The following is a 115,343-nucleotide window of genomic DNA, read 5'->3' as shown; positions in this document are numbered from 1 at the left end:
CCACGCGGCAATTGCCGCGCACCATGATCCACATGGGCGAAGGGCGCACCTTTGCCCAGATGACCGCCAGCCTGGCGGACGATGGCATGTTCGGGGCCAAGCTGATCAGCGTGTTCGCCGATCCCGCCCGGCCGGGCCAGCGCCGCCATCGCGGGGTGATCACCCTGTTCGAGCCGACGGAAGGCCGCCCCGTGGCCGTGGTCGATGCCGAGGCGGTGACCCATATCCGCACTGCCGCCGCCACGGCCGTGGCCACCCGCGCCCTGGCTCGCGCCGATGCGCGCGTGTTGCTGATCATGGGCACCGGCGGGCAGGCCCACACCCACCTGGCCGCGCTGCCGCTGGTCCACCACTTCGAGCGCATCCTGATCTGGGGCCGCGATCCCGCCCGCGCGTCGGCGGTGGTGCAGGAATGGCAGGACCGCCTGCCCGTGGCCGTGGCACCCGACGCGCCAGATGCGGTGGCGCAGGCCGACGTGATCTGCACCGTGAGCGGCGCAGCCCAGCCGATCCTGCTGGGGCAATGGGTGCAGCCCGGCACCCACGTCAACCTGGTGGGATCGAGCGCGCCGGGCCCGGTGGAAGCCGACACCGCACTTGTCGCTGCCGCGCGCTATATCGCCGATAGCAAGGCCAACGCCCGCGAGGCCGCCGCCGAATTCCTGGTCGCCCGCGCCGCCGGCGCGGTGGACGATGCGCATATCGTGGCCGAGATCGGCGAAGTGCTGCTGGGCCACGTGCCCGGCCGCCGGAACGCGCAGGATATCACGCTTTACAAGTCGCTCGGCCACGCGGTGCAGGACCTGGCCGCCGCGCAGTTGCTGCTGGAGCGCGTGCGCGCGGGGTAGGCTTTTTCCAGCTCCATGGGAAAATTTCTTCCCCCGCCCCTCCTGCAGGCGGGCGGGCGTGCAGGCTTGGCTGGCCAAACCCTTATATATCCATTAATCCGGATATATGGATAATGATTCGGCCATAGCGGCGCTGGGTGCGCTGGCGCAGGGAACGCGGCTTGACGGGTTTCGGTTGCTGGTGCGGCACGAGCCCGAGGGGTTGCCGGCCGGCGAGATCGCACGGCTGCTGGATGTTCCGCAGAACACCATGTCGGCGCACCTGGGCATTCTGGCGCGAGCCGGGCTGGTGCGGGCCGATCGGCAGGGGCGCACGATCGTCTATCGGGCAGACCTGGATGGGCTGCGCGCGCTGACGCTGTTTCTGGTCACCGATTGCTGCGCGGGCAATGCCGCGCTCTGCGCGCCGCTGATTGCGGCGCTTTCTCCGTGTTGCTGAAAGGAACCGCCCAATGCACGCAGACACGAGCGTGGATATCGTCATCTATCACAATCCCGAATGCGGCACTTCGCGCAATGCGCTGGCGATGATCCGCAATGCGGCGATCGAACCGCACGTGATCGAATATCTCAAAACCCCGCCATCGCGCGCGCTGCTGACGCAGTTGATCGTGCGCGCCGGGATTTCTCCGCGCGCGTTGCTGCGCGAGAAAGGCACGCCCTATGCCGAACTGGGGCTGGGTGATCCCGCGCTGACGGACCATGCGCTGATCGATGCGATGATCGCCCATCCGATCCTGATCAACCGGCCGCTGGTGGTTTCCCCGCTGGGCGTGAAACTGTGCCGTCCGTCCGAAGCGGTGCTGGATCTGTTGCCTGCCGAGCAGCAGGGCGCGTTTGCCAAGGAAGACGGGCAGGCCGTGGTCGATGCCGCCGGGCAGCGGGTGATCTGAGCCATGGGCACGTTCGAACGCTATCTTTCGCTGTGGGTCGCGCTGTGCATCGTGGCCGGCATTGCCCTGGGGCAGATCGTGCCGGGGCTGTTCGCCGCCATCGCCGCGGCGCAACTGGCACAGGTCAACCTGGTGGTGGCCGTCCTGATCTGGCTGATGATCGTGCCGATGCTGCTCAAGATCGATTTTGCCGCACTGGGTACGGTGCGGCAGCATTGGAAAGGGGTGGGCGTCACCCTGTTCATCAACTGGGCGGTCAAGCCGTTTTCCATGGCCGCGCTGGGCACGCTGTTCATTGGCTGGCTGTTCGCGCCGTGGCTGCCGGCGGGGCAGGGGCCATCCTATATCGCGGGCCTGATCCTGCTGGCGGCGGCGCCCTGCACCGCGATGGTCTTCGTCTGGTCCAACTTGTGCGATGGCGAGCCGACTTTCACGCTTTCGCAGGTGGCGCTCAACGATGTGATCATGATGTTCCTGTTCGCGCCGCTGGTCGGCCTGCTACTGGGCGTGGCAGCGGTGCAGGTGCCGTGGGCGACGCTGCTCTTGTCGGTCATGCTCTATATCGTGGTGCCGGTGATCGTCGCGCAAGTGTTGCGCCGGGCGGTGCTGGCGCGTGGTGGGCTTAAGGGGGGCGGAGAGGCCGCTTTGGCGCGGCTGCTGGCGGCGCTTGGCCCGGTTTCGCTGGTGTCGCTGCTCACCATGCTGGTCTTGCTGTTCGGGTTCCAGGGGCAGGCCATCCTGGCGCAGCCGCTGGTGATCGCGCTGCTGGCGGTGCCGATCCTGATCCAGGTCTATGGCAATGCCGCGCTGGCCTATTGGCTGTCGCGGCGCATGGGGGTGGCCTGGTGCGTGGCGGCGCCTGCTGCGCTGATCGGGGCATCCAACTTCTTCGAGCTGGCCGTGGCGGCGGCGATCGGCCTGTTCGGCCTCAAATCGGGGGCGGCGCTGGCAACAGTCGTGGGCGTGCTGGTGGAAGTGCCGGTCATGCTGTCGATCGTGGGCGCCGTAAAAGCCACGCGTGGCTGGTATGAAGCGCGGGCGGCGGCCTGAAACGGCAAATCCGCTGCCTCCGTGGAATGGAGGCAGCGGACCGTTGCGACCCGAATGTTTCGGGGGATTGGCCGGTCAGAAGGAACCGGCGAACTGCACGCCGACCGTGCGGGGCGGGATGTAGCGGCCATAGGGCGCCGTGGTGCCGTTGCGGTTGATCGCATAGAGCACGGCGCGTTCGTCGGTCAGGTTGCGGGCAAACACGTTGACGCTCCACCCCGCATCCAGCGCCACGCCGGCGCGCACGTCGAGCTGGCCATAGCTGGGCAGCATCTGGCGCTCGCGGCCCGCGGCGGCCAGGCTGTTGAGGAAATCGCCCGGCCGCTTGCCCGTCCAAGCATAGTTCACGCCCAGCGAGCCGCTGATGCCATCGCCCAGCGGCACCTTCTGGTCGAGCCCGATATTGGCGGTAAAGCGCGCCGAATTGGGCAGGCGAGCGCCCTTGGCACCCACCAGCGCGGAACCGCCATCGGTGGCCGCCGGCAGGGCCTGGGTCAGCACGGCATCGGTGAACGTGGCATTGCCGCTGATGGCGCCGCCCTTCCACGGCCGCACCGTTCCGGCCAGTTCCACGCCGCGGCTGCGCGCCTTGGCGCCGTTGGTGGTGAACGTCAGTTCGTTGGCAGAGGTGTTCTGCAACTGGATGCGGGTCCAGTCGATCTGGAACACCGAGAGGTCGAAATCGAGCTTGCCTTCCAGCACCGAACCCTTGGCGCCCGCTTCATAGTTGACCACGCGGTCAGACCGATAGGTGCCGGGCACGCCATCGGCCAGGGTGTTGGTGCCGCCAGGGCGATAGCCGTTGGCCACGCGCGCATAGACCATCACGTCGGGCGTGATGTGCCAGCTGGGCGAAACCAGCCAGGTGAACGGGCTTTCCGACGTGCGGTGTTCTTCGCTGCTGGAAAAGCCGAAGATATATTGCGCGACGCCGGTGGTGACGACGGTGGAGAGATTGTCCTGCTTGTTGTGGGCATAGCGGCCGCCCACTTGCAGATCGAAGCCGGGCGCGAGGTGCCCGGTCACCGTGCCGAAGGCGGCCAGTTCGCGATAAGTGGAAGGCCCGGCGCCGACATAAGGCGTGTCGATCAGGCCGCCACTGGCGTTCATCAGCAGCATGGTCTGCGAGATGTTGGCGTGTTCGACCGAATAGAACCCGCCGAGCATCCAGTCGAGCGTGGTGCTGCTGCCCGAGAGGCGCAGTTCCTGCGAAAAGCGCGCGGCGCGATGCGAATTGGTCAGGAAGACCGAGGACAGCCCGTCGTAATAGCGGCCGAGCAATCCGCCGAAGATGCTGGTGAGATCCTGGTAGGGCACGGATTCGTTGACATTCCAGCCGGTGACCGAGGTGACCTGGACTTTGCCCAGATCGAGCACGGCGCGCGCGGAATAGACATCGAACTGGCTGCGGCTGGGCTGGCCCAGCACGCGGGTGACCGAATAGGGATCGGCGTTGACGCTGTTGAAATCGGTGTCGGACTTGAAATCGACCAACCCGCTGTTCTCGGTGCGCAGGCGCTGGCGAATGGCGCTGAGCGTGATCGTCAGGTTATCGACCGGGCGCAGCAGCAGCGCGGCGCGGCCGCCCCATTGGCGCTGGTGGTTGGCGTTGGCCAGGAATTGCCCGGTGTTGCTGTCGGTGTTGTCCACCCAGGCCGGATCGCGGCGATAGAAGCCGCTGACCGCCAGCGCAACGCGGTCCTTGATCAGCGGCACGTTGAACGAGCCGCGCAGCGAATTGCCCTGGCCGCCGTGGGCCACGGTTGAAACGCCCGCTTCCACCCGCCCGGTGAATTGCGTGGTGCTGGGGTCTTGGGTCACGTACTTGATGATGCCGCCCAGGCTGGCCGCGCCATAGAGCGTGCCCTGCGGGCCGCGCAGCACTTCGATGCGCGAAAGGATCGCCGGGTCGAAATCGGGAATGTCGGTATCGCCGTTGGCCGTGGCCGAACCGAAGGGCACATCGTCAACCAGCACGGCCAGCGTGGGATTGGTGGCCCCGCCGGTGGTAATGCCGCGCAGCGACAGGCTGTGCACGGCCTGGCCGGAATATTGCAGGCCGGGGATGCGGTTGAAGTAATCGCGGATGTTGGTGAGGTTCTGCTGGGTGAGCGTGCTGGCCGACAGCGCGGTGACCGGGGCAGGCACGTCGATCAGGCGCTGGCTGGTCTTGAGCGCGGTGACGATGATCGTCTCGCCTGAATCATCGGCGTTGGCCTGCGGCGCATCCGGCGCGGCGGTTTGCGCGTGGGCGCCAAGGGCCAGGCCGCTGGAAAGGATCGGCGCCAGGGCCAGGGCCAGGGCGGATCGACGGCGGAAGGCGCCGGTGGTGTTGGTCTGCATGGATGCCCTCATTGTTCTGGTTGGTTCGTTATCGGCAAGAACACCACAGCGAAGCGGGAATTTTTATTTGGATATGGCGCAGGCCTGCCCGCTACCGGTCATTTTTATGCGTGAAAGCGGCCCGGCGGGGTGTGAGGCGTGCCGTGGCGCCCGGCGCGATTCGCCTGTATCGCTGGCGCTTGCCGCATAATCTATGCCGGCCACGGCCATGGCGGCCGCGCGAAAGACACGGACTGCCCGGGCTGGCTGCGCTAGGCTGCGCGGCATCACCATAGCGAGCGCCGCGATGCCCCAGTTTCAATCCGTGCTTTCCGTCCGTGCCTTTCTGCCCTTGGCCGCCGCCCTGGCGATGGGTGCTGCGCCGCGCCAGGCGGACCAGCTTGCCGTCACGTTGCGCCCCGACATGGCCGATGGCGCGGTGGCGGGGGTGGCCGTGGCGATGGACCTGCCCGCGCCCGCCGACGGCACGCTCTTGCTGGCAGCGCCGGTGGTCTATCCCGGCGCGCCGGGGGTGGCCGACCGGCTGAGCGGCCTGGCCGTGAGCGATGCGCAGGGGCCGGTGCCGCTGGCCATGAGCGAGGATGCGCCGGTCAAGGGCGGGTTCCCATGGTATCGGCACTGGCGTGCCACCCGCGCGGTGCAGGGGCAAGTGGCGATCCACTATCGCGCGGCGGTGATGCCGGCGGGTGGGCCCGGCGGGCCTGCCTTTGGCCTCCGTGCGGTGGGCGGAGGGCTGGCGGCGTCGGGCGGCGGGTTCCTGCTGCTGCCGGAAAACCGCGACGCGCTGCCCGCGCGGTTGCACTGGGATCTTTCGGCCATGGCCAAGGGCGCGAGCGCGGCGATCTCTTATGGCGCGGGCGACGTGGTGGTGCCCGGTGGCGCCCAGGCGCTGGCCGATAGCTGGTTCATGGCGGGGCCGCTGGGCCACTGGCCGGCCACCGGCACGCGCGACGGCTTTGCCGGGACCTGGCTGGGCCAGCCGGTGTTCGATGTGCCCACCGCGCTGGCGCGGGCCGGGGCGGCGCACCGCTATCTGCAGGGCCATTTTCCCCACATGAAGGGCCAGCGCGCCTATCGCATCTTCGTGCAGTTCCGCGATGCGGCGCCCTATGGCGGCGGCACGGCGCTGGACCAGTCCTTCATGCTTTCGCGCGGGCCGCTGGCGCCGGGCGAAAAGGGCGAAATGCCCAGCTCGCTGTTCTTTCACGAGATGATCCACCAATGGACCGGCCAGATCGAAGCGCCCAGCGGCATTTCCAGCTGGTTCTCCGAAGGGCTGACGACGTATTACGAAGACGATCTGCAATGGCGCGGCGGATTTGAAAGTGCCGATGCCTATCTCGACGCGGTCAACCGGCTGGCGCGCCGCTATTTCACCAGCAAGGCGCGCAACATGGCGGCGGCCGATGTGGTGAAGATCGGCTTTGGCGATGAAGAGGTGCGCCACATCGTCTATTACCGCGCGGCGATGTATTTCCACGATCTGGATGCCCGCATCCGCGCCCATAGCCATGGCCAGCGCAATCTGGAAAGCGTGCTGTTCCCGCTGTTCCTCTCGCGCGAACAGGGCGTGCGCTTTGATACCGACGCGTGGCTGGCTGCGGTCTCGCGCGAATTGGGCGACGCGGGGGAACGCGACCGGTTCAAGCGCCTGATCCTGGACGGAACGGATACGCTCGATCCCCTGCCCGATAGCTTTGGCCCCTGCTTTGCCCGCGTGGCGGCGCAGTGGGACACGCCCCATGGGCATGTGGATGGCTGGCAGTGGCAACGGGCCGCACCGCCTGCCGGGGCGTGCCGGTGAACCGCGCGGCCCTGGCGCTGGCGCCGCTGCTGCTGGCGGCCGCGCCACCGCCCGCTTTACCCGCGCAAGATGGCCCGATTGCCCCGGCGACCGGCCACCATGCCCTGGCCACGCCCGCTGGGCGGCTGGACTATGACGCGGTGTTCGAACAGCAGGTGCTGCGCGGCCCGGATGGGCAGCCGGCGGCGACGATTTCCACGATTGCCTATCTGCGCAGCGGCACGGCCGATGCCGCGCGGCCGGTGATCTTTGCCTTCAACGGCGGGCCAGGTGCTTCGTCCTCTCCCTTGCACGTCGAGGCCATGGGGCCGCGTCGGCGCGAAGGCACCGGCCTGGTGGACAATGCCGAGACGCCGCTCGATCGTGCCGACCTGGTGTTCGTCGATCCGGTGGGTACCGGGTTCAGCCGCCCGCTTACGCCTGGTGGCGGTGCCCCGTTCTGGAGCGTGGCGGGCGATGCGCGGGCCATGGCCCAGGCGATCACCGGCTGGCTGGCCGCGCATGGCCGCGCCCATGCGCCGGTGATCGTGGTGGGGGAAAGCTATGGCGGAACCCGCGCGGCGGCGATGCTGCCCTTGCTCAAGGACGTGAACCTGGCCGGCCTAGTCCTGCTCTCTCCCGCCCTGGCGATCGGGCCGCAGGGAGACAGCGAACTGGTCGAGGTACTGCCGGCCATGGCTGTGGCCGCTGCGGCCCACGGCAAGGGCGCGCTTGCCGGCCTGCCCCCGGCGGAAGTGGAAGCGCGCGCAGCCGCCTTTGCCGCCGGCCCTTATGCCCGCGCCTTGCTGGCCGGCAGCGCGCTGGCCCCGGCACAGCAGGCCCGCGTGGCGGCGCAGATGGCGCGGTTGATCGGCCTGCCAATGGCCACGATCCGCGCCGCGCGCTTGCGGGTGGACGTGGAAACGTTTCGCGCCACGCTGCTGGCCGACAAGGGCCAGGTGGTCGGCCGGCTTGACAGCCGCGTGGCGGCGCCGCGCCCGGCGCCGGTGGCCGGGCGGCCATCGGCGGCCAGCGATCCCGCGTTGGGGCTGGGCGCGAGCAATGTGATCGTTTCCGCCGCGCTGGGCGATTACTTGCGCCGCGAACTGGGCGTGCAGACCGCGCGCGACTATGTTGCGCTGACGCTGGACGTCAATTTCCAGTGGCGCTGGCCGCGTGTGGAGGGTTCGGGCGATGGTGGGGACGAGGCCGATCGCCTGCCCGATCTGCTGGGCAACCTGGCCCAGGCCATGGCCGACCATCCCGCCCTGCAAGTGACGCTGGTGGGTGGCTATTACGACATGGCCGTGCCGCTGATGGCCACGCGCGATGCGCTGCACCATGCCTGGCTGCCGGAATTCCGCGCGCGGTTGGTGGCCTTGCCGGCGGGGCATGCGGTCTTTGCCGAGGCGCCCGGCCGCCAGGCGATGCGCGCGATGATCGATCAGCTCTTGCGCGCGAACACGAACCACCAGGCCAGCCCCAAGACCAGCCAGCCACCCACCAGAAGATAGGGGCGCGGATCGGCCTCCACGCCAAAGGCGGCAATGGCCAGCGCCGCCACCACGCCGGCCAGGCCGACCAGCGTGACGGTGGCAGGCGCCATGCCCAGTGCCGCGCGGGCGTGGATTTGGGGGTGGTGGCGGGCAACGACCGTGGCCGACCAGGAACAGGCGGCATATTTCAGCATGGTCGGCAGATTGACCGCCAGCAGCAGGAACACCAGGCTTCGCGGCAGGAGCATGCCGGCCATGGCGCAGGCCCAGGCCAGCAGCACGGCCACATGCGGCGTGGCAAAGCGCGGATGCACCCGGCCCAATGCGGTGGGCAGCGCGCCGCTGCGGCCCATGGCAAAGAGGCTGCGCGAAAAAGTCAGCGCCAGCGCGTTCATCGACTTGACGATGGAGAGGGTGGCCGCGCCCACGATCAGGATCGTCGCCGCCGGGCTGCCCATGGCCACGCGCGCGGCATCGAGCAGCGGCGCCTTGCTGGCGGCGAGCCCCGCCGGGCCGACCAGGCCCAGCGCCGTGGCCGCCACCGCGCCATAGACCAGGGCAGTGAGCGCAATGGCCAGGGCAATGCCCAAGGGCATGGTGCGCGCGGGGTTGCGCACTTCCTCGCCGATTTCCACCGCGCTTTCGATGCCCAGGAACAGGCTGATCATCAGCGGCACGGCGGCGAGCACCTGGGGCAGCGGCACCGAGAGCGGGCCGCCCATCGTGGCCAGGCGCACATGCGGCAGGCCAAGCGCCACGAGCAGCGCCAGCACCACCAGCAGCAGCGCCATGAGCGCCGTCTGCGCCTTGGCCGCAAGCGCGACGCCGCGATAGTTGAGCGCAAAGACCAGCGTGATCAGCGCCGCCATGGCGGGCAACGGCGGCAGGGGCACGACCATGCCGAGATAGCCGACCAGCACCTGGGACAGGATCGCCATGGCGCCCACGTTGGCCACGATGCGCATCCAGGCGATGAGAAAGCCGACCGCCGGATGGATGAAGCGGCGCGGCCATTCGTAGGATGCGCCCGAAACCGGCAGGGCCGAACCGAGATAGGCATAGGCCAGGGCAAAGATCAGCATCGGCAGCGCGGCAAGGCCGATCGCGGGCAACAGGCCCGCCCCGGCAACTTGCGCCGTCGGCCCCAGGATCGTGAAGATCGAAACCCCGATCGCGGTGCCCGCGCCGAACGTGACGACACCAACCAGGCCCACCGATTTGCCGAGCTGGACCGGCGTTTCGGGTGCGCTCATCGCAGAGTGCCGGTGATGAAAGCGCGCAAGTCTGCGGCCAGCGCCTGCCGTGCATCGCGGCCCAGATAGGCCATGTGCCCGGCGGGGTAGGTGCGGAAGGCAACGCGGTCTGCCGGCGCACCGGAATGGGCCATGGTATCGTGCGCCGTGCCCAGCGGCGTGACCAGGTCATAGAACCCGGTGCCCACCAGCACGCGCAGCGCCGGGTTGCGGTTCATCGCTGTGGCGAGATCGGTGGCATAGTTGCTGGGGGACGAACCATAGTCCCACGGCCCGTTCACATCGCGAAAGGCAATCGCCTTGTAGGGTTGGGGCAGGTTGATCTTGAGCGTGTCGCGGGCATAGGCGTCCCACGCGGCGACGAAGCCGGGCACATATTGCGCCATGGCCGGATCGTCGGCCACCGGGTCTGGCCCGGCGGCGGCCAGCGGCAGGGTGAAGCGCGCATCGTAAAGCCCGGTGCGCCGCCCTTCGCCAGCGAGCAGCAGGCGGGCAAAGGCCGCGCCCGACAGGCGCAGGTCATTGGCCAGGATCGCTTCGGCAGGAACGCCGATGAGGCGCGCCATGGCCTGCGCGACGGCGGCACGGCGCGCGGGATCGAGGCGCGACCCGGCATGGAGCGCGCCGAGATAAGTGTCGTCGACAAAGGCCTGCGCGGCATCGACCTGGCCCTGCGGGGTGCAGCCTGGCGCCACCTTGTGGAAATGGCAGGCCGTGGCCGCCAGGCTGGGCAGGATGCCGAGGTAGGCACGATCGTCGCCCGCTTCGCCATGGGCCATGTCCATCGCCTGGCCCAGCAGGATCACGCCGTTCAGGCTGATGCCGTCCATCTGCCCGGTCTGGGTTGGGCCGCCGGCCAGCAGCCGCGCCACTACCGCCGCGCGCACCGTGCCATAGCTTTCCGAGAGGATGTATTTGGGCGCGTTCATCCGGCCGTGGCGGGCCAGCCACTGTTCCATCACCTGCACCGTGGCCACCGCGTCCTGCTCCACGCCATAGAACATCGCCGGGGTGCCATCGGCCAGGATGCGGCTGTAGCCGGTGCCGGGCGGATCGATCAGCACCAGGTCTGCCACGTCGAGCGGGCTGTCGGCATTGGCCACGGTGTGGAACGGGGCGGTGGTCTGCGGATGATCGGGATCGTCGAAATCGATGCGCTGCGGGCCAAGCAGGCCCATGTGCAACCAGAGCGAGGCCGAACCTGGGCCGCCGTTGAACACGAACACCACGGGCCTGGTGGAATCGGGGTTCGCCGTCTTCCCGCCGGCTTTCAGATAGCTGGTGGCAAATACGCTCGCGGCCGCCTTGCCATCGGGGCTGCGCAGGATGAATTCTTCTTCCGCTGCCTCATAGGCCATGCGCGTGGTGCCGAACGTGCCCTGGCCCTTGGTGACGAAGGCGCGCGGCGCGGCGTCCTGCGCCTGCGCGGGCAGCGGAGCGGCGAGCGCGAGGGCAGCGGCCAGGATCAGGCGGTCAATCGGCATGGTCGGCAATCTCGTATCCAAAGGCGGAGCGGGCGGTAAGCCCGGCATCCTGGCTGGCCAGGTTTTCCTTGGCGGGATGGAGCGGCGGCGGCGTGGTGAACGGGGCAATGCCCAGCGCGGTGTAGATCTCGCTGGGGAAATAGGCGACCCCGCCGCGCAGCACCAGGCGCGGGCGGCGGATGGCGGCGATGTCCTCCACCGGATTGCCCGGCACCAGCACCAGATCAGCGAGCTTGCCCCGCGCGATCGTGCCCAGTTGCCCCTCGCACCCCAAAAAGCGCTCGGCATCCAGCGTGCCCGTGCGCAGCGCCTGGGCCGGGGTCAGGCCCGCTTTCACATAGAGCTCCAGCTCGCGCTGCACGGCAAAGCCGGTCGCTTCGTCGGTGCCGGGCAGCAGGACAATCCCGGCGCGGTGCAACATGCCGATGGTTTCCAGCACTTTGGCAAAGCCACTGTGATAGGCCGCATCGGCGGCGGCATCGGGCAGGCTGACGAAGGAACGCTGACGATAGCGCTGGAAGCCGATCGGCATGTGGCCGAGGAAATCTTCCTGCCCCGGCGGCACATGCCCGGCGCGGCTGAGCATCAGCTGTTCGAGGATCGAGGCCGTGGTATCGAGCGCGACATGGTGCTGCTGCATCAGCCCCACGGTGTGCTGCACGGCGGGCGCGGAAAGATCGAGGCTGCCCGCGCGTGCCATGGCCGTCAGGCGCAGGGGCGTGCGGCTGTCTTCGCCCGGCTGCAAGATCCAGCCCAGCATCAACTGGTTGATATGGGCAATGGAATCATAGCCATCGGCAATCACCCGGTCGGGCGTGTCGAAGGCGGGGACATGGCCGGTCACTTTCAGGCCGAGGCGATGCGCCTCTGCCGCGATGGGCGCCACCCAATCGGGGTTCATCGAATTGTAGATCTTGATTTCGGCATAGCCGCGCGTGGCGTACCAGCGCACGTCCTTGAGCGCTTCGTCCACGCTGGCTGGAATGAAGCCGAAGCGCGCCGAATAGGGGCTGCGCCCCTCGATGAAGCCATTGGGGACGATGCGCGGCCAGGCCACCTGCCCGGCATCGACGCGGGTGATCAGGTCTTGCAGGAATGCGTTGTCGTTGCCCATGTCGCGCGTGGCGGTGACGCCGGCGGCCAGATAGAGCAGGCCCGAAGGCAGCGTGGCATGCGAATGCATGTCGTGCAGCCCCGGATAGACCGTGCCGCCCTGGCCATCGATCACTGTCTCGTCGGCCGGATCGGGCGCGGCGGGGTCTTCTGCCAAGACCTGGGTGATCGTGTCGCGCATCACCACCACGGCCGAAAGGGCAGAGCGGGTGCCGCTGACCGGATCGAACACGTGCACGTTGCGGATGCGCAGCGGCGTGGCAAAACGGTGCGCGAGTTGCTGTTGCAGCGTCAGCGCGCGCGCCGTTTCCAGCTCGGTCGCCAGCTTGCCCAGCATGGGCACTTGCGCCTCATGGCCGGCGCGGATCGTGGTGCCATCGGCGCCGGGGCCGAACACGCCCGCCAGCCGCCCCGCGCCATCGAGCAGGACATAGCCAGGGTTGAGCTGCACCCCGGTGATGCGCCAGGCGGTGACCGGCAGGGCCGACTTGCCGCTGCCCAGCGCGAACCTGCGCACCGCTTGCGCGCAGACCCGGCCCGATGGCAGCACGGCCAGGCAATGGTCCGGCCGCCCCATCGCCGCGCGGGCATAGAGCGCCAGGGCATAGGGGCTGTCATCGTTGGCGATATAGAGCGGCGGGCGGGCAGAGGCCTGGCTGCCGGCGTCGGCCTGGCTTTTCCACCGCGCCACTTGCCCGGCATAGGCATAGCTTTCATCCACCGCGCCACCCATCAGCGAGGTGCCCTGGATCGTCCAACTGGTCGGCACGCCCGAGGGATCGAGGACCAGATCCTCGTGATGCTTGGGGCCACGGCCATTGTCGTCCACGCGGTAATCCACGGCCACGCGGTTGCCCTGGGTGTGGATCTTGAGCGAACCGACGGTTTCGCCGTTGGAGACGATGACGAGGTTTTCGTCCGCCCCCTGTGCCGCCGCGGGCGTTCCGGCGAGAGCGAGGACGAGCGGGAGCAGGGCGCGGCTCATCGCGGCGCCTGCCCGGTCTGAACAGGAACAGTCTTGGTGATCAGCATGCGAATGTCGTTCCCCAGGTCCTGGGCCGTGGCGGCCACCGAATAGCCGGTGTGGCCCCCGTCGTAATAGCGCAAGGTCACGCGCTGCGGGTCCCAGCCCGATTGCGTGGCGAGCAGTTCGGCCGCGCCCATCGTGGTCTGCGTGTCGTAATAGCCGTTGGCGACCAGGACCTGAAAGCGCGGGTTGGCCGCCATCATCGCGGTGATCCCCTGGTAATAGGGCCAATCGGCAAAGGGGCTGGTGCCCGATCCCCAGCCCCACTGGTCGAAGCCTTCTACGGGTGCGGAAAGGACATAGGGCTGCGTTTCTGGCACCTTGAGTTCGTCGCGGCGATAGCGTTCGAACAGGCGGGCCAGGGTATCGGTGATCGCCTCGGAGGCATCGGGCGCGCCGCCCTGGGTGGGCGCGGGCATGGTATAGCGCGCGTCCATGCGGCCGAGCACCAGGCCCTTGTCCTTGAGCAGTTCGACGCGATAGCGTTCCTTGGATATGCGCAAGTCGTGCGCCAGGTACCACGCCGTCGGAATGCCGGTGAAGGCCGCCAGGCGCGCGGCAACGCGGGCGCGATCGGCGAGCGGCGCGCCGCTGCCCTGATAGAGCACGGTCAGGTAATCGCCCTTGGCAAAGGCGCGCGCGGCGGCCAGGAACGCGGGCCAGTCCATGCCCTGGAAGGCCGGGTCCTGCCGATCCGCCTTGCCATGATACCAGGCGATCGCCGCCAGCGTGGGCAACGAGGCGACGTAGCTGGTGACATTGGCGGGGCGCTGGGCATATTCGACGATGTTGGCCGCCTGGCCATAGAGCACCACGCCGGCCAGCGGCAGCGGATCGGGGCCCTGCGCCAATTGCCGCGCGATCTCGCAGGCGCGGTTGGTGCCATAGCTTTCACCCATCACATAGACCGGCGCGCCCGTTCGCCCATGGGCGACAAGCCAGGCGCGGATGAACGCGGCGACTTGTGCGGCATCGGCGCGCACCGACCAGAACGCGTGGGGATCGGTGCCCGGCGCGGCGGTGCTGAACCCGGTGGAAGCGGGATCGACGAAGACCAGGTCTGCGGCATCGAGCGGCGAGGCGGGATTGTCTGCCAGGGTGACTTTGGCCGGATCGGCGGCGATATCGTCGGGGAATGCCGCCCGGCGCGGGCCCAGGCCGCCGACGTGGACATAGGCCGAGGCCACGATCGGCCCGCCGTTGAACGCGAACAGCACCGGCCGCGTGGCGGGATTGGCGCCATCGCGCAGATAGGCAAAACTGACGAGGCGCGCCGCGCCATCGGCGGTCTTGACGTCGGTCGCCTCGACCCGCGCGGTATAGGCCAGGGCCTGCCCGCCGAACGTGCCCTTGTGGTGGGTAATGACCGGCGTTGCCAATACGGTTGCCGGCTGGGGTGTTGCCGTCTGGGCATGAAGCGGGGCGGCGGCGCAGAGCAGGAGCGGAAGCAGCAGGGCGCGCATCGGGACAACCTTTCTCAAAGAGCGCAACCCGTGCCGGGCGAAACCGGCACGCGCTGCCACTGCCAGGCATCGACGGTTTCGCCGCGCGGCAGGTAAGTGACGGTAAAGACACGGTCATCGCGGCGCAGGCGCAGCGTCAGTTGCTGGGTCTGCTCGCCCTGGATGCCATCCTGCGGCACGGGATCGACGATCTCGTCGCCATCGCGCACACCCGCCAGCGCGGCGGCAGAGCCGGGCACCAGGCCGCGCACGACGCGCTTGGGCTCTGCCAGAACGTCGGTGGCAAAGCCCAGGTCATAGCGGCGCAGGCGGGCAGTGGTGCGGGCAAAGCACGGGCCAAAGGCGTCGGACGCCGGCAGTGGCACCGCGCCATCCAGGAACGCGCGGAAATCGGCCACCGCCTGCGGGCCGAGATGGCGGGAAAGCTGATCTTCCCAATCGGCGTTGGTCAGTTGCACGCCGGCCTTTTGCCGCGCAAGCAGGGCCAGGACCAGCGTGTCGAGGCTTTCGCGCCCGCCGCTCTTCTTGCGCAGCGCGTGGTCGACCGTGGCGAAATAGAGCATGCCGCGATCATAGGGCAGGGTGCGGATGCGGGTGTCGGCCCAGAACCGCGCCGGCACTTGCGCGTTGGGCACGCTGGCCATGGCGCTGGTGTAATAGCGCGCGGCCGTCCAGTTCAGATCGTGCAGGAATGCATCGGCATCGATCATGCCAAAGCGGAACGGCAGGCGCGCCTGGTAGAACGTGGCCAGCCCTTCGCCGAACCACGAGGATTCGAGGCCCTCGGGCCGGGTGATATAGGGCTGGAACGTGTGGAACATTTCGTGCGCCAGCGTGATGCGGATGCTGGCCAGGTCCGCGCCGCGCCCCTTGCCGAAGGTGGTGACGAAAGCATGGTGGAGGCCCACCCCGCCGCCCGCGTTGATCGGGTTGTAGCGCAGGAACACACCATAGGGCGCGGGCCGGGCCTGGCCGAACATTTGCCGGTAATGGCCATGGAGCGCGCCGGTCCACGCCAGCAGCGCGCCGGCATCGAAGGCCGGGCGGCCCTGCCAGGCGCCGAAGAAGCCTTGTTGTGCGGGCCTTGCGGGCCAGGTGCCGATCCGGCCGGCCATGAAGAAGCTTTGCCGCAGGGCGCTGGCATCGAGCGGCTCTGCCGCCGTGACCGTGCCGGCACCCAGCGAACTGACGCTGCGGCTGCCCTTGGGCGCGCGCGACAGATCAAAGCCGAACGTGGCGCGCCAGTGCATGGTGCCGGGGGGCAGCAGCAGGAACACCTGCCCGGCGGCCGAAACCGCGCCGCCATCGCCGCTGAAGGCAAAGGGCGGGGCGGGGCCGCGCGGCGGCAGGCTGGCCTGAGCGGGCACGCGGTAGGAGACGACGAGCGTGCCCCGGATCGTGCGCGGCGCCAGCCATTGCCGCCCTGGTCCACCGCTGACGCTATCGCCGTCGGCGCTGTCGGCCAGCACGGCGTCGCGCGGGCGCAAGAGCAGCGGCCCGGCCGCATCGCGCGCGTGCAGGGGGCCCAGCAGGCTCGCCACGGTATCCACGTTGCTGGCCAGCAACGGCAATTGCAGCACCGGCGTGCCGGCCTTGGCGGCCAGGCCGGACAGGCGCAGCGTTACCTCCACCGTGCCCACGCGGGCCGGGTCGGCCGCATCGGCGCGCGGGGCAAAGGTAACCGTGAGCGCGGGTGGCGCGGCGTGGGCAGGTGCGGGCAGCAGCGCGGCTGCGGCCACCAGGGCAGGCAGGAAGCGGGGCAAGTGCGGCATTGGCAGAAGATCCCCCGTTTCGTGTTCAGATTGCCGTGCGGCCGCTTGCCGCCTGGCGCAGGGCCGCTTCCAGCGCGGCAAGGCCGGCGTCAAGCTCGGCATCGGGCAGGCAGAAGCCGATGCGGATGTGCCCGGCCTGGCCAAAGAATTCGCCCGGCGCCACGATCACCCCGCTTTGCGCGATCAGCGCTTCGGAAAAGGCACGGGTATCGGCAATGCCGGGCAGCGCGGGAAAGCAGATGCAGCCCGCATCGGGCAATTCGCCCGCCATCAGCCCGGCATCCACCATGCGCGCAAACCACGCGGCAAAGCGGGGCCGTGCGCGCGCCACGTGGCCGCGCCAATGATCGGCAAAGGCATCGGCGCGCATCATTACTTCGGCCGCCACGGCGTGCGACAGGGTCGAAACACCGAATTCGGCGCGTGCGGCATAGTCGCGCAAGGTGGCCATCACGCCGGGTGCGCCCACGATCCAACCACAGCGCAACACACCCAGGCCGAAAATCTTGGTCAGGCTCGACAGGCTGATCACCGCCGGCGAGAGCGCGCAGGCCGGGCCGGGGCGGCTGGTCTTGTCGGCATAGTCGCCATAGACTTCGTCCACCACCAGCAGCACGCCGCGCGCCTGGGCAAGCTGCGCCAGCTCGGCCAGGGTTTCGCGCGCGATGCCCATGCCCGAAGGGTTGTGCAGGTCAGACACCACGATCAGCCGCGTCTCGGGGCGTAGCGCGGCGGCCACCTGGGCCACGTCGATGCCGAAATGCGGGGCAGGGCGGGTAAAGGTATCGACCGCCACGCCCTGAACCTGCGCCGCCCCGGCAAACAGGTCGAAGCCGGGCACTTCCACCAGCACGCGGTCACCGGGCTGCAGCAGGGCGCGATAGAGCAGCGCGAGGCCGCCCGTGGCGCCGGTGGTGCACAGCACCTGGTCGATATCCACGCCATGGCTTTGCGCCAGCATGGCGCGCACGAACGGATTGCCATCGCCAAAGGCGCTGACATAGCGCGGCGAAAAGTCGGGCTCGACCGTGGCCAGCACGGCCTGGCGCAGCAAGGCACGCGGTTCGGGCACCGAGCTTTCGAACAGGCTCACGATCGGGCGCGGCGCCTTGCGTGCCAGCGTCACTGCGGCGGCCACCCATTGGGCATAAGCCATCGGCGCGGGGGCGATGGGCGGGGCGGCCAGATCGGGCGTGGCGGCAGGCAGGACAGTGCAGGTCATTGCGCCGATCCTATCGGGCAGGCGTTGCGCTTGTTATGCGATCTGTGCCCGCCGCGCGGGCGCCAGCGCATAATCCTTGTTGCCGGGGCGGCAAAGGCGGTCAATGCACCCCAGGGCAAAGGCCATGCTTTGCCAAGCCGGCAATAGCGTGTAGGCGCGCCCCCCTGGCAGTTGAAAGAAAGAGTGACAAACGATGATCGGCACCCTGATCGGCCCCATTGCCGGTAATGGGCGCAAGCGCGCCTGGATGGGCGCGGCCACCGCGCTGGCCCTTGCCACCACGGGCACGGCCCGCGCGGCCGATAGTGCCAACGCCGATGCCGATGGCCAGGATGGCCCGCGCCAGATCCGCGTGATCGGCCATCCCGATCCCGAAGGGTTGCTGCCTGATCAACACGCGCCCAAGGCGGTCAGCACGATCGGCGCGGCTTTCATCGAAAAGCAGGCGGCCACGTTCAACGCGTTCCAGCTGGTCAACATCCTGCCCGGCGCCAACGTGGCGGGCACCGATCCGTTCGGCCTGTCCACCTCGTCCAGCCTCAGCCTGCGCGGGCTCGGCCAGGATGCCATCGGCGTGACCATGGAAGGCGCGCCGCAAAACGACATCGGCTATTACTATGCCTATCCGGCGCAGTTTGCCGACGCGGAAAACGTGGCGCGCGTGGAATTGAGCCAGGGTTCGGCCGATATTGCCGCGCCGGTGGTCAACGCCGTGGGCGGCCTGCTGGCCTTGAGCCTGGATGCGCCGCACCGCGATTTCGGCGTGCTGGCCGATGCCTCGGTGGGATCGTTCAACGAACGGCGCGGCTTCGTGCGGGTGGACACCGGCGCCATTGGCAACACCGGGCTGCGCGCGTTCGTGTCCTATTCCAACAACCAGGCCGATAACTGGCGCGGGCCGGGCGTGGACAAGCGCCAGCACATCGATGCCAAGATCGCCGGGGAATGGGGCAACGGCAATACCGCCAGCCTCTCCGTCTCTTACAACGATGCCAGCAATTCCACCTATCTCAGCCCGACGCTGGCCGATTGGCAGGCGCAGGGGCGCGGCTACAACCTGTCTGCCAGCTATGGCAGCGGAGACCTCAATTACTGGCGGCTCTATCGCCAGCCGTTCCGCAATCTCTATTTCGCCGCGCCACTGCACCTGGCGCTGGGCACGGGGTTGACGCTCGACACCACCAGCTATCTCCAGTTCGGCTATGGCAACTCGCCCTATGGCGCCTCGATCGGCCCGGATGGCTATTACCCCGGCACCTATCTTGGCACGCAGGCGCTTGATGCGCCGCTCAAGCTGGCGGGCACCGAAAACGGCGGCACGGTCAATGTGTTGGGCAACTGGCTGGGCGAGCAGATGCGCGCCGGCCAGATTGCCAGGCTGACGCTCAAGCGCGGCGCCCACACGCTGACGGCCGGGCTGTGGATCGATTATGGCAGTGACCGGGTGGTGGAAAGCTTCACCCCCTTGAATGCCAATGGCGATCCGGTGGATGGCTGGGGCCATGACGAACCCGCCGTGCACACCGCCGACGGGCGGCTCTATTCGCTTGCGGATACCAAGACGATCACCGTGGCCAAGGCATTCTTCCTGGCCGACAGCATCGCGCTGTCGCCAAAGGTCACGCTCGATCTGGGCTTCAAGGGCGTGGACCTGCTCCACGCCGGGCGCAACAATCTGCCCGGCAACCAGGGGCGGATTCATTTCGACAGCTTCGCCGCCCTGCCGCGCGCGGCGATCCATGTGCAGGTGAGCGATCGGCAGCAGATCTTTGCCAACGTGACGACCAATTTCCGCGCGCCCGACGAATACACGCTCTACGACACCTACGATGGCTATGGCGGCATTGCCTCTTACGGCACCACGGCGCTGAAGAACGAATATTCGCTGGCGCAGGAGCTGGGCTGGCGCTGGCAGGGGCGCAATCTTTCGGCTTCGGCCACCGGGTTCCACTATGCGTTCCGCAACCGCCTGGTGGCGACGATGGCCAACGTGAACGGCGCCCTGGTCAATACTACGCTCAATGGCGGGCGGCAGGAATCCTGGGGCGTGGACGCGGAAGTGGACTGGCGCCCGCTGGCCGGGATGAGCCTTTATGCCTCGGGCGAATGGCTGCGCGCGCGGATCAAGGACAACCTGCCGGCCGATGGCGACTACCTGCCCACGGCGGGCAAAGTGGCGGTATCGAGCCCCAACTGGCAATTCGCGCTGGGCGGCACCTATGACGACACCCGCCTGTTCGGCAGCTTTGCCCTCAAATACCTGGGCCCGCAGTTCGCCACGTTCATGAATGACGAGCGCATTGCCGGCTATGCCACGCTGGACCTGTCGGTTGGCGTGCACCTGGCCGGCTGGCTGGATGGCAAGCGCACCGATCTGCGGCTCAATGCCATCAATGTCACCGATCCCCATGTGCTTTCGGGCGTGCAGGCGGTGACGCCGGCCGCGCGCGATACCGTGGGCACGGGCGGCACGCTGATCGCTGGCCAGGCGCCGACGTATTACATCGGCAGCGGGCGTGCCTTCATGGTCACTCTGGCGCGGCAGTTCTAGGCGTGGATGGCCCAGCAGACGGCGCCGCGACGGCGCGCGGTAATCGTTGCAACATGGGATAAGTCACGGAACGGCATAGTGTGCGCATCGTTATCGGCGCACCATGCCATCCCCCCTGCAGGCGCCCGCGCCCCAATCACGCCCTGAACCTTTCCCCGAACCCGCGCCAGAGCCCGTCCTATCGCCTGACCGGCTTTTGCGGCCGGCCCGATCGCCTGCGCTTTCGCCCGTTCTCGCGCCGGCGCTTTCGATCGCCATCGTGGGCGCGGGGCCCACGGCGGTCTATGCCCTCGATGCGCTCCAGCGCCAGGGCTTGCCTTACCGCGTCACGCTGCTTGAAGCGGGCGGACAACCGGGACAAGGCATTCCGTTCAATGCGCAGCACAATGGCGCGCACCTTCTGGCCAATATCGCCGGGTTCGAATTGCCGGCGGTGGGCGAAACGCTCAACGCCTGGGCCATGCGGCAAACGCCGCAGCGCCAGGCCGCATTGGGCCTGGCCGGCATGGCGCATGATGAACGCGCGTTCTTTCCGCGCATGGCGCTGGGCGCCTATTATGCCGATCAGCTGGCACAGGCGATGGCGCCCGATGCCGGGCCTTGCATCGTGACCCTGCATTGCCATGCCGAGGTGCATGACATCGTGGCACGTCCCGATGGCGTGCGCGTGCTGTGGACGCAATCCGATGCACCGGGGGCCGAGCGCCATGCTGCCGATTTCGACGCGGTGATCGTCGCCAGCGGCTATGGCAAGCCCGACGTGGGCGAGCGCCTGGCCGGCGCGACCGCGCGCGACAGCAAGGGGCGGCAGGTGGCCGTGCTGGGCAGTTCGCTGAGCGCCATCGATGCTGCGGTGGAACTGGCGGTGCGCCATGGCCAATTCCACGAAGCGGCCGACGGTACGCTGCAATACGCGATGGAGCGGCCCTTTTCCGTCACGTTCCTGTCGCGCAACGGCCTGTTGCCCGAGGCCGATTTCTGGGTGCCCGAACAGGCCACGCCGCTGCGCCATTGCACGCCCCGGGCGCTGGCCAGCGCGGTGCGCGGCGAGGAAGGCGATCTCGACCGCGCCTTTGCCCTGTTCGCGCGCGAACTGGCGCAGGCCGATCCGGCCTATGCCGCCGCGATGGCGCTCGACACCGCCGATGCCGACAGCTTTGCCGATCGTCACTTCGCGCGCCGCATGGCGGCCGATCCCTTTGCGCATGCGCGGGCCAACCTGGCGCAAGCGCGCGCCAGCCATGCACAAGCCCGGCCCAGCCCCTGGCGCCATGCGATCCTGCGCATGCACGAAGCATTCGCCACGATCGTGCCTGCCCTGGCGCCGGGGGACCTCGCGCGTTTCGTGCGCGGGCTCAAGCGCGTGTTCGTGGACAACTATGCGGCGGTGCCGCATCTTTCGGTGGAGCGCCTGCTGGCACTGCACGATGCCGGTGTGCTGACCGTCCAGCGCATCGCCAGTGGTCAAAGCGTGACCCGCGCCCCGGACGCGGGTGGCAAAGCCGGCTGCTGGGCGATTGCCGGCGCAGGTTCGGTCGGCCACTTCGACGACGTGATCGACGCGCGCGGCCAGGCGCCGCTGGGCCTGGAAGACTTTCCCTTTCCCACGCTGCGCCTGCACTTGTGCGCGCAGGCGCTGGCGCAGGATCGCGATTGGCATGAAGGCCTGGCCCCCGCACAAGGCCATGTGCTTGATCCCGAAGATCCTGCCCTGGCGCGCATCCACGTGCTGTCATTGCCGTTCCTGCTGCACCGCCACCCGTTCATCCAGGGCCTGACCGAAAGCGCCGCCATGGCGCGCGCTTGCGTGGCGGCGCTGGGCCGCCGCGCGCGCGCCGCCAGCCCATCCTCGGGCTCGGCGCGCGAAGACATCCATGCCGCGCTCGATTGGCTCGACCGCACCGAGCCGATCTACCTGGGCCGTGACGTGCTGATGGTGGCGCGCGGCGAGCGCGATGAGCAGGCGCCGCCAACGACCTGATCTGCGGACGGAATTTTTTCGCAAGCGGGGTGACGGAAACGCGCGCGCAGTGCATCGATGCGCTGATGCCTGCAATGTCCTCTTCTCTCATCGGCTGGGTGAGCCGCCACGTGCTGCCGCACGAGCGCGCGCTGCGCACCTGGTTGCGCACCGCCTTTCCGGGGCGCGATGTCGATGACGTGGTCCAGGAATCCTATTGCCGGCTGGCTTCGCTATCCAGCGTCGCGCATATCGACGATCCCCGCCGCTATTTTTTCCGCATTGCGCGCAATATCGTGCTGGAGCAGGTACGCCGTGAGCGGGTGGTGCGGATCGAAGCGGCCAGCGGGCTGGCCGTGCTGGAAGGGGCAGCGCTTGAGCAGCAAGGCCAGGGCGAGGAAAGCAGCCCCGAACGGATTGTCGCCGGGCGCATGGCGCTGGAGCGGGTGGAGGCGTTGATCGACGCGCTGCCCGAGCGCAGCCGTGCGATCGTGCGCATGCGCAAGATCGACGGCCTGCCCCAGCGCGAGATCGCCGCGCGCCTTGGGCTTAGCGAGAACGTGGTGGAAAACGAAGTGGCGCGGGGCCTGCGCCGCGTGCTGGACCAGTTGACGGAAGGCGAGCGCGCGGAAATGCCCACGCGTGCCCGCCGCGCGCCGCCGGTGCGCGCGCCCCGGCAGGGAGAGCGGCCATGACGCCAGGCAATCCGATCGATGGCAATCCTATCGATGCCAATCCTATCGATGCCAATCCCGTCGATGTCCGGGCCTGCCAATGGGCCGCCGCGCTCGATCGCGGGCTCGATGCCCAGGAAGAAGCCGCGCTCGATGCCTGGCTTGGCGAGGACACGCGCCATCGCGGTGCCTTGCTGCGCGCCCAGGCCGGCATGGCGCTGCTCGATCGCTGCCGCGCGCTGGGCAGTGGTGGCGAGGCGGCCGATGACGCCGGCGATGCCGGGTCGGGCGAAGATGGGCCGGGCGAAGATGGGGCCGACGATCTGGCAAAGAGCGCAGGCTGGCGCACCACCCGTCGCCAGGCGCTTGCCCTGGCGGGCGTGGGCGTGGCCGGCGGGTTGGTCGGCGCGGGCGCGCTGGCGCTGTGGCCACAAGGGCAGGGCATCCGCACGCGCATCGGCGAGATGCGCCGCGTGCCGCTGGCCGACGGGTCGATGGCGGTGGTCAATAGCGGCAGCGAATTGAACCTGTCGTTCACCCCGCGCCGCCGCGATGTGAACCTGGCGCAGGGCGAGGCGTGGTTCCAGGTGGCCAAGGCGCCCGACCGGCCCTTTACCGTGCGCGCCGGCCGCGTGCGGGTGCAGGCGGTGGGCACCGCGTTCAACGTGCGCCGTGCCGGCGTCGGGGTTGACGTGGTGGTGACCGAAGGCACGGTGAAAGTGTGGAGCGAAGGGGGCGAGCCGCTCCTGGTGAAGGCTGGTCAGCGCGCCGTGCTCGACGATGGCGTGGGCCTGGCGGTCAGCGCCATCGCGCCCGATGCGGCGCAGCAGGAACTGGCCTGGCGCGAAGGGCAGATCGTGCTGGACGACGTGACGCTGGCCCAGGCTGCGCAACGCTTCAACGCCTATCACGAAGACCGCCTGGAAGTGGACCCGGCGCTGGCCGACAAGCGTGTGGTCGGCTCTTTCCAGACCAACGACATGGATGGTTTTGCCCAAGCCTGTGCGGCCATGGTGGGCGGCCGGGTTGAGCGCGGCAACGGCGTCATCCGTATTTTGCGATAGCGTGCGATGACAAAAAGCGGGAACCGGTTTTTGTCATTAAATCGCACGATAACAAGGGTCTGGAACACAATTCCATTTTTGTGAAACGCCATTGTGCTCCAGATTTCGCATATTTTTTGAACCGGACTGACGGAAAAGCGTTGGCCGGTCATCTGTGGGTCCGAACGCTGCAAAAGCGCGCCAACCTTCAGGGGAGGATTACCCATGCGATCGATCCATCGCTTCTGCATCTCTTCATCTATTCTGGCCGGTGCGGCCATGGTGGCCAGTGCGCCTGCGCTGGCCGATGAACAGGTGCGCCAGTTCGACGTTCCCGGCCAGGCCGCCAAGGATGGCATCGTGATCTTTGCCCGCCAGGCCGGCATCCAGATCCTGGCGCCCGGCTCTGCCACGCAAGGGCGCCGCACCGCGCCGCTCAAGGGCCGCTTTACGGTGAGCGATGGCCTGCGCCGCCTGGCCGCTTCGGGCCATCTGCGCCTGGTATCGTTCGACGGCCGCACGGCCGTTCTGGCCGACGCGCAATCGCCCGACCGGCCGATCGATCCGCCGCCGGCGCGCCTGCGCGCCGCGCCCCGGCCGCTGGCAACCCCGGTTGCGGCGCAAACGGTTGCCCCTGCGCCTGCCGCATCGCCCAGCCCGGTCGAGGCCCAGGATGCGCCACCCCCCGGCATCGTGGGCACCGAAGCCATCGTGGTGACCGGCAGCACTTCGGGCCGCCGCACGCAGTTCAATTCCTCCAGCAACGTGACGCTGGCCAACGCGGCCGAATTGCAGCGCAAGGCGCCGCGCTCGGTGGCCGAAACGCTCGAACTCGTCCCCGGCATCTTCGTGGAGGCCACCGCCGGCCCGGCTTCCAACAACTATTCGGTGCGCGGCCTGCGCGGCGGCGGGCAGACGTTCATCACGCTGGAGCAGGATGGCCTGCCCATCCTCTATGGCGGTGGCGGTGCCGACTTCTATTTCCAGCAGGACCTGTCGGTCGATCGCATGGAAGCGGTGGAAGGCGGCACCTCGGGCGTGCTGGCCCCCAATGGCGCGGGCGCGACGATCAACTTCATCTCGCGCAAGCTCAATTTCGACAAGCTGGGCGGCGCGGTGCGCGTCAGTGGCACGACCTATTCGGATTTTCGGGCCGATGCCTATCTTTCCGGCCCGGTGTCCGATGGCCTGGCCTATAGCCTGAGCGGCTATTTCTGGAGCCAGCGCGGCCAGCGCAAATCGCCGTTCCGCTACAACAGCTATCAGGTGAAGGGCCAGATCGAGAAGCGGTTCGACGACGATGGCTTTGTGCGCCTGACGCTGCAGCGCCGCGACGAGCGCGATCCCTATTATGCCGACATGCCCTTTGCCGTGGATTCGTCGGGCAAGATCGGCAGCGTGCCGGGCACCGACCTGAAATACGACAACATCCTGGGTGAGGCGTTCCGTTCGATCGCGGTGCCCGATGCCTCGGCTACGGGCAATCGCCTGCGCACCTTCAGCGGCAAGGATGGCATCCACACCACCTCGTGGACCTATCGCATCGACATGGAAAAGCCGCTGGCCGATGGCGTGAAGCTGTTTGCCCGTGCGCGCTATCTTGATGGCAATTATGATTTCAACGGCATCTTCCCGGGCAGCGGCTCGGGCACGGCGGGCCTCGCTTCGGCGGTGGATTACCTGACGCCGGGCAATTCGCCGATCGCCAGCACGCTGACGGCGGGCGCGGCGGCCTTTCCCGGCACGGCGCAGTTCGGCATTCGCGATACGCTGACCGGCAAGGTCATCGCCGCGTCGGACACGGCCACGCTCAACGCGCTCAACGGCAATGGCCTGCTGCAGCAGACCGTGCTCAACCACCAGACGCTCTCGACCAAGGATTTTGGCAGCAACTTTGGCGTGACCTGGGACGCCCGCAGCGATGCGATCCAGAACTCGCTGACCGTGGGCGGCATGTATTACGACGTGAAGCATCGCAACGACCAGTCGGCCGTGGCCACGCTGATCAACGACGTGCGCAACAATTCGCACATCTATGACGTGGTGGCGCTGAGCGCGGGTGGCGAAGTGCTGGGCCAGCTCACCAACAACGGCATGCTCAGCTATGGCAACTGGGGCCAGGGGATCTACAACGATCACGTCGAAAGCCTGTCGGGCTATTTCAACGACGAACTGACCATCAACGACAAGCTGCACATCGACTTTGGCGCGCGGTACGAACACCAGCACGTGGCGGTGAACATCGGCAACACCGCCACCGTGAATGAAGCGGTGCCGGCCGGCACGCCGGGCCTGGCGCAGGACGTGGGCAGCACGTTTGACGGCACCTATACCCGCTATGCCGCGAGCTATCACGACTGGGCCTATACCGCCGGGATCAACTACGAACTGACGCCCAACGTCTCGCTCTATCTGCGCGGGGCCAAGGGTTTCCAGACCAACGGCGGTGACACCGGCGGCACGCACGCGCCCACCGATCTCACGCTCTATGAAGGCGGGGTGCGGCTGCGCACTTCGTTCCTCTCGGCCTCGATCGTCGGCTTCCGCACCTTGTTCAAGAACCAGTCGTACCAGTTCATCAATCCGTCGGACCCGGCCAATGCCGTCAACGCTTTGGCCAACAACACCACCAACGGGGTGCAACTCGATGCCGAAGTGCGGCCGACGCGGTACTTCACCATCACGGCCACGGGCGTCTACCAGGTGCCGCGCCTCAACAACCTGCGCTTCGATGGCGCCGCCCAGACGCAATACGAAGGCAATACGCCGGAACGCACGCCGAAAAAGCTGCTCACCGTCACGCCCACCTTCACGCTGCCCCATGGGCTTGGCGAGATTTATGGCCGGTGGAAATACGTGGGCAAGATCTTTGCCGACGCAGGCAATGGCGTGGCCCTGCCCAGCTATAGCGTGTTCACCATCGGCACCAATCTCAACCTGAGCGACCAGTTGAACCTGGCGGTGAGCGTGGACAACCTGACCAACGCCAAGGGCTTTACCGAAGGCAACCCGCGCCAGGGCCAGACCCAGACGATCGTCAACGGCTATTTCTATGGCCGCGCGATCGCCGGGCGCAACGCCATGGCGTCGCTCACCTATCGGTTCTGACGTCCCCCCCGCGCCGGGGGCTGCCCTCCCATGGCCCCCGGCGCACCCCCTTCTCTTTCGTGTTGTTGATCCTTTCGTCACCCCGGACTTGATCCGGGGGCCCACTTCTTGGAGCTTGGCGTAACGCTGCAGGAAAAAGCGGGACCCCGGGTCAAGCCCGGGGCGGCGGATGGAGATTTAGAGGCCAACGTCTTTTCCTTACAGGAGTCCCCATGATCCCCTCTCGCGTGCTGGCCCCGCTGGCCTTGCTGTTTCTGGCCGGGGCCGCACCGGCACCGGTGTTGCAGGAGGGGCTCAATCTCAACACCTTCGTGCAAGAGGGCGATGTGGCAGCGCATGTGCTGCTGCGCTCGGGGACTGATCCGCGCCTGATCGTGGCGTTTCCCGCGGGCAACAGCGGGGTGGGCCTGTGGTTCGGCAGGATTGCCAAGCCGGCGCAATGGGCGATCACCACGCCGCCGGTGCCGATCCATGAAGCCGATGCCCAGGGCCGCCCGTTGCGCGGCGTGCGCCTTTCCGCCCGGATCGCTGCGCTGCGGCTGGATCTCAAGCAGGCCGTGCTGTCCAGCGTGCGCGTGCTGCGCGACTACCAGGCGCTCGGCACGGCGCCGCAGGAGGTGCTGGTAGCGCCGACGATCGCCGGGCAAAGCGTGGTATGGCAGCGCGACCGGCTGGACGGCAAGGCAGGCTATCGGCTGGCCCTGACCGTCACCCACGGGCGCCTGGTCGATGGTGCGATCGTGGCCGGCGCCGATGGGCGCATCGCTGTGGCGATCACCGCCTTGAGCGGCGATCCCGCGCTGACGCCCTACACGTCGCAAACCCTGCTCACGCCCCAGGCGGCGGCCGATCCGGCGGCGCGGCGCGCGTTGCAATTCCTGAGCTATCATGAGAAGTTCCTGGCCGGTTCCTGGCGGTTCAACACCTATTTCGGACGGGACACGCTCATGTCGGTGCGCCTGCTGATGCCGGTGTTGACGCCGCCGGCGGTGGAAACGGGCTTGCGCTCGGTGCTCACCCGCCTGTCGGCCGATGGCAATGTCGCGCACGAGGAAGATATCGGCGAATTTGCCGTGCTCGACCATCTGAAAGCGGGCGAAGGGCCGAGCGATGCGCCGACCTACAACTATGCGATGATCGACAGCGCCTTTCTGCTGGCCCCGGTGGCGCGGGCCTGGCTGGTGGATGATCAGCGTGGGGCAGCCCGCGCGGGCACCTTCCTGGCCGAGCGCGACGGGGACAAGGCGCTGGGCGCCGCGCTGATGGCCAACCTGCGCCATGTGGCGCAGGCGGCAGATGCCTTTGCCCGCGATCCGCGTTGGCAGCACCTCATCGCGCTCAAGCCCGGCATGGATGCGGGCGAATGGCGCGACAGCAACGATGGCCTGGGCGGCGGACGCTATCCTTACGATGTCAACGCCGTGCTGGTGCCCGCCGCGCTCGATGCCGCCGCCGCGATGGCGCGGGCCGGGTTGCTCGATGCCTATGCCACGCCACAGGACCGGGCGATGCTCGCGCGCCTGCCGCAGATGGCCAAGGTCTGGCACGAAGCGGCGCCGCGCCTGTTCCTGCAAAGCGTGCCTGCGGCCACGGCGCGGGCGCAAGTGGGCGCCTATGCCAAGGCCGAAGGCGTGCCGGCCACGCCCGCGCTGGCCGCGCTGGGCAACCAGCCGCTGCGTTATCACGCCATCGCGCTTGATGGCGCGGGGCAGCCGGTCCCGATACTCCATTCCGACGAAGGCTTTGCCCTGCTGATGGGCAGCCCCGATGCCGATCAGGTCATGCTGGCCGCCGATACCATGGCGCGGCCCTTTCCCGCCGGGTTGATGACCGGGGCGGGCATGGTGGTGGCCGATCCTGCGCTGGCCCCGCCGGCCTTGCAGGCACGCTTTGGCCGCAATGCCTATCACGGCACGGTGGTGTGGTCGTGGCATCAGGCCCTGGCGGCGGCTGGCCTGGCGCGGCAGGCGGCGCGGGCCGATCTGCCCGCCCCGGTCTGCGCGCGGGTGCGCACAGCGCAGGCGGCGCTGTGGCGCGGGATCGACGCCAGCCGCGCGGTGCAAAGCTCCGAGCTGTGGTCGTGGAGCTATGCCGGCGGGCGCTACAAGGTGGAAGCGTTCGGCGCGCGTGGCGGCGATGCCGATGAATCCAACGCGGCGCAATTGTGGAGCACGGTTTACCTAGCGCTCAAGCGTCCGGCGCCGGGCGTCAACGGCTGCGGCCAGCGATGAGCGCGGCGCCCATCCGCAGCGTGGCCATCCTGGGCGGAGGCACCGCTGGGTGGATGACGGCGGCCGCCTTGTCCAAGGCGCTTTCCGCACAAGGCGTGGCGATTGCGCTGATCGAATCCGACGCGATCGGCACGATCGGCGTGGGCGAGGCGACGATCCCCACGATCCACTGGTTCAACCAGCTGATCGGCCTGGACGAAGCCGCGTTCATCGCCGAGACCGGCGCGACCTGGAAACTGGGCATCGAGTTTCGCGGCTGGCAGGGGGAGGGCAGCGCCTATTTCCACCCGTTCGGCACCTATGGCCTGCCCGGCGATGCGCAGATGCTGCCGCACCGGCTGATCCGCGCGTGGAACGGCGGGCATGCCCTGGATATCGAGCAGTTCTCGCTTACCACGCAAATGGCGCGCGCCGGGGTCTTTGCACGGAGTAACGGCGATCCGCGCTCGTTGCTCTCGACGCTGGGCCATGCCTATCACTTCGACGCCGGACTCTATGCTGCGTTCCTGCGCCGCATGGCCGAGGAACGCGGCGTGCGACGCCACGAAGGACGGGTGACCCGGATCGAGCAGGACGGGCAGACCGGGTTCATCCAGGCGTTGACGACCGAGCGGGGCGAGCGCGTGGCGGCGGACCTGTTCATCGATTGCTCGGGCCTGGGCGGCCTTTTGATCGAAGGGCAGATGCACGCCGGGTTCGAGGATTGGTCGCACTGGCTGCCCTGCGACAGCGCCTGGGCCGCGCCGACGGCAGCCGATGCCGCGCCGCCGCTTTATACCACGGCCACGGCGGCGCAGGCGGGCTGGCGCTGGCGCATTCCGCTGCAGCATCGCGTGGGCAATGGCTATGTCTTTTCCAGCAAGTTCCAGGATGCAGAGGCGGCGCGAAGCGACCTCTTGGCGGCGATCGGCACGCCCACGGCCGATCCGCGCCTGATCCGCTTCACCCCCGGCCGGCGCCGCCAGGCGTGGATCGGCAATGTCGTGGCGATCGGCCTGTCCAGCGGTTTCCTCGAACCGCTGGAATCGACCAGCATCCATTTGATCCAGACCGGGATCGGAAAGCTGCTTTCGCTGTTTCCCAGACAGGACTGTGCCACATTGCTGGCAGAGCAATACAACCGCGTGTTCGCGCAGGAGATGGAAGACGTGCGCGATTTCCTGGTGCTGCACTATCATTTCACCAAGGGCCGCAACGAGCCGATGTGGCAGGCCTGCCAGGCGGCCGACCTGCCCGCAACGCTGGCCTACAAGGTGGACCATTTCCTGGGCAGCGGGCGGCTGATGCTGCGCCAGGAAGACCTGTTCCGCGATGCGAGCTGGTTTGCGGTGATGACCGGGCAGGGTCTGCGCGCGCAAGGCCACAACCCGATGCTGGACAGCATGAGCGCGGCGGACAACCTGCGCCACCTCGATGCCGTGCGCGCGGCGATCGCCAAGAGCGCGGCGCAATTGCAGGGCGCACGATGAAAGCGCGCGCGCTGCTGCTCGGCCTGGTGGCGCTGGCCACCATGGCGCAGACAGCCCCGCCGCCCGCCCCGCCGCCAACGCCGCCGCAAGTGCTGTTCGGCCCGCTGTTCGAAGCGGTGCAGGCGGCCAAGGTGTTCCCCGACAGCAAGACCTTTGCCGACGCCACCCCGCGCGAGGCGCCAGAGGCGATCCTTGCCGCCTGGCGGGCGGAGCAGCCGCAGGGCGCCGATGCCCTGCGCGCCTTCGTCGACAAGCATTTTGTCGTGCCGGCCGAGCCGGGCGCCAAGCCGTCGTTGCGCGCCCATATCGCTGCACTCTGGCCGCAACTGACGCGCCCTGCATTCACCCCGCCGCCCGGTTCGTCGGCGCTCGCCATGCCGCAGCCCTATGTCGTGCCGGGCGGCCGCTTTCGCGAGATCTATTACTGGGACAGCTATTTCACCATGCTGGGCCTGAAAGCCGATGGGCAGGACCAGCTGATTGCGGGGATGCTCGACGATTTCGATAGCCTGGTGTCCCGCTATGGCTTCGTGCCCAATGGCACGCGCACCTATTACCTCGGCCGCTCGCAGCCGCCGTTCCTGGCGCTGATGGCCGATCTCGATCCGCGCCAGGATGCCGCCACGGCGGCGCGGCATCTGGCCGCGCTGCGGGCCGAACATGCCTTCTGGATGAAGGGCGCACCCGCCGCGCGCAAAAGCGGCGCTGCGGCGCGCGTGGTGCGCATGCCTGATGGCAGCCTGCTCAACCGCTATTGGGACGATGCGCCCGGCCCGCGCGATGAATCCTGGCGCGAGGACGTGGCCACGGCGCGCGCCTCGGGCCGGCCGGCGGCCGATGTCTATACGGACCTGCGCGCCGGGGCGGAAAGCGGGTGGGACTATTCCTCTCGCTGGCTGGCCGATCCCGCCCGCCTGGAAACGATCCGCACCACGCAGATCGTGCCGGTCGATCTCAACAGCCTGCTTTGGGCGCAAGAGACCGCCATTGCCCGGCGCTGTGCGCAGGCCGGGGACAAGGCCTGTGCCACGGATTTCGCGGCCCAGGCCGCCGCGCGCGGCCGCGCGATCCAGCGCTGGTTGTGGGTGCAACGCCAGGGCCGCTTTGCCGATTGGGATCGTGAAAGCGCCAGGCCCACGCCGCGCGTTTCGGCGGCGACGCTCTATCCCCTGTTCGTGGGGCTGGCGCGGCCCGACCAGGCGCAAGCGGTGGCCAGGCTGGTGCGGGCGCAGCTGCTGGCGCCGGGGGGCCTGCGCACCACGCCCTTGCGCACCGGGCAGCAGTGGGACGATCCCAACGGCTGGGCGCCGCTGCAATGGATCGCCCACGAAGGCCTGGCCCGCTATGGCGAGACCGATCTGGCCGCGACGATCGCGCGTTCCTGGCTGGCAACAGTGCAGGCCGCCTATGACGATACGGGCAAGATGCTGGAAAAATACGACGTGGAGACCCACGCGCCCGGCGGCGGCGGGGAATATCCGCTGCAGGATGGGTTTGGCTGGACCAACGGCGTGACGCGGGCTTTTCTGGAGCGGTATGCGGGGTAGTGCAGGACCTTCGCAACCTCGCCTTGTAAAAACCCGAAAGCCGCGTATATTGCCCCATTATAGCGGCATTTGGTGAGGCAGGCGTGGCAACGGCGTTTCTGGTTGATGTGGTGGGGCAAGGCGGGGCGGTTTCGCCCGATGTCGTCTCGGGCCGGTTGCGCATCACCAAGACCGAACTGGCGCAGGCGCTGGGCTTGTCGCGCGACAGCGTGTCCAAGGCCAGCCGCGTGGCTTCGCCCGCCACGCAGAAGCGGCTGCGTGACATGGTGGAAATCGTCAACCGCGTGATCCCGTGGGCGGGATCGGAACTGGCCGCCTTTGCCTGGTATCGCTCGCAGCCCTTGCCCTCGTTCGGGGACCAGACCGCCGAGGACTTGGTCCATGCCGGGCGGGGCGAGGCGGTGAAGCGTTATCTCAGCCGTATTGCCGAGGGCGGATTTGCTTGACCCTGCCCAGGAGCAAGCTGGTGGGCGCGGTCTATCGCGCGCACCATCCGCGCTGGGCGTTCGATCCGGTTTCGGGCGAAGGCGCGGCGCGCCATGGCGGGCGGTTCAATCCCGTGGGCACGCCCGCGCTCTATACTGCGCTGCGGCCAGAGACGGCCTGGGCAGAAGCGCAGCAGGGCTTTGCCTTCAAGGCGCAGCCGCTGACGCTGTGTTCCTATGACGTGGACTGCGCCGATCTGGTCGATCTGACCGATGCGGCCAGCTTGGATGCCTTGGGTGTGGCGCCGGTGGACCTGGCCTGTGCCTGGGAAGACCTGGCCGATCGCGGGCAAGTGCCGCCAACCTGGGCGCTGGCGCGGCGCCTGATCGACCTGGGCGCTGCCGGTGCGATCGTGCCCAGCTTCGCCCATCGCGCCGGCCCGCAGGACCGCAACCTGGTGTTCTGGCGCTGGAGCGCGGAGCCGCCGCATCAGGTGCGCGTGGTCGACGACCACGGCCGCCTGCCGCGCGACGACAGCTCGTGGCGCTAGGCGGCGTGGACAAATTCAGCGGTTCGGGAAAGACCGGAAGTGGTGGGGAGCCCTGGCATCAAAACCCGGCGGCTGTGCTTGTCGCGCCGCAAGTCGCTGGATTCCCGCCTTCGCGGGAATGACGAGGAGAAACGGCTGAAATTGGGTGGGAAGCGGGCATTGGCGACAGCGCTGCGCAGCCTTAGACCTAAACCATGGCGCAAACCCAGCAAACGTTCGTAAACCGCAAGGATGGCCCAATTTACGTGTCCGTTGAGCCTCGGCCCCAGTGCTTCGAATTAGAGCCTGGCGACAGGCTGACTCTCATTTGGGAGGGCCCTGCTATGGGGGACACAATAGAGACTGAGTTCATTAACGAACGCGAGTTGGTGGTTTGGCCGAACGGCAGCATCGACGGCATTCGTTATCTTTTTAACGACGAACCGGGGGAAGATCGCAGCTGGACGTTCAAGCATCGGTGATGTCCGCAAAGCCGCGTTTCCTGATGCTCGGGTTTGTCGAAATCTGGATGGGAAACTGACACTGTTGAACAGGCTACCCGTCGCCCCGTGCTTGACACGGGGCTTGGCTTCCCTTGCGACCTTGCCTTTGGCATGCTGGCAGAATGGAAAACGGCGGCTGGGCTTACATCATGGCGACCGCTATCGCGGCGGAATTTATATAGGTGTCACATCCGACCCGATCCGACGCGTATGACAGCATCGCGAGGGTCATGGCTCGATCCACGCAAAGGACTTTGGCAAGACAAGGCTGGTCAATGCCGAGCGGCACACGGAAATCGAACCCGCGATTGCTCGTAAGAAACTGGTCAAAAAACGGTGCCGGGAATGGAAATTTGCATTGATCGAGGCGTATAATCCCGATTGGCTGGATATCTGGGACCAGTGGTACCCAGTGACCGCGCCGCAAGGCGAGAACGCAAAGTAGCCAAGCCCCGTGTCAAGCACGGGGCGACGGCAGATGTTGGGCGAACCCGAACATTAGAATTTGCCACGCCTCTTAAGGCTTCGCGGTCCAAGCACACAGCCCCAGGCTTGCGCCCTTGGCCAGCGCCACCTTGGCGGCGCTGTCGGGCAGGGCCGTGCTGTGGCCGCCCTGGCAGACCACCGTCTTGCCCGAAATGCCCGCTAGTTCGATCAGGACCTGGTCCCAGTGGCGATACTGCACGTCGTGCGCTTCGCCGGGATAGACGCGGAAGGCCACCACGTTGGGGAAATGGCTGTGCCAATATTCCGCCTGGTCCAGCGTGACCAACGGATCGGCCCCGCCCTGGAAGATGTGCACCGGCGCCTTGACCGCCGATACATCGGGCGCCGGCCCGCAATAGCGCTGCATTTCCGCCGCTTCGGGCAAGGGATCGCCCATCTGCCCGCGAATGAAGAAGGTGCGCGCCCCTTCCTCGAACGCGCGATCGGCAAAGCCGGGGATGCCATGGGTGGGGCTGGTGGCAGGAAAGCCCCACCAGGCCTGCGGGTTCTGCACCTGGTTCGTCAGTGACTGCGCGAGGGCGGCCAGCGGCACGCCGCATTGCTTGCCATGTGGGTTGGTGGCGGCTGTGGCCAGCATGTGCAGGCTGATCACCCGATCGGGCAGCGCGCCGGCCACCGCGGCCATGTAGGGCCCACCGCCCGAAATCGCGACGCCGGCAAAGCGGCGCACACCCAGGTGATCGAGCACGGCGCGCACTTCGCCGGCATAATCGCCATAAGTCCACCCCGGTTGATAGGCGGTGTCGCCAAAGCCGTTGCGCTCCACGGTGATGAACCGCAGTTTCAGCGCCACGCGCAGGCTCTTGAGGAAATCGGTCATCCCGCTGGCGCGCGCGCTGGTGCCGGTGCCGCCGATGAACAGCACGCTGCGCCCGCCCAGATCGCCGGTGTCGCTGAAATGGACCACGCGGCCCGAAGGCAGGGTGAGGGCCTGCACCGCCGGGCCGAAATCATCGAAGCGATCGGGCAGGGCGGGTGCAGCCGGCGATGCCGGCGCCTTAGCGGTTGCCGGCTGGGCGACCGTGGCCGCCAGAAGAAGTGCTATCATCAGGCGGCGCATGGCATTTGTCTCCTCTCAACCCAGGGCGATGCGGCGGCCGGCGCCATCGGGCACCGGCAGAACGGCCTGCGCGCTGGCCAGCGCGGCCATGCGTTGCGCCGGCACCCCCGTGGCTGGGCCAGTGCGGCCCGTTGCCTTGGCCACATGCAGCAGCATCTGTTCGGCCGTGGCCACCAGTTGCCCGTCCCGGCTGCGAAACAGGCTGTGGAACACATGCGCGCGCTTGGCATCGGCGCCGAGCACCTGGGTGCTGGCGATCAACCGGTCTCCGGCATGGGTTTCGCCCAAGTGGCGGATGTGGGTTTCCACGGTGAACCAGCTGCCTTCGCTGGCCAGATAGGCCGCGTCCACGCCGATGTGGCGCAGCAGCGCGTCGGTCGTGTCGCCGAACACCTGGAGATAGCGGTGCTCGGTCATATGGCCGTTGTAGTCGATCCAGTCGGGCGGCACGTCGGTGCTGTGCAGCGCCAGCGGGCGGTGTTCGTCCGGCGCACTGCCCAGCGGGGCCGGCGCATGTTCCATCAGGCGACGGGCATAGGCGGCCAGCGTCTGCCCGGCGCCGTAATCCTGCCCGCGCAGGCCCGAAAGCACCGCGATCAGGCAATCGTCGCGTTGGCGTTCCAGGTCGCGGATGGAGATGCCGGCGGACTGGTCGTCGGATTGGGTGGCAACCGTGTCGATCAGGTCCTGCGTCAGCTCGGGCGCTTCCAGCTTGGTCCACGGCAGTTTCAGCGCGGGGCCGAACTGGGCCAGGAAGTGGCGCATGCCCGCTTCGCCCCCGGCCATGCGATAGATCAGGAACGTACCCATGAACGACCAGCGCAGCCCCGCGCCAAAGCGCACCGCGTCGTCGATCTCTTCGGTCGTGGCCACGCCGTCGTTGACCAGCCACAGCGCCTCGCGCCACAAGGCTTCCAGCAGTCGGTCGGCGATGAAACCGTCGATTTCCTTGCGCACATGCAACGGGTGCATGCCGATCGCGGTATAGAAGGCGGCGGCGCGTTCCCGGGTTTGGGCTGAGGTCTGGGCGCCGCCGCAGATTTCAACCAACGGCAGGAGGTATACCGGGTTGAAGGGATGACCCACGACCAGCCGTTCAGGATGGGCCATGCCCGATTGCAGGCGAGTGGGCAAAAGGCCCGAGGTGGACGAACCGATGATCACATCGGGCCGGGTGGCCGCATCGATGCGCGCCAGAATCTCGATCTTCAGGTCTTCGCGTTCGGGCAGGCTTTCCTGCACGAAATCGGCATCGGCCACCGCGTCTTCCACGCTTGCCGCCAGGCGCAGGTGGCCTTGCGGCGGCAGGGCGCCGGGCACCAGCTTGTCCCAGGCGCGGCGCGCGGCAGCCAGCACGGTCGTCACCTTGCGCTCGATCTCGGGATCGGGATCGAAGATCGCCACGTCGATGCCGTTGAGCAGCATGCGCGCCGCCCAGCCTGCACCGATTACCCCGCCGCCGACCAGCCCGGCGCGGGCAATATCCTGCACTGCCATTAGCGCACCTTCTTCAGCTTGAGCTTCTCGCGCACCTCGGCCGGACCCATCACCCGCACGTTCATCGCCTCGATGATGGTGCGGGCGCGGGTGACGAGATCGGCGTTCGACGCCTTGACCCCGCGCGAGAGATAGAGGTTGTCTTCTAGGCCCACGCGCACGTTGCCACCGGCCAGCACCGCCATGGCCACGAACGGCAATTGCCGCGATCCGATCGAAAAGGCGGAGAACGTGGCGCCGGCAGGTAACTGGTTGACCATGGCCATGGTCGTGCCCGGATCGTCGGGTGCGCCATAGGGAATGCCCAGGCACAGCTGGATCATCACCGGATCATCGAGCAGGCCTTCCTTGATCAGGTCCTTCACGAAGACCAGGTGCCCGAAATCGAACACTTCGAGTTCGGGCCGCACGCCCAGTTCCTGGACCTTGGCAGCCATCGCGCGCAAGTGGCTGGGCGTGTTGGTCATGACATAGTCGCCCAGCGAGAAATTCATCGTCCCGCAATCGAGCGTGCAGATTTCCGGCAGCAGTTCGACCACGTGGGCAAGCCGCTCCATCGGGCCGACCATGTCGGTGCCTTGCGGGTTGAGCGGCAGGGGATGCTCGCCCGAACCGAACACCACGTCGCCGCCCATGCCGGCGGTGAGGTTGATGATCACGTCGGTGTCCGAAGCGCGAATGCGTTCGACCACTTCGCGGTAGAGCGCAACGTCGCGGCTGGCCTGGCCGGTCTGCGGATCGCGCACGTGGATGTGGGCGATTGCCGCGCCGGCCCGGGCTGCCTCGATCGAGGCATTGGCGATCTGTTCGGGCGTGATCGGCAGCGCCGGATGGCGGCTGGCGGTGTCGCCGGAACCGGTGACGGCGCAGGTGATGAACACTTCGCTTTGCATCGAAACCCCCAATGGTGATGCGGCAGTGATGATGCACGCAGTGTGATGCAGCCCGGCAAAATATTTCATGCGAAAAACGACACTGATCGTGCAATTTCCGACGCCACGTGTTTTCCTGGTTAGCGATGACCATCGCGCCTGAACGAATCGATTTCCTGCTGGTGGAGGGCTTCTCTGCGCTGGCTTTCTTTTCCACGGTGGAGCCGCTGCGCGTGGCCAATCGCCTGGCCGCGCAGCCGCTGTTTGCCTGGCGCTTGCATTCCGCCGACGGGCAGCCGGTGGCGGCGTCGAGCGGGATGCGCGTGGTGGTCGATGCGCCGCTTGAGGCGCTCGTTCCGCCCGGCACGCTGATCGTGTGCGCCGGGTTCCACCCCGAACGCGGCCTTGGGCGGGCCGGGCTTGCGGCGCTGCGCCGCTATGGCCGGGGCGGCGGTCGGTTCGGCGCGATCGACACGGGCATCGTGCTCTTGGCTCAGGCGGGCGTGGCCGGGCCCGGCCCGGTGGCGATCCACTGGGAAGCGGAAAGCCATTTCCGAGAGACCTGGCCGCAGATCGCCGTGGCCGACGCGCTCTACACGCTGAGCGAGCGGCTGTTCACCTGCGCCGGGGGCACCGCCGCGCTCGACATGATGCTCGAGCGCATCGCGCGGGCCCACGGCGTGGCCTTTGCCAATGCCGTGGCGGAACAGTTCATCCACGAGCGCATCCGCCCGGCCGGCGAGGGCCAGCGCATGGCGGCCGGCCAGCGCCTGGCCATCCGCGATCCCCACGTGCTGCGCGCCGTGGCGACGATGGAGGCGCATCTCGACGGCCCGCTGCCTTCGGCGCAGCTCGCCCGCCGCGCCGGGGTGGGGGTGCGCCAGTTGGAGCGGCTGTTCGTGGCACACCTGGGGCTGACGCCGCAGCGCCACTACCGCCGGCTGCGGCTGGAGCGGGCGCGCGTGCTGCTGGAAACCACCGACATGCGCGTGCTCGACGTGGCGCTGGCCACGGGGTTCGATTCGGCTTCGGCGCTGACGCGCGAACTGCGCCGCGCGTTTGGCCTGACAGCCACGGCGGCGCGGCGCGGCACGCGCTTTGCCACGGCTGTGGCGGGCGATTGACGGGGTCACATTTCCCCCTTGCAGGCCCCGGCCCAGCCCCCCAGCATCGCGTGTACACACGGGCGTGCATAGGCACGACCCGCCAGATGGGGGGAAATGGGCCATGTCCAGCCAACCGGTTTCGCGCTCCAAAATCGAAGCGCACTCGATTGATTTCGTGCCCTTGAGCGAGCGGCACGGCAAAGTCTGGCATCTGTGGCCGGTGTGGTTTGCCGGCGACGCGCACCTGGCTACGCTGGCCACCGGCGCGCTGGGGATTGCCATGGGGCTCAACCTGTTCTGGTCGCTGGCCGCGATCGTCGGGGGCTGTGCACTCGGCACGTTCTTCATGGCGTTCCACGCGGCGCAGGGGCCGCAACTGGGCCTGCCGCAGATGATCCAGTCGCGCCCGCAATTCGGCTATCGCGGGGCGTTGCTGGTCTGGGTCGTCGCGCTGATCACTTACGTGGGCTACAACGCGTTCAACCAGGTGCTGGCGGCACAGACCGTGCACGAGCTGGCAGGCTTGCCACCGCGCCCGACCATGGCGGTTTTCACCGTCCTGGCGATGGGCGTGGCGCTGATCGGCTATGACCTGATCCACCGCGCGCAACGCACGCTGGCTTTCGCCCTGATCGCCATCCTGGCGGTGTTCACGGCCGGCGCCGCGCTGCTCGTGCCGCTGCCCGCCGGGCAATTCGATCCGCACCGCTTCGTCATGATCCCGTTCCTGCTGCAATTCTTTGCAGCGGCCGCCTATCAGCTCAGCTGGTCGATCTATGTATCGGATTATTCGCGCTATCTTCCCCCGGAAGTGGGCGTGCGCGCGGCATTCTGGTGGACGTTTGGCGGGGCGATGCTGGGCGGCGTGTGGATGATGGCGGTGGGATCCATTGCTGCAGCTGCCCTGCCGCAGGAAGGGGTGATCGCTGCCGCGCGCCTGGTGGGCGACCAGATCGTGCCCGGCTTCGGCATGGTCCTGCTGGTCGTCGCCTTTGCCGGGTTGATCACCGCCACCTCGCTCAATTTCTACGGTGCGTCGCTCACGCTGCTGTCGATCGCGGATTCGTTCATGACCTTGCGCAGCACGATCCGCGAACGCGTCGTGTCGCTGGTGATCGTCACGGTGCTGGCTTCGGCACTGTCCTTTTCGGCGTCGAAAGACTTCATGCACGATTACGAATTGTTGCTGTCCGTCCTGCTCTACATCTTCACCCCGTGGACGGCGATCAACCTGGTCGATTTCTACGTGGTGCGCAAAGGGCACTATTCGATCGCGGCGATATTCGATCCCGATGGCATCTATGGCCGCTGGAATGCGCGGGGCTTGCTGGCCTATCTGGCCGGGTTCCTGGCGATGGTGCCGTTTTTCAGCACGCACGTGTTCACGGGCCCGGTAGCGCGCGCTTTGGGCGGGGCAGACGTCTCGATGCTGGTCGGGCTGCCGGTCTCGGCAATCGCCTATTTGTGGCTGTGTCGTGACATTGCGGCGGGTCAGGATGATGCAACATCCTACCATAAGCAAAGCGTTTGTTGACCATAAGTTGCGCTTTGCTTAGCTTTTTTGACAGGAGGACCTGGCTGAACTGATCCGGCGAGTCCGCAAAAGCGAAAAACGCCGCGTTTCCCGTGATCATGTTTGGTATAACACATGGGGGAATTCATATGCGGTATAAGCATTTATCCGGCGTCGCCAGCCTTGCTCTGGTATGCGGCGCAACGCCGGTCATGGCCCAAACGGCGCCTGCGGTCGATGCCGCCGAAGGCGTGACGGAAGACAATCCCATTGTGGTTTTCGGCCGGGGCGAAACGCGCCAGGTGCAGACCGTTACCGCGATCGACATCAAGGCCGCGACGCCTGGCACCAGCCCATTGAAGGTTCTGGAAAAACTGCCCAGCGTTTCGGTGCAGTCGGCCAATGCGCTGGGCACCAACGAATGGTCCACGCGCTTTTCGGTGCGCAGCTTCAGCCAGAACCAGCTTGGTTTCACGCTGGATGGCGTGCCGCTGGGTGACATGAGCTATGGCAATTTCAACGGGCTGCACATCAGCCGCGCCATCGCTTCGGAAAACATCGGCAGCTCCACGCTGGCGCAAGGCTCGGGTGCGCTCGATACGCCGTCCAGTTCCAACCTGGGCGGCACGGTGCAGTTCTTCAGCCAGACGCCCACTGACGACTTCGGCGTCGATACCCAGGCCAGCTATGGCAGCGAAAACGCCTATCGCCTGTTCGGCCGCGTCAACACCGGTGACCTGGGCGGCGGGGTGAAGGCCTATGTCAGCGGATCGTGGCTCGATGCGCCCAAGTGGAAGGGCGAGGGCAAGCAGCAGGCCTGGTCGGTCAACAGCAAGATCGTGGTGCCGCTGGGCACCAGCGCCAAGCTGACCGCCTTTGCCAACTATTCCGATTTCAAGGACGACGACTACATGGATATGTCGCCGGCCCTGGTGAAGAAATACGGCTGGAACTGGGATTACATTCGCAACGACTACAAGACGGCCCTGGCGATTGCCAAGAACCTGCAATCGGACCTGGTCAACTATTCCAAGTATTGTGAAAACTATGCCGGGTATGACCAGACGATCTGCGCGGACGATACCTATTACAACGGTTATGGCCTGCGTAAGGACTTCCTGGCGGGCGCCAGCCTGACGGCGGACCTCGCGCCCGGTCTGTCGCTGCGCGTTTCGCCCTATTACCACCACAACAAGGGCATCGGCACCTGGTGGACGCCCTATACGCCCACGCCGGGCGGCGCGGCGCTGTCGATCCGCGCCACGTCGTACAAGATCGCGCGCGGCGGACTGACCGGCGCCCTGACCTACAAGATCGCCAAGAACGAAATCGAACTGGGCGGCTGGTACGAATCCAACAAGTATACCACGGCGCGCAATTTCTTCGGCCTGGCTGACAGCACCACGTCGAGCATCGACAACCGCGAATGGCCCGAAGGGTCATTCTATCTGCAATACAAGTACAACTTCAAGATCACCACGGGACAGTTCTTCATCCAGGACACGTTCCAGGCCACCGACAATCTCAAGATCAACGCCGGGTTCAAGGGCCTGAGCGTTATTGTCGACAACAAGTACGATCCGGCCAGCCAGTCCACAGCCGCCGCGCGCGATACTTCGGGTCGGCTCAAGGCGCGTGACCTGTTCCTGCCCCAGGCCGGCGTGAACTACACCTTCAATTCGGCGGTCGAAGCGTTCGTCAGCTATGCCGAGAACATGCGCGCCTTCACCACCGAACCGTTCATGACCAACCAGGCCGGTTTCCAGGCGATCAAGAATACCATCAAGCCCGAGACGTCGAAGACCATCGAAGGCGGTTTCCGCTTCCACCTCGATCATTTCGAGGGTTCGATCGCGGGCTATCACGTCAAGTTCGAGAACCGCCTGCTCTCGGTCCAGCCCTGCGCGATTATCGTGGGCTGCGCCACGATCCTGTCCAACGTGGGTTCGGTCACCACCAACGGTGTCGAACTGGCCGGCACTTATCACCTGACCCGCGCTCTCTCGCTCTATGGTTCGTATTCCTACACCGATGCGCGCTATGATGACGATGTGTTGAGCGGCACGCTCTATCACACCAAGGACAAGCAGGTCGCCACGGTTCCGGCGCATCTGGCCAACGCCGAAGTGGCTTATGACGATGGCGTGATCAGTGCGCGGGTAGGTGCCAACTATCAGTCCAAGCGCTATTATACCTATACCAACGATGCCAGCGTGGCTGGCCGCGTGCTGGTGGACCTGTCGCTGGGTTACAAGTTCGACGCCGCCGATGGGCCGCTCAAGAACCTGGAAATCCAGGGCAATGTCACCAATCTGTTCGACAAGAAGTATATCGCCACGCTGGGTGAGAACGGCCTTGCGTTCACCGATCCTTCCGGCACGCTGCAATCGATGCTGGTAGGGGCGCCGCGCCAGGCCTCGATCACGCTGCGCAAGCGGTTCTAAGCCATGATGGGTGCCGGCCGGCGCAGCGCCGGCACCCATGCTTTCCCTGGGGAAACCGAATGACGCATCGGCCCGCGCGCCGCACTTTCCTCAAAGCGGTGGCGGCGGCTGCGGCATCGGGCGCCTTGCCGCCATCGATCGCCACGGCCTTGGCCCTGCCGGCCAATCGGCGCACCGGCACCCTGGCGGATGTGGAACACGTGGTCATCCTGATGCAGGAAAACCGCGCGTTCGATCACTATTACGGCACTTTGCGCGGGGTGCGCGGGTTCGGCGATCCGCGCCCGCTGATGCTGCGCAACGGGCGCAGCGTGTTTCACCAGCCCGCCCCCGATGGCCATGGGCCCGATGGCACCGGCACGGTGCTGCCATTTCATCTCGATGGACAGATCAGCAACGCCCAGGGGCTGAAAAGCCTGGACCACAGCTGGAAAGGCGCTTTTGCCGATTGGGCGGAATACGACGTGTGGATCAAGCACAAGACGGCCCAGGCGATGGGCCATTTCGTGCGCGCCGACATTCCCTATTACCATGCCCTGGCCGACGCGTTCACCATTGCCGACCAGTATTTCTGCTCTCTCCACGGGCCGACCAATCCCAATCGCATGTTCCTGTTCACCGGCACCAGTGGCCTGAGCGTGGGCGATGATCGCGCGCAGGCGGTGGACAATGTCGACGACGGCAACTGGACCGCCGACATGGCGCGCGACAAGGCCGATTTCCCCGCCGTTTCGCGCTGGACGACGTATGCCGAACGGCTGCAGGCGGCGGGCATCAGCTGGCAGGTCTATCAGGAATACGAGAACTACGGCGACAACTCGCTTGCCTATTTCGCGCAGTTTCGCGGGCTGGAGCGCACCTCGCCGCTCTATCGCCGCGGCCGTGCCTTCATTGAGGGCACCAGCCTGCAAACCGCCGCCACGTCGCAGGCGCAATACCTGGTTTCCGCCTTTGCCAAGGATGTGGCCGCCGATACGCTGCCGCAGGTTTCGTGGATCGTCGCGCCCTACAAGTATTGCGAGCATCCCGAGGCGACCCCGGCCTATGGCGAAAGCCTGACGGCGCGACTGGTGGAAGCCTTGGTGGCCAATCCCAAGGTCTGGGCCAAGACCGCGCTGATCATCAACTATGACGAGAACGACGGCTTTTTCGACCATGTGCCCGGCCCGGTGCCGGCAATATCGCGCCAGCAGGGCCTGACCAGCGTGGACCCGCGCGGCGAAGTCTACAAGGGCGAGCCGGTGGGCCTGGGGATCCGCGTGCCGCTGCTGGTGGTGTCACCCTGGACGCGCGGCGGGTTCGTGCATTCGGGCGTGGCCGATCATACTTCGGTGATCCGCTTTCTGGAGCGGCGCTTTGGCGTGATGGAGCCCAATATTTCCCCCTGGCGCCGAGCCGTGACCGGGGATCTGACAGATATGTTCGATTTTGCCGATCCCGATGCCGCCGCGCTGCATGCCATGCCCGCCATCGGCGATTATCGCGCCCGCGTGGCGGCCCAGGCCAGCATGCCCCAGCCCCGGCCGCCCCAGGCACAGGCCCTGCCACAGCAGGAACCGGGGCAACGCCCGGCGCGCGCGCTGCCGTATCGCCTGGCCGTGCGGGAAGCGGGCGAGGGGGCCGATTGGCAGCTGGTCTTTGCCAACACCGGCCGCCAGGGTGCAGTGTTCCAGGCCTATGATCGCGCAGGCAGTGCCGGCCCGTGGACTTACACGGTGGCCGCTGGCGCCACGCTGCGCGACCGTCCGCCTGGGCTGGGCGAGGGACCGTGCCGGTTGACCGTGCGCGGGCCGAACGGCTTTGTGCGCGAACTGGCCGGGCCATTGCCACCTCCCGCGCGGGTCGGGCTGGAAGAGGCCGGCGATCAGGTGGTGCTCACCCTGGCTAACCCCGGTATGGCGCCGCTCGCGCTTACCGTGCGGCGCCTGGCCTATGGCCCGCGCGAACTGGCGCGGCTGACGCTGGCGGCAGGGCAGACCCGCACTTTGCGCGTGCCCGTGGCGGCCAGCCACCACTGGTATGACCTGGTCGTGGATGGCCCCGCTGGCTTTCGCCGCCGCTATGCCGGCCATGTGGAGACGGGCAAGCCGAGCTGGTCGGATCCCGCGATCGGCACGCTGGTGGAGGCATAGACAACGCCTGGATATTTGTGGTCGCCCGAATTCCTGACAGAAACCGGTCCCACATTTTTGTCATCGCGTTCTAAAGCGGTTCTTTCAGCCAGGCCACGCCCCGGCGCAGTAGCTCGTTGAACACCGGCAAGTTCCAGGCGCAGCGGTCCACGCTGGGCCACCAGTCCAGCATCGGTTGCAGGTCATAATGCCCGCGACAGTGGCCGAGCGTGAGGTAGAGCACGGCGCCCGCGCCGTGGTGCTTGATATAGAACACCGGATGGCGGCCCGGCGCGGCGTCTGCCTCGACAAAGCCGGTGCCCGGCTCGGTGCAGCAGGTGTCGAGCAGGACGTGCAAGTCTCCATGGGTTTCCAGATGGTAGAGTTCGTCCGTCGTTTCGAACGGCTCCACTCCGGCCACCAGCGGGTGATCGGGATCGGCCACGTCCACGCGATAGGGCGCGATGGGCGGGTGGCTGATGAACTGGCTGCCCAAGAGGTCCATGAACAGCGGGGCCCAGCGCGGCGCGTCCCACAGGCCGGCATTGGGCCCATCGGCCAGCAGGCGCAGCACCGAATTGGTGCCGTGCAGGGCATACCAGCGCCCACCGCGCGCCAGCCAGGCGCGCAGGGCTTCCTGCGCGGCGAGCGAGGGCGTGATGTCGCAGGTGTAGGTGATCAGGATATCGGCCGTCTCGATCGCGGCCACGTTCTCGTAATCCTCGAACACGCGGGTGCGCACGGCGGGATCGTCTGCCAGCAGCTTCAAGAGTTCGAGCCGGGCAAAATCGATGTCGTGCCACACCCCGCTGCACACCAGCACGCAATTGATGCGGCGCGGGTGGCTTTCGCCGCTCTCGCTCATCCTTGCACCCCATCGCTGCCATCGGCAATGCCCAGATAGCGGTCGAGTGTCTGCTGGAACTGGCGGATGCGGATTTCCTGGTAATTGCCCAGCTGCACCTGGCCGGTCTTGGACGCATGCAGGCCTTCCTGCACATAGGGCAGGTTGTCCATGTCCTGTTCGAACACGTCGCCCAGGATGCCGAGTTCGGGCGCTTCGGTCCATTTCTGGTCGAGCGTGAGGAACTTCATCGGCACGCCGCGCGGGTGCTTTTCGCCCTTTTTCACGCGCATCAGGATGCGCACTTCCATGATGCAGGTATCGGGCGTCTTTCCGGGGCGCCAGCGATAGACGATGTTGGGCATGAACCCGCCCCACGGCGCAAAGTTGGGGAAGACGTTGTAGACCAGCGCGTCGAGCAGTTCGGCGTCGGTGGCGTCTTCATGGTCATAGCCGGTCTGCGCGGTATAGGCGGCGCGCATGCGCGCGCCCAGCGCCTCGCGCGCGGTCATCCCTTCGGGCACCGAAACGGCATAGGGATCGGCGGCGGGATCATAGTTGTCGCCGCTGCGGCCGTTGTATTTCACGAACTGGTCGACGATCCACTGCTCGCTCTTGCCATTGGGATCGAGGTGCGGAGACATCGTGCCGAACGGCACCAGGTTGACGTTCACATGATCGCCCCAGGTCCAGTAGGCGCTGTTGCAATCGCCGGTGAACGGCAGCAATTGCGGGTGGGTGACCACGGTGTGCCAGGCTTCCATGAAGGCTTCGGCCGTCACTTTCCAGTTGGCCGGCACTTCCTTGCCCACCCACATGACGGTCACGCAATCCTCGTGCCGCCAGCGCTTGAAATGGTCGGGCAGGGGGGCGAGGAATTCTTCGAGGCTTGGCCCGCCCGGCTCCTCGCGCAGGAAGATGTAGCCGCCCCACCGGCCCACTTCGACAGGCGGCAGCGACAGCTTGTTTTCATCCAGGTGGGTAAAGTCCCACTTGCAGGGCATGTGGTTGAAACTGCCGTCCTTGTTCCAGGCAAAGCCGTGGAACGGGCAGACGAAGCGATCGGCACTGCCATCCTCCGTGCGCAGCTTGCGCCCGCGATGCAGGCAAACGTTGTGCATCGCGCGCACGCTGCCATCGTCCTGGCGCGAGATCAGGAAGCTGCGCCCGGCGTTTTCATAGACGACATAGTCGCCCGGCTCGGGCAGGTCTTCCTCGCGCGCGGCGAACTGCCATACGCGTGGCCACATCCGCTCCCGCTCCAGCTGCGCGAAATGCTCCGACGTATAGCGCGCGGCGGCAATCGGCGTGCTGCCGCGATTCTGGTAGCTGGGCGTGACCAGGACATCGGGCGCCGGGCGCGAGTCGCGGGCCATGAGTTCGAGCCAGCTGATCCCCTCGCTCACCGGCAAGCCGCAGCTTTCGGGCGTTGGCCGCGCGGGATCGGCGATGGTTTCGGGGGATGCGGTATCGGATGCTGCCATGGTCGGTGCCGTCCTGTCCTCTCGCGCCGGGCCATTTTAGCGGATCGCGCCCGCCCGGCATTCTTGCCAGCATGGTCTAGGACGGGGGGCGGCGGCAAGTCACCTTGCTGAAAGCATAGGTTTCGCTCTGGCCCTGATCACGGCATGATCGCAGGCCAGAGCAGAAACGCGGGAGAGCATGGCCGTGGCCACAAGGCTGGAAGGAAAGGTGGCGCTGGTAACCGGCGGCACCAGCGGGATCGGCGCAGGCGCGGTGCGACGCCTGGCGGCGGAAGGCGCGCATGTGGTGTTCACCGGATCGCGCGCCGAACTGGGCGAGGCGCTGGCGCGCGAAGTGGGCGGCCGCTTTGCCACCCATCGCGTGGAGGACGCCGAGGCGTGGCCGGCGCTGATCGAGGGGATCCTGGCCGATCACGGCCGGCTCGACATCGCCTTTGCCAATGCCGGCACCGAGCAGGGCGATGCCAGCATCGAGGACGTGACCATCGAGGGCTGGCACAAGGTCGTGGCGGTCAACCAGACCGGTGTGATGTTGACGGTGCAGCATGCCATCCGCGCCATGGCCCGCAACGAAGGGGCGACCGGATCGATCATCGTCAATTCCTCGATGAACGCGGCGCGCCCCTTGGGCAATTACGTGACGTATTCCACCACCAAGGCCGCTGTGGTGGCCCTGGCCAAATCGGCGGCGGTCTATTGCGGGCAGAAACGCTATCGCATCCGCGTCAACGCGATCCTGCCCGGCGTGGTGGAAACCGACCTTATCCGCCACATCATGGAAAGCCAGCCAGATCCGGCCGCCGTGCGTGCGATCTATGAAGGCATGGCGCCGATGAATCGCATGGCCCAGGTGGAGGAAGTGGCCGGCCTGGTGGCCTATCTTGCCAGCGACGAGGCGGCGTTCATTTCCGGCGCGGAGATCACGATCGACGGCGCCACCACCGCCGGCATGATGGGAGTTTAGGCCATGGAACGTCTTGCCGGAAGAATTGCCCTGGTGACGGGAGCCTTGCGCGGGATCGGCCTTGCCATCGCCACGCGCTTTGCCCGTGAAGGGGCAAGCGTGACAGTGACCGATCTCGATGCCGCCGACAGTCCGGCCGTGGCCGATGCCCTGGCCGCGATCGGTGGCGGCGCGGATTATCTGCGCGCCAATGTGACGAGTGAGGACGACTGGGCCGCCATTGCCGCGCATATGGATGCCAAGGGCGCCTGCCATGTGCTGGTCAACAACGCCGGCACCGATCTGACCGGCGCGGTCGAAAGCCTGACGCTTGAGGCCTGGCGCAAGATCATGGCCGTCAATGTCGACGGCGTGTTCCTGGGTACGCGCGCGCTCGTTCCGCTCCTGGCGAAATCGGGCGCTGGCGTGGCCGGCGGGGCGAGCATCATCAACGTCAGCTCGATCATGGGCTTGGTCGGCTATTCCGAGGTTTCGGCCTACAACGCCAGCAAGGGCGCGGTGCGGCTGTTCACCAAGGGCATCGCGGTGGAATTCGCGCACAAGCGCATGCCGATCCGCGCCAATTCGCTGCATCCCGGCTTTGTGCGCACGCCGCTGCTCAACGCCGGGTTCCAGCGCTGGGTGGACAAGGGCTTTGCGCAGAAACCCGAAGACCTGGTCGCTGCGATGGAAGGGGCCACGCCCAACGGCCGCCTGGCCGAGCCGGAGGAACTGGCCGGCCCGGCGGCGTTCCTGGCGAGCGCGGACGCCAGCTATATGACCGGGGCCGAACTGGTGATCGATGGCGGCTGGACCGCACAATAGGGAAAAACGCCATGGCTTTTGAACTCGATAACGTGGTGGCCGTGGTCACCGGCGCGCGCGGCGGCATCGGCCGCGAAGTGGTGCGCGCGATGAAGGCGGCCGGCGCCACGGTGGTGGCAACCGACGTGGGTGCACCCGAGGAAGGGCTGGCCGACCATGCCTTGGCGCATGACGTGACCAGCGAGGCCGATTGGCAAGCCGTGGCCGATCTGGTCGGTCGCGAATATGGCCGGCTCGATGCGCTGGTCAATGTCGCCGGCATCAGCGTGGTGGCCAGCATCGAGGAAACGCCCCTGGCCGAGTGGCGCCGCATCAATGCGGTGAACGTGGAAAGCGTGGTGATCGGTGTGCAGACGCTGCTGCCGTTGTTGAAGGAGGGCGGCAAGGCGCGCGCAAGCGGGGCCTCGATCGTCAACTTTTCCAGCGTGGGCGGGATCAAGGGGGCGCCGTTCAACGGCGCCTATTGCACCAGCAAGGCGGCCGTAAAGATGCTCTCGAAATGCATGGGCGCCGAATTTGCCGCGCTGGGCTACAACATTCGCGCCAACAGCGTGCATCCCGGCGGGATCGATACGCCAATGCTGCAATCGATCATGCAGCGCTATGTCGATCTGGGCGCGGTGCCTTCGCTCGAAGTCTCGATGCAGGGCGTGGTGGCCGCGCATCCGATCGGCCGCCTGGGCCGGCCGGCGGAAATGGCTGGCGGCGTGGTCTACCTCTGCTCTGACGCGGCCAGCTTCGTCACGTGCAGCGAATTCATGATGGATGGTGGCTATTGCATGAGCTGAAGCGGATGCGTGCTGCCGGCATCCCGGCAGCACGCATAGGCATCAGAAATGGTGGCCCGGACCGCGATAGCCGCCCGGCCGACCATAAGGGCCGGGACGACCATAATAGCCCGGCCGGCCGTAATAGCCGCGATCGCCCCAGCCATTGGGGTGATAGGGGCGATAGGCGCGGTAATAGTAATCGTGGTACGGATAAGGGCGATAGGTCCAGCGATCGCCGACGTAGACCCACGGGCGATACCAGCCCGGCGCGGCGTAGTAATAGTTGGAAAAATAGACCGTGTCATAGCTGTAGGGCGCTGCGCCCGATCGCACGACGAAGCCCGGCGGGCACCCCGGACTGGTCTGGTTGGCCGTGCTGCCGCCGATCGCGGCGCCGCCGACGGCGCCCACCGCCGCGCCGGCCAGGGTGCCGAAGCCGCCATCGTGGCGGCTGGACAGGCCATTCCCGACCAGCGCGCCAAAGATGCCGCCGATCACCGCGCCCGCCGTGGCATTGCTACGCGCCTTGACGCAGTTGTCGCGCGCCCAGGCTTCGGCATCGGCGGCATAGCGGGCGTCCCGTTCGGCCTGGACCTGATCGATCGCGGCGGGGCGATAGCCGGGCGGCGGGGGCGGAGGCCGCGTGCCGTCGTAGCCCGGCGGCGGGCCCTGGTCATAGCTCTGGACCTCGACCGTCCGGGTCGTGGTGGTTGTTGTCGTGGTCTGCGCGCCCTGCTGATAGGGCTGGGCATAGCCCTGGGGCGGCGCCTGGTTATAGCCGGGCGGCGGACCTTGATCATAACCCTGCGGCGGCTGGTCGCGGTAATCGGGCGGGGGCGCCTGATCATAGCCCTGGTTCTGGTCATACCCGGCATTCTGGTCATAGCCAGATGGCGGATAGGCCTGTTGCGCGGTGGCGCTGCTGGCCATGATCGGCAGCGCCGCCACGGCAGCGGCGCTGGTAACAAGCACGATGCGGGAAATGGGTTGGGGCATCGAAAGGATCCACTCACTGTGATGGACATGGGCTATGCCTGTCCGCGTGAACGGATGCTGACGGTTTGTGGCGCTTTGCGGCGAGTTGAGGGGGTGCGAGGTTGCGTTTTGCCGCCGGCCCCTCCGTCAGGCCTGCGGCCTGCCACCTCCCCATTGCATGGGGAGGATCCAAGGTCCTCCCTGCCGCAGGCGTGGTGGAGGGGCCTTATCCTGCCGTGGAAACCGGCGGCAGCAACATGGCCATGCCCAGGCGGGCGATACGCCAGGCGCCGTCTTCCAGCGCCATGTCGAACGCATAGCGCGCTTTGACTTCCAGCAGCGTGCTGTCGGTGCCCAGGCTGAAGGCGTGGCCATAGGCAGTGAGGCTGGCGGTGGCGCCATCGTAGGCCACCAGCGCCACACTGCCGAGGAAATGGGCGTTGCTGGCCATCGTGCCAAAGGCCTGCTCGAAGAAGGCCTGGATGGCGGCGCGGCCGGTGATCTGGCCCAGCCCCAAGCTGGTCAGGTCATAGCAGCCATCGGGCGTGAACAGCGCGGCGACGCCGGCGGCATGGCCGATATCGTCCACTGCCATGGCATAGGCGGTGACCAGATCGGCCAATGCTTGGCGCACGTCTGCCGGGCAGGGCGGTGCGGGATAGGTCATCCGGCCTGCACCGGTCCCTTGCCGGCCACATAATCGTTGAGCAGTTCGTGGAAGCGCTGGATGCGCTTTTCCTGGCCCGGCAGGATGCAGCCCTTGAACCCGCGCGAATTGAGGCCTTGCTGCTGCGTGGTGCCGATGGACAGGTCCTGATCCGCCACAAAGCCCAGCGACACGCCATCGCCATAGCGGCTGTGCCGCGCCACGGCATCGTGGCGGAAAGGCACGGTGCCCACCGGCGTGACCACCTCTTTCATGCCCTTGACCGGGGGATAGAGGCACCAGTGCTGGAACACGCACTTTTCCGGATCGGTCGGGTGCGGTTCGGTGCGCAAGACCTGCATCTGTTCGGGCGACATGGTGAGCGTGAGGTTGGGGAACAGCGTGCAGTGGAAATAGTCCACCAGCTGCTGGTCGGTCATGTGCTCGTACATGGTATAGCCGCGCTCGGGCCCCAGCTTGCGCTTGGCGGCGATCACGGCGGCGCGAATGTCGCCGGTGTGGCCATGGTAATCGGCCGGATCGATGCCCCAGGCGCGGGCGATGTCATCGAGTGGGGCAGGCACTTCGGCGCTGTGGTAATCGACGCGGGTCGTTGCCTGATGGCCGATCATCCACATCGCGTTGTGGCCACTGGGATACATCTCGAACAAAGTCGTGGGCAGGCCATCGTTGATGAAGGTCGCCAGTTCGGGATGGATCGTGGGGAGGTGATAGCTTTCGTTGAAATTGTCGCGGATGATCTTCCAGTTGAAATCGGCGTCGCACGAAACCTTGAGCACGCGCACCCAGTTTTCCAGGCCATAGTTGGCCAGGCGTTCCTGCAAAGGCGCCATCCATTGCGCCAGCGGCGGCACATCATCGTCCATGCACCAGAACACGAACGGGCCCCAGGTTTCGCAGCGCAGTTCCGAGAGGTGGACTTTGCCGCAGGGGTTGCCGCCAGCAAAATCATCGGGGTCCTGCACTTTGGCCAGCACGCCATCGGGGGTGAACTGCCAGCCGTGATAGCCGCAGGTGATGCGCGGCATATGGCCGGCATCGCCCAGCACCAGGCGGTTTCCGCGATGCGGGCAGCTGTTGTAGAACGCGCGCACCCCGCCATCGGCCTGGGCGATCATCAGGATCGAATCCTTGCCGAAATCGTGGCGGATGAAATCGCCTTCCTCTTCCAGTTCGGCCAGCATCCCGCCCAGGTGCCACACCTTGGGCCACAGGTTCTGCGCTTCCTTGTCCATCCATTCGCGCGAGATATAGCGATCGGCGGTGATCGTGTCGCCGCGCACGGGCATGTCGAATTCGGGCGAATAGCGGGACTTGAGTTCCTGAACCGTCATCGCGGGCGCGCTCCTTACATCACCGGCTTGGGCAGGGTGGGATCGTCCTGCAGGTACCAGTTGAGCCATTCGTGGAAGTATTGGTTGCCGCGCTCGTTGCGGCCGAACACCAGATTGTCGTGCGCGCCGCTTTCCAGGCCCTTCTGGATTTCCAGGCCGATGACATAGTCTTCCTGGTAGGTCACATCGCGGAAGAAGTTGATCATCTGCTCCACCGCGGCGCGGTCGGCCTCGTCGCGGATCGGCTCGCGGCGCAAGTAGTGCAGCACGGTGCGGTTGCGATCGGGCGTCGGCCCGGGAAACAGCTGGGCCACTTGCGTGATCTCGGGCGCGAGGAAGGCCGAGACGTTGGGAAAGAGGATGCGCACGAAATCGAAGCCGTTGTTTTCCTGATCGCCCCAATCCTCGCGCGGGACGTCCTTGAGCGCTTCGGCAATGCGGTGTTGCGGAAAGCCGATACGCATCGAAGGGCCGAACCCTTCATAGAACATGCGATTGGATGGCGTGCGCGGCTCGATCGTTTCGGGGTGCAGCGAGGCGAAGTGATAACCTTCGAGATAGCCGTCGAACGCGATCTTCCAGTTGGCGCCCTCGATCGTGCGGCTGCCGAGATAGGTCCAGTCGGCAAAGCCTGCGCTGTCGAAATCGTCGAGGAAGCCTTGGAAATAGTCATCCAGATCGAGCGGAGCATTGGGCGTGAGCGACACGAAAATCATCCCTGCGCGTTCTTCGCAAGGGAGGGCGCGCAGGGCGAGTCCGGCCTTGTCCACGTCGCCGAAATTGGCGCTTTCGGAAATGCCCAGCAGCTTGCCGTCCTGGCCATAGGTCCAGCCATGATACTTGCAGGTGAAGCGGGCGCACTTGCCATGTCCTTCCGACGCGACCGGCGCACCGCGATGCGAACAGACGTTGAGGAACGCCCGCACCGCACCGCTCTTGTCGCGCACGATCAGGACCGGCAGCCCCATCGCGTCCATCGCCTTGTAGTTGCCCGGTTCGGGCAGTTCGGCGGTGAAGGCCAGCATCAGCGGCAGGCGGCGGAACACCAGTTCCATCTCGGCCTTCCACTGATCGGGATCGGTGTAGCTGGCCGTGCGCACGCGCGCCACCTGCTGGGCCTGGTACGTGCTGTTGTGCTCGACGTAATCCAGCATGATCTCGGCGATGTCGCCGATCCGCTGGCGCCGCTCGGCCCGTTCGTTGCTCATCTGCGGCCTCTCCTGCCTGCATTGTTCTTTCGCGGGCCCAAGGCTGCCGCAGGCCGAGCGCCTTGCCAAGCTGGGACAGGTGACAGGTTCCTCTTATTTTGGCCAAGTGGACAGGGGCACTTGAAGCGGCGCACAAGCGATGGATGGGCGACGCAGAGAGGATCATGGGTAACAGCCGCGAATCGACGCCACGGCAGGGCCAAGTGCGGGGCCAAGTGCAGGGATTGCCCTGGCCGCCCGTTCCCGCCGCGCACCAGATGGCATTTGCCCAGGGCGGGTTGTGGCCCAGCACCACGATTGCCGATCGCGCGGCAGACCTCGCCGCCCAGCGGCCCGATGATCCGTGCATGATCGACGAGGCCGGCGCGCTGACGTTTGCCGCGCTGTGGGCCGACGGGCAAAGCCTGGCGGCGAGCCTGCGCGCGCGGGGTTTGCGGCCGGGCGACGTGGTGGCGTTCCAGCTGCCCAATTGGCGCGAGGCGGCGGTGATCAACCTGGCCTGTGCGCTGGCGGGCCTGGTGATCAACCCGATCGTGCCGATCTATCGCGACGCGGAATTGCGCGTGATGCTGGGCGATTGCGTGGCGCGGGCACTGTTCGTGCCGACCACGTTCCGCAAGGTGGACTATGTCGCCATGGCCGCGCGGGTGAAGCCCGACCTGCCCGCGCTGGCCCACGTGTTCACCGTGCGGGGGCAGGGGCCAGACGACTATGCCGCCTTGGTAGAGGCCGGGCGCGCGTTGCCCAGCGCAGCGGTGCCGGTCGATCCGCAGGGCGTGAAGATGGTGCTCTATACCTCGGGCACGACGGGGCGGCCCAAGGGGGTGCTGCACAGCCATGCCACGCTGGGCCGGGTGATCGGCCAGAGCGCGGCATTCTGGGGGCTCAAGGCCGGGGATGCCATGCTGATGCCATCGCCGGTCACGCATGTTTCGGGCTATGCCAACGGGCTGGAAATGCCGCTGGTGGTGGGCACGCGCACGGTGCTGATGGAAAGCTGGCATGCGCAGGATGCGCTGGCGTTGATCATGCGGCATGGCGTGGTGGGTACGGTGGCGGCCACGCCCTTTCTGGTGGAACTGGCCCAGGCGGCCCGCGATGCGGGCGAGACGCTGCCGGGCTTCCGCTTCTTTGCCTGTGGCGGCGCGGCCGTGGCGCCCGACGTGATTTCCCGCGCGCGCGATGCCTTTGCCGCGTGCGCGCCATTCCGCGTGTTCGGCAGCTCTGAAGTGCCGCTGGTCAGCTTTGGCTGGCCGGACAATCCCGACCGCGCGAGCCAGACCGACGGACGCATCGTCGATTACACCGTGCGCATCGTGGACGATGCCGGCAACGATCTGGGCGATGGCCAGGAGGGGGAAATCCTGGCGCGCGGGCCGGCGATGATGATCGGCTATGCCGATCCGGCGCAAACCGCCGCCGCCATCGATGCGCAAGGTTTTTTCCGCACCGGTGACCTGGGGGTGCGCGATGCCGATGGCGCCATCACGGTGACCGGCCGCAAGAAGGACCTGATCATTCGCGGCGGGGAGAACATTTCGGCCACCGAGATCGAGCAGGTGCTGGCGACGCATCCGGCCGTGGCCGACTGCGCGGTGGTGGCGATGCCCCACGATCGCCTGGGTGAAGGGGTTTGCGCGTTCGTGGTCACGCGGGCAGACGTCACGGCGGCAGACCTGGCCGCGCACGTGGCGCAAAGCGGGCTGGCGCGGCAGAAGATTCCCGAGCGCTTCGAATGGGTGGCGCAATTGCCGCGCACGGCAGCGGGCAAGATCCGCAAGGACCAGCTGCGCGCGCAGATCGCGGCAGTTATTCGGGAAGAGGTTGCTCTGCCGCCGGGTTGAGCGGCCCTTGGTGGGCGCCGACCCATTCGCGCCACAACAGCATCAGCACGGCGATCAGCGCCGGGCCGATCACCAGGCCGATCAGGCCCCAGCTCTCGATCCCGCCCAGGATGGCAAGCAGCACCCACAGGAACGGCAGCCGCGTGGCGCCGCCGATGAACACCGGCCGCACGAAATGGTCGGCCACGAACACCACGATGCCGCCAAACGCCAGCACCGCCACGGCCGCTGCCGCCTGGCCCGCCGCGCCGAGCAGCGCGGCGGCCAGCACCACCGCCGCCACCGCGCCCAGGGGAATGGCCGAGAGCAGCGCGGTCAGCAAACCGAGCAGCGCGGCATGGACCACGCCTGCCAGGCCATAGGCCACGCCCATCAGCACGCCTTCGCCAAAGCCGACGATGATCAACCCGTTGACCGTGCCGCGCACGGCCATCGCCGCCTGATCGACCACGCGCACGCCCGCCTCGCCAAATGCGCGGCGCGTGCCGATGCGCAAGCCATGCGCCACGCGCGCACCATCGCGCAGCAGGAAAAACAACGTCAGCAGCATGAAGCTGATCAACAGCACCCGATGTGCCACCAGGCCGAGAATCTTTTCGCCGGTGGTGAAATGAAGGCCGCGCGCCTGATGCGAAAGGCGGTCGATGGCCTCGGGCGTGGCCAGGGTCTGTTGCCACAAGACGACGAGATGATCGCCATAGGGCAGGCGTGCCAGGAAAGCGGGCACGGGCACGCCCTGGGCATGGGCCTGCGCCAGCCATTGGGTGACGGCCATGCTGTCATGGATCACCGCGCTGGCCACCATGGCCAGGGGGATGACGAAGATCAGCAGCACGAGCAGCGTGAAGATGGCCGGCAGCACCAGCGATTGCCCGCGCGGCCAGCGCTGCGCGGCGGCCGCATGCAGCGGCCAGAGCGAGAGCGCCAGGATCACGCCCCAGCCCAGCGCGGGCAGAAACGCGCGCAAGGTCCACAACCCGGCCAGTGCCAGCAGCGTGATGGCCACCAGCCCGGTCAGCCGCTGTGCGCGGGTGGCCTGCTGGCCGCCTTGGGAAGTCCAGGTTCCGGGGGCATCGTCTTGGGGGGGCGCTTGCATCCCCCATGCCTAGCGCAGCCAAACGCGCGGCGCCAGTTCGGGTGGGTGGGTTTGGGCATCCACCACCCCCCGACCCCCTCATCTAAAGAGGAGGGGGAGTATCAAGCAAAAGCCCCCTCCTCTTCAGAAGAGGGTGTTGGAGGTGCTGCGAAACCTTAAACTGCCCCGGCCATCGCGGCGGCCATTTCTTCGCGCGTGGGGTTGCGGCGCAGCGTGAGGCCGCCGTTCACCTGCAGGTTTTCCCCGGTCATGAAGCATTCGTCGCTGGCCAGGAACACGGCGGCGGCGGCGATGTCGTCGCTGGTGCCGATGCGGCCCAGGGGATAACCGGCGAGGAAACTGTCGAACAGGCCGGGCACGCCCTTGGCGTCAGCCGTCATCGGCGTTTCGGTCAGGCCCGGCGAGATCGAATTGGCGCGAATGCCTTCCTCGCCGAATTCATGCGCCACGCAGCGCACCACGTGATCGGTTCCGGCTTTGGTGCCCATGTAGGCGGCGTGGTCGTTGAGCATGATCGTCGCCGTGGCGCTGCTGATCTGGATCAGGCTGCCGCCCGCGCCGCCGCGGCTGCGCGCCATCTTGCGGATCATCGCCTGGCAGAACTGGAACGGGCCCACGTATTGCAGGGCGGTGATCGCGTCCAATTCCGCGCGCGTCGTATCCAGGAACGGCTTGAGCAGGCCCCAGCCCGTGGCATTCACGGCAATGTCGATCCCGCCCATCGCGGCCACGGCGGCGTCGGCCATGGCGGCAAGGCTTTCCTCGCTGGTGATGTCGCACGCGGCCCAGTGGCAGGCGTGGTCCGTGGCGAATTGCGCCAGCACGCTTTCCTTGCGCCCGGCCACGAGCACGCTGGCCCCTTCGTCGAGAAACCGGCGGGCGATATGCTGGCCCATGTTGCCTGCGCTGCTCGCGCCCAGAACCACGGCGCGCTTGCCGTTCAACCTGCCCATCGTGCTCTCCCGCCTGGCGTTTGTTGCCGCTTGCTATCACAGGCCGTCGCGCGCCATTCCTCTCCAAAAGGGCAGTGGAGCGCGCGCCGCGCGATGGGCCAGTCTGCAGCCAAGCATCATGGCGCGGTTCGCGCGTGGAAGGAACGAGAACATGGATCTGGGACTCAAGGGGAAAAAGGTGATCCTCACCGGCGGCAGCCGTGGGATCGGCCGCGCCACGGTGGAACTGTTCGCCGCCGAAGGCGCCGATGTCGCCTTCTGCTCGCGCAATGCCGACCAGGTGGCCGAAACCGCCGCTGCACTTGCTCGACATAGCGGCAAAGTGGTGGGCACCCCGTTCGACATGGAAAGCGGGCACGATGCCTATCGCGCCTGGCTGGCCGACGCGCGCGACGCGCTGGGGGGCTGCGACATCTTCGTGCCGATGATTTCCACCAGTGGTGCCGGCGCCACCGGCGATTGGCAGAAAAGCCTGGATTACGACATCATGGGCCTGGTGATCGGGGTGGAAGTGCTGGAAGACGCGCTGGCCGCATCGGGCGAGGGCAGCGTGGTCGTGACAGCCAGCACGGCGGGCGTGGAAACCTTCATCGTGCCCCAGGGATACAATGCGCTCAAAGGCGCGCTGCTGGTGCACGCCGGGCAATTGAGCCAGTCGCTGGGCCCCAAGGGCATCCGCGTCAACTGCGTGTCGCCCGGGCCGATCCGCTTTCCCGGCGGCAATTGGGAAGCGATCGAGGGGCTCATGCCCGAGCTTTATGCCAGCACGCAGGCGCAGTTCGCGCTGGGCCGCTGGGGCGGGCCCGAGGAAGTGGCGCGCAGCGTGGTGTTCCTGGCCAGCCCGGCGTCTTCGTTCACCACCGGGACCAACGTGGTGATCGACGGCGGATACACCAAGCGCGTGCAATTCTGAGGGTGCTGGCAGCGGGGTGTTGCTTGGGCCCGTCGAAGGGCCCAAGCAGCTGACTTTAATCCACCGCCAGCACCAGCTTGCCGGTGTTGGCGCCGGAAAACAGGCGCATGAACGCGTCATAGGCGTTGTCCAGGCCGTGCTGGATATCCTCGTCCACGCGCAGGCGGTCTTCGCCGGTCCATTGCGCCACCACGGCGCCACCTTCTGCAAAGCGCGGCACGTAGCCGGCGATGAGGAAGCCCTTGATCGTTGCCTGCTTGACGATCACCTGCCACAAGTTGCGGATGCCGATCTTTTCAGGCGCATTGTATTCGCTGATCAGCCCGCACAGCACCACGCGCGCGTGTAGCGCCAGGTTCAGCAGAACCGCGTCCATGACGTCACCGCCGACATTCTCGAACAGGATATCCACGCCCTGGGGGGCTGCTGCGGCGATTTCGGCCGACAATGCGTCCACGCTCTTGGCGCCGGACGCGCTTTTGTAGTCGATCGCCACGTCGAACCCATAGTCTTCCACCAGGCGGCGGCATTTTTCCGCGCCGCCGGCAATGCCGATCACGCGCAGGCCCAGGATCTTGCCGATCTGCCCGACCATCGAACCCACCGCACCGGCCGCGCCGGTGACCAGCAGGGTTTCTCCGCTGCGCGGCGCGGCGGCGTCGGTAAGGCCGAAATAGGCCGTCAGCCCCACGGCACCCACGGCGGAAAGATAGCGCGACGGACTATCGACGATCGACACGTCGATCTTGCTGGTAAAGCCGCCCGGGGTGACGACCGAGTAGTCTTCGATGGCATTGAGACCCAGAACCCAGTCGCCCGCAGCGAAATCGGGATTGCGCGACTCGTGCACCACGCCAACGGTCGTGGCGCGCACGGCATCGCCCAGGGGGATGGGCGGCATGTAGCTGGGCGCATCGTCCATCCATCCGCGCTGCGCCGGATCGAGCGAGACGAAGCGATTGCGCACCACCATGCCCCCTTCCGGAGCGCTGGGGACGGGCGTTTTTTCCAGGCGAAAATCGTCGCGCGCGGGGGTGCCATGGGGGCGGCGTGCCAAGATAAAGCGGCGGTTTTCCAAAGCGTTCATCCGTCTCTCCCAAGTCCTTGCGGGGCCCTGGCCAGCATTGCGCGCCGGCCGGGCGAACAGGCCGGAATGCTTGGCCCAATCGTGCCACCACGCACCTATGATTTGTTGCAGTAGGTTGGCGTGGCCACACCCGACTAGGTTCACACCATCAAAGGGCAAGAACCCTTCGCCAAAAAAGATCCTAGGGGGAGTGAGAGGATGAAAGGCTGCTTTGGCAACCGTGTTGCGTGCGTGCTTCTGGCCGGAATCAGCTTGCCGCTGATGCCGGGGCTGGCCTTGGCCGAAGAGGCACCAAATCCACAGACCGCGCCGCAGCCTGAACCGCCGCAGGCCGGCACGGAGGTGTCGCAGGATACCAACGCGATCATCGTCACCGCCCGCCGCCGCGCGGAATCGCTGCAGACCACGCCGGTGGCGATCACCGCGGTGAATGCCGCGATGCTGGAAAACAAGGCTGCGGTGAACATCGGCGATTTGCAGGGCGCGGCGCCGGGCCTGCTCATCACCCAGCAGAATTCGGGCGCCCAGGCGGCCAACCTTTCGATCCGCGGCCTGACTTATGCCGATATCGAAAAGAGCCAGACGCCCACCGTGGGCGTGGTGGTGGATGGCGTGACCATCGGCACCAACACCGGCCAGTTGCAGGACGCGTTCGACATCGCCCAGATCGAAGTGCTGCGCGGCCCGCAAGGCACGCTGTTCGGCGCCAACACGATCGGCGGGGTGGTCAACATCACGCGCAGCAAGCCGACGATGACCGCCGGCGTGAAGGCAGAATTTACCTATGGCCGGTGGAATACCTGGTCGGGCAAGGCGATTGCCAACTTCGGCAATGGCGAGACCATGGGCCTGAAGCTGTGGTATTTCCACAATCAGACCGACGGGTTCTATCACAATGCCACGTTCAACCGCCCCGATGGCGGATCGAAGGGTGACAGCTTTGGCGGCACCGTGCTGTTCAAGCCGGCCGGGTCTGATTTCACGGCGCAATTCACCCTGGAAAACGTGATCCAGTCTTTCGCCCCGGCGGTGAGCAACCTGGCCAAGACCGGCGAAGTGTTCTGCGCGTTCGAACCGGCGCAGGAATGCAACCGCAACACCACCACCGACCTCTACACCACCTTCGGCCAGAGCGCGACGAGCACCTATCACGCGCCCGATGCCACGCTGGAAATGAACTATTCGCTGGGCGGCGTGAAGCTCACCTCGATCACCGGCTGGCGCCATAGTGCTGAGCGGCAGACCCAGGATTTCGACGGATCGTCCACCGATCTCTATTACGTGGAACGCATACAGAATTACACGCAATGGAGCCAGGAACTGCGCGCGGCCGGCAATCTGTTCCAGGGCTTCGACTATGTCGTCGGCGGGTTCTATTTCAACAGCAAGTACGATTTCAAGCAGTGTTCGCGCGTGTTCGGCTTCTCGCCCAATACCCCGCCCTGCACGTTCGATGCCGCGCCGCAGATCGAAAACGCCAAGTCGGAAAGCTATGCCGCCTTTGCCGATTTCAACTGGGCGGTGGTCGACAAGGTGCGCATCTCGTTCGGCGGGCGCTGGTCGCACGATTACAAGTATCTCGCCAATGGCTTCCTGGGCGCGCCGTTCCCGCCCGGCGCGGCCAACTTCTCGAAATTCACGCCCAAGGCGGGCATCGACTTCCGCCCCAATGCCGAGACGATGCTCTATGCCAGCTGGTCGCGCGGCTATCGTTCGGGCGGGTTCAGCCCGCGCGCGGGCGATGCCAACTATGCCACCAAGCCGTTCCAGCCCGAAACGCTCGATTCCTATGAAGTGGGCGCCAAGCTCGACTTGTTCGATCACCGCCTGAACATCAACCTGGCCGGCTATATCTCCGATTACAAGAACATGCAGCAGAACACGACGATCCCGTGCACCTGCTCCACCGGCAACCAGACGATCACCAGCAACGTGCCGGGCGGCGCGCTGATCAAGGGTATCGAGTTCGACGGGTCGCTGCGCGTCAGCTCTGCTTTCAAGATCACGGCTTCGGCGGCGCTGATGCAGTCGCACTTCCGCCGCTTCGTGGTGGGTGGCCTGGTCGGCACCACGATCACGCCGTTCGACTATACCGCCAACCGCCTGATCTATGCGCCCACGTTCTCCGGCTCGCTCAGCGGGGATTACACCTTGCCCACCGATTTCGGCAGCGTGGTGACCTCGCTCTCGTGGCGGCACATCAGCCCCTATGACGAGCAGATCTCGATCGCATCGAGCGCGGCTGGCACCACGGCGCTGGGCACCACCGGCCAGATCGTGAGCGGCAACGATCCGCGCGTGCGCACCGTGACGCAGGACCTGGTCGATGCCAGCCTGACGGTGAATTTCAAGCTCAACAAGGCCGATGCCTATTTCCGCGTGTTCGGGCGCAATCTGGCCGACATCCGCACCACCACGCACGCGTTCACCGTGGCCGGGCTGTGGTCGTTCGGCATGGCGCTGGAGCCGCGGACTTATGGCGGCACCATCGGCATAAAGTTTTAAGGACCGGGGGCGGTTTGCATGAGAAAGGAAGCAGTATGAAGCGCTTGGAAGGCAAAGTCGCCCTCATTACCGGTGGGGCATCGGTGCCTGGCTTGGGCAGTGCCACCGCGATCCGCTTTGCCCAGGAAGGGGCGCGGATCTATCTCACCGATCGCGACCTGCCCGGCGCGGAAAAGGTGGCGCAGTCGATCCGCGATGCGGGCGGCGTGGCCACCGCGCTGGCCCACGATGTGACGTCGGAAGCCGATTGGGACCGGGTGATCGCCGCGATCGATGACGCTGAAGGCGTGCTCGACGTGGTGGTCAACAACGCCGGGATCGCCGTGCTGGGCGAATTTGACAAAGTGACCACGGCCGACTGGTTGAAGCAGAACGACGTCAATCTCAACAGCGTGTTCCAGGGCACGCAGCGCGCTTTCGTGATGATGCGCCGCCCGGGCGCCGATGGCCGCGCGCGGGGTGGATCGATCATCAACATCTCGTCCGTCGCCGGGCTGATCGGCGTGCCGGGCTGCGCGGCTTATGCCGCCAGCAAGGGCGGGGTACGGCTGTTTTCCAAGGTCGTGGCGCTGGAAGGCGCGACCGATGGCATCCGCTGCAACACCGTACACCCCGGCATGATCGCCACGAACATCCAGGGCGTGGCGCTTGAAGACAATGCCGCCAATTACGATGCGGTGATGGCCATGGTGCCGATGGGATATATGGGCGCCCCCGAAGACATCGCCAACATGAACCTGTTCCTGGCGTCTGACGAAGCGCGCTACATCACCGGCGCCGAATTCGTGGTCGATGGCGGGATGACCGCGCGCTGAGTGTTTGGGCCTGGGTGGCGGGGTTTCAATGCCCTGCCACCCAGCGCATCGCATTGTGCACCAGCGTGCGATAGGCGGCATTGTCCCAGGCGCCGGGGCCGTCACCGGGCTGGAGATAGACGAGCCGGCTGGCCAGCGCCTGTTTCGCCCAGCCGATCAGCGGCGGAACGGGCGGATGGTCCCAGCCATGGTTGGCAAACATGTGCCCACGCACGGCCAGGTCTGCCGACCAGAAATGGTCGCGCGTGAACGGTGCGTCGCTGGTCAGTAGCGGCACCACATCGTCGGCAAAGACTTGTGCCAGATAGAGTTCGTCCTGCAACGCGAATTGCGGCGGCACGCCCTGGGTAACCGGGTGGGGTTGCGTGGTGGCGGTATAGGCCACGTCGTGGCGATAGCCGCTGTCGGACACAGGCGCGCCGCGCACCAGGGCCGGGCGATAGAGAAACTGGCCGCCCAGCCATTCATGATAGTCGGTCCAGGTGGGCCAGGCCGCCAGCGCATGATGCAGCGCCACCACGCCCTTGCCCTGTTGCAGCAGCGCGCGAAAGCCGGCCTGCAGTTCCGGCGTGGGTTCGACGAAGGCGGGCGGTTCTGCTGCCTCGAAATCCAGGCCGGGCATGTCATAGAGCACCAGCACGTCGAAATCGCGCATCCCTTGCGGGTTCATCAGCAGCGCGGCGGCGGGCTGGTCCACCATCGTGGCCGAAACGCCGTCCATCGCCTGGAACAGGGCATCGAAGCCGGTGCGATCGAACGGATGGCCGCGCACCGCAACCAGTGCGAGCAGTGCCGCATGGTGCCGGATGATCGGCATCAGAGGCCCTTGGGTGCGATCTGCCGGTGGATGTTGCGGAACGTGCGCGCGCGGAAATACCAGCGGCCGTCGATCCTGACGCATTCGTCGTCATATTGCCCGCGATCGCGGTGCACGCCATCGGGCCAGTCATAGACTTCGGCGGTGTAAGACCGCATCGTGGCCCGGTCCCCCTCCACCACGATGCTGCCGGGCCAGGCTTCGAACATGATGCCGGGATAGTGCTGCATCGCCTGGGTCCACATCGCCACGATGGCATCGCGGCCATGGGTGGTGCCGATCTCGGGATAATCGGGAAGCGACCACTGCGCGTCTTGCGCCCAGGTTTCGCCCCAGGCCTGCGCATCGCAGCGCGTGACCGCATCGGCATAAGTTTCGAGCAGCTCGCGCAGCGCCAGGCGATCTTCGGCGGGGCCGGTAAAGGGCATGCAGGTCTCTCCCGTTATGGCTTTGCCGGCCAGCATAGCCCGCTGCGGGCAGGCGGGCGCCTAGCGCATTGCACAGGCGGTGCCTGGCGGGGGGCTTCGACAAGCTCAGCCCGAACGGATTTCAAGGAAACCACTCCCCTTCCGCGTGCGGGAGGGCTTGGGGGAGGGCATGTTCCCCAAGACCGACCCAGCCCAGAGCATACCTTTGCGTAAAACTCGGGCATTGTCATGCACGGCAATGATAGCGTAACCATTGCCGATGACACGGGGATTTGGAACGGCGCCGACGCCGCGCCCCGGCTTACCTTGAGGAAGAGGATAGCATGAGCAGAATCAGCCGTCGCGATCTGGGCCGTGGGCTGGGCGTTGCCGCCCTTGGCGCAACTGTTGGCGGCGTGCCGCCGGTGCTGGCGCAAGCTGCGCCTGCAGGCGGGACCGGCGTTGGTGGGGGCGCCGGTGCATTTCCCGCCGATTTCGTGTGGGGCTGCGCCACGGCGGCCTATCAGATCGAAGGCGGCGCCCGCGAAGACGGGCGCGGGGCGACCAATTGGGACGTGTTTGCCCATACGCCGGGCAAAGTGGCGCAAGGCGCGACCGGTGACGTGGCCTGCGACAGCTATCACCGTTATCCCGAGGATATTGCCCTGCTCAAGGCGCTGGGCGTAAAGGCCTATCGCTTCTCCGTGGCCTGGTCGCGCATTTTCCCCGACGGGAAGGGCAAGCCCAATGCCAAGGGGCTGGATTACTACAACCGCCTGGTCGACGGGCTGCTGGCGGCCGGGATCACCCCGCATGTCACCCTGTTCCACTGGGACTTGCCCGCCGCGCTGCCCGGCGGCTGGCAGAACCGCGATACGGCGCTGGCCTTTGCCGACTATGCCGGGTTCATGGCCGGCAAGCTGAGCGACCGGGTGAAGCATTTCATGACGGTCAATGAACTGCGCTGCTTTACCGATCTGAGCTATATGACCGGGGGCAAGGCGCCCGGCCTCAAGCTGCCGATGGGCGAAGTCAATCAGGTGCGCCACCACGGCGTATTGGCCCATGGCCTGGGCGTGCAAGCGATCCGCGCCCATGCCAAGCCGGGGACGCAAGTGGGCCTGGCCGACAACGCCACGATCTTTGTGCCCGCGATCGAAACGGCCGAGCATATCGACGCGGTCAAGCGTGCGGTGCGCGAGGAAAACGCCATGTTCCTCACCGCGATCATGGAAGGCCGCTATATCGACAGCTACCTGGCGGCCCAGGGCAAGGATGCGCCCAAGGTGCAGGCCGGTGACATGGCCGCGATCGGCAGCCCGCTCGATTTCGTGTCGGTCAATATCTATACCGGCAACACCGTGCGCGCCGATGCGACCAAGCCCGGCGGCTATGAAATCCTGCCCCACCTGCCGCAATCGCCGCGCATGGCTTCGCCCTGGCTCTATGTCACGCCTGAAGTCATGTATTGGGGCCTGCGCACGATCCACGAGTTGTGGCAGCCCAAGGCGCTCTATGTTTCGGAAAACGGCTGCTCGGCCGATGATCCGGTGGCGGCGGACGGCAAGGTCTATGATGCAGACCGCGTGATGTACTTGCGCAATTACCTGACGCACCTGCAACGCGCGGCGCGCGAGGGGCTGCCGGTGAAGGGCTATTTCCTGTGGAGCCTGATGGACAATTTCGAGTGGGAGGATGGCTACACCAAGCTGTTCGGTATCCACCACGTCGATTTCGCCACGCAGAAGCGCACGCCCAAGATGAGCGCGGACTGGTATCGCCAGCTCATCGCCACCAATCGCCTGGTGTGATGCGATGAGCGATCTGCAGCCTTCGCGCCGCGCCTTGCTGGGCGGCATGGCCGCGCTGGGCGTGGCGGCCGCCGCCGCTACGCAGAAGGCCAGCGCCGGCCCCACCGCGATCCATTACAGCGGGCCGTCGCTCCCGCTCTGGCCAGGAATGGGGCCCGGCGCTATTCCCGGCGCGCCGCGCGTGCTGCCCAAGCGGCGGATCGAGCAGCGCAGCCAGAGCGCCGATTTCGATGATCGCTGGCTCTATGGCGTGGCCGCGCCCACGCTGGAAGTGCGGCGCCCCGCGTTCCAGGATGGCTCTGCGGTGATCCTGGTGCCGGGTGGCGGCTATGGCTTTCTTTCCATCGACAACGAGGGCGAGGAGCAGGCCCGCTGGCTGACCCAGCGCGGCGTGACCTGCTTCATCCTTTACTATCGCCTGCCCGGCGAAGGCTGGGCCAATCGCGGACTGGTGCCCTTGCAGGACATGCAGCGCGCGGTGCGCCTGGTGCGCCATCGCGCGGGCGAATTCGGCGTCGATCCGGCGCGCCTGGCCGTGCTGGGCTTTTCCGCCGGCGGGCATCTGGCGGGCAGCGCAATCACGCGCTTTGCCGAAAAGACCTATGCCCCGGTGGATGCGGCCGATACGCAATCGGCACGGCCCGATCTGGCCGGGCTGATCTATCCGGTGATCACGCTGAGCGAGGCCTTCGTCCACGCCGGATCGCGCGACAATCTGCTGGGCGAGGGCGCCAGCCCTGCTGCAACGCAGGCGGCTTCGGTGGAGCGGCTGGTGAGCGAGGGCACGCCGCCCACGTTCCTGACCGCTGCATCCGACGATGGCCTGGTGCCGATCCAGAACAGCCTGGCAATGTATCAGGCCCTGCTGGCCAAGGCGCGCCCTTGCGAATTCCACGGCTTCGACCAGGGCGGCCACGGCTTTGGCGCACGCTTGCCCCAGACGGTGCCGGCTCACGCCTGGCCTGACCTGTTCCATGCCTTTGGTGTGCGGCACGGGGTGTTCAAGGGCTGAGGTGTCTGGCTTCCTGGCCCCGTTTGCAGCGCCGTTGCGCAAGCGGGCTTCGACAAGCTCAGCCGAACGGAATTCAGAGGGATTTTACTCAAGCTCCGTTCGCCCTGAGCCTGTCGAAGGGCATTCCCGCAACGCTTGCGCAAAAGGCCTCCACAAGCCGGCCCGGCCTGAACCCAAACTTGCCTCAGCCCGGCAATTCCACCGGCGTTTCGTCCATGCCCGGCGGCGTGGCAGGCACCGCAACTTCCACCACGCCATTGGCCACGCGCACGGGGAAGCGGCGCAGGGTGGGGTAGGCGCCGCCGATGCAGCGGCCATCGGCCAGGTCGAAGCGGGCGCCGTGCAGCGGGCACATCAATGCGCCGCGCCGGATGCGCCCCGTGGAAAGGCGCGCGGCGGCGTGGGTGCAGCGGTCGTTGACGGCGACGATGTCATCCTCGAAGCGGGTGAGCAGCACTTGCCAGCCGTTGACGGCGTGCACGGTGGCCTGGCCTTCGGCAATGGCGTCTTCCGTGGCGACTTGATGCCACACCTGGTCTTCCACGCGATCCTGCTCCGTCATACCTGTTCCGCTTATACTTCCACGAGCGTCTTGCCGATGGTCTGCCCCTGCATCAGCGCGATGAAGGCGCCCGGCAGGCTTTCGAAACCATGGTGTACGTTTTCCAGCGGCACAAGCTGTCCGCTGCGATGCAGTTCATCAAGCGTGGCCTGCGCCTGCGCCAGCCGGTCGGCATGGTCGTAAGTGAGAAAGCCGCGCATCGTCAGCCGCTTGACCACCAGTTGCCACAACTGGGTGACACCGTGGGGATGATCGGCATCGTTGTATTGCGCGATCATGCCGCACAGCGCGATGCGCCCGCCTTCGCGCATGCGCGGCAGCACGGCATCGAGCAGCGGGCCGCCTACGTTGTCGAAATAGACGTCGAACCCCTGTGGCGCCGCGGCGTCGAGCGCCTGGCCGAGTGCCTCTGGCGTGCAGCGATGGTCGATCGCCGCCTCTGCGCCGATATGACGCACCAGCGCGGCCTTTTCCGGGCCACCGGCCAGGCCGACCACGCGGCAGCCCAGCGCGCGGGCCAGTTGCACCACGGTGCTGCCCGTGGCCCCGGCGGCCGCGCTGACGAGCACGGTCTGCCCGGCCTGGGCCAGCCCCACGGCCACCAGGCCGACCCAGGCTGTCAGCCCCACCGGCCCGAGCGCGCCCATATAGGCGCGCAGCGGCACGCCCGGCTGTGGCGAGACGCGCTCCAGCCCCAGCGCATCGGGCCCGATGACAAAGTGATCGGACCATGTGCCCAGCACGCGCAACAGCGTGCCCACCGGCCAATCGCCATGGCGCGAGGCCACCACTTCGCCCAGCGCCATGCCGGTGATCGGCGCGCCCAGCGCCACGGGCGGCAGGTAGGACGGGCGATCATCAAGGAAGCCGCGGATTGCCGGATCGACCGAGCCTACCCGCATGCGCACCAGCATCTGCCCATCGCCCGGCACCGGCATTGCCGTTTCGACAAGGTCGAAGCAATCGGACGTGGGCACGCCGGCGGGGCGGCGGCGCAGCACGATGTGGCGCACCGTGGCCGGCAGTTCTGGCAGGGTTTCGGGCATCCGTCTTCCGTCGTTGTTCGTTCTGGCTATGGTTCTTGATAGGGCCTTGCCGCCCCAAGGCGCTCTAGCTTTTTCGCTAGGTGGCGCATGGCCGGGGTGGGGCGATGATGGCGCAACACCAAACCGGGAGAGGAACGCGCGCCATGACGCCTGCCCAGATGATCGCCTTCGTCGATGAACTCTATGGCCTGACGGGCACCGGCCAGTGGGACGCGGCCGCCGCGCGGCTGACCGATGATTTCGTGGTGGTGGAAGCGCCTGGCCTGCCCATGGCGGGTGCCTATCACGGGCGCCACGCGCTGCGCGAACTGTTCGAGAAAGTCATGGGCCTGATGGACGTGGTGGCGATGGACCGGGTGGAAACCACCGCCGGTGCCGACCATGCCGTGACGATCCTGTCGTTGCGCTTTGCCGATCCGGCGCTGGCCCCGGCGCAACTGTGTGAAGTGTTCCGGTTTCGCGAGGGCAAATGCTGCGCGATCACGCCCTATTATTTCGATCCGGCGCCCGTGCTGGCCGCCACCGCCGCCAAGCGCGCTGCGCTGGCCTGACATCCAAGGACGTTGAAGACCATGACCGAGCAGCCTGACGACATCATGATCCTGGGCGCGGTGCGCACCGCCATCGGCGATTTCGGCGGTGCCCTCAAAGCCATTGCTGCGGCAGACCTGGGGGCGCGGGTCCTGGCCGAAGCGGTGCGCCGTGCCGGCCTGGCCCCGGAAGATGTGGGCCATGTGGTGATGGGCCAGGTCATTCCATCGAGCGGGAAGGACGCCTATCTCGCCCGCGCGGCCGCGCTCAAGGCCGGTATTCCGGTGGGCGTGCCGGCGCTCACCGTCAATCGGCTGTGCGGCTCGGGCCTGCAGGCGATCATCTCTTCGGCGCAGATGATGAAGTTGGGTGAAGCCGATATCACCCTGGCGGGCGGCGCGGAAAGCATGTCGAGCACGCCCTATCACGATCATGGCCAGCGCTGGGGCCGCAAGATGGGTGATGGGACGCTGGTCGATGCATTGGTGGAGACACTGTCCGACCCGCTCGACGGTTGCCATATGGGGATCACCGCCGAAAACGTGGCCGAGCGTTATGGCATCTCGCGCGAAGACCAGGATGCCCTGACCGTGCAAGGCCACGCCCGCGCGCTGCGCGCCATTGCCGAGGGGCGCTTTGCCGAGCAGATCGTGCCGATCGAGTTGGTTACGCGCAAGGGCACCACGCTGTTCGACACCGACGAGCACCCGCGTGCCGGAACCACGGCCGAAGGGCTGGCTGCGATGAAGCCGGTTTTCCGCAAGGGCGGCACGGTTACGGCCGCGAACGCCAGCGGCATCAACGATGGCGCTGCGGCGATGGTCCTGGCCCGGCGCGAGGTGGTGGAGGCGCGGGGCCTGGCGCCGCTGGCGCGCATCGTCAGTTGGGGCCATGCCGGGGTGGACCCGGCCTTCATGGGCATTGGCCCGGTCAAGGCCGTGCCGATCGCGCTGGCGCGAGCCGGGCTGACTCTGGCCGATATCGACGTGATCGAGGCGAACGAGGCCTTTGCCGCGCAGGCGCTGGCCGTGGCGCGCACGCTGGGTTTCGATCCGGAGCGCGTCAATCCCAATGGCAGCGGCATTGCCCTGGGACACCCGGTTGGCGCGACCGGCGCGATCCTGGTGGTCAAGGCGGCGCACGAATTGCGCCGCACCGGCGGCCGTCTGGCGCTGGTCACGATGTGCATCGGCGGCGGGCAAGGAATCGCAATGGTGATCGAGGCGGCCTGATTACATGCAATAGGCGTGATTATCGCGTTTCGTGTATGCCAGATCGGTCGATTATGATGTATCGTATATCCATCGGCCTGATTCTGGCCCTTGGGAGATGCGTGCGCCATGCCGTTCGAGCGATCGGGCCTTGCCCGCGACATTCTGGAAAGCCTGTTCCAGCGCTGGCGGCGTTCGGGCCGCCAAGCCGTTGCGCCGGCGCCTGCGCTGGCCGATGCGCCCCTGATCGATCGCGCGGCCGCCTTGCTGGAAGAGCGCAGCCAGTCTTCGGGCGTGCATCTGGCGGCCGAAATCCTCGACGCCTATGCCGAACTCGACGAGGCGGGGCGGCATGATTTCCTGCGCGCGCTCGGCACGCGGTTTGCCCCCGATCCCGGCGCGATCCGCGCGGCGCTGGCGGCTTATGATGCCGATCCCACGCCGGCCCGCCTGTCGGCCGTAACCCACGCCGCGGAGGCGCCGCGCCAGGAAGTCTTGCGGCGGTTGAACCAGGCGAGTGCGGGCACGGCAAGCCTGGTGGCGATGCGGGCCGATCTCTTGCGGCTGCTGCCCCACGATCCGGCGTTGGCGGCGCTGGAGGATGACATGGTGCATCTCTTGCGGTCGTGGTTCAACCGGGGCTTCCTGGTGTTGCGCCGGATCGACTGGAGCAGCCCCGCCGATCTGCTGGAGCGGATCATCCGCTATGAAGCGGTGCATTCCATCGCCACGTGGGACGATCTGCGTGCCCGCCTGCTGCCGCCCGATCGCCGGTGCTATGGCTTCTTCCATCCCGCGCTGGGCGATGAGCCTTTGATCTTCGTGGAAGTCGCGCTGTGCGCGGATGTGCCGGATTCGATCCCCGCACTCCTGGCCCAAGACCGCGCGGTGCTCGATCCCCAGGCGGCGCGCGTGGCGGTGTTCTATTCGATCTCCAACTGCCAGGCGGGGCTGGCCGGCATCAGCTTTGGCCAGTTCCTGATCAAGCAGGTGGTCGAAGACCTGGGTACCGAATTCCCGAACCTTGCCACCTATGTCACGCTCTCGCCCATCCCCGGTTTTGCACGCTGGCTCAACAGCGCAGGCGAGCGGGGCGACGCTGCGGCCGTCGACGCGCTGGCGCAGGGCTTGCCCGATCCATCGTGGCGCGAGGACGATCCGCGCCGGCAAGCGCTGTTGCGCCTGGCCGCACGCTATCTGCTGGCCGAACGCGATGCCAAGGGCCGCCTGCGCGATCCCGTCGCGCGTTTCCATGTGGGCAATGGTGCGCGGGTGGAGCGGCTGTGCTGGCTGGCCGATCCCGGCCCGCGCGGCATGGCGCAGTCCCACGGGCTGATGGTCAATTACCTCTATGACCTCGCCAGCGTCGAAGCCAATCACAATGCCTATGCACGGCACCGCGTGGTCAACGCCAGCGGCCCGCTGCATGCCCTTTTGGCGGATCGGCAACGCCGCGGCACGGGCAAGCGCGACTCCCGGGCTAGATTGGTCGATCAATCTGCCTGACCGGATCGCAACGGCCTTTGCCCGGCGGGCATGCGCGGTCCGGCACGTGCCGCTGCTCTGGGTAAGAGGCGCATTCGGTTTCGCGGACGTAAAATACTGTTTCCAAGCAGGTACGCGCCGTTCCGGCTGCCGCGCAAGGGTCTCAACTGCGCCGCGGATTCATGGGTTTTGCCCAGAAACCATCCTTTCCATGGATGGGTTTGAATAAATCCTATCTATTTTACTTCTAATTGGAAAGGAGGCATTGCCGTTTTGGTCAGGCCAAATAGCCGGCCACGATAAGAGGGAGGATCCTGTGCGCAAACTCTATACCGCGGCTCTGTCGTCTGCGTCGGTGCTCTGTGCACCCGTGGCCATGGCGCAGTCCACCACTGCCCAAGACGCCGTCGCGGGGGAAGCCGCTGCGCAAAGTGGCGAAATCATCGTGACCGCCCAGCGCCGCAGCGAAAGCCTGCAGCGCGTCCCGGTGAGCGTTACGGCGCTGTCCAAGGATGCGCTCAGCGCGCAGAACCTCAACGATCTCACGCAAATCTCGCGCGCGGCGCCGTCGCTGCAAGTGGGCGTGGACAATTCCTTTGCGGTGCGCGGCATCGGCACGCTGGCCTTTGCCGGCACGATCGACAGCAGCGTGGCCATCGCCATCGATGACGTGAACCTGGGGCGTCCGGTCCTCAACAGCCCGCTGCTCAACGACCTGGCGCGCGTCGAAGTGCTGAACGGGCCGCAGGGCCTGTTGTTTGGCAAGAATGCGTCGGCCGGCCTGCTCAACATCGTCACCGCGCGGCCCAAGCTGGGCGACTATTCCAGCGCCACCAACCTTGAACTGGTCAGCCGCGACAAGCCGTCGGAATCGGGCAGCGCCTTTGGTGTCATTGCACGCGAGACGCTGAACATCCCGGTGACGGCGAATTCGGCGCTGCGGCTGAGCGGCCTCTATTCCTACCAGGAACCCGCAACCACCCACGTTGGCGCCTATGCGCCGGGCACGCGCCACGATTTGAACGCCACCAGCTTTTCCTTCAAGGGCAAGTACCTGGCAGAGCTGACCGACCAGCTCACGTTCTATGCGATCGGTGACTACAACGAAAACCACGGTATCGCGGGGATTTTCGACAACACCTATCGCCAGGTCGACGCGACCAGCACCAACCTGCCGTCGCTGAACGCCGTCGGGATCACGCCGGGATCGCGCAATTTCCTGTTCGGGGGCGAAGCGAACCAGTTTCGCGACATCAAGACCGGTGGCGCGCAGGGCCAGCTGTCCTATCGCCTGGCTTCGGGCATCGAGATCAGCAACCTGTTTGCCTGGCGGTTCTATACCCAGAACCAGGCAGTGGATGGCGATTACCTGCCCGGCAATGGGCTCAACACCAATGCGTCCCAATCGCGCTATGACCAATATTCCAACGAGTTGCGCGTGGCGCTTCCGGCCGAGAACCGGCTGAGCGGGCAAGTCGGGCTCTATTGGTTCAAGTCCAAGCTTGATCTGGCGCGCCAGCTTGCGGGCAACAGCTATCTGTCGGATACGGCGGCGCGGGGCTATCCCTTCTGCGTCGGCGCCGTGGCCGTTCCGGGCGCCAACCCGCCGACTTGCGCGCGCAGCAACGTGGCGCAAGTGGGCAGCGATCGCAACTATGTCCAGAACACGCAAAGCTATGCCGGTTTCGGCCAGCTTACCTACAAGGTGGTCGATGGCTTGCAACTGATTGCCGGCGGCCGTGTCACCCACGACAAGATCGACCTGGTGCTGGCCCAGAACCAGTTGAACTATTACCAGGCATTGGGCGGGCCGCGCGGGACGTTCTCGTCCAGCTATGCCAACACCGATTTCAGCTGGAAGGCCGGCGCGCAGTTCCAGGCAACACCCACGATCATGTTCTATGGCTTCTATGGCCGGGGCTACAAGGGGCCCGGGTTCAACGACAGCTTCCCCACGGCGACGGCCGATGTGGTGGTGCGGCCCGAAACCTCGCGCACGGCCGAAATCGGCGTGAAATCGAGTTTCCTCAACCGCAAGCTGACGATCAACCTCTCGGCCTTCCACACCAAGTTCGACAACTTCCAGGTGCAGTCGTTCAACGCTGCCCTAGCGACGTTCCAGGTGCAGAACGCAGCCAGCGTCACGTCGAAGGGGATCGAGGCGATGGTGATCGTGGCGCCGTTCACCGGCTTCACGCTGACCAGCTCGGCCTCGCTGCTGTCGTCCAAGTTCGACAGCTTTGCCGGTGCGCAGTGCTATCCCACGCAAACCACGTATGGTTGTTCGGCCACCCAGGCGACGTTCGATGCGGCGGGGCTGACGCTGCCGGCAGCGCCGCGCTTCACCTCCACCATGCTGGCGCGTTACGAAGTGCCGCTGGAAGGAACGGTGAAGCCGTTCATCCAGGGCAACTGGTACCATCGCTCGTCGATCAACTACACCGTAAACCAGGCGCCCGGCGCCACGGTGGGCGCGATCGACGTGTTCGGCGCGAGCATCGGTGCCAAGCTGTCCAACCGGCTGGAAATCTCGGTGTTCTGCAAGAACTGCACGAATGAGATCAACCCGACGTCGATCGGCGTGGATTCGGGGGATTCGAACGCGCGCAACTCGCGCGGCCAGTCCACGCCGAAGCTGTCCTATACCCAGCAGTTCGGGCTGGATTCGGTGCGCTCGTTCGGCCTCAACCTCGGCATGAATTTCTAGAGCGCGATCGACTTTGACTGCGTCAAAGCCGGCGCTCTACCATTTTGATTTGCCGCATTTTCCGAGTCGGCAGGTGATTACACCTGCCTTGAAAATGCTCTAAGCTCCCGCCCAGGCGAAACCCGGCAACGCCCGTGCAGGCGTTGCCGGGTTTCGTCCTATTCGCCCCAGATCTGCCGTTCCACACCATCGGGATCGCTGGCGATCGCCGGCGCGTGGTCCAGCACCATGGTGGCGCGCGCGTTGGCATCATAAGTGTGCCAGGCGGGAAGACCCGGGCCGGCCGGAGCCTGTCCCTGCACAAAGCGCAGCATGGCACCGTGCATGGCGTTGGCCAGTGGCTGGTCGGCCGCGGAAAGCCCGAGGAACTGGGCCATGCCCTTGCTGTTCACATGGTCGAAGGTGAACGGCACGTCGAGCACGTGGGGGCTGTGGCCCTTGAACGGGCCGCCGGGTGCGGGATACGTCAGGCGATAGCGCCACACTGGTGGGCCATGGCTGGCCTGGGCGGCCGCCAGGCGCAGGCAGGGCATGCCGTATTCCTCTGCCGTGAGCAGGCGCCAGTGGCGTTCGGGCACCGAAAGCTCGGGAAAGGCCTGGGCATAGGCCGCATCGAGCGTGGTCATCTGCTCTATCGTGGCATTGGACAAGGCTTGCGGCTTGATCGGGCCGGCGGCGTCCTGAGGCGCGATGAACAGGCGGCTTTCATCGGCATTGCTGCCGATCAGCAGCGGCACGCGCGGCGCTTGGCCGACGCGCAGCCGGGCGAGCGGAACCATGGGCAGCACCTGGCCATCGACCATCGGCCGGAACGGGAAATTGCGCGGCCAGGCGGCCTTGGCGGCTTCCTGCGCAGCAAGCAATTGCGCGGTCGGCGCGGTGAGCAGCTTGTCTGCCCCGCCCAGCTTTTCGGCCAGGACACGGGCAAAGGCCTCGGCCTCGGCGCGGGTGTGCACCGTCTGGCCGCCGCCGCTGAAAATCGCGGCGCGGGAATAGAGCGTGTCGGCCATGGGCATGCCCAGCAGCGTGCCCACGTTCTTGCCCCCGGCGGATTCGCCGGCAATGGTGATGCGGGCCGGATCGCCACCGAAGGCGGCAATATTGGCGCGAACCCAACGCAGCGCCAACACCAGATCGCGCATGCCGTTGTTGGCACTGCCCGCGTATGCCGCGCCCAGCAACCCGCCGGTTTCCAGGAAACCCAGCGCGCCCACGCGATAGTTGACCGTCACCGCCACCACGCCATCGGCGGCAAAGCGGTCGCCGGCGGTGAGCGCTTCGCCGCTCCACCCCGTTTCGTTGCCGCCGCCGTGGATATAGACCAGCACCGGATGACGGCCGGGCGCGGTGGGCGCCCAGATGTTGAGCGCCAGGCAATCTTCGCTCATCGTGCCGGCGAACGGCATTATGCCTGCGCGTTGGGGGCAGACCGGGGCGGGCGCGGTGGCATCCCATAGGCCGGGCCAGCGCGGCGCCGGGCGCGCCGGGGCAAAGCGGGCCGCGCGGCCATAGGGAATGCCGGTGAACACGCGCACGCCATCGGCCAGCTTGCCGCGCACCGCGCCACCGGTGGTGGCGATGGTGAGGTCATCGCCCATGGCCTTAGCAAAAACGCCCGGTGCGTGGACCAGCAAGGGCGCGGCGGCGATCAAGCCCAGCGCTTCGCGGCGGGCGAGGGTGGCGCCGACCATATCAGTTCACCTTTGCCGCAAAGAGATCGGCGTGGGCTTCACGCAAGGCTTTCTTCTGGATCTTGCCCATGGTGTTGCGCGGCAGTTCGGGCACGAAGATGACCCGGCGCGGCTGCTTGAAGCGGGCCAGTTCCCCTTGCAGCGCGGCCAGCACGGCGGCTTCGTCAAGCGCGGCATCGCGCGCCTGGACCACGGCGACCACGCCTTCACCCATGTCAGGGTGGGGCACGCCGATTACCGCGCTTTCCGCAATGCCGGGAATGGCATCGATCAGCGCTTCCACTTCGGCCGGATAGACATTGAACCCGCCGCAGATGATCAGGTCCTTGGCCCGGCCGACGATGGAGACATAGCCCGCGGCGTCGACCACGCCCATGTCGCCGGTGATGAAAAAGCCATCGGCGCGCAATTCCTCGGCAGTCTTTTCCGGCATCTGCCAATAGCCCTTGAACACGTTGGGGCCGCGCACCTCGATTCCGCCGACGGCGCCCTGCGGCAGGACCGCGCCAGTATCTGGATCGGTGATGCGCAGTTCCACGCCGGGCAGCGGCAGGCCCACGCTGCCGGGAATGCGTGGCCCCTCATAAGGGTTGGACGTGTTCATGTTGGTTTCGGTCATGCCATAGCGTTCGAGGATGGCATGGCCGGTGCGGGCGGAAAATTCCTTGTGCGTTTCGGCCGAAAGCGGGGCGGAGCCGGAGACGAACAGCCGCATGTGCGCCACCAGATCGCGGGTAAAGGCAGGGTCGGCCAACAGGCGGGTGTAGAAGGTGGGCACCCCCATGAGCACGCTGGCGCGCGGCATCAGGCGGATCAGTTCGGCCACGTCGAATTTGGGGCACAGGATGATCGCGCTGCCCGCGGCGATGGTGATGTTGGTCGCCACGAACAGCCCGTGGGTGTGGAAGATCGGCAGCGCGTGGAGCAGCACGTCATCTGCGGAAAAGCGCCAGTAATCCTTGAGGGTGAAGGCGTTGGAGGCAAGGTTGGCGCGGGTGAGCATGGCGCCCTTGGACCGGCCGGTGGTGCCGGAGGTATAGAGAATGGCAGCGAGGTCTTGCGGGCCGACGGCATGCGGCGTGGGGTTCGCGCCGTGGGCAGAGAGGCCCGGGACCAGCGTGCCTTCGCCCGCAGCGCCCAGCGTGAGCCGCGCCGGCACGCCGAGTTCGTCGCATAGCGCGGCCATTGCCGCTTCGTCCTGCGGGCGGTGGATGAACAGCGCGGGGGCTGCGTCGCTCAGGAAAAACCGCACTTCGGCCGGGGTATAGGCGGTGTTGAGCGGCAGGTAGACCGCGCCGATGCATTGCGCGGCGAGATAGGTGAGCAGCGCGTCGGCGCTCTTTTCCACCTGCACGGCCAGCCGGTCGCCCGCGTGCACGCCGGCGGCGTGAAACAGGCCGGCCATCTGTCCACAACGCGCCAGCGCGGCACCATAGGTGATCACGGAAAGATCGGGCAGGATCAGGAATGGCGCATCGGGCGCCGCCAGAGCGCGGGTTTGGAAAGTGGCGAACAGATCCTGCTCCATGGTGATCCCTTTGTTGGTCGGCTTCTTTGTCGGACAGCTGGCCGTTGGTACATACATGATGGTTGAATAGCCTTCTAGTGTATGCAAGATGTGTTGTGGAGAAAATTTGCGCATGCAGGATAATCCGATGAACGCGGCCGAGGAAGCCCCCAGCCTGCTCCTTTCCGAGCGCATCCGCATCGCGCTCGCCGACGAGATCACGGCCGGCAGCCTGGGGCCGGGCGCCACGCTGGACGAGCAGCAGATCGGTGATCGGTTCGGCGCTTCGCGCACGCCGGTGCGCGAGGCGATCCGCCAGCTGGCGGCCGTAGGCCTGGTGGAAATGCGCCCCCGGCGCGGCGCGGTGGTTTCCGGTTTCACCACGCAGCGCATCATCGACATGTTCGAGATGAGCGCCGAGATCGAGGCGATGTGCGTGCGCCTGGCGGCCTATCGCATGAACCCGATGGAGCGCAGCCGCCTGGCGCAGTTGCACGAGGATTCCCTCGCGATGGTCGAGGCGGGGGACATCGACGCATATGACCGCATGAACTGGTCGTTCCACCAGGTGATCTACGAAGGCACCCACAACGCCTTCATCGCCGAACAGGCCATGACCTTGCGCGATCGCATGGCGGCCTTCCGCCGCACCCAGTTGCGCGAAACCGGGCGCCCGGTGCGCTCGCGCGCGGAACACGGCGATGTGGTGGCCGCGATCATGCGCAGCGATGGCGAGGAAGCGGCGCGGTGCATGCGCGCGCACATGTTCAATGCCTCGATCGCGCTGGAACGCTTCACCGCCAAGCGCGAGGAATTGGGCACCGGCTGAGGCGCCAGGCGCCGCAACAACGAAAACGGGAGTGGGGTTAGGCAATGGCGATCTATGGAACGGCGCTTTTGGCGCTGTGCACCTTGTTGGGCGCGGCGTTGGGCGAATTGCTGGGCGTGGCGCTGCATGTGAAGGCCAATGTCGGCGGCGTGGGCCTGGCCATGCTGCTGCTGATCGCCGCCAAGGGCGGGCTCGCGCGGCGCGGCAAGCTTACCCCCGGCTTGCGCCTTGGCGTGGAATTCTGGGCGCTCATGTATATCCCGATCGTGGTGGCCATGGCGGCGCAGCAGAATGTGCTGGCCGCGGTGGAAGGCGGACCGATGGTGGTGATCGCGGGGGTAACGGCAGTGGCCCTGTGCTTTGGCCTGGTGGCCGTGCTGGGCCGGGCGTTGGATGGCCGTCATGGGGGCCGCCACGATGGGTGAGATCGCGCAAAAGATCGTGGCCGACCAGGGGCTGGTGCTGGCCTTTGCGCTGGTGGGCGCGTTGATGTGGGGCAGTGCCGCCATCTCGCGCTATCTTACCGCCGGGCGCATCCACGCCAGCGCCATCGCCATCCTGGCCGCGCTGGCCCTGGCCTGGTGGGGCGGCGTGTTGACCGGCGGCAAGAAAGGCCTGGCCGACGTGCCGGGCCTGGCCGGGCTGGCCCTGATGGGCGGTGCGATGCTGCGCGATTTCGCGATCGTCGCCACCGCGTTCGAGGTTGACGTGATCGAAGCGCGCAAGGCCGGCCTGATGGGGGTGATTGCACTGGCGCTGGGCACAGTGGTGCCCTTTGCCGTGGGCGTGGGCGTCGCGTGGAGCTTTGGCTATCGCGATGCCGTCTCGCTGACCACGCTCGGCGCTGGCACGGTCACTTACATCGTCGGGCCGGTTACGGGCGCTGCGCTGGGGGCATCGTCCCCGGTGATTGCCCTGTCCATCGCCACCGGCGTGCTCAAGGCCGTGCTGGTGATGACGTTCACGCCGATGGTGGCGCGGTTCATCGGCCTGGACAATCCGCGCAGCGCCATGGCCTTTGGCGGCTTGATGGGCACGGTCAGCGGCGTGGCCGGCGGCCTTGCCGCCACGGACCAGCGCCTGGTGCCCTATGGCGCACTGACCGCCACATTCCACACCGGCATTGGCTGCCTGGTGTGCCCTTCGATCTTTTTCCTAATCGTGCGCGCCTTGGCCTGAACTGTATACGCAGGTTGCACGCTTTCATCCCCGGCAGGCCTATTGCGGCCTTGCCGGGGGTAATTTTGCGCCTCGCGTGCACATGGCCCTCACATTTGCCGGGTCTGGCATACAAAACGCGATTCCGCGTTTGACAACGCCGTCATCCTGAAATACAAAATTACGAAATCACCACAAACGGTATGCCGATCGGTCAATTTCGCCGAATCGAGCATACATAAGAAACAATGGTGATGCGGGAAGAAGGGTGTGATGGGGGCGGATTGCCGGCGCCGCAAAGGTGCGCGGCCGGCGCAGTGGCGCCTCTCTCATGCCGAAAACACAAGATGCCGGATGGGAGCAGACGCATGAAAGCCACCTTTGCACATTTGATTTCGCGCGACGCCTTGGCGATTTCCCTGGGCGCCCTGGCGCTGGCCAATCCCGGTGCAGCATGCGCGGCGGCGCCCGCGCCCGCGGCTCCTGCTGCCGCAGCGGCCGATGCGCCGCCCGCAGCGGTGACCGATATCGTGGTTACCGCGCAAAAGCGCAGCGAGCGTTTGCAGGATGTGCCCGTGGCGGTCAGTTCGGTCAGCGGCGACATGCTCAAGGCGGCCAATCTCACCAACATCACCGACATCCGTTTCCTGGCGCCCAGCGTGCAGTTTGCCGAATCCAACAGCGTGCGCGGCGAAGGCTTTGCCGTGCGCGGCGTGGGCACCTTTGCCTTTGCCGACGGCACGGAGCAAAGCGTGAGCGTGGTGGTCGATGGTGTGGTGCTGGGCCGCCCGGGCATGGGCACGGGTGACCTGGCCGACGTGGCGCAAGTGGACGTGCTGCGCGGGCCGCAGGGCATGCTGTTCGGCAAGGGCGGATCGGCGGGCGTGGTGTCGATCACCACGCGCAACCCCACCGACAAGTTCGAAGGCAGCGCGCGCGCCAGCTATGGCACCGACAATGAAACCAAGCTGGAAGGCGTGGTCAACGTGCCGCTGACCGACACGCTGGCCTGGCGCACCGCCGGCTATTTCAACCACCGCGATGGCTTCATCAAGAATGTATACACGGGCCAGACGCTGGGCGGGCAGAGCGAAGGCGGTTTTCGCACCAAGCTGCTGTTCAAGCCCGATGCCGATCTTTCGGTGCTCGCCTCGTTCGACTGGGGACACCATTCGTCGGCCTGCTGCCAATCGGTGATCGTGGGCACGGTGGGCGCCGCTGCTAACAACTATGTGGTGCAGCGCCTTGCCGCCTATAACATCGTGCCCAGCCTCGATAACCGGGAAACCAACGTGGGCGGGCCGGTCTATCTCAACATGACGCAGTGGGGCGGCTCTTTGCAGATCGACAAGTCGATCGGCGATTATACGCTGACGTCGATCACCGCATTCCGCCGCTGGGTGCTGCAAGACAACACCGACACCGGTTTCACCGACACGCCGTTCTTCCCGGTGAACGGCGCCGACGAAGCACAGCAGCAGCTGACCCAGGAAGTACGCCTGGCATCACCCAAGCGCGGGCTGCTCGACTATGTCGCCGGGCTCTACTATTTCAACCAGAACCTCAAGGCGGCCTATCCGCAGCAGGGCCAACTGGGCCTGCCGGCGTCGAGCGCGGTCTATAGCCGCAAGGCGCAGCCCGATATCCAGACGTTGAACTATGCCGTGTTCGGCCAGGGCAACATCAACCTGTCGCGGCAGTGGAAGCTGATCGTGGGCGGGCGCTATACGCACGATGACCTGACCATGATCCGCTACAACCGCACGCTGGTCAGCCCTACGGACAATGCCTTTCCCGGTGCGCCGCCGCTTTCGTTCGACCAGACCACCTATCCCAGCAACCGCAAGGCGGACAATTTCAGCTACAAGCTGGGCACCGAATACAAGATCACGCCCGATGTCATGACCTATTTCACCTATTCGCGCGGTTACAAGGGGCCGGGCATCGGCCTGGTCAGCGGCTATTCGCTGGGCCAGCCGCTGTTTTCCAATCCGGAAATTCCGACCAACTATGAAGTGGGCTTGAAAACCGCGTGGTTCAACCGCCGCTTGGTCTTCAACATCGATGCCTTCACCACCGACATCAAGGATTTCCAGACCCAGGTGGCCACGCCGTTCATCTTCAACGGCACCAACCTGGCGATCCTGCAGATCGCCAACGCCGGCAAAGTGCGTACCCGCGGCATCGAGATGGACTTTTCCGCGCGGCCCAGCGACCGCCTGACGATCAGCGGCAACGCGGCCTATATCGATGCCAAGTTCGCCTATTTCCCCAACGGCACCTGCAACTATCCCACGCAACCCGGTTGCTTCCTCAGCACCACGATCCCCGGCACCACCACCACGGTGCCGGCCACGCGGTTCTTCAACAACACCGGCAACGTGCTGCCCAACAGCCCCAAGTTCACCTATTCGCTCAATGCCAATTATGATGTGCCGCTGACCGGGGCGATCACTGGTTTCGTCAAGGCGAACTACAACTATCGCAGTTCGGTGAATTTCAGTGCCAACGGCGATCCGCTGACGTTCCAGCGCGGCTATGGCATTGCCGGGGGCCAGGTTGGCGTGCGCGATGCCGACGGGCGCTGGAACGTGGCGGTCTTTGCCCGCAACCTGTTCAACACCCGCTTCGTCACCGCGATCAGCAACAATGGCAGCTACCAGACCGCGTGGCTCACCAGCCAGGCCATGCGCACCGTGGGCGTGCTGGCCGACATGAAGTTCTGACCCTTGACCCTGTCCCTCAGGTGATGTGCTGGCCGGGCAGCACATCACCGCTGGGCAGGATCACATCGGCTTCGCCCTGTTCCTCGTATTCATGGGGAAAGCGCTTGCGGTGCTGGATCGAGGCATAGAGCGACAGGCCGATGATCACCGCGCCGACCAGCCCGGTGACGACTTCGGGCACATGCACGCGGATGCTGATCAGCATGATCACCGAAAGCGCGACGATGGCATAGAACGCGCCCGGCTCCAGAAAGCGGAACTCGCTCAGGTGCCCGCCGCGCACCAGGGCCACGGTCATCGAGCGCACGAACATCGCGCCGATGCCCAGGCCCAGCGCGATCAGCAGGATATCGTTGGTGATGGCAAAGGCGCCGATCACCCCGTCGAACGAGAACGAGGCGTCGAGGAATTCGAGATAGACGAAGGCTGCCGCGCCCGAGCGCACGACTTTGCCGGTGGCAGAGTCTTCCTCGCCGCCCATCAGGTCACCGAACTTTTGCACCGCGAAATAAGTGGCGACGCCCGCCAGGCCGGCCATCAGGAACGTCTTCTGCTCGCCCTGCTGCAGCCAGAACGAGAGCGCGGCAACCACGATCGCGGTGACGATGTAGGGCGCGAGGGGCAGGCGCGCGACGGCTGCGAGCGGGCGTTCGATCAGCCCCAGCCAATGGTGTTCGCGATCGGCATCGAAGAAGAACGAAAGACCCACCAGCATCAGGAAAGCGCCACCAAAGCCGGAAATGCCGATATGTGCGCCGGTCACGATCGCTTCATAGCGGGCATGGTCGGCAATCGCGATGCGCGCGGCTTCCCACGGGGAAACCAGCGCCGCGAACGAGACGATCAGGACGGGGAAGACGATGCGCATGCCGAACACCGCGATGATGATCCCCCAGGTGAGGAAGCGGCGCTGCCACACTGGGTCCATGTCTTTCAGGATCGAGGCGTTGACCACGGCATTGTCGAGGCTGAGCGAGGTTTCCATCACGCCCAGGACGGCGGCGATGAACACCATCGAGAGCGCCGGGCCAAGCTGGCCGGTTTCGACATAGCCGAGCACCCCGGCGAGGATCAGGCAGACGACCGTGAAGATCATCGAGCCGCGAAAGGCTTGCATGGAGCGTGGCTCCCTCGTTGTGCGTTTTTGGGTCCCGCGCCGGACAGGCCGGCACGCTAGCCCGTTAACGGATTGGTGCCGCCGCGCCAACCGCATCGTCCATGCAAAAAGGCGCGGGTGCCGCAATGCCGGCACCCGCGCCCTGGGTTGTCGAATGACGCGCTTGCCGCGTGCCGTCAGAAATTCTTGGTCAGGGCAATCTGCACCGTGCGGGGCAGGGCGCCGAAGCCCATGAGATCGGCATGGGTGGCGTTGGCCGTACCCGTGCCGCTGCCGGTCAGCGGGGCATCGACACCGCCGCTGATATATTGCTTGTTGGTCAGGTTCTTGCCGATGATCGCCACCTGCCAGTTATCGTCGCGGGCGCCAAGGCGCAGCCCCACGTCGAGCAGGGCGTAGGCCGGGTTGCGCGAAAAGGACTCACCAAAGCCGGATACGAGGTACGAGGAACTGTAGCGGGTATCCACGTTGAACCCGGCCTTCAGGCCATTGCCCACGGGGGTTTCGTAATTGAGGCCCAGCGTGCCGGTCCAGTGCGGCGCCATGCCCAGCGCCTTGCCCGTGAGGTTCTGGCGTGAACCGGTGCCACCGGCCGCGATCGGCGTGCCCGCCGTGGTGAGATTGCAGCCTTCGGCAATGCTCTGGCCGCCAAAGCACGGCGCCACGGGGAAATTGCTGTACTTGGCGTCGTTGTAATTCACGCTGCCGTGCAGGTTGAGGCCCGAAACCGCGCGGGGCGCGAATTCGAATTCCAGCTCGGCGCCCTTGGTCGTGGCGTCGGCGGTCAGGGTCTGGAACGCGACTTTGACGGAATCGAAGTAGTCGGTTTGCAGGTTCTTGTACTTGTAGGAATAGACGTTGAGGTTCAGGCGCAACTGGTGATCGGCCAGGGTGCTCTTGATCCCGCCTTCGAAGCCCTGCACGGTTTCGGGGTTGAACACGAAATCGGCGGCCGGATTGGCCGAGGCGAGCGAATAGATCCCGCCGTTGGAGAACCCGCCGGACTTGTAGCCCGTCTTGTACGCGGCGTAGAGCATCACGTCTTGCAGCGGCTTGTAGGTCAGCGAGAAATCGGGCGACCAGTTGTTGAACACCTGATGCGCCGTCACCTTGGATGCCGCGCCCATCGGCCACACGCCGATGAACGTGGGGCTGGTGTAAGGCTGGATGAAGAAGCTGTCCTTGGTTTCATGGGTATAGCGCACGCCGGCGTCGAATTCCACCTGCGGGCCGATCTTCCAGATCGCCTGGGCGAAGCCGGAAATGGTTTCCCCGCGGGTATAGCTCGACTTGGTGCCGTCCTGGTACTGGTTGGCGCCTTGGCTGGGGATGTTGTTGTAGCTGTAGCTGACGAACTGCGCGAAATCGCGGCGGGTCTTTTGATAGAGCACGCCGGCCATCAGGTTGACCGGGCTATCATAGTGCGTGAGCGCCCGCAGCTCGTTGGAAAAGGCCTGCCAGCTGGAATTTTCCGTGGCCCAGACGGAACTGGCGCTGGAATTGAACTCGCACGCGCAGAGCCAGCGGTTGTTGTACCAGTTATAGTTGGTGACGTTGGTGATCGTCACCTTGTCGAGATCGTAGTTGAAATTGTTGGTGACGGCGGCAGACTTGTAGCGGTTGTAGAGGCTGCCATCTCCGGCATAGGGGAAATTCTTGGCCACTTCCGCCGGCAGATTGTTCTGGTGGGTGACGAAGTTGAACCCGCAGGTATAGCCGTTGATCTGCGTCTTCCCGGTGGGGCAGCTATAGGCCACGTAGTTGTAGCTGGAATTGTTGGCCTTGTTGTAATCGAACGAGGCCTTGAGCGTGTCGGTCAGCGCGCTGCTGGGTTCGTATTTCAGGGTCACGCGGCCCAGGAATTCGCGATTGCCCGGCTGGTCGCTGCTGGTGGGATTGGAGGTGTAGGTCGGGCTGGGCGTGGGCGAAAGCGGATACGTGATGGCAAAGGGCTGGGACACGTTGTCGTAATAGCCGCCCCAGGCCTTGGTGCCGCGCACTGCCACGCGCAGGCCCAGGTCATCGGTCAAGGGGCCGGAGGCCACGCCTTCCAACTGCGCCTGCTTGGCCTTGAATTCATAGCTGGCCTTGGTGCGGAACTGCCAGGTGGGCGTGGGATCGGCGGTCTTGATCGAAATGACCCCGGCCGTGGCGTTCTTGCCGAAGAACAGCACTTGCGGGCCCTTGAGCACTTCCACCCCGGCCAGGTCGAAGAACCCTTCTTCCAGCACGCGGCCCTGGCCGTAATAGACCCCGTCCACCACCGTTGCGACCGACTGTTCGATGCCGATCGAGGTAGAGGAGGAGCCGATCCCGCGCAGTGCCACTTGCGCGGCCGAGCCGTTGGAGGCGTGGCCGACGGTGAGGCTGGGGGTGGCGGCGGCGATCTTTTCGATGCTGGTGATGTCGCGCTGCACCAGGGTCTGCGCGGAAATGGCCGTGACCGCCACGGGCACCGATTGCGCGCTTTCCACCCGCTTGCGCGCGGTGACGATGATTTCGGCCAGGCCTGCGTTTTCAGTGCCGGAATTTTCGGCACCGGCGGTTTCGCTGGCGCCCGGCGCGGGTGGTGGTGCTTCGGCGGCATGGGCCATGGCGATGGATGTCAGAGTCAGCGGGCCAAAGGCGGCCGCAGCCATCAGGCGATGGGCTTTGCGAGGCATCGTTCTCTCCCTGCGACGGCTTGGCGCGCGTCTTTTGTGGGTGTTCAGGCGGGTCGTTGTCGTTCTTGGTCCCGATGGCGCAGGGTTAAGCCACGTCCGGCGGCAGGCTCCCGCCTCCGACAATGAATAGGCCTAATCCTTTGGCTAGGTGGCGGCGTGTGGGCCAGCGGGCAGCAAACCACCCAACGATAGGAGAGGAGGCCCAAGGCCGTGGCGCACAACCGATTCTGGAGATTGGACGCGCGGCCGCAAGGCCACGATTTCGCCAGCGCGCTGACACTATGCGAAGAGGCATTGCCGCCGCTGGCGCCGGGCGAAGTGCGCATCGCGGCACAATACCTGTCGATGGATGCCGGCACGCGCATGTGGATGAGCGCGCGCACCGATGGCTATCAACCGCCGCTGCCGCTGGGCGCCAAGATGATGGGGCTGGTGCTGGGGCGGGTAAGCGAAAGCCGCGATGCGCGCTTTGCCGAGGGCACGCTGGTGCGCGGCTTTGGGCAGTGGGCACGGTTCAGCACGGTCTTGCCCGATGCCGCCGGCCTGGTGGCGGTGGACGAAAGCGTGGCCGACATCCGACAGCATTTCGGCGCGCTGGGGATGAATGCGTGGACCGCCTATGTCGGCGTGCGCGAAGTACTCGGCCTGGCGACGGGACAATGGCTGGTGGTTTCCGCCGCTGCCGGGGCCACCGGCAGCCTGGCCTGCCAGATCGGGCGCAACTTGGGCCTGCGCGTGATCGGCATTGCCGGTGGACCGGACAAGTGCCGATACTTGGTGGAAAACCTGGGGATCGACCAGGCGATCGACTACAAGCACGAGGATGTCGCGGCGCGGCTGGCACAAGTGGATGGCGGCGTGCACGGCTATTTCGACAATGTTGGCGGCCCGCTGCTCGATGCCGTGCTGCCCAACATGGCGCATTACGGGCGTGTGGCGGTGTGCGGGCTGGTCGCGGCCTATGATGCCGACGCGCCCCTGCCGGGGCCGGCGCGGTTTGACCAGATCCTGATGCGGCGGCTGCGGGTGGAGGGGTTCTTCATTCCCGATTTCCTGCATCGCGGCGCGGAATTCCTGCCGCAACTCAAGACCTGGTTCGAGGCCGGGCAGCTGGTGTCCGACATGGATGAAACCCTGGGCCTGGAAAACGTGCTGGTCGCCTATGACCGCATGCTGACCGGCAAGAGCCTGGGCAAAGTGGTGGTAAAGCTATGATCGGCGCACTTGAAGATCCCCTGGCCGACTATTGCGCGCGGCGCGACATCGGCGATGCGCTCGCCCGCTACATGCGCGGGCTGGACCGGCTGGACGAAGCGCTGTTCCGCAGCGCGTTTCATCCCGATGCGCAGATCGATTGTGGCGTCTATGCCGGCAATCTCGATGGCTTCGTGATCTTTGCCTTCGGCTTTCTCGGGCAGATGCAGGCCAGCCACCACATGCTGGGGCAATGCCGTATCGCCATCCACGATGCGGGCCACGCCCGCGGCGAATGCTATTTCCAAGCGTGGCACGGCGTGACCGGTGCGCAAGGCGAAGCGCGCGACCTGTTTATCGCTGGCCGCTATGTGGATGAATACGCTTGCCGCGTCGGACAATGGCGCATCGCCCGACGCACGCTGGTCAGCGATTGGGCGACCGATACGCCGGCAAGTGGAGCGGCATACATCAACGGCCCGCAGACCATCCGCAGCGGGCGCGGTGGCACAGACCCGTCGGATCGCCCGGCCCAAACCTGAGGCGGGCCGGCAGCGCTCAACCGCGCTGCCTGTTCTGGATCACGCTCACCACGAGGAAGGCGACGATGCCGATGGGAAACCACAGCCCGAACTTATGGGTCAACAGGCCGATCACGGCGCAGACCAGCAGGGCGCCAAAGGGAGTGAGTTTTGCCATTTGCGTATCGTAACATATTGAAATGAAATTGCCAGCTTCGTGCTTGGCTTCCACCCGGCCTTAGACCTTGGCTACGATCTGCGCCTTGTGCTCGGCCTCGGCGGTGTCTTCCTGGCCGCGCGGCTGGGCGAAATGGCGGATGATCCATTCGCGAAACAGGTAGATCGCCGGGTCCGACAGGTCTTCGGCATGCAGTTTGAGATAATAGCCATAGCCATCGGCAGCGACGGCATCGAATGGCATTACCAGGTTGCCGGCGGCGATTTCGGGGGCGAACATGTCGATATCGGCCAGGACCACGCCCGAAGCGCCGATGGCATAGCGCACGGCGGAAAAGGCGGTGTCGAACGCCAGGCCGTCGGTGCAATCGAGCGCGATGCGCTGCTGGTCGGCATAGCTGCTCCACAACAGGCCGCGCGCCTCGCCTTCCAGCTTCACGTGCAGCAAGTCGGCGGAATTGAGGAATTCCTCCAGCGACTTGCCCTTGTGCTGTTCCCACGTGGCGGGGGAGCACAGCGGCGCCACGCGCACCATCCACAACAAGTCGGTGACCATGTCGCCCACGTTGGGCCGGTCGAACACGATCATCATGTCAAGATTGCCCGGCGGCGCCCCGGTAACGTTGGACGTCGACACGTCGATGCGGATTTCGGGGTGCTCACGGCGGAACCCGTGGATCAGCGGCAGCGCGGTCTGGTAGAGCAGCGAGGGCGGGATATGCACGCGCAAGGGGCGGCTTTCCATGTCCTGGTTGCGCACCACGTTGAGCGTCTGTTCCATCCGGTCCAGGCACTTGCTGACCACCGGCAGCAGGACTTCGCCCGCCGCCGTCAGCTTCAGGCCCGAGGCGCTGCGTTCGAACAGGGGCTTGCCGATGAGGTCTTCCAGGCTGCTCACGTGCCGGCTCATCGCGCTTTGCGTCACGGTCAGCGCCTGGGCGCCCGCCGTGAAGCTCAGATAGCGGCCCACCGCCTCGAACGCGCGCAAGGCATTGAGGGGCAACCAGCGACGATTGATGAGCCCGTTCGGTCCGATGGTCGTGGCTCCCTTGAGGCATGCCTGGATTTGCCAGAAATGCGCGCTTCCTTGATCTGCGTCAATTCCATCGGATTTTTGCGCAAGCCCCGCCACGGCGAAAATCGCATGCGGGCATGACTTAATCGGATTCGCGGGCGCCGGGCGCGCCGTGCCAAACCCGGCGGACCATATTGAGAAGGACGCAAACGGGTGAACCTGGTCGACATCAAGGCCAAGCTGGACGAACGCCGCCCCGGCCACAGCCTGCCACAGGCGCTGTACAATGATGCGGCCATGTTCGATTTCGACATGGCCGCGATCTATGGCCGGTCGTGGCTGATGGCCGGTTTCACTTGCGAACTGCCGGAAACGGGGTCGTATTCCGCGCTCAAGGTGGGGCGCTGGCCGATCCTGCTGGTGCGCGACAAGGCAGGCGCGATCCGCGCGTTTCACAATTCCTGCCGGCATCGCGGCGCGATGCTGTGCAAGGAAGGCACGGGCCGTTCGCCGCGCCTGGTCTGCCCCTATCACCGCTGGACGTATAACCTCGATGGTTCGCTGTTGAGCGCGGCGCGCATGCCCGAAGATTTCGACAATGCCGAGCATGGCCTGCGCGAAGTGCGGATCGAGGTGGTGTCTGGTGTGATCTACATCTGCCTGGCCGACAATCCTCCGCCGTTCGAAGCCTTCCGGCGAGAGATGGAAGCGCTGCTGGCGCCGCACGACCTGGCCCATGCCAAAGTCGCCCATGTCGAGACGCTGACCGAATATGCCAATTGGAAGCTGGTGCTGGAAAACGGGCGCGAATGCTATCATTGCCAGGCCTCCCACCCGGAGCTGGCGCGCACCTTTCCGGTCAGCGCATCGGCGTATTTCGAATTCGGCGAGGCGGACCATGCCGCGCAATACGAAGCGCGGATGCAGGAACTGGGCCTGCCGCTCGGCCCGGTGGGCGAAGACTGGTGGCAGGCGATCCGCTTCCCGCTCAATCCCGGCATGCAGTCGATGTCGATGGACGGGCAGCCCTTGGTGGCCAAGCCGATGGTCGCGGCGGGTAATGGCGATGTCGGTTCGCTGCGCTGGGCGCTGGAGCCGCACAGCTTTGCCCATGCCGTGGGCGACCATCTGTTCTTCTTCAGCGCGATGCCGATCGGCCCGCGCGAAACGCTGGTGACGGCCAAGTGGCTGGTGCACCAGGACGCGGTGGAAGGCGTCGATTACGACCGCGCCGCCCTCGTCCAGCTATGGAACACCACCAACCTGCAGGACAAGGAACTGGCCGAAAACAACCAGCAGGGCGTGGACAGCCCCGGCTACACCCCCGGCCCCTATTCGCCCGAGGCCGAAGTGCTGGTGGTGCGCTTTGTCGACTGGTACTGCGCCAAGGCACGGGAATACCTGGAGGAAAAGCTGGGCCAAGAAGCCCCGGCGGTGAAGGGCCTGAGCCATGCGGCCTGACGCGCCGGGCGTGCGGCCCGAAACCCTGGCGGTGGCGCATGGCTACGACCCCGCCAGCGCCGGCGGCGCGGCCAAGCCGCCGGTCTACCTGACCAGCACGTTCGTCTATGAATCCGCCGCCCAGGCCAAGGCCATTCACGAGGCCTATTTCGACGGCACCGGGCCGGAAGTGGGCCAGACGCATCACATCTATGCGCGCCTGGGCCATCCCAATCTCGACATGCTGGAAAGCCGGCTGGCGGCGGTGGATGGGGCGGAAAGCGCCGCCGTCTTTGCCTCGGGCATGGCCACGCACAGCGCGATTGCGCTGGCGCACTTGCGCCCGGGCGACAGCGTGCTGCATTCGCGCCCGATCTATGGCGGCACCGACGGGCTGCTGAACCAGTTCATGCCGCAGTTCGGCGTGACGCCGTTCGACATTACCGATGGCTGCGACGCCGATCACGTGCGCGCCCAGGCGGACCAGGCGCTGGCCGCCGGGCCGCTGGCGATGATCGTGATCGAAACTCCGGCCAACCCGACGGCGGCGATCACCGACCTGCCGATGATCGTGGCCCTGGCCGACGAGATCGGTGCGCGCACCGGCCGCCGCCCGGTGGTGGTCTGCGACAACACCCTGCTCGGGCCGTTCGCCCAGCGCCCCATCGCGCTGGGGGTGGACTTGTGCATGACCTCGCTAACCAAATATTGCGGCGGGCACAGCGATCTGCTCGCGGGCGGGGTTTCCGGGCGGCTTGGCCTGATCGCGCCCTTGCGCCTGCTGCGCACCACGCTGGGCAGCCACCTCGATCCCTTCACCAGCTGGCTGGTGCTGCGTTCGATGGAAAGCGTGCATGTGCGGTCCGAACGGGCGATGCGCAATGCGCGCGTGATAGCCGAATTCCTGCGCGACCATCCCAAGGTGGCGGGCATCACCTACCTGGGCTTCCTGCCTGAGGGCAGCCCGCAGCGCGCGGTGTTCGACCGGCAGTGCAGCGGCGCGGGATCGACCTTTTCGTTCCACCTCAAGGGGGGAGAGGCCGAAGCTTTCCGCATGCTTGATGCGCTGCGCCTGATGAAAGTGGCGGTCAGCCTGGGCGGATCGGAAACCCTGGTGTGCCATTCGGCCAGCACCACGCACTATGCCGTGGCGCCCGAAAAGCGCCTGGCGGGCGGCATTACCGACGGCACCATCCGCATGTCGGTGGGGATCGAGCACGAGGATGACCTGATCGCCGACCTGGCGCAGGCGCTGGAGGTGGTGTGAGCGACAGCAACGAAGACTTCACCGGCACCGATGCCCATGCCGTCAACGGCAAGCTGCCGGGCGCCGATGCGCATTACGATCTGGTGGTGGTGGGCGCCGGGCCGGCGGGCCTGGCCGCCGCGCTGGAAGGCGCCGCGCACGGCGCCAGTGTGCTGCTGGTGGACGAGCATCCGGTTTCGCCTGCGCAGATGGGCAATGATGTGCCATTCTGGTTCGGCGGGCGCATGACCGGCGCGGTGCAGGCCAAGGCGCGCATGGTCGAGCAGGTGTTCATGGCGCAGCCGCTGTTCGAGCAGGCGTTCGACGCCGGCATCGACGTGCAACTGGGCGTCTATGCCTGGGGCCTGTGGCGCAACCGTGCCAACCTGGGCGCGCTGCCCGAGCCGATGCTGGGCCTGGCCGACGAGGAGCGTTCGTGGACCGTGGGCTTCAAGGCCATCGTGCTGGCTACAGGCGCGCGCGATCTGGCGCTGGCCTTCGATGGCTGGGCGCAACCCGGCGTGATGGGCGCGCAAGGGCTGCATGCGCTGCTCACGCGCTATGATGCCTTTGCCGGGCGCCGCGTGGTGGTGCTGGGGTCTGGCGATCTGGCGCTCGATACCGCGCAACTGGCGCTGGACAAGGGGCTGGAGGTCGCCGCGCTGATCGAAGTGCTGCCCGCGCCGCAGGGCGATCCTGCCAAAGTGGCCGCCTTGCAAGCCATGGGCGTGCCGATCCATTGCGGCACGGTGATCCGGGGTGCGCCCAGCGGCATCGACGGGGTGCGCGCCGCAGTGATCGGCCCGGTGGGCGGCGATGGACCGGGGCAGACGCTGGACTGCGACACGATCTGCATGGCGGTGGACGTGGTGCCGGCGATCGAACTGCTCGACGTGGCGGGCGGGCGCATCGTCACCGACAGCGCGCGCGGTGGCCATGTGCCCCAGGCGCTGGCCGGGCAGGCCGTGCCGGGCATGTTCATCGCCGGGGATTGCGCCGGGCTGGGCCAGAGCGAAGACGCCGCCGCCGCGCAAGGCCGCGCCGTGGCACGCCAGGCTTTGGGGATGGAGCAGGCGCTTGCCGAATCCGCGCCCGAGGCGTTCGACCGGCTGGCCTATCGCCAGGCCTGGCTGCGCGCGCTGGTGGCGGCCACGCCCGAGACTGTGCACGTGTGCCAGTGCGAGGAGGTGAGCCGGGCCGACCTGCTGGGCGTGCAACCGCCGAACTATCTGCCGCGCCCGGCAAAACTCGGCTGCCGCAGCCTGGAAACGCTGCTGGCCGATGGCCCGCCCGATCAGGAACAGATCAAGCGCCTGACCCGCGCCTGCATGGGCGCCTGCCAGGCGCGGCGTTGCCGCGAACAGGTGGGCATGCTGCTGGCGATGGGATCGAACCTGCCGGTGGAGCAGGCCCCGCGCGCGGGTTGGCGCGCGCCGGTCCGGCCGCTCGCGCTCAAAGTCTTGGCCGACTGGAACGAGGCCGAAGCCATGCGCGAGGGCTGGGACGTGTGGTTCGGCATTCCCACGCAATGGACGCCCTATCGTGACATCGGCACCGAGCGCGAAGCGATGCACCGCGAAGCGCTGGGCGGCAACATGCACCTTTGATGACGGGACGCGGCATGACGAAATCGGCAAATGGCGCTTCGGTCATCGTGATCGGGGCAGGGGTTACGGGCCTTTCGGCGGCATGGTGGCTGGCGCGTTCGGGCGTGGATGTCATGGTGCTCGACAAGGGCGTGGTCGGCTGGGAAGCCTCCAGCCGCAACGGCGGTGGCGCCTCCCACTATCAAAGCCCGCTGTTCGACGAGGAGCAGCGGATGTGGCCGCTGATGGACAAGCTGCTGGGCTATCCCACCGAATACCAGCGCGAGCGGGTGATCATCGCGGTCAGCGAGCGGCAGTTGCACCACTATCACTATATCGCCGGCATGTGCGGCGACATGGGCTATCGGGTGGACAGGATCGACGCGCAGCAGGCGCGCGAGATGGTGCCCTTGGCCGGGGACAACTGCCTGGGCGGCATCCACTTGCGCTTTGGTGGCCATGCCAATCCGCAGCGCACGGTGCAGGCCTATGCCTGGGCCACGCAGGATCTGGGCGGGCGCATTCTCCAGCATTGCCCGGCACTCTCTATCGAGGTGGCGGGCGGGCGCGCCACCGGGGTGGTGACGCCGCAGGGCACGTTTTCCTGCGATGCGCTGGTGGTGGCCGCCGGGCCGCAGATTGCCGGGCTGATGGCGCCGCTGGGCGTTGACGTGCCGCTGGCCGCCGCGCGCGCGGAAATGATCGTGACCGAGCCGGCGCCGCTGATGCGCTGGGGCGGGGTGGATGGCAACGGCCTCTATGGCCGGCAGACGCTGCGCGGCAACCTTGCCTATGGCGGCGGGCCGCACGAATGGATCGACACCGATCCCGCCGGCCCGTCGGCGCGGCCCGCCACGCCGCTGGCGCGCAACCTGGCGCGGCGCGTGGCCGAACTGCTGCCCGGCGCGGCGCACTTGAACGTGATCCGCTCATGGTCAGGGATTATCGAGAACACGCCCGACGGGCGCCCGATCATCGACCGGCTGCGCCACCCGGACAATGTCACCATCGCCACGATGTCGGGCGTCGGGTTCGGGCTTTCGCCTGCGTCTGGCCACGCGATCCGCGACCTGGTGATCGACGGGCAAGTGAGCTTTGCCGAAATCGACAAGCTGGCGCTGTCGCGCTTTGCCGACCTGCCTGCCGACTGGCGCAGCCAGCGCGGGTGGGATCCCTTGGCGCAGGCGGCATAATCGGCGCTTTTCTTTGCGGGATGCGGCGTTAGAAGGTTTCGCGCGCAACTGCCTTGCGCGTGTTTCCTGCTGAAAGTGCCCCCCATGCGCTCCATCCTGTCCCTGGCATCGGCTTCGTTTCTCACGCTGGCGCTGGCCGCCCCGGCCTTGGCGCAAGGCGCGGCGCCGGCTGCCGTCACGCCGATGACGCCCGATGTGGTGGACGCGTTCGATCAGGTGCTGCCGTCTGCCGATTTCATCCGGCGCGAAGCGATGGTGCCGATGCGCGACGGGACCAAGCTCTATACCGTGATCGTGATGAAGAAGGGCACCAAGGGCGGGCCGATCCTGCTCTCGCGCTCCCCCTACGATGCCCATGGATCGACCCATCGCGTGGCGAGCCAGCGCATCGTCGACATTCTCGAGGCGATGGACGCCGAATTTGCCGAGGACGGCTATATCCGTGTCTACCAGGACATTCGCGGCATGCACCGCTCGGAAGGCACCTATATCATGAACCGGCCGATCGCCGGGCCGCTTAACACCACGGGCATTGATGAATCGACCGATGCCTATGACACGATCGACTGGCTGGTAAAGAACGTGCCGGAAAGCAACGGCAAGGTGGGCATCATCGGCTCGTCCTACCTGGGCTTCACCACGCTGATGGCCGAAATCAACCCGCACCCCGCGTTGAAGGCCGCCGTGCCGGAAAGCCCCATGGTCGATGGCTGGATGGGCGACGACTGGTTCCACAACGGCGCGTTCCGGGTTTCCTCGCTCAGCTATGCCACGACGCAGGGGTTCAACAAGGGCGACGGTGGCGGTGAATTCGCGCTGGGCAAGGGGGATGATTACACCCGCTGGCTAGAAGCGGGATCGGTGGGTGATTTTGCGGCCAAGCTGGGCATTGCCCAGGTCCCCGGCGTGCGCAAATGGCTGGAAAACCCGGCCTATACCGATTTCTGGTCTCTCCAGGCGGTTGACAAGTGGCTGGCGGCCCGGCCCTTGACCGTGCCCACGATGATCGAAGTGGGGCAGTGGGACCAGGAAGACAGCTATGGCGCGCCAGCCGTCTATCGCGCGCTGGAGCCCAAGGACAAGAACAACGACATGGTCACGCTGGTGATCGGCCCGTGGCGCCATTCGGGCGCCAACCACGGCGGATCGAGCCTGGGCGCGCTGGATTTCACCGGGGACACCGCGCGCGAATGGCGCGTGAAATATCTCAAGCCGTTCCTGGACCACTGGCTGAAGGATGCGCCCGATCCGCATACGCCGCCCGTGCTGACGTATGCCACCGGCATCAACCAGTGGCAGGAAAGCGCGGCTTGGCCGATGGGCAAGGGCACGCCGCTCTATCTCGACGCCAAAGGCAGCGCCAGCTTTGCCAAGCCGGCCGCCGCCGGGCACGATGACTATGTCAGCGATCCGGCCCACCCGGTGCCGTTCATTCCGCGCCCGATCGACATGGAAGACGGCGCGCAGTGGAAGCCCTGGCTGGTGCACGACCAGCGTTTCGTCTCCGGCCGGCCCGACGTGTCCGAATGGCAGACCGCCACGCTCGACAAGCCGGTGCACATCATGGGCGCGCCCGAGGTGGACCTCTATGCCGCCACCACCGGCACCGACAGTGACTGGGTGGTCAAGCTGATCGACGTCTATCCCAACGACGTGCCCGAGGCGGCCGACCAGGGCGGCCGCCCGTCGATGGCCGGATACGAACTGCCGATCGGCATCGAGATTTTCCGCGGCCGCTATGCCAAGAGCTTTGCCCAGCCCGCTGCCTTGAAGCCGGGGCAAGTGGTGCACTATCACTGGGCACTGCCCAACGTGAACCATGTGTTCCTGCCGGGGCACAAGCTGAAAGTGCAGGTGCAGTCCACCTTGTTCCCGCTCTACGACCGCAACCCGCAGACCTTCGTACCCAACATCATGTTTGCAAAGCCCGGCGATTATCGCAAGGCCACGCAAAGCGTGTGGTTCGGCGGCAGTACGGCCAGCGCCGTGGTGCTCCCGGTGGCGGCGCAGTAGGCGCGGCGGTTTAGAAAACGAACCGGTCGGCCCATCATAAGGTTGGACAATGGCTGGCAACGGTGTTGATCCCGCCTTTGCGGGGTGCTCCTCCGGCTGTCGAACGCCATGCGCACTTACATGGAAGAGATGCCGAGCATAGTCTCGCAGAACGAAGACAGTCTGGGTAAATGGTACCTGCCCTGCAATCGGACTGGCTGCGCCACCGATCGCAAGCAAGTTCTCAGGCATTTACACAGGCTGTTGGGCCGCTCGGGGCGCCTGCGTGGGGCGGGATTCCGTCCGCTCGTTGGCGCGTGAGCCGAAATGCCCAAGTTCGGTAGTTGGGGCAGCGGCGCTCTGTCGGACGTACTGCCTTGCCTGTGTGTCCTTGCAGCTTTATTGTTATGTAATGCAGCGTGGAACACGTAAAACGGCACGAGCAATCGACCCAAGCTCATCGATTTTCGACTACCTTGAGGATGAAGCAGGGTTATGGGTGGAATGTCCCAATTGCAAGGGCCCTGCCAATGTCGCCCCTGGAACGATGGACGGCCGATATCTTGCAAACATGGCCAATTTGACCTGTTTCAGCTGCTCGACAAGAAGAGAAAACAAGGACACGACAGACGAGGGTACTCAACGATGCGGGAGTTGCGGCACCAGAATTTCGATTGAAAATCCTGTTGCCAAACCTCGTTTTTCAGGAAAAGAGCCCCCAAACCGTCGATCGGGTTGTGGCTTTTGTCGTAGGCTCCAACAGGGCTGCGATCCCTTTTTTGGTCTCCCCTTGTTTTTGAAAACGAAAGTTGGCGATAAGGAACTATGGGCAGTCAACCGAAGGCATGCCGTTGATCTTCAATACTACCTTGGCGCTATGCTGCGCGAACGCGGGAAGGGTTTCGCACTGACGGCATTCGCACGGTTGCCTGCGTGGGTGAAAACAGCCTCAAGTCGCCCGAAGGTCCTCCATGCTCTAGGAAAGATGCTTTCCTTGGCAGATCGTCATCGGTTGCCGTAGTTTTAGACCATTCCTGACCTACCGGTGCAGGAGGTGGCGCCCAGGCAGATGTCCCACTCGATCGACACAAGCCCAATAAACGGTTTCAGGCGAAGTGGGCGTACACCGCAACATTTTTGTACTCTGGACGGGGGCCAGTCCTTTGGTGATTGGCCCTTGGTCACGTCGCGCTCGCTTGAATGCCTGGACCAGCCTCGCTTGTGTTCTGGCCGCCCAGCACGCACTATGCGTTTCTAATTCTGCGTAAGGGGTCATGATGAGGCGGGCACTTCTACCTTTGTTGCTGGCATTGCCCGTCGCTGCCTTGGCGGCACAGATACCTGATGCAGTGGTCGCCGATCCGCCGGTCGACACGCGTCACCCGGCCGGCCTGGCGGCTTTCGTCATTCCTTCTGCCGATGGTGCGCTGAACGCGGTGATGTATACGGCGGCAGGGGCTGGCCCCCATCCGACGCTGCTGCTGCTTCATGGTTTTCCCGGCAACGAGCAGAACCTTGACCTGGCCCAAGCCGCGCGCCGGGCGGGCTGGAACGTGCTGACGTTTCACTACCGCGGATCATGGGGCAGCCCGGGCAGCTATTCGTTTGCCCATTGCCAGGCCGATGCCGCCAACGTGCTGGCCTATCTGCGAACGGACAAGGCCGTCCGGCAATTTGCCATCGACCCATCTCGCATCGCGGTTGCCGGGCATAGCCTTGGAGGCATCGTTGCGGCGCGGGTTGGTGCAGATGATCCGAAAGTTGTTGGGGTGTTCCTGATCGATCCGGCCGATATTGCCGCGATCGGGCGCAGTTTTTCCGATCCCAAGCAACGCGAAGCTTTCCTGGTGGGGGAAGTGCGCGGTGACATGCCCCCGTTGGCCGGCACCAGCGAGGCCATGATCATGGACGAGGTGGCCCACGCGGGCCCGGCGTTGGATCTCGTGGCGACGATGCCCGCACTGGCAGGGCGCCCGCTGGCGCTCATAGGCGCCAAGCGAGGGATTGGCGCCATGGCGGCAACGGCAGCCGTCGCCGCGCGCAAGGCAGGTGCGGTCCATCTGGAGGCCGAGACGCTTGATACCGACCACAGCTTTTCCGACATGCGCATAGCCCTGGCGAGCAAATTGGTGAATTGGTTGGGTCAATTCCGGCCATGATCGCTGCGGTGCGGTTATATCTGGGGAAGGCCGAAGCCTAGGTCGGGTCAAGCCCGGCCAGTGCTAGGCAGGCATCGAGCGTGGTGGCCTGATCGACGATGATCGCGCCGATATAGCCGTCCGGGCGGACGAGAACGCAGTCGCCGGGATGGACGCCATAGGCGGCCTGAAATTGTCCGGCGTCGTCGGCAAAGGCACCGTGTTTTCCGATTGCGTGGACTTGCAGGCCAGGCCTGGCCGCGAGTGGGGCGGTGCCAAAGCAAAGCAGCGTCCAGTGCGGCCCTTTGAACAGATCGAACAATCGGTGCTGCTGGCCCGCCGCATCGCGAACCAGAGCATCGGGCGCGCGGTCTCCGGCCTGCAGGTCTCCCGATCGACCGGGCGTGGGCATCGCGAGCGGCGATTCCCGATAGCCAAGATCGAGTTGGTGTACATTGCGCCCGCGGCGCATGTCGCCGCTTTTCAGCGCATCGAGCAGCCCGGTTGCTAGTCCAACCATCGCTTGTGCGACGGGGCGGCGTTCGGCTTCATAGGTGTCGAGCAGCGCAAGCGGAGCACCGTGAATGACCGCGTCCAGCTTCCAGCCGAGATTGTAGGCATCCTGAACGCTGGTGTTCAGCCCCTGTCCGCCGGTCGGCGGATGCGTGTGCGCGGCATCGCCGACGAGGAAGGTGCGTTGCGCACGATAGCGATCGGCGAGCCGCGCGTTCATTTTGTAAGCCGATGCCCAGGATACCGAATGCACCAGCAGATCGTGCCGGGCGGACCGCTCGCGCAGCAGCGTCGTCAAGCCCTGCGCAGACAGATCCACCTCGCCATTCATCGCGACCGGTCCTTGCAGTTGGAAGAGATCGGTTCCGGCCAGCGGGCAGGCAGAAATCTGGCGTTGCCGATCATCCAGGCCGAAGCGGTGCCATACGTCGCGCGACAGGCCGGTAAGCGGCAATGGGTACGGTTCCGAGAACGTGGGCAAACCTGCTTCCATCATGTCGGAGTCGATGAAGCTGCCGTCTTGCTGGTACGCGCGCTGCCTGGGGTAGGGGCCGCCCAGGGCAAGGATCCGATCGATGATGCCAAGGTCTTCGAAAACTTCCTGGGTACGGGGCTGGATCGCCTTGCCGCGCGAACCGCGGAACGGTTCCTCCAGCTTGTCGATCAGGCGAAACGAGATGCCTCGCCGCGCCAGGTCGATGGCCAGCGTCAGCCCAGCGGCACCTGCGCCGCAGATCAGCACATCCGCCGCGAAACCGTTTGTCATAGCAAACTCCATGTGTGTATTATGCACGCATATCGGGATGGTCGATCGGAGTCAAATTTAAAAGTGCATAATACACTTAATTCCGCTCTCCTGCGGGAGCTGCACGGGGCGCTGATCGATATCGTCAGTGTGATGAATCGTCCCCAGCGCGACGAGGCCATGGTGCGCGAGGCGGGCATCGCGCTCGATCGCGCGCTGTTTCCGCTGCTGGTGATGGTCGAGCGGCTTGGGCCGATCGGCATTGTCGACCTGGCCGACCGCGTGGGACGCGATTACACGACGGTAAGCCGCCAGGTTACCAAGCTCGAAAGCCTCGGTTTGGTTGAACGCCGCGCTAGCCAGGCGGACGGCCGTGTGCGTGAGGCAACGATTACTCCCCAGGGCAAAACCCTGACCGACAAGATCGACATGGCGCGCGAGGCCATGGCGCGCGCGATATTTGCCGATTGGCCAGAGCAGGATGTTGCCGACCTTGTCCGGCTGATGCGCCGCTTTGCAGATGCGGTGCAGGCCGACCCAGCCGAGCGGGACCGGGAAGCCTAGGCGGGGGTTTGCCGCGACAGGCAAGCGGGGCAGGGCAAAGAGCCCGCTTGCCATTCGCGCCCGGCACGTGCGGCGGAATGGGGCCAACTACCTAGGGCGGCTATAGACCAAGGCTAACGGACCGCGCGCTAAGGTGCCTGCATTCGTGTGAGTCTGTTGTGCTGCGTGTTGGGCGCGGCTGGATATCGGAGTGGCCCATGCTGTCATGGTTCAGGGAAATTGCCCCGATCCGCACCAAATTTCGCTTTCTCGTGGCGATGCAGGCGATTCTGGCGGTGGCGACCGTTGCCGTCGTCATCGTCGTGGTCGAAGATATCGTGACCAGCCACGCCGTTACGCTGATCATCCTGACGCTATCTCTCGCATCGGTGGCCATGCTTGCCTGGGCTGGCAAGACCATCTGCGATCCCTATGTCGCCACGGTCTTGCGCATGGAAGCGCTGGCCGCCGGTGACCTGGATTCACCGGTCAGCTTTACCGCCTATCAGGATTGCGTCGGGCGTCTGACGCGGGCGATGGCCACGTTTCGACAGCAGGCGGTGGTCCTGCGCGAGGACGCGGCGATCCAGCAGCGCGTCGTTACGGCGATGGCCGGCGCCCTTCGGCGATTGGCCGCCAACGACCTGACGGCGCGCGTCGATGAGACCTTGCCCGGAGAATACGGCAAGCTGCGCGACAACTTCAACAGCGCGGCTGAAGCGCTCGATGCCGCGTTCCATGGCGTGGCCCATTCCGCTGCCGACATCCTCAACGGCTCTGCAGAAATCCGTTCTGCATCCGATGATCTTTCGGCGCGTACCGAGCAGCAGGCCGCGGCGCTCGAGCAAAGCACATCGGGCATTGCCGAAGTGACGCAGACGGTGCAGCGCAACGCCGCGGCCGCGCAAGCCGTTGCGCAGAACGTGCGCGATGTTCAGGTGGAGGCGCGGCAAGGGGGCACCGTCGTGGCCAAGGCAGTAGCGGCCATGACCGGCATCCAGAATTCTTCGGACGAGATTGCCCAGATCATCTCGGTCATCGACGGGATTGCCTTCCAGACCAATCTGCTGGCGCTGAACGCCGGCGTGGAAGCGGCGCGCGCAGGCGAAAGTGGCAAGGGCTTTGCCGTGGTCGCCACCGAAGTGCGGGCACTGGCCCAGCGGTCTGCGGACGCGGCAACCCAGATCCGCACGTTGATCAATGCCAGCACCGAGCAGGTGCGCGATGGCGTGGGCCTGGTCGGCGCGACCGGTGACGCGCTTGCCGCCATCGTCGACAGCATCGACCAGATCGCGACATCGGTCATCGCGATCGCCGAATCAGCGGCCAGCCAGTCCAACTCATTGGAGCGTGTCAGCGCCACTGCCGGCGAAATGGACCGCATGACCCAGCAAAATGCGGCGATGGTGGAACAGAGCAACGCGGCCGCACGGCAATTGGCCGATCAATCGGCCCGGCTGTCTCAGCTTGTTCAGGGATTCCACATTTCCCGGACCGGCGCCACCCCCATCGCAGCGCCCAAAACGGCAGCCATGCTGGCAAGCGATCGCGTCATCGCGCCCGCGCCCATGCCCGTGCCTGTGCCCGTGCAACGGCCAGTGGCCACGAACCTGGCTGTGGCCGAAAACTGGTCGGAGTTCTGATCGTCATTGGCAACGGGATCGCACGGGGTTTCAGGTGCGGTGCGTCCCGCCGCTGGCACGCAGGACCAGTTCGCCTTTGAGGCGTTCAACGCCGGTGACGGTGTTGCCCTCTTCAATCTGGTCGATCAGGACGCTGAGCGTGCGATCGACCATCGCTTCCAAGGGCGCGGCATAAGTAGCCAGTTCGAACGCTTGCCAGCCGGCCGCCGGGGCATCGTCAAACCCGAACACCGCCACTTCGCGGCCTGGAACCAGGCCCAGGTCCCGCACCGCCTGGACCGCGAACAGACCCATGAAGTCGGTCACGCAGAACAGCGCATCGGCAGGATCGGGCCGGTCCAGCAGGTCGCGCACGGCGCGATAGGTCCCCTCGGCGGTGAATTCGCCACAGGCCTGCAGCAAGCGCGCTTCGGCATGTTCAGCCACCGCATCCTTGAAATGCAGCGCGCGTTCGGATCCGGCCGAGCTTTCCGCCAGGCCACTGATCAGGCCCAGCCGGCGCCGTCCCTGCCCAAGCAGATAGGCCGCAATGGCGCGTGCGCCATGGGCGTTGTCGGCGCAGACGCCGGGAATGCGTTCTTCGGGATCGATATTGTTGAGCATGACCACCGGCAGTCCTGCCGCAAGGCATTCGCGCGCGGCGAGCGTGGCAAGGCTGGACGAGGCAAAGATCACGCCGTCGAGCTGGTAGCGCAGCAGTTCGTCCAGAACCGGGTCGAGGCTCGCCTGGCCATGGGTGATGAACAGCACGATGCGGTAGCCAGCTGCCGCTGCGCGTTCATGGAGCTGTTCCACCAGCGCCGGATAGAACTGGTTGTCGAGGCTGGTGATCGCCAGCCCCAGCAAGCGCGACCGGCTGGTGATCAGCGAGCGGGCATTGGCATTGGGACGGTAGCGCAGCAGCCGCGCCGCCTCGAGGATGCGCTGCCGCGCGTCTTCAGACACCAGGCCGCCGGTGAACGCGCGCGACACGGCGGATTTGGAGACACCCGCCACGCGGGCGACGTCGGCACCCGTAGCGCGCCGCCCGTTCACGATGACATGTTTCGTTGCATGATCGCAGCGGTAACAGCACTGGGAAGGATTGCAAAGCCGCGATCCGATTTCTCCGATAGCCATCCATTGCCAAATTGAATTTGTCGAATCCCCGCAAACACGGTCATTCAGCGCACTACATATCGGGAGAGAAACAGCGACGCGCGAAAGCGTCACGCCCAAAGGTGGGAGCGATTGCAGTGGTACTCGGCCATTGCCGAAGCCGCGGTTTGCGCATGCCCCGCCTTGCGGCGCCCCCAGCCAAAGGGGCGTCCGACATTGCTTGATGTTGAAGCGGCAGGCTTGGCCAGGGTCGCCCGGTGTGGGCGCGCGGCCGCCCGTCTTTGCGCGATCCCCAAGGAGCACAGATGAGACAGAACAGAAATCCAGGCGCGATGACGGGAATAGCGTTGCTGTTGCCGATCACGCTTTCGACCATGGCGATCGTCTTGCTGGCGCCGGTCCTGCCGGGGATACTGGCCGAATTTTCCGGCGTGCCGGGGCATGAATACTGGGTGCCCATGATCTTGACGATCCCGGCACTGTGCATTGCGCTGTTTTCGACTCTGGCAGGCTTGCTCGGCGATGTGTTCGGGCGGCGGCGCCTGCTGGTTGCGTCGTTCGTGATCTATGCGATCGTGGGCGTGGCACCGGTGTTCCTGCGGGATCTGGGGGCGATCCTGGTCAGTCGTGTCGGCGTGGGCATCGCCGAGGCGCTGATCATGGTGCTCTCGACCACGATGATCGGTGATTACTTTCACGGTGCCGCGCGCGACAAATGGTTGGCGGCGCAAACCGCGTTCGCCTCGGTATCGGCGCTGCTGTTCTTCAACATCGGCGGCCAATTGGGCAATTTCGGCTGGCGCACGCCGTTCTGGGTCTATCTTTCGGCCCTGCTCATGCTGGCGCTGGTGCTTTGCTTCACGTGGGAGCCCAAGGATGCAGCGGCGCAAGACGGCGGCGCTGCAGCCGCCGGACAGGCGCCGGCGCGTGGCTGGGCCGGATTTCCCTGGGCGCGCATGCTGCTGATCCTTGCGATCACCGTCTATGGCGCGATCTTCTTCTACACCGTGCAGATCCAGGCTTCGGCAGGCCTTGCCTTGCTTGGCGTTACGAACCCGGCGCGCGCCGGCTTCCTGACCTCGATCGCCAGCATCGGCGTGCCGTTGGGAACATTCATCTATTCGCGTATCGGGCGCTGGCCGGTGCAGCGTCTGCTGGTGATCGAATTCGGCTTTCTGGCGGTCGGCTTCCTGCTGATGGGCCGCGCGGAAACGACCGGTGCTTTCGTGGTGGGGTGCTTCATCAACCAGCTTGGCGCTGGCCTGCTGCTGCCGACCTTGCTGGTCTGGGCGATGAGCCTGCTGGCCTTTGAAGTGCGCGGTCGCGGCGCGGGCATGTGGCAGAGCGCCTTTGCCCTGGGGCAGTTCCTTAGCCCCGTAGTGGTGACTTTTGCCGCCACCCATGCCGGCGGCCTGCAAAACGCCTTTGCCGTGATGTCGGGCGGTGCGGTGGCGGGGCTGGTTGTCCTGCTGCTGTGCGCCAGCCGGATTGCCCGGGTGGGCGACATCGACGAGGCCGGGCTGAAAGTCGGCGTCCATGGCTGAGCGGCTTGCGGGAAAAGTGGCCGTCGTCACTGGCGCGGCCAACGGCATTGGCGCGGGCGTGGCCGCAGCGTTCGCCGACCAGGGCGCCACTGTCATTGGCGTGGACCAGGCCGGGTGTGACCACGCCTGCGATCTGACCGACGAAGCTGCGGTTACGGCGCTGTTTGGCCGCATCGGGGAAACGCATGGGCGGATCGATATTCTGGTCAACGCGGCGGCCTATGCCGTGTTCGCTTGGATCGAAGAGCTTTCCTACCAGGATTGGAAGCGCACTCTGGCGTGCGAACTGGACATCGTGTTCCTGCCCACCCGCGCTGCCTGGCCTTTGCTCAAGGCCAGCGGCCGGGCCAGCGTGATCAACTTTGCCAGTGCCAATGCCTATCATGCGCTGCCGGGATCGGCCGCGCTGGCGCATTGCGCGGGCAAGGGCGGCGTGCTGGCAATGACGCGGCAACTGGCCATGGAAGGTGCGCCGCACGGGGTGCGGGCCAACACCATTTCGCCTGGTTTCATCCGCACCGCGGCAACCGATCGCCACTTGGCTGCCGACCCGGCGCTCAAGGCGCAGATCCTCGCCAAGAACATGCTGCCGATGCTGGGAGAACCGCAGGACATCGCCTTTGCCGCGATCTGGCTTGGCAGCGACGAGGCCCGGTACGTGACGGGTGCTGATTTCTCCGTCGATGGAGGCGCCACCGCCTGGTGAAAGCATTGCATTCAAATCAAAAAATGGGAGGATGTATGAAACAGTCGATTTACGCCCGCGCTTTGCCGGCACTGTGCCTGGCCGTGGTCTGTGCGCCAGCCCATGCGGCCGATGCTGCCCCGCCCCAGGGCGATAGCGACAGCAATGGCGGCGAGGGCAAGGTCTCGCTCGGCGATATCATCGTGACGGCGCAGAAAACCGCTTCCACGCTGCAAAAGACCCCGATGTCGATCTCGGTCGTGGGCGGCGAGGCCGTGGCGCGCATGGCGCAGACTGCTGCCGATGAAGTTCTCAAGGGCGTTGCGGGGGTCGAGGTGCAGGGCGCCGCGCGCGGGCAGGTCATCGCCATTCGCGGCCTTGGCACCGACACGCCATCCGGCGTGGGCGAAAGTTCGGTTTCGACCAATTTCGACGGCGTCTACTCGATCCGCGCCGAATCCAACACGCTGGGTTTCTATGACCTGGAGCGCGTCGAGGTGCTGCGCGGGCCGCAGTCCACGCTGTATGGCCGCAACGCCACGGCCGGCGTGGTCAACATGATCAGCGCCAATCCCAAGCTGGGCGATCGCGCGATGGCCATCACGGTGGGCGCCGGCAATTACAACCTTGTGCGCGGCGAGGCCATGATCAACCTGCCGCTGGCCGATACGGTGGCCTTGCGCGTTTCGGGCACTGGCATTTCCCGCGATGGCTATCTCAACAACGGCCACAGCGACCAGAAAGGCGCCGGCGTGCGCGCCAAGTTGCTCTGGGAACCAAGCGCCGACGTTTCGGTCCTCACCGGCTTCGAAGGCGCCTGGCTCAAGGGCCACGGCAGCGGCGCGGTCGAGGTGGCGAATTTCGACGCCGGCAAACCCTATACCACGGCCGATTCCAGCATCGGTGGCCAGGATTACTTTGGCTACAAGGCGTGGAGCCAGGTCGACTGGAAAGTGGGACCGGGCACCGTCACGTTCATTCCCGCCTACCAGCACGGCCACGGCGTGAACAACGGTGTGTTCGGCGGCCGCGGCACCTATGGCCAGGACCCGGCCAAGATCGACCAGGGCAGCGCCGAACTGCGCTATGCCGCCGCACCCGGCGCCCCGGTGCAGTGGATCGTGGGCCTCTATCATTATGACTACAGCCAGTTCACCTTTTCGCTCGACAACGCCACGTACGGCAGCACCGCCGGCTACAGCTACAACCGGGGCATTTCCAATGCGGTATTTGGGCAGGTTACCGTACCTGTGGCGCCGGGCCTGCGGCTTGTGGGCGGCATGCGCGAGACCTGGGACCGGCGCCGCGCCAGCGGGACGGATTCTGCCGGAAACATCGTGGGTGGCCGACTGAGCAACAGCTTCTTCGATTACCGCGCTGGCGTGGAATACGATGTCGGCGCGCATTCGCTGGCCTATGTTACGGCCTCCAGCGCGTTTCGCCCCGGTGGGGTGAGCCCATTCGATGGCAAGACCTTCCTGCCCGAACGGCTCCATGCCTATGAGGCCGGTCTCAAGAACCGCCTGTTCGACAACCGGCTGCAGTTCAATTTGAGCGGGTTCTACTACGATTATTCGAACTATCAGGTGGTGGACTTCTTCATCGGCGCCACCGGGCCCAACCTGGTGTTCTACAATGTGGATGCGCGCAACTATGGTCTGGAGCTGGATGCCCAGGCCGCGTTGAGCGCGGCCGATACGGTCAACCTGAGCGCCACTTATCTCGCCTCGCGGATCGAGGGCGATCTGATCCTGCACCCGTCCGATCCCTTCACCCCGGTGAACTTCAAGGGCGAGCGGCTGCCGCACGCGCCGCGCTGGACGGTGAAGGGCGGCTATCAGCATGTGTTCGACATGGCAGGCGCGGGCTCGCTCACCGCGCGGGCCGATGCCCGCTATGTGACGCGGCAATATCTTGCGCCCAACAACACCGCTGGTGCCACGCAGGAAGCCTATGGCGCGCTGGACGCTTCGCTCGCCTGGCGATCGGCCAACGATCGCTACAGCCTCACCGCGTACATGAAGAACATCACCAACAAGGCGGTGAAGACCGGCTATTTCGTCGGCTACGTCACTGTCGCCGCTCCCAAGACTTATGGCGTGACGGCTTCGGCGCGCTTTTGATCGGGCAGCCGCGGGCGCTGCTTTGGCGGCAGCGCCCGCCTTCTTCCTCCCCTCTGTTCCTTGGAAGGCAGGATTTCATGGTCCCCCCCCATTCGCTCGTGCAGCGCGTCGGCGCGCGCGCACTGGCCGTTCCGGCCATTGCCTGGCCACTGCTGGCGCTTGCCCAACCGGCCGGTGCCCCGCCGCCCGGCCCACCGCCGGCCATGCCCAAGATGGCCGATACGCACTACCAGAGCGCCATCGCCGTGCGCGAGGGTGTCTTGGTGCAGGGCCAAGCCGGGCCACGGCTCGACGCCAGCGGTTCCACCGGGCTTTCACTCCATCTGACGCGTGATGGCTACAACGGCGTGATCGTCAGCGGCGGCCGCAGCGCTTTTACGCTGCGCCGTGCGCAGATAGACCTCAAGGGCCAGGGCAAGAACGATTTCCTCGCCATCGGTGCCGGTGTCCTGGTGCGCGAAAACGCGGCTGTGGTGATCGACCATGCCACGATCCGCACGGCGGGCGCGGTGGCATCGGCGCTGGCCGTGGCCGAAGGCGCGACGCTGCGGGTCTATGACTCGGTCCTGGTGGCCGCGGGAGGGCCGCTGCCGTCAGGCTATGTCCGCCACATCGGGCCCGGGATGATGGAGCCGCCGCCACCCTTGGGCCTCGATGGCACGGCGCGCACCGTGCTGGCGATGAGCAACGCGCGCGCATATTTCTACCGCACGACGATCGAGGCGGATGGCTGGGGCGCGCTGTCGACCGATGCCGCGGGCGATCACCTCTATGTCGAAGCAAACGACTGCGTGCTGCGGGTCAAACGCCGAGGCTATGCCGCCTATGCCGATTTCGGCGCCCATGTGGTGCTGAACCGCACCAGGGTGGAAAGCGGCGCAGAAGCCGGAATCATCGCCGGCGCCGCGCAGATCGACATGAATGGCGTGACCGGTACGGCTGGCCGCAACGGGGTGATGATCCATTCGGTGATGGGCAATCCGCAGGAAGTGGCGGTGCTCAACCTGACAGGCACGACGCTGGCCAGCGCTGGCCCGGCAATTCTGGTCAAGAGCGCCAACGCCACGATCACCGTTGCCGGGGGCAGCTTGCGCAGCGCGAGCGGCCAATTGCTGGACATGCGCAAGAACGATGATGCCAATGCTACCCGGACGGACGGCGCCAGAGTGCCCGGCGTGCGGCTTGTCCTGCGCCAGACCACGCAGGCTGGATCGGTCAGCAACAGCGATCCCGACCGCACGCTGACTCTGTCGCTCCAGGGCGCACGGCTGGAAGGTGCGCTCAATCATGTGGTGTTTGCAGCCGATGCCGCCAGCCATTGGCGGGCCAGCGCCGCGTCCACCGTCACGCTGGCATCGCCGGCGGCCGTGGCGGCGATCGATGCACCCGGCTCGGTCACCGTCACGGCCATCAGCGCCGATCCCGCGCTCGCGGCCGGCCCTCGCCCGCTGCCTTCGGGCGGCACGCTCATCGTCGTGCGCCCGTAAAACTCTCGCTTCCAGCCCATAGGAAACCATCCATGCACCGTTATGCAAAGATCCCTTCGCTGCTCGGCGCTTCCCTGCTGGCCTTGGCCGGCGGAACCGCTCTTGCCGAAACCGCGCCGGCTATCGTGGCTGCCTCCATCACCACCAGCGATCTTGTAATCGCGCCGCAGTCCGTCCCGGCGGCGCCGGCGGGCAAGCTGCTGACCCTGACAGTCGATGGCGTGGAAATGCCGCTTGCGCCCGGCCATTACACCGGCAACGTGGCGCTGACCGTGACCGACGACATCCCGGTCGATTACCACAAGGTCATGCTGCACCACTTCCGCGCCGCAGCCTATGTCGAGAACGGCGTGCTGGTGCCGGCCAAGTCTGTCACCGCGGCGCTTTCGCCACAGGCGACGGCCAGCGATGGCGTGCTGGCCAATGCCGCGATCACCTCGCACGGGGAACGTTTCAACGGCATTGTCGTGGCCGGCACGGGTGCCTATCGCATCGACCATCCGGTCATCGAATTCACCGGCAACGGCGGCAACGATTTTGCCGGATATGGCGCAGGGATCGTGGCCACCGACGATGCCGATGTGACCATCGACCGCCCGATCATCCGCACCACCGGCGCCATCCGCACGGCAGTGTTCGTGGGCGGCAATGCCACTGTCCATGTCAACGACGCCGAGATCGAGGTGCGCAACGGCACGCTGCCACCCGACTACAAGTTCACCGTCGACATGGGCAAGATGATGGAAGTGCCCTGGATGCTGGGGCTTTTCGGCAATGTCCGCGCCACCAACCTGGTGGGCAACGGCACGGTCTTTTACAACCGTTCGCACATCCGCGCCCAGGGATGGGGGGCCGTCTCCACCGACGACAGCGTGCGCGTGCGGATGTACATCAACGACAGCCTGATCGAGACGGTGGACAGCGGCTATGGCTGCTATTCGATCGGCGACAGCATCGACACGTTCGCGCATTCGATCGTGCGCGCGGCCGATGTCGGCTGCATCATGGCCGCGCAGGGCAGCGTGACGTTTACCGACGGAACGCTGGTGGAAAGCGGTCGCTTTGGCGTGATGATGCATTCCGGCGAGGGTGGCGGCAGCCTGCGGATCGACAAGGGCAGCCATCTGCGCGCGCGGGAAACCGCGATCGAGGTCAAGGGTATCGGCACCACGGTGCTGGTGGACGGTGCCACGGTCCAGGCCGGCAATGGCGTAATCCTGCAATCGATGGATAACGACGATCCGTTCATGAAGGCGATCATGCGCGGCGAAATTCCCGCCGGCATGGCCGCGCCGCCGCCCGGCGTTGCCGAGGCCGACAAGAAGGGGCCTGCACCCAGCCCCGATGTGGTGGCCACGTTTCGCAACACGAGCCTGGCGGGCAACTTCTTCAACGCGCGGTCCAGGAACAGTGCGATGATCCTGCACTTTGCAAACGCCAGGCTTGCCGGGCAGATCGCGACATCCACCACTGCCCCGGCGCTGGGCAAGGAACCCACGGCCGTGACCTATCGGGAAATCGGCCGGGTGACGAACACGGCGGGCTTCGTTGCGGGCAGCGCGGGCGTGGAGGTCTTCCTCGATGCCACTTCCCGCTGGACCGTGACGGGGCCATCGTACTTGCGCGCGCTGACACTCGCGCCGGGCGCGCGACTGGAATCCACGCGCGGCAAGGCGGTCATGCAGATCGATGGCAAGACCGTGCCGATCCGGCCAGGCACCTATCGGGGTGCGATCATCGTGAATTGACCCGTTCGCAGGCTGCATTCCTTCCCGGACGGCCTGCATACCTCGATGCCTGGGGTCTGTGAGCAAGCGCAGACACCAGGCATCTTCTTTACGCCGCAGGGGTCAGAAGTTGCGACGCAGGCTGATTTTCCATTCGCGGGGCAGGGCGGGCTGGCCCACCACGATCCCGATCGGGTAACGGATCTTGTTCAGGTAATAGAACTTGTTGAACATGTTGGTGACCGAGACGGCCAATTGCCAGTCGTGCGCGGCATCCTCGAACATGATCCGGGCATTGGCGAGCGCATAGCCATCCACCTTGCCGAGCGGGTTGTTGTCGATGTTTGAGAAAAACGAGGACTGGTAGTTGATGTCGAAGCGCGGGGTAAGGGTACCGGCCTGGCCCAGGGCAAAGGCATATTGCACGCCGCCGCCGAACTTCCATTCGGGAGCATAGGGTGCCCTGTTGTCGAGCGTGATGCCGCGAATGGTCGCGCCCGTGGCGCCAATCCGCGTCAACTGGAAGCCCAGCCAACTGCCCGAGGCATCGATCGAAAGGCCGGCAATCGGGTGCAGGGTCAATTCCGCTTCCACGCCCTTCATCGTCGCGTCGCCCGCGTTGACCGGGGTGGCATTGGTCACGCTGTTGGCCGTGGGTGACACGTTGGTGAAGACGATGTCCTTGTACTTGTTAAGGAACAGCGACAGGTTGAGGCGCACCGCGCGGTCGAGGAAATCGGTCTTGGCACCCACTTCCCAGGCCGTGAGGGTTTCCGGGTTGAAGGCCACGGCCTGTTCGGCGGCGAACGGCCGGGGGTTGACCCCGCCACCCTTGTAGCCGGTGGAGAACTGGGCATAGGTCATCACGTTGCGCGACCAGCGATAGTCGATATTGGCGCGATAGTCCCAGCGCGTGGCGGCAAACTTGCCGGTGACGCCGTTGATTGCCCCGGCCACGGTGTAGGCCGGCTGGCTCACGTCATAGGGGTTGAGGCGACCATAGGTGTAGGTCTTCTTGTCGTCGGTATAGCGGATGCCGCCGGTCAGCGTCAGCGCGTCGGTCAGCTTGTAGGCGGCATGGGCAAAGCCAGAGACGCTGCGTGCCGGGATGCGGTCACGCGTCACGTAGAAATTCTGCGTGGCGGTGCCGGGGGCGATGAACGTCACGCCGCCAAAGCGGCTGGTGGCCTTGTAATAGAAGCCGCCGACGGTCCATTCCAGCTTGTCGGCCAGCGACGAACCACTCAACCGCGCTTCCTGGGTGAATTGCTCGTGATCGTAGATGTAGTTGGCCGAATTGGTCGAATAGGGCGTAAGGTCGAGGTCCGAACCATAGCTACCCTTGTAGCGCTGATAGGCAGAAATCAGCTTGAGCGCGAGGCCCGTGCCGAACTTGTAGTCGATCGTGCCATAGACTTCGCGGCCCGAAACCTTGCTCACCGGCGGTATGTACGTGGCGCCGTGGCTGCCGGTGGCATCGGTGAAGGGCAGGTTCAGGTACGTCGCATAGTTGGTGTAGGAATGGGCGCCCGTGATGAACTGCGACGGATCGGTGCCCGCCGGCATCGAAGCGGTGGTGGTGAGCGAAAGCAGCTTGCTCGCGCCGATTTCGGAATGGTCCTCGGTGGCCATGCCGACCAGGTTTACTTCCAGCTTGTCGCTTGCCAGCCAGCGCAGGGCCACGCGTCCGGCCTGCATGTTCTGGCCGCCTTCGGTGCCAAGCTTGCAATCAGCGCCTGTGGTGGCCGCCGGCACGCCGCTCGACGGGTTGAGGCAACCGTAGTCGAGGCGGGTGAGGTAGCCGTCACGCGTCTTCGACACGCCCGAAACGCGCACGAACAGGCTGTCGGGCACAAGCGCAAAGTCGGCGCTGCCTTTCAGTTCGATGCGGTTGAATGCACCATAGCCGGCCTCGACATAGCCATGCCCGCTGCCCGTCGGCTTGGCCGAGTACAGCTTGACCGCACCACCGATCGAGTTCTTGCCCGCCAGCGTGCCCTGCGGACCGCGCAGGATTTCCACGCGATCGAGGTCGAGCAGATCGAAGATCGAGCCGAGCAGGGTGCCGTGGAACACGTCGTCCACGTACATGCCCACGCCCGGTTCGAAGGCGAAGCTGCTGTCATATTGGCCGATGCCACGGATATAGACCTGCGCCGCAGGGCCGAACGCCGAGCCGCCGGGGCGAATGTTCACGTTGGGGGCAGCGGCGGCCACATCGACCACGGTGCCAAGGCTGCGGTTCTGGATCGCGGCGGCATCGACGGCGGTGATCGCCAGCGGCGTATCCTGCAAGCGCTGCGATCGAAACTGCGCGGTCACGATGATCTCGCCATTGGGAAGCGTGCCGTTGGCAACTTCGCCAGCGGTCTGCGCCTGGGGCGCGGCTTCCGGGGTTTCCTGCGCCAGGGCAGGCGCGGCCAGCGAAAGGCCGGCGACCACCGCCAGGCTGGCACCGGTCAGCGAGCGCAGGCAGCGGGCACGGGTTTGCGTCATGGGCAACATGGTCTCTGTTCTCCCCCAAATATCTTGTCTGGATCGGCGGCAGGCCGCGCGCCGCGCATCTGGCGTGGACGCAAGCCTCCGTTGGCACCTGGGCAGTGCCGAAAAAACGAACGGGCGGTGTAGGGCGGAATGCACGAAGGCCGGCGCGGTGCGCCCGGGGACATGCGGTGCGGTCAGGCTAGTGGCAGGTCATGCACAAAGATCCCCTCTGCATCGCTCTCGTGGCGAATTCGTTGGGGCTCTTTTGGTTTACATAGCAACCTATGTCAAGCGGTCTGTCACGCCGTTGGCGTCTCGCCCCGCTCTACCGCCAGCGGATCGATGGCGTTGGCCAGTTCCATGTTGCTGGCCATGCGGGCCAGGTAGCCGAGCACGATGGTCTTCTCGTTGGGCGAAAAGCCATCGAGCAGAAGGGCTTCGCGAGCGAGCGAAACCGCCACGATCCGGTCGTGCAGGGCATAGCCTTCATCGGTCAGGGTGATCGGCCGCGACCGTGGAGAATCGCCCACCGTGACCAGCCCACGCCCTTCCAGAAGCTGCATCGAGCGACTGGTGATCGACTTGTTCATCACCAGAATCTCTGAAATTTCGGCCGCTGTCAGCGGTCCGCTGTGCGCCACCACCGTGATGATTCGCGCCTCGTTGATGCCGATCCCGAAGTGCTTGAGATAGATGCGCGACTGGCCGCGCTCCATCCCGTTGGCCAGGACCACCAGATAGTGCGGCACATAGAGATGGCGGTCGATGACCTTTCGCGAGCTGGGGCGCGAAACCGGCGACGGGGAAGGCTGGCTCTTGGTGTTCATTCGCTTCTTGTGCGGGTTTCGTGGCGCATGCGCAAGGCTGCGACGCGCAACCCGGATTGACAGCAATAGGTTGCTATGTAAACTAACGGGCAAAAGAGGATGCCCAGCCCGAACCCCGACGCCCACCGGTGTTGATCGCCAATGGCGGGGCATCTTTGCGCACATCTTCCATCTTGCCCAGGATTCCCATGACCGACGCTTCCCGTGCGGCATTGCGTGTGCCCGCCCTCGATTTCGATCTCTTCTCCGCCGAGGTGATGGCCCGTCCCGACCATTACGACACGCTGGTACGCGAGACCGCCCCGGCGGTCTTCCTCGAACGCCACGGCGTGTGGGCCGTGGGGCGCCATGCCGATGTCCACGCGGTGTTCTCCGACTGGGAAAGCTATTCCTCGGCTTCCGGCACGGGCTTCACCAATATCCGCAAGCAGGGCAACTGGCGCCAGCCCAGCCTGATCCTGGAAAACGACCCGCCCGAACATGGCAAGTATCGCCGCCTGCTCAATCGCATCCTGTCGCCCGCCGTGCTACGCCGCCTGCGCGAGGATTTCGCCGCCACGGCCGAGCACATCGTCGAAGCCGCGCTGGAAAAGGGCACGGTCGATCTCATGGCAGACCTTGCCGAAGCCTTTCCTTTTGCCGCGCTGCCCGATGCCGTGGGCTTTCGCAAAGAGGATCGCCGCAACCTGCTGATCTATTCCGAACTCAATTTCAACGCCATGGGCGAGAAGAACGCGCTTTATCGCGCGGCTCTCGAACGCGCGACGCCGATACTCGACTGGGTGGTGGCGAACTGCCGGCGCGAAGCGGTAGCGCCCGATAGCCTGGGCGCCGCGATCTTTGCCGCGGCAGACGCGGGCGAAATCACGGAGGATGAAGCCGGCCTGTTGGTGCGCATCTTCATCTCGGCCGGCATGGACACCACGATCAATGGCATCGGCTTTGCGCTGGAAGCATTGGCCCAACGGCCCACCGACTGGG

General features: G+C 66.1%; 86 protein-coding genes (2 of these 86 cut by a window edge). 53 read left to right on the top strand and 33 right to left on the bottom strand.

The window, feature by feature from the left end; genetic code table 11:
• The 4 genes from FHW94_RS19145 to arsB all read left to right on the top strand — a co-directional run.
• Nucleotides 1–848: the 3' portion of an ornithine cyclodeaminase family protein gene (locus FHW94_RS19145; RefSeq protein ID WP_168557437.1), read on the top strand. Its footprint begins 124 nt before the window's first position; the window shows 848 of its 972 coding nt (coding positions 125–972); its start codon lies beyond the left edge, outside the window; it ends in the stop codon at nucleotides 846–848.
• Between the two features lie 106 nt (nucleotides 849–954).
• Nucleotides 955–1,287 carry a metalloregulator ArsR/SmtB family transcription factor gene (locus tag FHW94_RS19140; protein ID WP_168557436.1) on the top strand — a complete coding sequence of 111 codons (333 nt, stop codon included), beginning with the start codon at nucleotides 955–957 and terminating at the stop codon, nucleotides 1,285–1,287.
• A 13-nt stretch (nucleotides 1,288–1,300) separates the two neighbouring features.
• Nucleotides 1,301–1,741: an arsenate reductase (glutaredoxin) gene (gene arsC / locus FHW94_RS19135; protein WP_168557435.1), complete on the top strand. Its 441-nt coding sequence runs from the start codon at nucleotides 1,301–1,303 to the stop codon at nucleotides 1,739–1,741.
• 3 nt (nucleotides 1,742–1,744) lie between these two features.
• A complete protein-coding gene (gene arsB / locus FHW94_RS19130; protein WP_168557434.1) occupies nucleotides 1,745–2,791 on the top strand; it encodes an ACR3 family arsenite efflux transporter in 1,047 nt (348 codons plus the stop codon).
• Between the two features lie 75 nt (nucleotides 2,792–2,866).
• Here the strand turns inward: arsB and FHW94_RS19125 are convergent, their stop codons facing one another.
• Nucleotides 2,867–5,134 carry a TonB-dependent receptor gene (locus tag FHW94_RS19125; protein ID WP_168557433.1) on the bottom strand — a complete coding sequence of 756 codons (2,268 nt, stop codon included), beginning with the start codon at nucleotides 5,132–5,134 and terminating at the stop codon, nucleotides 2,867–2,869.
• 286 nt (nucleotides 5,135–5,420) lie between these two features.
• Between FHW94_RS19125 and FHW94_RS19120 the strand changes: the two genes are divergently transcribed.
• Both FHW94_RS19120 and FHW94_RS19115 read left to right on the top strand, forming a co-directional pair.
• Entirely contained in the window at nucleotides 5,421–6,938 is a 1,518-nt protein-coding gene (locus FHW94_RS19120; protein WP_168557432.1) for a hypothetical protein, read from the top strand.
• Complete coding sequence (locus FHW94_RS19115; protein ID WP_168557431.1) at nucleotides 6,899–8,431, top strand: peptidase S10; 1,533 nt, start codon at nucleotides 6,899–6,901, stop codon at nucleotides 8,429–8,431. The genes FHW94_RS19120 and FHW94_RS19115 overlap by 40 nt, the downstream gene beginning before the upstream one ends.
• Here the strand turns inward: FHW94_RS19115 and FHW94_RS19110 are convergent.
• From FHW94_RS19110 to FHW94_RS19085, 6 genes are read right to left on the bottom strand one after another with little or no spacing between them, the layout of a single operon-like run.
• A complete protein-coding gene (locus FHW94_RS19110; RefSeq protein WP_168557430.1) occupies nucleotides 8,362–9,666 on the bottom strand; it encodes an amino acid permease in 1,305 nt (434 codons plus the stop codon). The two genes, FHW94_RS19115 and FHW94_RS19110, sit on opposite strands and share 70 nt — an antisense overlap.
• On the bottom strand, nucleotides 9,663–11,150 hold the full coding sequence (locus tag FHW94_RS19105; RefSeq protein ID WP_168557429.1) for a peptidase S10: 1,488 nt from the start codon (nucleotides 11,148–11,150) through the stop codon (nucleotides 9,663–9,665). Before FHW94_RS19105 ends, FHW94_RS19110 begins: the two co-directional genes overlap by 4 nt.
• Nucleotides 11,140–13,248 carry an amidohydrolase family protein gene (locus FHW94_RS19100; RefSeq protein WP_168557428.1) on the bottom strand — a complete coding sequence of 703 codons (2,109 nt, stop codon included), beginning with the start codon at nucleotides 13,246–13,248 and terminating at the stop codon, nucleotides 11,140–11,142. Before FHW94_RS19100 ends, FHW94_RS19105 begins: the two co-directional genes overlap by 11 nt.
• A complete protein-coding gene (locus FHW94_RS19095; RefSeq protein WP_168557427.1) occupies nucleotides 13,245–14,753 on the bottom strand; it encodes a peptidase S10 in 1,509 nt (502 codons plus the stop codon). The genes FHW94_RS19100 and FHW94_RS19095 overlap by 4 nt, the downstream gene beginning before the upstream one ends.
• Nucleotides 14,754–14,767: 14 nt before the next feature.
• Nucleotides 14,768–16,525, bottom strand: a complete 1,758-nt coding sequence (locus FHW94_RS19090; protein WP_168557426.1) for a peptidase M61 — start codon at nucleotides 16,523–16,525, stop codon at nucleotides 14,768–14,770.
• Nucleotides 16,526–16,550: 25 nt separating this feature from the next.
• Nucleotides 16,551–17,747: a pyridoxal phosphate-dependent aminotransferase gene (locus tag FHW94_RS19085; protein ID WP_246866273.1), complete on the bottom strand. Its 1,197-nt coding sequence runs from the start codon at nucleotides 17,745–17,747 to the stop codon at nucleotides 16,551–16,553.
• Nucleotides 17,748–17,940: 193 nt separating this feature from the next.
• Between FHW94_RS19085 and FHW94_RS19080 the strand changes: the two genes are divergently transcribed.
• The 10 genes from FHW94_RS19080 to FHW94_RS19035 all read left to right on the top strand — a co-directional run bounded on the left by FHW94_RS19080 (nucleotide 17,941) and on the right by FHW94_RS19035 (nucleotide 33,306).
• Complete coding sequence (locus tag FHW94_RS19080) at nucleotides 17,941–20,298, top strand: TonB-dependent receptor (protein ID WP_246866272.1); 2,358 nt, start codon at nucleotides 17,941–17,943, stop codon at nucleotides 20,296–20,298.
• Nucleotides 20,299–20,557: 259 nt separating this feature from the next.
• On the top strand, nucleotides 20,558–22,279 hold the full coding sequence (locus FHW94_RS19075) for an FAD/NAD(P)-binding protein (RefSeq protein WP_168557425.1): 1,722 nt from the start codon (nucleotides 20,558–20,560) through the stop codon (nucleotides 22,277–22,279).
• A gap of 74 nt (nucleotides 22,280–22,353) precedes the next feature.
• Nucleotides 22,354–22,953 carry a sigma-70 family RNA polymerase sigma factor gene (locus tag FHW94_RS19070; protein WP_246866270.1) on the top strand — a complete coding sequence of 200 codons (600 nt, stop codon included), beginning with the start codon at nucleotides 22,354–22,356 and terminating at the stop codon, nucleotides 22,951–22,953.
• A complete protein-coding gene (locus FHW94_RS19065) occupies nucleotides 22,950–23,996 on the top strand; it encodes a FecR domain-containing protein (RefSeq protein ID WP_168557424.1) in 1,047 nt (348 codons plus the stop codon). The genes FHW94_RS19070 and FHW94_RS19065 overlap by 4 nt, the downstream gene beginning before the upstream one ends.
• Nucleotides 23,997–24,200: 204 nt before the next feature.
• Nucleotides 24,201–27,083, top strand: a complete 2,883-nt coding sequence (locus FHW94_RS19060; protein WP_168557423.1) for a TonB-dependent receptor — start codon at nucleotides 24,201–24,203, stop codon at nucleotides 27,081–27,083.
• A gap of 212 nt (nucleotides 27,084–27,295) precedes the next feature.
• Nucleotides 27,296–29,314, top strand: coding sequence for a hypothetical protein (locus FHW94_RS19055; protein ID WP_168557422.1), 2,019 nt, complete (start codon nucleotides 27,296–27,298; stop codon nucleotides 29,312–29,314).
• Complete coding sequence (locus tag FHW94_RS19050; RefSeq protein ID WP_168557421.1) at nucleotides 29,311–30,783, top strand: tryptophan halogenase family protein; 1,473 nt, start codon at nucleotides 29,311–29,313, stop codon at nucleotides 30,781–30,783. Before FHW94_RS19055 ends, FHW94_RS19050 begins: the two co-directional genes overlap by 4 nt.
• Entirely contained in the window at nucleotides 30,780–32,330 is a 1,551-nt protein-coding gene (gene treF / locus FHW94_RS19045) for an alpha,alpha-trehalase TreF (RefSeq protein WP_168557420.1), read from the top strand. The genes FHW94_RS19050 and treF overlap by 4 nt, the downstream gene beginning before the upstream one ends.
• Before the next feature lie 83 nt (nucleotides 32,331–32,413).
• Complete coding sequence (locus FHW94_RS19040) at nucleotides 32,414–32,776, top strand: antitoxin Xre/MbcA/ParS toxin-binding domain-containing protein (protein WP_168557419.1); 363 nt, start codon at nucleotides 32,414–32,416, stop codon at nucleotides 32,774–32,776.
• Nucleotides 32,773–33,306, top strand: a complete 534-nt coding sequence (locus FHW94_RS19035; RefSeq protein WP_168557418.1) for an RES domain-containing protein — start codon at nucleotides 32,773–32,775, stop codon at nucleotides 33,304–33,306. The genes FHW94_RS19040 and FHW94_RS19035 overlap by 4 nt, the downstream gene beginning before the upstream one ends.
• Nucleotides 33,307–34,305: 999 nt before the next feature.
• Here FHW94_RS19035 and FHW94_RS19025 read toward each other — a convergent pair.
• Genes FHW94_RS19025 through FHW94_RS19015 form a run of 3 tightly spaced genes read right to left on the bottom strand, consistent with a single transcriptional unit; the run spans nucleotide 34,306 to nucleotide 37,745 of the window.
• On the bottom strand, nucleotides 34,306–35,343 hold the full coding sequence (locus FHW94_RS19025; RefSeq protein WP_168557416.1) for an alpha/beta hydrolase: 1,038 nt from the start codon (nucleotides 35,341–35,343) through the stop codon (nucleotides 34,306–34,308).
• A gap of 27 nt (nucleotides 35,344–35,370) precedes the next feature.
• Nucleotides 35,371–36,852 carry a carnitine 3-dehydrogenase gene (locus tag FHW94_RS19020; RefSeq protein ID WP_210425758.1) on the bottom strand — a complete coding sequence of 494 codons (1,482 nt, stop codon included), beginning with the start codon at nucleotides 36,850–36,852 and terminating at the stop codon, nucleotides 35,371–35,373.
• Nucleotides 36,852–37,745, bottom strand: a complete 894-nt coding sequence (locus FHW94_RS19015; protein WP_168557415.1) for a 3-keto-5-aminohexanoate cleavage protein — start codon at nucleotides 37,743–37,745, stop codon at nucleotides 36,852–36,854. The genes FHW94_RS19020 and FHW94_RS19015 overlap by 1 nt, the downstream gene beginning before the upstream one ends.
• 125 nt (nucleotides 37,746–37,870) lie before the next feature.
• Between FHW94_RS19015 and FHW94_RS19010 the strand changes: the two genes are divergently transcribed.
• The 4 genes from FHW94_RS19010 to FHW94_RS18995 all read left to right on the top strand — a co-directional run bounded on the left by FHW94_RS19010 (nucleotide 37,871) and on the right by FHW94_RS18995 (nucleotide 44,919).
• Nucleotides 37,871–38,848: a GlxA family transcriptional regulator gene (locus tag FHW94_RS19010; protein WP_168557414.1), complete on the top strand. Its 978-nt coding sequence runs from the start codon at nucleotides 37,871–37,873 to the stop codon at nucleotides 38,846–38,848.
• 103 nt (nucleotides 38,849–38,951) lie between these two features.
• Nucleotides 38,952–40,364: a cytosine permease gene (locus FHW94_RS19005; protein ID WP_168557413.1), complete on the top strand. Its 1,413-nt coding sequence runs from the start codon at nucleotides 38,952–38,954 to the stop codon at nucleotides 40,362–40,364.
• Between the two features lie 191 nt (nucleotides 40,365–40,555).
• Nucleotides 40,556–42,787 (top strand): TonB-dependent receptor, encoded by a 2,232-nt coding sequence (locus tag FHW94_RS19000; protein ID WP_168557412.1) that lies wholly within the window; start codon nucleotides 40,556–40,558, stop codon nucleotides 42,785–42,787.
• A gap of 59 nt (nucleotides 42,788–42,846) precedes the next feature.
• A complete protein-coding gene (locus FHW94_RS18995) occupies nucleotides 42,847–44,919 on the top strand; it encodes a phospholipase C, phosphocholine-specific (protein ID WP_168557411.1) in 2,073 nt (690 codons plus the stop codon).
• A 70-nt stretch (nucleotides 44,920–44,989) separates the two neighbouring features.
• On the opposite strand, the gene FHW94_RS18990 is transcribed toward FHW94_RS18995, so the two are convergent.
• Together FHW94_RS18990 and FHW94_RS18985 are read right to left on the bottom strand one after the other, a co-directional pair.
• Nucleotides 44,990–45,763: a ThuA domain-containing protein gene (locus FHW94_RS18990; RefSeq protein ID WP_168557410.1), complete on the bottom strand. Its 774-nt coding sequence runs from the start codon at nucleotides 45,761–45,763 to the stop codon at nucleotides 44,990–44,992.
• A complete protein-coding gene (locus FHW94_RS18985; RefSeq protein WP_168557409.1) occupies nucleotides 45,760–47,226 on the bottom strand; it encodes an aromatic ring-hydroxylating dioxygenase subunit alpha in 1,467 nt (488 codons plus the stop codon). Before FHW94_RS18985 ends, FHW94_RS18990 begins: the two co-directional genes overlap by 4 nt.
• Before the next feature lie 184 nt (nucleotides 47,227–47,410).
• Between FHW94_RS18985 and FHW94_RS18980 the strand changes: the two genes are divergently transcribed.
• From FHW94_RS18980 to FHW94_RS18970, 3 genes are read left to right on the top strand one after another with little or no spacing between them, the layout of a single operon-like run.
• Nucleotides 47,411–48,190: an SDR family NAD(P)-dependent oxidoreductase gene (locus FHW94_RS18980; RefSeq protein WP_349237559.1), complete on the top strand. Its 780-nt coding sequence runs from the start codon at nucleotides 47,411–47,413 to the stop codon at nucleotides 48,188–48,190.
• Between the two features lie 3 nt (nucleotides 48,191–48,193).
• A complete protein-coding gene (locus FHW94_RS18975; RefSeq protein ID WP_168557407.1) occupies nucleotides 48,194–48,994 on the top strand; it encodes an SDR family oxidoreductase in 801 nt (266 codons plus the stop codon).
• A gap of 11 nt (nucleotides 48,995–49,005) precedes the next feature.
• Entirely contained in the window at nucleotides 49,006–49,782 is a 777-nt protein-coding gene (locus tag FHW94_RS18970) for an SDR family oxidoreductase (RefSeq protein WP_168557406.1), read from the top strand.
• A gap of 42 nt (nucleotides 49,783–49,824) precedes the next feature.
• Here the strand turns inward: FHW94_RS18970 and FHW94_RS23090 are convergent, their stop codons facing one another.
• The 4 genes from FHW94_RS23090 to FHW94_RS18950 form a co-directional block, all read right to left on the bottom strand.
• On the bottom strand, nucleotides 49,825–50,760 hold the full coding sequence (locus tag FHW94_RS23090; protein WP_210425757.1) for a hypothetical protein: 936 nt from the start codon (nucleotides 50,758–50,760) through the stop codon (nucleotides 49,825–49,827).
• Between the two features lie 205 nt (nucleotides 50,761–50,965).
• Nucleotides 50,966–51,406: a nuclear transport factor 2 family protein gene (locus FHW94_RS18960; protein ID WP_168557405.1), complete on the bottom strand. Its 441-nt coding sequence runs from the start codon at nucleotides 51,404–51,406 to the stop codon at nucleotides 50,966–50,968.
• Nucleotides 51,403–52,740 carry an aromatic ring-hydroxylating dioxygenase subunit alpha gene (locus FHW94_RS18955; RefSeq protein ID WP_168557404.1) on the bottom strand — a complete coding sequence of 446 codons (1,338 nt, stop codon included), beginning with the start codon at nucleotides 52,738–52,740 and terminating at the stop codon, nucleotides 51,403–51,405. The genes FHW94_RS18960 and FHW94_RS18955 overlap by 4 nt, the downstream gene beginning before the upstream one ends.
• A 14-nt stretch (nucleotides 52,741–52,754) precedes the next feature.
• The gene (locus FHW94_RS18950) at nucleotides 52,755–53,948 is read right to left on the bottom strand and encodes an SRPBCC family protein (RefSeq protein WP_168557403.1); all 1,194 of its coding nucleotides are present in this window, start codon (nucleotides 53,946–53,948) and stop codon (nucleotides 52,755–52,757) included.
• A gap of 164 nt (nucleotides 53,949–54,112) precedes the next feature.
• On the opposite strand from FHW94_RS18950, the gene FHW94_RS18945 reads away from it, so the two are divergent.
• Nucleotides 54,113–55,792, top strand: a complete 1,680-nt coding sequence (locus FHW94_RS18945) for an AMP-binding protein (protein WP_246866269.1) — start codon at nucleotides 54,113–54,115, stop codon at nucleotides 55,790–55,792.
• Here FHW94_RS18945 and FHW94_RS18940 read toward each other — a convergent pair.
• On the bottom strand, nucleotides 55,758–56,888 hold the full coding sequence (locus tag FHW94_RS18940) for an AI-2E family transporter (RefSeq protein WP_168557402.1): 1,131 nt from the start codon (nucleotides 56,886–56,888) through the stop codon (nucleotides 55,758–55,760). The genes FHW94_RS18945 and FHW94_RS18940 overlap by 35 nt on opposite strands.
• A gap of 155 nt (nucleotides 56,889–57,043) precedes the next feature.
• Nucleotides 57,044–57,841, bottom strand: a complete 798-nt coding sequence (locus FHW94_RS18935; protein ID WP_168557401.1) for an SDR family oxidoreductase — start codon at nucleotides 57,839–57,841, stop codon at nucleotides 57,044–57,046.
• Between the two features lie 151 nt (nucleotides 57,842–57,992).
• On the opposite strand from FHW94_RS18935, the gene FHW94_RS18930 reads away from it, so the two are divergent.
• Nucleotides 57,993–58,754, top strand: a complete 762-nt coding sequence (locus FHW94_RS18930; RefSeq protein ID WP_168557400.1) for an SDR family oxidoreductase — start codon at nucleotides 57,993–57,995, stop codon at nucleotides 58,752–58,754.
• Nucleotides 58,755–58,809: 55 nt separating this feature from the next.
• Here FHW94_RS18930 and FHW94_RS18925 read toward each other — a convergent pair whose 3' ends face one another.
• Entirely contained in the window at nucleotides 58,810–59,841 is a 1,032-nt protein-coding gene (locus tag FHW94_RS18925) for an NADP-dependent oxidoreductase (protein WP_168557399.1), read from the bottom strand.
• A 198-nt stretch (nucleotides 59,842–60,039) separates the two neighbouring features.
• Between FHW94_RS18925 and FHW94_RS18920 the strand changes: the two genes are divergently transcribed.
• Together FHW94_RS18920 and FHW94_RS18915 are read left to right on the top strand one after the other, a co-directional pair.
• Complete coding sequence (locus tag FHW94_RS18920; protein ID WP_246866268.1) at nucleotides 60,040–62,346, top strand: TonB-dependent receptor; 2,307 nt, start codon at nucleotides 60,040–60,042, stop codon at nucleotides 62,344–62,346.
• Between the two features lie 35 nt (nucleotides 62,347–62,381).
• Nucleotides 62,382–63,161, top strand: coding sequence for an SDR family oxidoreductase (locus FHW94_RS18915; RefSeq protein WP_168557398.1), 780 nt, complete (start codon nucleotides 62,382–62,384; stop codon nucleotides 63,159–63,161).
• A 25-nt stretch (nucleotides 63,162–63,186) separates the two neighbouring features.
• On the opposite strand, the gene FHW94_RS18910 is transcribed toward FHW94_RS18915, so the two are convergent.
• Both FHW94_RS18910 and FHW94_RS18905 read right to left on the bottom strand, forming a co-directional pair.
• Complete coding sequence (locus FHW94_RS18910; protein ID WP_168557397.1) at nucleotides 63,187–63,978, bottom strand: ThuA domain-containing protein; 792 nt, start codon at nucleotides 63,976–63,978, stop codon at nucleotides 63,187–63,189.
• The gene (locus FHW94_RS18905; protein ID WP_168557396.1) at nucleotides 63,978–64,406 is read right to left on the bottom strand and encodes a nuclear transport factor 2 family protein; all 429 of its coding nucleotides are present in this window, start codon (nucleotides 64,404–64,406) and stop codon (nucleotides 63,978–63,980) included. The genes FHW94_RS18910 and FHW94_RS18905 overlap by 1 nt, the downstream gene beginning before the upstream one ends.
• A 323-nt stretch (nucleotides 64,407–64,729) precedes the next feature.
• Between FHW94_RS18905 and FHW94_RS18900 the strand changes: the two genes are divergently transcribed.
• Together FHW94_RS18900 and FHW94_RS18895 are read left to right on the top strand one after the other, a co-directional pair.
• The gene (locus tag FHW94_RS18900; RefSeq protein WP_168557395.1) at nucleotides 64,730–66,196 is read left to right on the top strand and encodes a GH1 family beta-glucosidase; all 1,467 of its coding nucleotides are present in this window, start codon (nucleotides 64,730–64,732) and stop codon (nucleotides 66,194–66,196) included.
• A gap of 4 nt (nucleotides 66,197–66,200) precedes the next feature.
• The gene (locus tag FHW94_RS18895) at nucleotides 66,201–67,208 is read left to right on the top strand and encodes an alpha/beta hydrolase (protein WP_168557394.1); all 1,008 of its coding nucleotides are present in this window, start codon (nucleotides 66,201–66,203) and stop codon (nucleotides 67,206–67,208) included.
• Nucleotides 67,209–67,392: 184 nt separating this feature from the next.
• Here the strand turns inward: FHW94_RS18895 and FHW94_RS18890 are convergent, their stop codons facing one another.
• Nucleotides 67,393–67,770, bottom strand: a complete 378-nt coding sequence (locus FHW94_RS18890) for a Rieske (2Fe-2S) protein (RefSeq protein WP_168557393.1) — start codon at nucleotides 67,768–67,770, stop codon at nucleotides 67,393–67,395.
• Nucleotides 67,771–67,781: 11 nt separating this feature from the next.
• Nucleotides 67,782–68,816 carry an NADP-dependent oxidoreductase gene (locus FHW94_RS18885; protein WP_168557392.1) on the bottom strand — a complete coding sequence of 345 codons (1,035 nt, stop codon included), beginning with the start codon at nucleotides 68,814–68,816 and terminating at the stop codon, nucleotides 67,782–67,784.
• A 143-nt stretch (nucleotides 68,817–68,959) separates the two neighbouring features.
• Between FHW94_RS18885 and FHW94_RS18880 the strand changes: the two genes are divergently transcribed.
• The 4 genes from FHW94_RS18880 (at nucleotide 68,960) to FHW94_RS18865 (ending at nucleotide 74,750) form a co-directional block, all read left to right on the top strand.
• Nucleotides 68,960–69,367 carry a nuclear transport factor 2 family protein gene (locus FHW94_RS18880; protein ID WP_168557391.1) on the top strand — a complete coding sequence of 136 codons (408 nt, stop codon included), beginning with the start codon at nucleotides 68,960–68,962 and terminating at the stop codon, nucleotides 69,365–69,367.
• A gap of 21 nt (nucleotides 69,368–69,388) precedes the next feature.
• Nucleotides 69,389–70,579 carry a beta-ketothiolase BktB gene (gene bktB / locus FHW94_RS18875; protein ID WP_168557390.1) on the top strand — a complete coding sequence of 397 codons (1,191 nt, stop codon included), beginning with the start codon at nucleotides 69,389–69,391 and terminating at the stop codon, nucleotides 70,577–70,579.
• A gap of 108 nt (nucleotides 70,580–70,687) precedes the next feature.
• Entirely contained in the window at nucleotides 70,688–72,064 is a 1,377-nt protein-coding gene (locus FHW94_RS18870; protein ID WP_168557389.1) for a malonyl-CoA decarboxylase, read from the top strand.
• Between the two features lie 295 nt (nucleotides 72,065–72,359).
• Nucleotides 72,360–74,750 carry a TonB-dependent receptor gene (locus FHW94_RS18865; RefSeq protein WP_168557388.1) on the top strand — a complete coding sequence of 797 codons (2,391 nt, stop codon included), beginning with the start codon at nucleotides 72,360–72,362 and terminating at the stop codon, nucleotides 74,748–74,750.
• A 158-nt stretch (nucleotides 74,751–74,908) separates the two neighbouring features.
• Here the strand turns inward: FHW94_RS18865 and FHW94_RS18860 are convergent, their stop codons facing one another.
• Both FHW94_RS18860 and FHW94_RS18855 read right to left on the bottom strand, forming a co-directional pair.
• Nucleotides 74,909–76,441, bottom strand: coding sequence for a carboxylesterase family protein (locus FHW94_RS18860; RefSeq protein WP_168557387.1), 1,533 nt, complete (start codon nucleotides 76,439–76,441; stop codon nucleotides 74,909–74,911).
• Between the two features lies 1 nt (nucleotide 76,442).
• Nucleotides 76,443–77,969, bottom strand: a complete 1,527-nt coding sequence (locus FHW94_RS18855) for a malonyl-CoA synthase (protein ID WP_168557386.1) — start codon at nucleotides 77,967–77,969, stop codon at nucleotides 76,443–76,445.
• Nucleotides 77,970–78,096: 127 nt separating this feature from the next.
• Between FHW94_RS18855 and FHW94_RS18850 the strand changes: the two genes are divergently transcribed.
• From FHW94_RS18850 to FHW94_RS18835, 4 genes are all read left to right on the top strand, one after another.
• Nucleotides 78,097–78,777, top strand: a complete 681-nt coding sequence (locus FHW94_RS18850) for a GntR family transcriptional regulator (RefSeq protein WP_168557385.1) — start codon at nucleotides 78,097–78,099, stop codon at nucleotides 78,775–78,777.
• A 44-nt stretch (nucleotides 78,778–78,821) separates the two neighbouring features.
• Nucleotides 78,822–79,202 carry a malonate transporter subunit MadL gene (gene madL, locus FHW94_RS18845; RefSeq protein WP_168557384.1) on the top strand — a complete coding sequence of 127 codons (381 nt, stop codon included), beginning with the start codon at nucleotides 78,822–78,824 and terminating at the stop codon, nucleotides 79,200–79,202.
• Entirely contained in the window at nucleotides 79,180–79,956 is a 777-nt protein-coding gene (gene madM, locus FHW94_RS18840) for a malonate transporter subunit MadM (protein WP_246866267.1), read from the top strand. The genes madL and madM overlap by 23 nt, the downstream gene beginning before the upstream one ends.
• 347 nt (nucleotides 79,957–80,303) lie before the next feature.
• Nucleotides 80,304–82,661: a TonB-dependent receptor gene (locus tag FHW94_RS18835; RefSeq protein WP_168557383.1), complete on the top strand. Its 2,358-nt coding sequence runs from the start codon at nucleotides 80,304–80,306 to the stop codon at nucleotides 82,659–82,661.
• 16 nt (nucleotides 82,662–82,677) lie between these two features.
• On the opposite strand, the gene FHW94_RS18830 is transcribed toward FHW94_RS18835, so the two are convergent.
• Together FHW94_RS18830 and FHW94_RS18825 are read right to left on the bottom strand one after the other, a co-directional pair.
• Nucleotides 82,678–83,778: a DUF475 domain-containing protein gene (locus FHW94_RS18830; protein WP_168557382.1), complete on the bottom strand. Its 1,101-nt coding sequence runs from the start codon at nucleotides 83,776–83,778 to the stop codon at nucleotides 82,678–82,680.
• A gap of 176 nt (nucleotides 83,779–83,954) precedes the next feature.
• Nucleotides 83,955–86,441: a TonB-dependent receptor gene (locus tag FHW94_RS18825; RefSeq protein ID WP_246866266.1), complete on the bottom strand. Its 2,487-nt coding sequence runs from the start codon at nucleotides 86,439–86,441 to the stop codon at nucleotides 83,955–83,957.
• A 210-nt stretch (nucleotides 86,442–86,651) separates the two neighbouring features.
• Between FHW94_RS18825 and FHW94_RS18820 the strand changes: the two genes are divergently transcribed.
• Nucleotides 86,652–87,656: an NADP-dependent oxidoreductase gene (locus FHW94_RS18820; RefSeq protein WP_168557381.1), complete on the top strand. Its 1,005-nt coding sequence runs from the start codon at nucleotides 86,652–86,654 to the stop codon at nucleotides 87,654–87,656.
• Nucleotides 87,653–88,177, top strand: a complete 525-nt coding sequence (locus FHW94_RS18815) for a nuclear transport factor 2 family protein (protein ID WP_168557380.1) — start codon at nucleotides 87,653–87,655, stop codon at nucleotides 88,175–88,177. Before FHW94_RS18820 ends, FHW94_RS18815 begins: the two co-directional genes overlap by 4 nt.
• A gap of 16 nt (nucleotides 88,178–88,193) precedes the next feature.
• On the opposite strand, the gene FHW94_RS18810 is transcribed toward FHW94_RS18815, so the two are convergent.
• Nucleotides 88,194–88,334, bottom strand: coding sequence for a hypothetical protein (locus tag FHW94_RS18810; protein WP_168557379.1), 141 nt, complete (start codon nucleotides 88,332–88,334; stop codon nucleotides 88,194–88,196).
• Nucleotides 88,335–88,394: 60 nt separating this feature from the next.
• Nucleotides 88,395–89,336 carry a LysR family transcriptional regulator gene (locus tag FHW94_RS18805; protein WP_210425756.1) on the bottom strand — a complete coding sequence of 314 codons (942 nt, stop codon included), beginning with the start codon at nucleotides 89,334–89,336 and terminating at the stop codon, nucleotides 88,395–88,397.
• A gap of 225 nt (nucleotides 89,337–89,561) precedes the next feature.
• Here FHW94_RS18805 and FHW94_RS18800 point away from each other — a divergent pair, with 225 nt between their 5' ends.
• The 6 genes from FHW94_RS18800 to FHW94_RS18775 all read left to right on the top strand — a co-directional run bounded on the left by FHW94_RS18800 (nucleotide 89,562) and on the right by FHW94_RS18775 (nucleotide 98,964).
• Complete coding sequence (locus FHW94_RS18800) at nucleotides 89,562–90,809, top strand: aromatic ring-hydroxylating dioxygenase subunit alpha (protein ID WP_168557378.1); 1,248 nt, start codon at nucleotides 89,562–89,564, stop codon at nucleotides 90,807–90,809.
• Entirely contained in the window at nucleotides 90,799–92,055 is a 1,257-nt protein-coding gene (locus FHW94_RS18795) for a cystathionine gamma-synthase family protein (protein WP_168557377.1), read from the top strand. The genes FHW94_RS18800 and FHW94_RS18795 overlap by 11 nt, the downstream gene beginning before the upstream one ends.
• On the top strand, nucleotides 92,052–93,641 hold the full coding sequence (locus tag FHW94_RS18790) for an FAD-dependent oxidoreductase (protein WP_168557376.1): 1,590 nt from the start codon (nucleotides 92,052–92,054) through the stop codon (nucleotides 93,639–93,641). The genes FHW94_RS18795 and FHW94_RS18790 overlap by 4 nt, the downstream gene beginning before the upstream one ends.
• Nucleotides 93,642–93,655: 14 nt before the next feature.
• Nucleotides 93,656–94,813, top strand: a complete 1,158-nt coding sequence (locus FHW94_RS18785; RefSeq protein WP_246866265.1) for an FAD-binding oxidoreductase — start codon at nucleotides 93,656–93,658, stop codon at nucleotides 94,811–94,813.
• Between the two features lie 84 nt (nucleotides 94,814–94,897).
• Nucleotides 94,898–96,826, top strand: coding sequence for a CocE/NonD family hydrolase (locus FHW94_RS18780; RefSeq protein WP_168557374.1), 1,929 nt, complete (start codon nucleotides 94,898–94,900; stop codon nucleotides 96,824–96,826).
• 1,256 nt (nucleotides 96,827–98,082) lie between these two features.
• The gene (locus tag FHW94_RS18775) at nucleotides 98,083–98,964 is read left to right on the top strand and encodes an alpha/beta fold hydrolase (protein WP_168557373.1); all 882 of its coding nucleotides are present in this window, start codon (nucleotides 98,083–98,085) and stop codon (nucleotides 98,962–98,964) included.
• Nucleotides 98,965–99,001: 37 nt separating this feature from the next.
• Here FHW94_RS18775 and FHW94_RS23620 read toward each other — a convergent pair whose 3' ends face one another.
• The gene (locus tag FHW94_RS23620; protein ID WP_168557372.1) at nucleotides 99,002–100,222 is read right to left on the bottom strand and encodes an FAD-dependent monooxygenase; all 1,221 of its coding nucleotides are present in this window, start codon (nucleotides 100,220–100,222) and stop codon (nucleotides 99,002–99,004) included.
• Nucleotides 100,223–100,354: 132 nt separating this feature from the next.
• Here FHW94_RS23620 and FHW94_RS18765 point away from each other — a divergent pair, with 132 nt between their 5' ends.
• Nucleotides 100,355–100,765: a MarR family winged helix-turn-helix transcriptional regulator gene (locus FHW94_RS18765; protein WP_246866264.1), complete on the top strand. Its 411-nt coding sequence runs from the start codon at nucleotides 100,355–100,357 to the stop codon at nucleotides 100,763–100,765.
• Nucleotides 100,766–100,962: 197 nt separating this feature from the next.
• On the top strand, nucleotides 100,963–102,387 hold the full coding sequence (locus FHW94_RS18760) for a methyl-accepting chemotaxis protein (RefSeq protein WP_168557370.1): 1,425 nt from the start codon (nucleotides 100,963–100,965) through the stop codon (nucleotides 102,385–102,387).
• 30 nt (nucleotides 102,388–102,417) lie between these two features.
• Here FHW94_RS18760 and FHW94_RS18755 read toward each other — a convergent pair whose 3' ends face one another.
• Nucleotides 102,418–103,422, bottom strand: coding sequence for a LacI family DNA-binding transcriptional regulator (locus tag FHW94_RS18755; protein ID WP_168557369.1), 1,005 nt, complete (start codon nucleotides 103,420–103,422; stop codon nucleotides 102,418–102,420).
• 368 nt (nucleotides 103,423–103,790) lie between these two features.
• Here FHW94_RS18755 and FHW94_RS18750 point away from each other — a divergent pair, with 368 nt between their 5' ends.
• The 5 genes from FHW94_RS18750 (at nucleotide 103,791) to FHW94_RS18730 (ending at nucleotide 111,072) form a co-directional block, all read left to right on the top strand.
• On the top strand, nucleotides 103,791–105,029 hold the full coding sequence (locus FHW94_RS18750) for an MFS transporter (protein ID WP_168557368.1): 1,239 nt from the start codon (nucleotides 103,791–103,793) through the stop codon (nucleotides 105,027–105,029).
• A complete protein-coding gene (locus FHW94_RS18745; protein WP_168557367.1) occupies nucleotides 105,022–105,735 on the top strand; it encodes an SDR family NAD(P)-dependent oxidoreductase in 714 nt (237 codons plus the stop codon). The genes FHW94_RS18750 and FHW94_RS18745 overlap by 8 nt, the downstream gene beginning before the upstream one ends.
• A gap of 35 nt (nucleotides 105,736–105,770) precedes the next feature.
• A complete protein-coding gene (locus FHW94_RS18740; protein WP_168557366.1) occupies nucleotides 105,771–107,837 on the top strand; it encodes a TonB-dependent receptor in 2,067 nt (688 codons plus the stop codon).
• A 77-nt stretch (nucleotides 107,838–107,914) separates the two neighbouring features.
• Complete coding sequence (locus tag FHW94_RS18735) at nucleotides 107,915–109,324, top strand: hypothetical protein (RefSeq protein ID WP_168557365.1); 1,410 nt, start codon at nucleotides 107,915–107,917, stop codon at nucleotides 109,322–109,324.
• A gap of 32 nt (nucleotides 109,325–109,356) precedes the next feature.
• Entirely contained in the window at nucleotides 109,357–111,072 is a 1,716-nt protein-coding gene (locus FHW94_RS18730; RefSeq protein ID WP_168557364.1) for a hypothetical protein, read from the top strand.
• 102 nt (nucleotides 111,073–111,174) lie between these two features.
• Here FHW94_RS18730 and FHW94_RS18725 read toward each other — a convergent pair whose 3' ends face one another.
• Complete coding sequence (locus FHW94_RS18725; RefSeq protein WP_168557363.1) at nucleotides 111,175–113,547, bottom strand: TonB-dependent receptor; 2,373 nt, start codon at nucleotides 113,545–113,547, stop codon at nucleotides 111,175–111,177.
• 287 nt (nucleotides 113,548–113,834) lie between these two features.
• A complete protein-coding gene (locus FHW94_RS18720) occupies nucleotides 113,835–114,362 on the bottom strand; it encodes a MarR family transcriptional regulator (protein ID WP_168557362.1) in 528 nt (175 codons plus the stop codon).
• 188 nt (nucleotides 114,363–114,550) lie between these two features.
• Between FHW94_RS18720 and FHW94_RS18715 the strand changes: the two genes are divergently transcribed.
• Nucleotides 114,551–115,343, top strand: partial view of a cytochrome P450 gene (locus tag FHW94_RS18715; protein WP_168557361.1) — the 5' portion only. 416 nt of this gene lie beyond the right edge of the window; the window shows 793 of its 1,209 coding nt (coding positions 1–793); it begins with the start codon at nucleotides 114,551–114,553; its stop codon lies off the right edge, out of view.

The sequence above is a fragment of the Novosphingobium sp. SG720 genome (assembly GCF_012275365.1).
Taxonomy (GTDB): Bacteria; Pseudomonadota; Alphaproteobacteria; order Sphingomonadales; family Sphingomonadaceae; genus Novosphingobium; species Novosphingobium rhizosphaerae.
This window is presented reverse-complemented; position numbering and strand designations above follow the sequence as displayed.

Excerpts from the sequence above, each read along its gene's own strand:
- FHW94_RS19140 (WP_168557436.1), top strand. The coding sequence starts at position 955 with ATGGATAATGATTCGGCCATAGCGGCGCTGGGTGCGCTGGCGCAGGGA.
- arsC (WP_168557435.1), top strand. The coding sequence starts at position 1,301 with ATGCACGCAGACACGAGCGTGGATATCGTCATCTATCACAATCCCGAA.
- arsB (WP_168557434.1), top strand. The coding sequence starts at position 1,745 with ATGGGCACGTTCGAACGCTATCTTTCGCTGTGGGTCGCGCTGTGCATC.
- FHW94_RS19125 (WP_168557433.1), bottom strand. The coding sequence starts at position 5,134 with ATGCAGACCAACACCACCGGCGCCTTCCGCCGTCGATCCGCCCTGGCC.
- FHW94_RS19120 (WP_168557432.1), top strand. The coding sequence starts at position 5,421 with ATGCCCCAGTTTCAATCCGTGCTTTCCGTCCGTGCCTTTCTGCCCTTG.
- FHW94_RS19110 (WP_168557430.1), bottom strand. The coding sequence starts at position 9,666 with ATGAGCGCACCCGAAACGCCGGTCCAGCTCGGCAAATCGGTGGGCCTG.
- FHW94_RS19105 (WP_168557429.1), bottom strand. The coding sequence starts at position 11,150 with ATGCCGATTGACCGCCTGATCCTGGCCGCTGCCCTCGCGCTCGCCGCT.
- FHW94_RS19100 (WP_168557428.1), bottom strand. The coding sequence starts at position 13,248 with ATGAGCCGCGCCCTGCTCCCGCTCGTCCTCGCTCTCGCCGGAACGCCC.
- FHW94_RS19095 (WP_168557427.1), bottom strand. The coding sequence starts at position 14,753 with ATGCGCGCCCTGCTGCTTCCGCTCCTGCTCTGCGCCGCCGCCCCGCTT.
- FHW94_RS19090 (WP_168557426.1), bottom strand. The coding sequence starts at position 16,525 with ATGCCGCACTTGCCCCGCTTCCTGCCTGCCCTGGTGGCCGCAGCCGCG.
- FHW94_RS19085 (WP_246866273.1), bottom strand. The coding sequence starts at position 17,747 with ATGACCTGCACTGTCCTGCCTGCCGCCACGCCCGATCTGGCCGCCCCG.
- FHW94_RS19080 (WP_246866272.1), top strand. The coding sequence starts at position 17,941 with ATGATCGGCACCCTGATCGGCCCCATTGCCGGTAATGGGCGCAAGCGC.
- FHW94_RS19070 (WP_246866270.1), top strand. The coding sequence starts at position 22,354 with ATGTCCTCTTCTCTCATCGGCTGGGTGAGCCGCCACGTGCTGCCGCAC.
- FHW94_RS19065 (WP_168557424.1), top strand. The coding sequence starts at position 22,950 with ATGACGCCAGGCAATCCGATCGATGGCAATCCTATCGATGCCAATCCT.
- FHW94_RS19060 (WP_168557423.1), top strand. The coding sequence starts at position 24,201 with ATGCGATCGATCCATCGCTTCTGCATCTCTTCATCTATTCTGGCCGGT.
- FHW94_RS19055 (WP_168557422.1), top strand. The coding sequence starts at position 27,296 with ATGATCCCCTCTCGCGTGCTGGCCCCGCTGGCCTTGCTGTTTCTGGCC.
- FHW94_RS19050 (WP_168557421.1), top strand. The coding sequence starts at position 29,311 with ATGAGCGCGGCGCCCATCCGCAGCGTGGCCATCCTGGGCGGAGGCACC.
- treF (WP_168557420.1), top strand. The coding sequence starts at position 30,780 with ATGAAAGCGCGCGCGCTGCTGCTCGGCCTGGTGGCGCTGGCCACCATG.
- FHW94_RS19025 (WP_168557416.1), bottom strand. The coding sequence starts at position 35,343 with ATGATAGCACTTCTTCTGGCGGCCACGGTCGCCCAGCCGGCAACCGCT.
- FHW94_RS19020 (WP_210425758.1), bottom strand. The coding sequence starts at position 36,852 with ATGGCAGTGCAGGATATTGCCCGCGCCGGGCTGGTCGGCGGCGGGGTA.
- FHW94_RS19015 (WP_168557415.1), bottom strand. The coding sequence starts at position 37,745 with ATGCAAAGCGAAGTGTTCATCACCTGCGCCGTCACCGGTTCCGGCGAC.
- FHW94_RS19010 (WP_168557414.1), top strand. The coding sequence starts at position 37,871 with ATGACCATCGCGCCTGAACGAATCGATTTCCTGCTGGTGGAGGGCTTC.
- FHW94_RS19005 (WP_168557413.1), top strand. The coding sequence starts at position 38,952 with ATGTCCAGCCAACCGGTTTCGCGCTCCAAAATCGAAGCGCACTCGATT.
- FHW94_RS19000 (WP_168557412.1), top strand. The coding sequence starts at position 40,556 with ATGGCCCAAACGGCGCCTGCGGTCGATGCCGCCGAAGGCGTGACGGAA.
- FHW94_RS18995 (WP_168557411.1), top strand. The coding sequence starts at position 42,847 with ATGACGCATCGGCCCGCGCGCCGCACTTTCCTCAAAGCGGTGGCGGCG.
- FHW94_RS18990 (WP_168557410.1), bottom strand. The coding sequence starts at position 45,763 with ATGAGCGAGAGCGGCGAAAGCCACCCGCGCCGCATCAATTGCGTGCTG.
- FHW94_RS18985 (WP_168557409.1), bottom strand. The coding sequence starts at position 47,226 with ATGGCAGCATCCGATACCGCATCCCCCGAAACCATCGCCGATCCCGCG.
- FHW94_RS18975 (WP_168557407.1), top strand. The coding sequence starts at position 48,194 with ATGGAACGTCTTGCCGGAAGAATTGCCCTGGTGACGGGAGCCTTGCGC.
- FHW94_RS18970 (WP_168557406.1), top strand. The coding sequence starts at position 49,006 with ATGGCTTTTGAACTCGATAACGTGGTGGCCGTGGTCACCGGCGCGCGC.
- FHW94_RS23090 (WP_210425757.1), bottom strand. The coding sequence starts at position 50,760 with ATGCCCCAACCCATTTCCCGCATCGTGCTTGTTACCAGCGCCGCTGCC.
- FHW94_RS18960 (WP_168557405.1), bottom strand. The coding sequence starts at position 51,406 with ATGACCTATCCCGCACCGCCCTGCCCGGCAGACGTGCGCCAAGCATTG.
- FHW94_RS18955 (WP_168557404.1), bottom strand. The coding sequence starts at position 52,740 with ATGACGGTTCAGGAACTCAAGTCCCGCTATTCGCCCGAATTCGACATG.
- FHW94_RS18950 (WP_168557403.1), bottom strand. The coding sequence starts at position 53,948 with ATGAGCAACGAACGGGCCGAGCGGCGCCAGCGGATCGGCGACATCGCC.
- FHW94_RS18945 (WP_246866269.1), top strand. The coding sequence starts at position 54,113 with ATGGGTAACAGCCGCGAATCGACGCCACGGCAGGGCCAAGTGCGGGGC.
- FHW94_RS18940 (WP_168557402.1), bottom strand. The coding sequence starts at position 56,888 with ATGCAAGCGCCCCCCCAAGACGATGCCCCCGGAACCTGGACTTCCCAA.
- FHW94_RS18935 (WP_168557401.1), bottom strand. The coding sequence starts at position 57,841 with ATGGGCAGGTTGAACGGCAAGCGCGCCGTGGTTCTGGGCGCGAGCAGC.
- FHW94_RS18930 (WP_168557400.1), top strand. The coding sequence starts at position 57,993 with ATGGATCTGGGACTCAAGGGGAAAAAGGTGATCCTCACCGGCGGCAGC.
- FHW94_RS18925 (WP_168557399.1), bottom strand. The coding sequence starts at position 59,841 with ATGAACGCTTTGGAAAACCGCCGCTTTATCTTGGCACGCCGCCCCCAT.
- FHW94_RS18920 (WP_246866268.1), top strand. The coding sequence starts at position 60,040 with ATGAAAGGCTGCTTTGGCAACCGTGTTGCGTGCGTGCTTCTGGCCGGA.
- FHW94_RS18915 (WP_168557398.1), top strand. The coding sequence starts at position 62,382 with ATGAAGCGCTTGGAAGGCAAAGTCGCCCTCATTACCGGTGGGGCATCG.
- FHW94_RS18910 (WP_168557397.1), bottom strand. The coding sequence starts at position 63,978 with ATGCCGATCATCCGGCACCATGCGGCACTGCTCGCACTGGTTGCGGTG.
- FHW94_RS18905 (WP_168557396.1), bottom strand. The coding sequence starts at position 64,406 with ATGCCCTTTACCGGCCCCGCCGAAGATCGCCTGGCGCTGCGCGAGCTG.
- FHW94_RS18900 (WP_168557395.1), top strand. The coding sequence starts at position 64,730 with ATGAGCAGAATCAGCCGTCGCGATCTGGGCCGTGGGCTGGGCGTTGCC.
- FHW94_RS18895 (WP_168557394.1), top strand. The coding sequence starts at position 66,201 with ATGAGCGATCTGCAGCCTTCGCGCCGCGCCTTGCTGGGCGGCATGGCC.
- FHW94_RS18890 (WP_168557393.1), bottom strand. The coding sequence starts at position 67,770 with ATGACGGAGCAGGATCGCGTGGAAGACCAGGTGTGGCATCAAGTCGCC.
- FHW94_RS18885 (WP_168557392.1), bottom strand. The coding sequence starts at position 68,816 with ATGCCCGAAACCCTGCCAGAACTGCCGGCCACGGTGCGCCACATCGTG.
- FHW94_RS18880 (WP_168557391.1), top strand. The coding sequence starts at position 68,960 with ATGACGCCTGCCCAGATGATCGCCTTCGTCGATGAACTCTATGGCCTG.
- bktB (WP_168557390.1), top strand. The coding sequence starts at position 69,389 with ATGACCGAGCAGCCTGACGACATCATGATCCTGGGCGCGGTGCGCACC.
- FHW94_RS18870 (WP_168557389.1), top strand. The coding sequence starts at position 70,688 with ATGCCGTTCGAGCGATCGGGCCTTGCCCGCGACATTCTGGAAAGCCTG.
- FHW94_RS18860 (WP_168557387.1), bottom strand. The coding sequence starts at position 76,441 with ATGGTCGGCGCCACCCTCGCCCGCCGCGAAGCGCTGGGCTTGATCGCC.
- FHW94_RS18855 (WP_168557386.1), bottom strand. The coding sequence starts at position 77,969 with ATGGAGCAGGATCTGTTCGCCACTTTCCAAACCCGCGCTCTGGCGGCG.
- FHW94_RS18850 (WP_168557385.1), top strand. The coding sequence starts at position 78,097 with ATGAACGCGGCCGAGGAAGCCCCCAGCCTGCTCCTTTCCGAGCGCATC.
- madL (WP_168557384.1), top strand. The coding sequence starts at position 78,822 with ATGGCGATCTATGGAACGGCGCTTTTGGCGCTGTGCACCTTGTTGGGC.
- madM (WP_246866267.1), top strand. The coding sequence starts at position 79,180 with ATGGGGGCCGCCACGATGGGTGAGATCGCGCAAAAGATCGTGGCCGAC.
- FHW94_RS18835 (WP_168557383.1), top strand. The coding sequence starts at position 80,304 with ATGAAAGCCACCTTTGCACATTTGATTTCGCGCGACGCCTTGGCGATT.
- FHW94_RS18830 (WP_168557382.1), bottom strand. The coding sequence starts at position 83,778 with ATGCAAGCCTTTCGCGGCTCGATGATCTTCACGGTCGTCTGCCTGATC.
- FHW94_RS18825 (WP_246866266.1), bottom strand. The coding sequence starts at position 86,441 with ATGCCTCGCAAAGCCCATCGCCTGATGGCTGCGGCCGCCTTTGGCCCG.
- FHW94_RS18815 (WP_168557380.1), top strand. The coding sequence starts at position 87,653 with ATGATCGGCGCACTTGAAGATCCCCTGGCCGACTATTGCGCGCGGCGC.
- FHW94_RS18810 (WP_168557379.1), bottom strand. The coding sequence starts at position 88,334 with ATGGCAAAACTCACTCCCTTTGGCGCCCTGCTGGTCTGCGCCGTGATC.
- FHW94_RS18795 (WP_168557377.1), top strand. The coding sequence starts at position 90,799 with ATGCGGCCTGACGCGCCGGGCGTGCGGCCCGAAACCCTGGCGGTGGCG.
- FHW94_RS18785 (WP_246866265.1), top strand. The coding sequence starts at position 93,656 with ATGACGAAATCGGCAAATGGCGCTTCGGTCATCGTGATCGGGGCAGGG.
- FHW94_RS18780 (WP_168557374.1), top strand. The coding sequence starts at position 94,898 with ATGCGCTCCATCCTGTCCCTGGCATCGGCTTCGTTTCTCACGCTGGCG.
- FHW94_RS18775 (WP_168557373.1), top strand. The coding sequence starts at position 98,083 with ATGAGGCGGGCACTTCTACCTTTGTTGCTGGCATTGCCCGTCGCTGCC.
- FHW94_RS23620 (WP_168557372.1), bottom strand. The coding sequence starts at position 100,222 with ATGACAAACGGTTTCGCGGCGGATGTGCTGATCTGCGGCGCAGGTGCC.
- FHW94_RS18765 (WP_246866264.1), top strand. The coding sequence starts at position 100,355 with ATGAATCGTCCCCAGCGCGACGAGGCCATGGTGCGCGAGGCGGGCATC.
- FHW94_RS18760 (WP_168557370.1), top strand. The coding sequence starts at position 100,963 with ATGCTGTCATGGTTCAGGGAAATTGCCCCGATCCGCACCAAATTTCGC.
- FHW94_RS18750 (WP_168557368.1), top strand. The coding sequence starts at position 103,791 with ATGAGACAGAACAGAAATCCAGGCGCGATGACGGGAATAGCGTTGCTG.
- FHW94_RS18745 (WP_168557367.1), top strand. The coding sequence starts at position 105,022 with ATGGCTGAGCGGCTTGCGGGAAAAGTGGCCGTCGTCACTGGCGCGGCC.
- FHW94_RS18740 (WP_168557366.1), top strand. The coding sequence starts at position 105,771 with ATGAAACAGTCGATTTACGCCCGCGCTTTGCCGGCACTGTGCCTGGCC.
- FHW94_RS18735 (WP_168557365.1), top strand. The coding sequence starts at position 107,915 with ATGGTCCCCCCCCATTCGCTCGTGCAGCGCGTCGGCGCGCGCGCACTG.
- FHW94_RS18730 (WP_168557364.1), top strand. The coding sequence starts at position 109,357 with ATGCACCGTTATGCAAAGATCCCTTCGCTGCTCGGCGCTTCCCTGCTG.
- FHW94_RS18725 (WP_168557363.1), bottom strand. The coding sequence starts at position 113,547 with ATGACGCAAACCCGTGCCCGCTGCCTGCGCTCGCTGACCGGTGCCAGC.
- FHW94_RS18720 (WP_168557362.1), bottom strand. The coding sequence starts at position 114,362 with ATGAACACCAAGAGCCAGCCTTCCCCGTCGCCGGTTTCGCGCCCCAGC.